Consider the following 115,343-nt stretch of genomic DNA (forward strand, 5'->3'; position numbering starts at 1 on the left):
CCAGCAATGGATTCACTTGCCGAAGGATGAATTCGAATCTTCACCACTCGTGATGGACACACCGGGTGGAGCCGCACCTGGGATGAATGCTGAGCCTTCGGTGCAAGAACCTGCTCCTCATGGGAATCATGAGGATTCGGCCAAATAGTCCATCACTTTTCTGAACATCGCCGTTGCTTGGTGACGGCTGCTTGGAGCAACGTTTTGGACAAGGACAGCTACGGCATATTTGGGTTGGTCCGTAGGTCCGTACCCAATGAACCATTGATGGTTACGCTTCTCTCCATGCTGCTGTACCTGTGCTGTACCAGACTTCCCTGCTACTTGCCAACGTGCATGTTGCAGGGATTTTCCCGTTCCGTCACTAACTACCTTCTTCATCCAGGATAACAGCTGATGCGCCGTAGCTGGAGAGATCCGTCCTGCTGAAGATGGTGAATCATGCATCGGCATATCCAGCATCGTATCGCCATCGGCATATCGGATACGCTGAACAAGGCGTGGAGCGCTCACCTGGCCATCATGCAAGAGCGTGACGATCAGATTGGCCGCTTGCAGCGGGGTCACCAGAACGTCCCGCTGACCGATAGCTGTTTGTACCTTTGCTCCTTCATCCTGTGGGGAGACAGATGGAAGTCTGACTCTTCCTGCATCCTCATGATCGAAATGATGTAGTACCGGCATACCTGCAACCAGCTTTCCTTCCCAGCCAACTGGACGTGCCAATCCCAAAGCAACCGCCGTACGTTCCAGCTGCTCCATACTGAGCCGACGAGCAGTTTCAGCAAATACAATATTACAGGATTCGGCAAATCCTTGCTCCAGATTCAATGTCCCATGCCCATGCTCCTTCCAGCAGGACAGACCATATTTTCCCCATTCGCCACCACAATGGAAAGTCTCCCCTTTGGATACAGCGTGATATTCCAACGCGGCGGCGGCTGTAACGATTTTGAATATGGAACCAGGCACAGCCCCCTGCACGGCACGATTTGCCCAAGCCGTTTGTTTGGGGTCCACATGCTGCGGATTATAGAACGGAGCCGAAACCATCGCACGTACGTCTGCATTCGCCGCATCCAGCACAACGATAGCCCCTTCCTTCATACCGGACTTCCTCACCATCTGCTCTATCCCTTGCTGCAAATCGATATTTATCGTCGTCTCCGCACGCAATGGATAGTGTGTATTCGCGGGTGCAATCACGCGTGGCTGGATATCCGGAATAACCTCTCCTGAACCTGTAACCATGCGTGTTAACAGGGTAGGTCCAATGCCCATCAATAAAGGTTCCATTGTTCTTTCCAGCCCAGCTGCTCCAGATTTCATGGCAAAAGGCTGCTTCACCTCATTTTTATGACGCGACTGTGCGTTCGGGAATTCAGGCTGTTCAGCAAGATAACCCAACCATTGCATGCCTGTAGCGGCTTGTCCATAACGTGTCATAAGAGGATACACACTCGCTCCGTCTGTCTTCAATTCACGTAGTCGGGCAACCTGAGACTCAGTCAATGGGTTCGGCTGGTTGGCACCTGCAGTCCAGAAGTGGGGTGCGTTCCCTTGATTCCATTCCTTTTGTAACGAATTCACATCAGTATGTAAGAGAGCCGCCAATTCCTTAACTTCCGATTTTGTGGATGGGTATGAATGACTTGTTTGATCTGGATGCGGAAAAAGGACCAACCCCCATTCCAGCTTACCTGTTAGGGGCCGCCCTTTGTAATCGATAAACTGTCCTCGTCCCGTATCCAATACCACTCCACGCTCTCGCTGCAATACGGACATCTCACGAACGGTACGTTGAAATCCTGGCATCGTGCGATTGATTTGAACGACTTGAACCCAAGCCAAACGAATCATCAGCAAAGAAAATAAACCCGTAAAAAGAATACATGCAATATAAATGCGCCGCTTCAGTTGTACTTGCATCAGACCACCCCGTTCAGCGTTTTGGCATAGTATTCTTCATTCGGAATGGAATTATCCGGTAACAACAAGAAAACCTGTCCCTTATTAGGGACAGGCTTCTCAAATGAAGCAAACAGGTTCGAATTAGACTGTAAAGCGAGACAATGTATCTTTCAATTCTGTTGATACATTCTCCAGTTTTGCTGACAAATTCACCAGTTGGTTGCTGATATTTTGTTGTTCACTGCTCAAGGAGGCAACTTCCTGGGATGTTGCAGATGATTGTTCAGCTACTGCGCTGACATTACTCATCGCTTCGGACAACGTTCCTTGAGATTGATTCAAATCTCCGATTGAGCCAGTGACCATGCTCAGACTCTCAACAAACGCACCCATTTGTTGCTGCACTGAAGCAAATATTACATTAGTATCTTTTACGGCATCCATCTGTTCCTTGAATAACGGATACGCTGCAGACAATTGATCCACTGTCTCATTCATTTCGGTCATAATCTTGTCGGTAATGTCGCCGACCATATCAATGGACTGTCTGGATTGTTCAGCCAACTGGCGAACCTCATTCGCGACCACCATGAATCCACGTCCAGCTGTACCGGCACGAGCGGCTTCAATGGTTGCATTCAAGGAAAGAATGTTCGTTTGCTTGGTAATATTTTGCATGACGTCAAGCACCTTCAGAACAGAGGACGTACTGTCTTTCAAGGAATCCACCTTGTTTACCAACGCACCGATCATTTCTTCTGTCTTCTGCGTTTTGGTCATCAACTGATTCAGATGCTGTGTACCTGTCTGACTAGATTTCTCTACATGACGGGCTGAATCACCCATTTGTTCATTCGCGGCAACCACACTCTCCATCTGACGGGAGATATTGTCGGTCAATTCATTTCCACGCTCTGCTTCTGTTGCCAGACTACTTGCTCCACCTGCAATTTCTTCAGTGGCTACGGCAATCTCGGAAGCAGAGACTGCTGTTTTCTTGGACGCACTGCTCAGCTCAGAAGCCGTATCCAATACTTCCTGTGCAGAACGGTTGGTTTGCTCCACGAGTTTCGTAATTTGCTCCATCATCAGATTGAATGCAGCCGATAATTGACCAATTTCATCCTGGGAGCTATAAGGTGTACGCACCTTGAGGTTCCCTTTTGCCCCTTCTTGCATCAGATCTTTCAATTTACCCATTGGACGGGCAATCATACGAACCATCCAAATACCGATCAGAATCGCAATAGCCGCATCAACCAATGCCATCCACAGGGTCAACGTCAGAATACCCTTAGCATCTTTCACCAGAATAGATGTTGGAACCATCCCGATCAGTTTCCAATCGGATGAATCCATGGTGCTATATGAAGCCAGCATATTGGTTGAATTTCCATCCACCGTATACTCCGTATTCGTGCTGCCGGATTTTTCTTTCAACTCTTTAACAAAAGTCAAATCCGTATCTTTCCCTGTACGATCAGCAATCGTTGAAGCTACAACCTTGTTGTCCGGAGCAATGAGTTGAAGAACTGAGCCTTCACCCAAGTCAAGAGATTTCAATTGCTGCTCCAGAACCTCCAATTTCAATTCAATGATTAACACATAGGACTGGGTAGTCCCTTGCAGGTTTTTCATCGAACGGGCAATGCGGAACGTGGGTGTGCTGCCATCCTCTTTGGCTTCTGTTGGCAGCCAGCGATATCCACCCGCCTGAACCAATTCATCATACCAACCTTCTTTACGGATGTCGCCCATGGCAGAGCTGTTGCTTCCTGTACCCATTATCGATTTTGTTTCGTCTGTCGGCACAAGATAAATCGCTTCCATAGATTTATTCGTAAAAGCAATATTCGACAATTGTTTGTTGATGGAGCTTGAATTCACAAACGTATCATATGCCGACAAATTCTTATCAGACATTTTCTGAAGCAAGGACTGCATTTCCGGATCGAAGAAAATTTGAGTGGATGTATCTACAAACCGCTCCAGAATAATGTCCATTTTTTGCTTGGTTTGTTCAATCGTTTCCTGATTTGATCGGGATGCATTCTTCTCAATCGTATCCTTGGCTTTCGCATAGGATAATAGACCCAAACTAACGACAAAGATCATGATGCCCGCAAAAAAGATCAAAAACAGCTTAACGCCTACCGATTTAACGGGATTAGCCTTCTTAATCTGTGTAAACGTTGTTCCCCCAATATTTTTCCAGTCCTGCTTTTTCAATTGGGTTTTCGTTTTGTTCCATCCCGACTTCAGCTTACTCCCGTCCAATTTAAAGGGCTTTTGGCCTGGAGTATCCCCTGTCTTACTCTTAACACCTTTTTCTTTCTTCACTTTCTGAACCTTCTCGGGCTTAACCTTCTCGGGTTTTGTCAATTCTTCCCCACTGTCATTCTGCTTCTTTTGAACCAATCCCATTCACCTGCCAGTAATTTACTTGTTGGATTTTTCTTTCTCTCCCCTATAAATATGTAGTATTCGACAGCTTTCTCCTTTCCCCTCTCATTTTTTCGAAATTTATTACAACTTTTTTCCTATTTTTCTATAAAAAAAAGACCCCCATATACCGATATACGGAGGTCGAATTTGTAAATTTTATAACACTATATTGTTAAATCATAGCATTATTTTGTTAAAAACTAGGCATTTGAACCTATTTCTTTTTTCTCATCATATCAAAGTAGGAAACAGGTTGATTCACCTTCATTTTTACACGCTGTAACGGGTGACGGGCTGCATCGATCACGTTGCCGTCTTCATCCTGCAATTCCCCAACTACCTGTTTGAAAAAGTGGCCGCCCGGACCAAAAAATTCGATTTCCTGTCCTGGCTTGAAATGATTGCGCTGTTGAATGGTCGCCATTCCTGTAGCCGCATCATAGTCCATAACCAATCCGGCAAAGTCGAAAGGTACCGCTTTTTCTTCCGGTTCATAGATGTGATCCTCATGATCCGGTGTATCATAGAAAAATCCGGTATTCAGTGGACGATTCGCTGCCTTGTTCATTTCCTCTACCCACTCAGGCTTCAATACATAGTTCTCCGGGTCAGCCATATAAGAATCGATGGCCTGACGATACACGTTAACCACGGTAGCCACATAGTGAATGGACTTCATGCGTCCTTCGATTTTGAAACTATCCACACCGACATCAATCAGCTCAGGAATATGCCCAATCATGCACAAGTCCTTCGAACCCATGGAAAAAGAATTGTCCTGCTCCTGGAATAGGGGCAGCTGGTTCTCTCCCAATTTAAATGGTGCAGGTGCCTGCATTTGCATTTCTTCTTCGCTGACCCACACAGTATCTTCCCGGGCATCTTCAAACAGATCATACTTCCAGCGGCAGGATTGGCAGCAGCCACCCCGGTTGGAGTCCCGATCCGTAAAATGGTTGGACAACACACAACGTCCGGAATATGACGAGCACATCGCTCCATGAATAAAAGCTTCGATCTCGATATCCACATTGGCCTTGATTTCTTCAATTTCTTCAAAGCTGGTCTCACGTCCGAGAACGACGCGTGGGAGCCCTTCATCCTTCCAGAACTTCACAGCTTGCCAGTTCAGAGTGGATTGTTGTGTGCTCAAATGCACTTCCAGCCCCGGTACGGCACGCTGAGCCACTTCAATAATTGCGGGATCTGCTACGATAATCGCTGCAATTCCTGCATCATACAAGTTTTGCAAATATGCTTGAATGCCTTCGATATCCTCATTATGCGCATAAATATTGGTTGCCACGAAAACCTTGGCTCCATATTTTTTGGCAAATTCCACACCTTCACGCATTTCCTCAAAGCTAAAGTTATCCGCGTTGGAACGCAATCCGTATGCCTGTCCACCGATATACACAGCATCTGCACCATAATGGATAGCAAATTTAAGCTTTTCCAGATTGCCCGCCGGAGCAAGTAGCTCCGGTTTGTCCAGACGGTTACGTTTACCCGAGAACTTCCGCTGTACCGCCACTGTTTCCATGTTGTTCACCTCGTCTATTAATACACCTGTTCTTTATAGAAAAATCCAAACGACAATTCCCGCTCAGGGTCCTGCAATTGACGAACCTCGTCCAGCCATTCTTCACAAAATACATAAGCATCGGCATCAGCTGCATAACTGTCCAGAGCTATACGGTATGCACGTACAACAGCTTCGTTATACGCAAGCGGTTTTAATATGCCTTCGATTTTGAAGCTGTGTACACCAGCCTCCATCAACAGATGAAGATCCTCAAGAATACAGATATCCTCCGAGCTCATGATGTGAGTTCCGTTCACATCTTCATAGATCGGGAATTTCTCATCCCGCCGTTCGGCCTCAATCAGAAATAAACCACGCTCTTTACCCAAATGCCCTTCTACTGGGCGCCCCTGATGGGACATATAACTTTGCACCAGACTCCGTTTGGAATGATAAATGTTCGTCATGCCATGTACCTGCACCTGAGCTTCCACCTTCAGAAATGGAACCATCTCTGTCAGCTCGTCCATATTCAGCTCCCGAGCAAGCACAACTCGACTCGCGCCTTTGGTTCCCCAGTAGTTGGCTGTTGCATAGTTGGTCGATGTCATCTCAGCGTTCCAGTGCAGCTGGATATGGGGAGCAAACTCCTTAATAGCGGCGAGCACAGATGGGTCGTTGAACTCCACCCCATGCACACCGATTTTACCCAATGCTTGAACATATTCAGGTAATTCCTTTAGCAGCTCGTTGGACATCAGATTGTTCATGGACACGTATACACGAGCCTGATGTTTCGCTGCAATGGCAGCGACCTCTGCTGTTTCATCTAAACTGAAGCTTCCGGGAAGACGCATGCCGAAGCGATCATCCCCAATTAACAAAGCATCTGCTCCTGCTCGGAGCAGCACCTCTGCTTCTTTCACATTTGCCGCCGTAACGAGCAGTTCATGTTTCGTACTCATATACATCCCCTCCGCTTATTGCGCAGCCTTACTTTTGGCTATATTTTGCTGATGTTCCTTATACGTTTTGGCAAACAGATGTCCAAAAGTACCGTCCTTCTTGGTCACATAGAACAGGTAATCCGAAGCTTCCGGTTCCAACGCTGCCTCAATGGATGCCAGACTTGGACTAGCAATCGGTCCTGGTGGCAGCCCTTTGTTCAGATACGTATTATAGGGGCTCTGTACCTTCAGATCCTTGAAAAGCAATCTGGCCTTCGGCTTATCCAATAAATACTGTACTGTCGCGTCGATCTCCAGTTTCATATTCTGCTTGATCCGATTATAGATCACACCTGCAACAAGCGCCCGTTCCTGATCTACCACGACTTCTCTCTCGACAAGCGATGCGATCGTTAATACTTCATGCAAAGACAGGTTTCTCTCCTTGAGTTTGGACGCCAAATCAGGGATAGAATCAACCTTGGTCTGGAATTCCTCAAGCATTCGCTGCATGACCTCTTGAGTAGAACTTCCCTCTTTGAGCTCATACGTCTCCGGGAACAGGTACCCCTCCAGTACATATCGCAGTTCTTCATCCACGGGAATGTCCTTGATAATGTCGATATCAAAAGCAGTTGGATCATTCGCAAGCTTGATAAATTCCTCACGATCTACAATTCCTTCAACAGATAGTTTGTCTGCCATTTGTAATACTGTATATCCCTCAGGAATCGTAAACTTGACCATGGATTCAGGCACAACTTCACCGTTACTCAGCTTAGTAATAATCTCATCGTATGACACACCTGGATTTAAGGAATATGTACCTGCCATAAAATTCGATCCTTGTTTCTTCCATTTCAGGTATCCCTTAAAAGCTAAACCACTCCGAATCAGACCTTCCTGCTCCAACTGGTCCGCAATTTTGGAAGTCCCTGACCCGCTCTTGATCTCGAAAACGATCGGTTCTGTGGATGCTTGTACCGGACGCATCATGTTCCAGACATATACGCCTGCGCCTCCGGCAACCACCACGATGATAAGCAGAAAGATTAGTATCGCTTTTCCTTTCAAAAAAGACACAACTCCTTTACACAACCAAAAAGAGCGGACTTCTCCGCCCTTCCGGTTTCTTCAATTTGAAGCTGATTCATCAATCTTCATCAATGGGGAGTGTACACTCATCATACAATTCTGAGATGTTCTCCCACTCATCATCATCGTCAATCGTAACTAATTCCGGCATGATCTGGCCTTCACTTCCCGGTAAAACCCGCAAAAGTTCAACTTCGTCATAAGGACGTAATGAACTGCGGAGCACCGCATACTGCTGGCCCTTCACTTCAAACTCAGCCAGCAGGTCATACGGATGCGATTTACCGTTCTCTTCTTCCAGCTCAACGTGAGCACCAAAAGCCAGACGCAGCGAATCTGTCCATTTCAAGTCTTCGCGGCTGTATTCTGTCATTTAGTTCGCTTCCTCTTCATCTTCTGCAAGAAATGTATTAAACGTCTCCTCGACGATATCCCATTCGGCATCATCTTGGATGACGAAAAGTTTAATATCGTCGCCCTCTTCTTCATAACGGAATGCATAGACATCCGTCTCTCCATCTTCGGGTTCAACCGGAGCAACCATCATGTACTTGGCCTCCGAACCGTCCACTTCGAATTTCATGATGACTTCGAATTCCTCTTCATTACCCTCGTCATCCGCAATGTAAATAATCTCCGATTCTTCTTCCATACCCAGTTGATCTTCAGCCATTGTTGATCCCCCTCACCTTTTACTATTGGCATCCAAATAATTTTGCAAAATCAAGCTTGCGGCCATTTTGTCCACAACCTGCTTGCGTTTTTTGCGACTGACATCCGCTTCAAGCAACGTTCGTTCTGCTGCCATGGTTGTCAGTCGTTCATCCCAAAGGTGAACAGGTAAATTCAGTTCGCCCCGCAGGCGTTCGGCAAAAGCGATGCATATTTCACCACGCGGCCCTACGGTGCCGTTCATGTTTTTGGGAAGTCCGACAACAATCTCGCCGATCTCATGCTCACGCACAAGCTCCGCAATCCGAGCGAACTCACCTTCATCCCGGCGGCGTTCAAGTACTTCCAATCCCTGGGCAGTCCAACCGAAGGCGTCACTAGCGGCAACTCCGATTCTTCGGTCCCCATAATCCAAACCTAATATTTTCATCCATGCTCTCCCATCCTCAAGCCTGCTCAGGTCGAACCATATTCGCCTTCTCAAGCTTCAGGCTGTCTTCTGTCGGTTCATTTCCCGCTGCCTGCATAGCTGCATCACAGCGGAAGCGATGTACATTACCGGTGATTGGCCAGATAAGAACGAACAAGCTCTTCAATCAGCTCATCGCGCTCTTTTTTACGGACCAGACTGCGTGCATTGTTGTGACGAGGGATGTATGCGGGGTCTCCAGAAATCAGATACCCGACAATCTGGTTAATAGGATTATACTCCTTATCCACCAGTGCATCATATACCGTGAGAAGAATCTCTTTGGAGGATGCTTCCTGCTCGTCGGCTTTCACATTAAATTTAACCGTCTTATCCATGGAGTCCATTGATGACACCTCGCTCCTGCATGAACATGGGGACCATGTCCTGCCGAATTGATTTCTGCTTATATAATAACATATTCTGACTGCCACAAGTAAACAAAGGATAAGCCAATTGTGTTTTTTGCTTGTCCTTTACTGGCTTCAGCATATTGCATCATTCAGTTCCACTCGCTCTCGGGTACAAAAGTTGGACGGGAAGAAGCCTCCCGATCCAACCTCCATATAAACGAACAGAACCATTTCGAACTATATTTTGGCGTTTGAAAGCCACTCGTTCGATTTATGCAGTATGCCCGCTAACCAATGAAACCGCCAGTTTCAACGCTTCATCCAGCTTGCTTGCGTCCTTGCCTCCGGCTTGCGCCATATCAGGACGTCCGCCACCTCCGCCGCCGCATACTGCCGCAACTTCCTTGACGATTTTACCTGCATGCAGCCCTTGTTTTACTTGTTCAGCAGGTACAGCTACAACGAAATTCACTTTGCCGTCCGCTGGAGCACCCAATACGAGTACCGCGTTAGGCAATTTTACTTTCAACTCATCTGCCACTGTACGCAGTACATCCATGTTCGGAGCATCTACGCGCGCTGCCAGCAATTGTGTATTTCCTGCTTGTACTACTTGATCAGTCAATTGACCAGCTTCCATGGCACTCAGCTTACTTTGTAAGGATTCAGTCTCTCTGGCCGCTTCTTTCAGTTGCAGGTTCAGACCTTCAATCCGTTTAGGTACATCAGCCACATTTGCTTTGAGCAGTGCTGCTGATTGCTTGAGCAGTTCCAACTGGCTTTCCACATAAAGATACGCGCCACGGCCAGTCACAGCTTCGATCCGACGTACGCCGGAGCCGATTCCGCTCTCGCTCACCAGCTTGAAGATACCGATCTCTGATGTATTGTTTACGTGACAGCCGCCACAAAGTTCCAAACTATAGTCTCCGACTTGTACTACACGTACGATATCCCCGTATTTTTCACCGAACAGTGCCATTGCGCCCATTTCTTTGGCTTCATCAATAGCTTTCAGTTCAATGTTTACGTTCAGACGATTCCAGATCTGTTCGTTCACCTGACGCTCGATCTCCGTTAATTCTTCCGGCGTAATGCTGCCGAAGTGCGAGAAGTCAAAGCGCAGACGTTGAGGCTCTACGAGTGATCCTGCCTGATTGACATGCGTTCCGAGCACATCTTTGAGCGCTTTGTGCAGCAAATGGGTTGCGGTATGGTTTTTGATAATATCGCCACGTTTGGATGCATCCACTTCAGCTTTAATCACATCACCTACACGCAGTTCACCGGACTCTACCGTCACCAGATGTACATGCTGTCCCAGCGGAGCTTTGAACAGGCCCTGCACTTTCGCCGTTACACTGGCTCCGCGCAGCAAGCCCTGATCACTCACTTGTCCGCCACTTTCTGCATAGAACGGAGTCTTGTCAAGGATGACCTGGCATGTCTGTCCTTCGCTTACGGAGTCTACCAATGCGTCACCAGCAACGATGGCTACCACTTTTGCTTCCGTCAACAGGTCATTATAACCAACAAACTCGCTTTTAACCTCCAGATCAGCAAGTGGTCCACCTTGAACTTTCATGCTCTCGTTCTCTTGACGCCCTGCACGTCCTAGCTCACGCTGCTTCTGCATGGAAGCATCAAAACCTTCGCGATCTACCGTCAGACCATGCTCTGCTGCATAATCTTCTGTCAGGTCAAACGGGAAACCGTACGTATCATACAGTTTGAACGCTTCAGGCCCGCTAATAACCGTACGTCCTTCGGACTTGGCTGTGCCGCTGATATCCGCAAGAATAGCCAGACCATCTGTGAGTGTTTCGTGGAAACGTTCTTCCTCGGTTTTGATCACTTTGGCGATAAACTCCTGTTTGTCCACGACTTCCGGGTAGTACATCCCCATCACTTCACCAACAGTCGTTGTCAGTTCATACAGGAATGGACGGTCAAGTCCCAGTACTTTTCCGTAACGTACGGCACGACGGAGCAAACGGCGAATGACATATCCGCGTCCTTCATTGCTTGGCAGAACGCCATCACCTACAGCAAAAGCAACGGTACGGATATGATCGGCAATGACTTTCAGTGCAACGTCAATCTCTACGCTGTCGTTATATTTCACACCCGCAAGAGCGGCTGTTCTCTGAATCATTGGTTGAAACAGGTCTGTGTCGAAGTTGGAATCCACATTTTGCAGAATGGAAGCAAAACGCTCCAAACCTGCACCTGTATCAATATTTTTGTTAGGAAGCGGTGTGTAGCTACCGTCCTTGTTATGGTTGAACTGGGAGAATACCAGATTCCATACTTCCAGATAACGTTCGTTTTCCCCACCTGGATACATTTCAGGATCACTCATGTCGTTTCCATAAGCTTCGCCGCGGTCATAGAAGATCTCGGTACAAGGTCCACACGGGCCTTCGCCGATATCCCAGAAGTTTTCATCCAATTTAATGATACGCTCAGCAGGTAGTCCCACTTTTTCGTTCCACAGTTTGAATGCTTCCTCATCTTCCGGATATACCGTAACGGACAGGCGCTCCGGATCGAATCCGATCCACTCTTTGCTGGTCAAGAATTCCCACGCCCATGTTACGGTTTCTTCCTTGAAGTAATCTCCAATAGAGAAGTTGCCGAGCATTTCGAAGAACGTATGGTGACGACGCGTTTTACCGACATTTTCAATATCATTTGTACGAATACATTTTTGGGAGTTGGCGAGACGCGGGTTCTCCGGTTTCTCCCGACCGTCAAAATACGGTTTCAACGGCGCCATACCTGCATTGATCCAAAGAAGGGATGGATCATTATGAGGTACAAGCGATGCGCTTGGCTCGATTTTGTGACCTTTACTTGCAAAAAACTCTATCCACTTGGACCGGATTTCACTGGCTTTCATACTGGATGCCCCCATTAAATTATAATAGTCCGTTGCGTATTCGCTCCGGTTGGTCAACATTGTTTTTGTAAAAAGAAACACAAAAAACGCCCCTGAATAATCAGGGACGATGTTATCGCGGTACCACCCTGGTTATTGCTGTTCATCCGCAGATAAACAAACAATCTCCTCGTTGATGCGAAATAACGGTCGCTCCCGGCAGGGTTGTCCTGCACTCCGAAATCAGCTTTCCGCCGCTTCAACTTTCAAGACTCTTCCAGCCATCGGGCTCAGATTACATCTGATCCGAAGAAGTCTATTCTCTGAGGAAAGGAACCCTCGGCGTACTTCATTTCATCATCGATTTCTTGTTCTAAACATACCCCTCCATTATATCGATATGCCTATATGGTGTCAACGCACCCTTTTGGATCAGACTGTTGCTGTGATCAGTCCGTTCTTCGTTTGATGTAATAGGCAAAAAAGTGCTGCACAATGACTTTCAGAACAGCAAAAACCGGCACCGCAAGAATAAGACCTACTATGCCCGCCAGTTCGCCTCCCACTAGGAGCGCGAAGATAATCGACAACGGATGCAAATGCAGCGTCCGCCCTACCACCTGAGGGGAGATGACGTTGCTCTCCAGGACCTGGCACAGTGTGTTCACAATGACAACGAAGAGCACCATTTTGAACGATACCGTAGAAGCCATCACCACCGCAGGAGCTGCTCCCAGAAACGGGCCAAGATAAGGCACGATGTTAAATACAGCGACAATGCTGGCGAGCAGCAGTGCATAAGGCATATCAATGACGATGTAACCGATATACGCAAAGATGCCCACAATCACACAGACGATAAATTGTCCGCGAATATAGTTTCCCAAGGCCGTATCTATCTCTTTCATCACCGAAACAATGGCCTTACGCCGTGAGCGGGGCAGGTACGCCACAATCGTACGCTCGAATACCTCAAAATCTTTTAACATATAGAAAATGAGAAATGGCACGATAAACACGTTGAACAATACATTAATGGTTGTCCCGATATTATCCATCAGCTTCGTGATGCCTTGGGTCAGCCGATCCTCCATCTGGAAAAACCAGCTGTTCATACCTGTGCGCACACTTGGCGGCATTAATTTGTGATCCATATTGTTCATCAGACTCTGGGCACGCATCGACAGCTCAGGCATATGCTCGTTGAGTTCCTCCAACTGTTCAATCAACACCGGAATGACATTCATCAGGATGACTGCGATGCAGGTGAGGAAAAAAGCATAGATTAACAGCACGGCAATGGTTCGAGGGACTTTGCGCCCTCCCAGCATGCTTACAATCGGATTGAGCACATAGGATATGATGAGGGCCACGATAAATGGTGCCAGCACTGTTTTCAAAAATCCATATATATGAAGCAGCAATGGCCGCAGCAGCCAGATAAAGTACAGAATAATCAATCCGAGTAGCAGCCAGATGGCATAACGGAACAGCTTGTTTTTGGTTAATTGCTCCACTTGCATCTCTCCCTTTTGGACTGGCTCTGAAAGTCAGTATATGTAAGGAAGGGAATATTTATTAACGCACAAAAAAAGCGCCCCCTTCATGATGAAGGAGACGCATCTTGTGATCCGGGTTAGCATATATTCATACAAGTTCCCTTGAACCACTATGTAACCGCAGCTATATACAACTGTCATCATTTTATGACAGCATTCAATGACAGTCTTTGTCATGAAACCGCATATAGAAGAAGTTATGCTGCTTATTAAGAAGAAGCATGAAGATGAGGGAAGTCTTGCGGCAGCTCTTCCCCGAAGAACAGATCATCGAGGGAACTGAGCGTGCCGTCTTCTTCCACTTGGTATACAGACATTTTCTCACCGTTCACTGTTAATTCGATAAAGCATCCCCAGCAATAAAACTGGTGGGAACCAATTTTCCCAATATCTTTGGAACTACAGTTTGGACATTTCATATTCATTCACCTATCCATTAACAGAATGAATGGCATTTTCCAAGCGCTGTTCACTCAGCGGCGGCACCATAATGGCACTTTCCCCAATAGACATATCGCTTGTACATGGCAGCCATTTGCGGCCCTCAATCAAATCGGACACAAAACCGTCCGTAATTTCAATCCCTATTATTGTATTTCCCAACTCCTGGTCAAAATAAACATCAGAGACACGTCCAAGCAGCAAACCTTCTTCGGTGAGCACGGACATCTCCTTCAATTTAGACTGGCCGAGGAGGTACGTGTGTTTTATGTCGTCGGCTCCCGTTTTGCGGACAGCCTGTTGATTACGGATCATGACGGCATCTTCGCCGTAGGCAACGATATCTTGCCACTGCACGATTTTGACATGACTGGTAAACAGGCCTTTGTTTTCAAGTTCAATGCCTTCAATTTTCCAATCGTCATTCACAATGAAATCCTGGATTTTACCGACCTGCTTCCCATCCTCAACGTCAAAAACGGCAAGTCCGATCATTTCCTGAAGCTTCATCGCAGGGTCCCCCTCATCTTCTTATCATTAAATAGTCGCGGCGCTATTGCTAGGTATGCCCAAAGTTGATGAGTGGCAATCAGACGCCGACCATCAAAACCGCTTCTATCCAACCGATGAAATGGAACTTCTTCCCTCCTTCTGTTCCATGTGCAAAGAGCCCCTTAGGCTCTATTACGCAGTCGCCCCAGAATGGTTCCAATTTTTTCGGCGGTTATCATGATTTCTTCCGTAGTATTACCCAACCCCCAGCTAAAACGAATCGCGGAATCCAAAAATGTCTCGGACAGCTTCATCGCTTTGAGCACATGGGATACTTCGAGGGAACCGGAAGTACAGGCCGAACCACTCGCAACTGCGATGCCTTCCATATCCAGATTCATGAGCATCGTCTCTGTGGATACTTCCGGAAAGCTGATGTTCAAGATATTAGGCAACGTAAATTCCGGATGTCCGTTGACGTGAAAATGCTCCGACCCTACATGCTGCTCCAGTTGTTCCAGAAGTAATGCTCGCAATGCCAGGTCATGTTCACGGCGCGCCTCCGCCTGTTCTCCTGATATTTTCAACGCCTCCGCAAAGCCAGTGATCCCCGCAATATTCTCGGTACCTGCACGTCTTTGCCGTTCCTGAAGGCCACCATGAGATCTCGCTTCCAACACAATTCCGCGCCGTACGTAGAGTGCACCCACGCCTTGAGGACCATTAATTTTATGAGCAGAGAAGCTGATCATATCCACAGGCAGTTCCTTGCAGGAAATTTCCTGAGTGCCAAGAGCCTGAACTGCATCGGTATGGAACAAAATATCATGTTGACGAGCCAACTCACCAATTTCGCGGATGGGCTGAATCGTGCCAACTTCATTATTAGCGTACATCATGGTGATCAGCACTGTATCTGGCCGGATAGCATCTTTCAGCTCTTCCAGACGTATTCTTCCGTATTCATCTACAGGCAAATAGGTCACGTCATAGCCTTGCCGCTCCAGTTCCTGACAAGTATGCAGTACCGCATGATGTTCAACAGATGTTGTAATGATGTGCCGTCCCCGTTCTTTTCTCGCTGAAACTGCGCCAAATATCGCCAGATTGTCACTTTCCGTGCCGCCTCCGGTAAAGACGAGTTCATCTGGGAAGCAATCCAAAGACGCCGCAATGACATCCCTTGCTCCACTGACGGTACGTTTGGCTTCACGCCCAAAGGCATGAATACTTGATGCATTGCCGTATTGCCCTGTCATCACTTTCATCATCGCTTCCGCGACTTGTGGGTGCATAGGTGTCGATGCGGCGTGATCCAAATATATTCTTTTCATTGATTTCACCCCGTTATATGTTGGACTTCCATCTTTTCATGTTGTGTAATTGAAAATTTAAACCAATGCTATTGTGTCGCATCTTCGTGTATAATGTTTAATATCCATTCAAAAAGGAGAGATCGGCATGAGTGACCAGGTTCTCAGTCAAATTCTGAATCAGCTTCAACAAATGGACAAGCGTTTTGACAACATCGATGGACGGCTTGAAAAGATTGAAGACAGGCTTGATACCGTGGATGGCAGACTTGATACCATGGATGGCAGGCTGGATACCATGGATAGCAGGCTTGGTACCATGGATCGCAGGCTGGATACCATAGATGGCAGACTTGACGCCATCGAGGAACAAACCAAAACCATTCCTCTGCTCCAGCAGACCGTTCTGGAGACACTGGAAGTTACCAAACGTCTTGAAGCTTCACAGATCACGTTTGAACGTAAAGTAAATGCCGAATTGAACACCCATCAGCACAGCATTGATATTTTGAACCGTCGTCAATTGCGTATGGAAGCAGATATAGAAGCACTCAAGCGTCGCTAGATTCTCGAATTTCTGACTACATTATTCCGGAAGGGAAACCTCCAAAACGGTTTCTTCTTCAGCACATGATTACATAAATCCTGTTCATCACAGGCTATTCTAGAATTAGAAGAATCACAATGTAGCTTGTTGCACGGCTAAAGCCCCCAATATGGGGGCTTTAGTGTGTCATCTGAGATGTTCATCATCAACTATGTTAGATATAGAACATATAGCTGTCTTTTTGTTCCTGATCCTGGAATGTAATCAGATCCTTCAGCGTTGTTGAATCCAGTACTTCTGCAATGCTATCACGGATGCGCAACCACAAGTCGCGCTTCGCCGGATCATCTTCCTCCGTGAAATCTACTGGGGAGATTGGACCTTCCAGTACACGAATCACATCCCCTGCCGTTACGGTAGCAGGATCGCCTGCCAGAATGTAACCGCCGTAGGCGCCACGGATACTTTTGACCAGTCCTGCATTACGCAGGGGAGCGATCAATTGCTCCAGATAATGCTCCGAGAGCTGGTTGCGCTCGGCAATACTTTTCAAAGATGTCGGGCCTTCGCCTGTTCTGGCTGCCAGCTCCATCATGATTGTGAGCCCATAACGGCCCTTTGTCGATATTTTCAAAGGAGTCACCTCTTTCCATTTTCGAAAAAACAAGTTGTGAAACATAAAATAACAGGATGTGGTCCAAGACCGTCTTTCCAGGATCCGCCACAGCGGGATATGAAAAATACAGGCCTAGTCCTGCTAATCCTCCGTATTCCGATCATAACCCTCAGCTAATGTTAACATATCTGCATGCTTTATGGAAAAGAAAGATTGACGAAATTCCAAAATGTGCGCCTGTGGTGGACACTATCCAAAATTGGCCGGGTGTATCGTAACTTGAGTCCGGTTATGCTAGAATAGAAACGAAACACATTTATATAGAGAAATGGTGATAACGATGTCCAAAACAATTGAAAATACACGGGTCGTCGTTGGCATGTCCGGGGGTGTCGATTCTTCCGTCACCGCACTGCTGCTTAAGGAGCAGGGTTACGATGTCATCGGCATTTTCATGAAAAACTGGGATGACACGGACGAGTTCGGCCACTGTACCGCTGAAGAAGATTCAGAGGACGTACGCCGGGTTTGCGAACAGATCGGCATTCCTTACTACACTGTCAACTTCGAGAAAGAATACTTTGATAAAGTATTTTCCTATTTCCTTGATGAATATAAGTCGGGTCGAACTCCGAATCCGGATGTCATGTGTAATCGTGAGATCAAATTCGGCGAATTCCTGAACAAAGCACTGGATCTCGGCGCTGACTATGTGGCTACAGGCCACTATGCTCGCCTCATTGAAGAAGATGGAACGTTCAAACTGCTGCGCGGTGTGGACAGTAACAAAGACCAAACATACTTCCTCAATGCACTGAATCAGAACCAGCTGTCCAAAGCCATGTTCCCGATTGGTCATCTGCCTAAACCGGAAGTGCGCAAGATTGCAGAAGCGGCTGGCCTGTACACCGCGAAGAAAAAAGATAGCACAGGTGTGTGCTTCATCGGCGAGCGCAACTTCAAAGAGTTCCTGAGCAACTATCTCCCTGCCAAAGGCGGAGACATGGTTGATATTGCAACCGGAGAAGTGAAGGGCCGTCATGATGGTCTGATGTACTATACGCTTGGACAGCGTCAGGGTCTCGGCATTGGCGGTTCCGGTAATGGTGAACCCTGGTTCGTGGCAGACAAGGATCTGGAGAAAAATCAACTGCTTGTCGTTCAAGGCGATGCACATGCAAGCCTGTATTCAACCGGTCTGACTGCAACAGGTGTAAACTGGATCGCAGGTGCAGCACACATGCCTAACGTACCATTCCGTTGTACCGCCAAATTCCGATATCGTCAGCCGGATCAGGGTGTAACCTTGAAATGGCAGGAAGATGGCAGCGTGGATGTACAGTTTGACCAACAGCAAAAAGCGATCACGCCTGGTCAAGCCGTTGTGTTTTATGATGGAGATGTGTGTCTCGGCGGGGGCACGATTGATCAGGTTCAAAAAGTGCCTGTACCGGCGCTGTAATAGATTCAATGACAGAAATGAATCCATCCCCATATGGATTTTGCACAATACCCTGTATTCCTATAACAAAAGCCATCTTTCATGTATACCATGACGGATGGCTTTTTTCCTTCTTTTTCCTGCAAAAAAAATAATTATCTTCACTTATGCAGCCAGCCACACTCCTGCAAAAGAGGCCGCAACCCCCAGCAGTACCGAACTGGTGACGTATATAACTGCTCTTGAGTAACGTTCCTGCCCAAGCAGACCAAGGGTTTCATATCCAAACGTAGAGAATGTGGTATACGCTCCGCAAAATCCAGTACCCACTATCACCCAGACTGCGTCCGGGATTGAAGCTGACTGATGCCAGCCATAGAGCAGTCCAAGTAACAGAGAACCACTGATATTAATGACCCATGTCCCCCATGGGAAGGCCGTTCCGAGTGAACCGGATATGCATCGACCCAAACTGTAGCGAAGCACCGCACCCAGCATTCCTGCAAGACCAATCCAGATGATCAAGGTGCAACACCGTCCTGCGTCGGTTTACCCAGCATTCGCTGACCAACCTTAATCCCCAATACACACAGTAATAACCCTGCGAGTATACTCACAACGAGGTATATAACAGCCTTCCCCCACATTCCTCCTTCAGATAAACGGACCACATCGAGAGTAAAGGTGGAGAAGGTGGTGAAGGCCCCGGTAAACCCCGTTCCAATCGCAAGACGAAGTTGAGGCGTTATTTTACCTGGAACAGCTATGGTGAAAAACCAACCCAAAAACAGGCTCCCGATGGCGTTGATCAGCAGCACTGCCCAAGGAAAGCCTTCATTGGCTGCTGGCATCCATAACTGTATCCCATATCGGCATAATGTACCCAAAATTCCGCCGATTCCAATATAGAATATTTCTTTCATTGTTCAAGCATCTCCCGGGTTATCGATCTTAAAGCACTCTGTGCCGCTGCTGGTTTAGACGAATCTTGGATTCATTGCCTTGTTCCGTTGCTTCATAGAAAATGCGGATTGTAATATGAAGTGCGACACCTACTGGAAATAAATAAAAAAGGGCCCATAGCCGGATCGTGTAGAATGAGGTTCCTACACCACATTCACACAAGGAGAATCCACCATGAGCTACACACATCTTAGCATAATTGAGCGCAGCAAGCTAGAAATCCTCCGTCGACAATGTCAAATTTCAAGAGCCATCGCAAAAGAATTAGGAAGGCATCCTTCGACGATTTGTCGTGAATTGGATCCTGCTACTTCATCGAAACCCTATCATGCAGAGCAGGCTAAAAGCGCTTATGAGGAGCGTCGTAAAGCTTCGATCTCACTTGGTAAATGGTCCGAAGCCATACGACATGATTGATGACGCCGTCGTGATTCGTATCGGAGAAAACCAAGTCTCCCTTCTGCAACTGATCATTGGACACCAGCGTACCTACCTGCGATTTCTGTCTTGATGAGCGGGGCAGATCGAAGCCGTTTTGCTTGAAGACATACTGCGTGAATGAGGAACAATCGAATTCGTCCGTTCTTCCGGAAGGTGCACCAAACTGGTAGCGAACGCCTAAAAATTGTTTCCCTGTCGAGATGACCCGATCCGCCACGGAGCTGCCGGGTACGGAAGCCGCGTGAACCGGATGGGTCGGCAGCATCATGCTTCTGGAAAAAGCAATGGAGAGACACAAGCCGATCTGGGTCATTTTCACAGAAAATTCTCATTTTTAGCTGTTACACTCATGAACAAAACCGAATCAACATGGACAGTATGAGCAGTTGATGCCGGTGGTTTCTATGACGGTAAAGGAGGATGGGCAAATGGAACAGTATACGTATAATTAGGAGGGCTTGATCCAGCCGCTCATGAGCCCGGGAAGATGGATGTTAAACAAAGTCCTGCAAGTCACCATTTTTTTGGACCATTAAAATCTTGGCAACGACCGTTGGGGATACGGCAGCGGACCTGCTGAACCAATGTGGGAGAAACAACGCAGACTTCCTTAAACTTGGATCTGGATGAATATTTTATTTAGAGAGAATGAAATATAACAAAGTTGTGGGAAACCACTTTAAAGAAAGGAAATTATATATGCAAGAAAACCAAAATAAAATGATAATTTTACTTAACAAAGTGCCCCAAGTGACAATTTTCTTTTGGATCATCAAAATTTTATGTACTACTGTTGGTGAAACATTTGCTGACTTCATCAATTTCAACATTGGACTTGGTTTAACTCTTACTACCATTACTATGGGAGTTGCATTCTTTATTGCATTGTTTTTTCAACTTAAAGCAAACAAGTATGTTCCAGCCATTTACTGGGTAACCGTTGTTCTTATAAGTGTATTTGGAACACTGGTAACGGATAATTTGACAGATAATATAAGCATACCACTTGAGGTTAGTACAACTGTTTTCTCGGTGCTACTAGGACTGACTTTTCTATTTTGGTATCTTAGTGAAAAAACACTATCGATCCACTCGATTTTTACTAAAAAAAGAGAAGTTTTCTACTGGCTTACGATCCTTTTCACCTTTGCACTTGGAACTGCAGTCGGCGACTTATATTCAGAACAACTTGGTTTTGGTTATCTTAACACAGGAATAGGCGTTGTTATTATTATTACTCTTGTGTTCTTAGCTTATAAATTTTTGAAACTTGACGGGGTATTAGCTTTCTGGATTGCATATATTTTAACTCGTCCGCTTGGAGCGTCACTTGGAGATTACCTATCTCAACCAAAAGTAAATGGCGGATTAGGACTCGGGACAACCGTTACGAGTGTCATTTTTCTTATCGCTATTTTAGCGATCATCGTTTTCCTTGCCGTTTCAAAAATTGATACAAATGCTAAAAGTGATAAAGCGGGAACAAATCAAAGTAATGCAAATAAGAAACATGTGCTAACACAAACGATTGTTGTACTCGTAATTTTCTTAGTTGTTGGTATAGGTGGTTATAACTGGCGCAGTAATTATATTGCATCACAAGGTGCTGCTGAGCAAGCTTCGTTAGGAGGTGAATTAAACGATTTTGTTAATAATGAAAATGATATGCTAAACGCTATAAATAAAAACGACTTTGCTACAGCAAAAAAAGGCGCTGATAATTTGGAACATCAATGGGATACACAAGAACCTAAGCTTCGAAAAATGGATAGCACTACATGGACGAAAATTGATGGAACAATAGATGTTGTATTAGCAGCAGTTCGTTCATCAAATTCTGATGTAAACAAGTGTAAAACAGCACTTAACAATTCACTTAGTACCATAAACGCAGCAAATAAATAATAATCTTAGGAATCGCCAACCGCGATTCCTTCTAATATGGAACTTTTATTAAACTAAATTCAGTTAAGAATATCCCTTCACAACATCGATAAATTAACATACTTCATTTGCTAAAATATAAAAAAATGCGTTTTGAAAAAGGGTTATGGAAACGTAATGGGCATCTTTAAGATGATCAGGCACATCGCCGGTGATCCCCTTGCGGACGTCTCCCCAAGCCCTGTCCAAAGCTGTATATGCCGTGTTTGATTTAGGACCGGGTATCGATCTTACAGTTCTCTGCGCCGCTGCTGGTTTAGACGAATCTTGGATTCATTGCCTTGTTCCGTTGCTTCATAGAAAATGCGGCGTGAGAGCTGTTTCGGTAAATATTCCTGTTTCACATAATGGCCCGGATAATTATGCGGGTATTGGTAGCCTTCATGTCCGAGCTTCACTGCACCGGAATAATGGGTATCCCGCAGATGAAGAGGGACCTCGGCCGATTTCACCTCATCAATGGCATTCATCGCTTTTGAGATCGCAGTGTACACCGCATTGGACTTCGGACTTTCAACAGCAAACAGGATCGCTTGGGCAATGTTCAGCTTGGCTTCAGGCCAGCCATTATTGCGATAAGCATCCAATGCCCCAATGGCCTGGGTCATCGCTTGCGGATTCGCAAGTCCAATATCTTCACTGCTCGCTGCAATTAGACGACGTATAAACGTCATCGGGTCCATGCCCAGCTTCTCTACCGCATACAAAAACCAGAACAATGCCGCATCACTGGAACCCCGAATGCTTTTATGAAATGCTGACAATACATCATATTGTGTCGATTCATCTGCCTTCACAATCGGACGACGTATAGATTCTTCCGCTACATCGAGCGTAATGTGAATCGAACCATCCTTCTCTGGCGGTGTAGTCAGTGCAGCAAGTTCCAAGGCGTTCAGCGCACGCCGAATATCGCCATTTGCCATCGTTGCAATATGCTCCAATGCCTCATCATCTGCCTGCAGGTCCATGAATCCCAAACCTTTATCCGCATCCGCCAGCGCTCGGCGCATCGCAATCAGAGAATGTTCTTTGTTCAAAGACTCCAGCTGAAACAGCGTCGAACGGCTCATCAAGGCCCCATTCACATAATGAAAGGGATTCTCTGTCGTTGCGCCAATAAAAATGATCGTGCCCTTCTCTACTGCGGGCAGCAGTGCATCCTGACGTGAACTATTAAAACGGTGTACTTCATCGAGGAACAAAATGGTTTTTGTTCCATACAACTGCTTGTTCGTTTGCGCCTGCTCGATGACTTCACGTACATCTTTGACGGAAGCATCCACCGCATTCAGACGAACGAACTGTCCTTGGGTATGCTGGGAAATAATATGTGCCAGTGTCGTCTTGCCACATCCCGGAGGACCGTAAAGCAAGATGGACGAGATCTGATCCGCTTCAATCGCGCGCCGAAGCAATTTTCCAGGTCCAATAATATGCTCTTGCCCAATATATTCATCAAGCCGCTCTGGCCGCAGACGGTCAGCGAGCAGTCTTGCTTGAGGTACTGAATCCTGCTGAAACGAAAATAAATCCATTGCTCATCACTTCCTTAACGGATTGCCTTTACTTGTTCCTGATAAATTTCTGATTAATCGCTATTCTCTATCATATCATACTCCCGCGGCAGCATACCCATAAATGCGCCAAGCGCACTGCTGACAAAGGCATCCTTGCGCGTAATAAAATGAGTCATCATCCGATTCATGCCTACCGGGAGTGTGTGCTTTCGCAGTAATCCATTTTCAATCTGGTTCCGAATGACGATCTCGGGTAACAATGAAATGCCCATGCCGGATGTGACCCCGCTAATAATCGCTTCAAGAGTTCCAAATTCCATAATGACCGGACGGGTTACACCGCTAACCGATAACCATTCCTCCAAAATCTGACGATACGAACATCCCATGCTGTAGACCAGAATCGGTTTACTGGTGAGTTCCTCGTCTTCCGGTCCCATACCGGAGGAGACAACGAATAGTTCTTCGTCGAATACAGGAGTAGCAGCAATGTCGGGGTGGTCACATGAACAACCGATAAATGCCCCTTCCAATTCATACCCAATAACCTGATCCATAAGCACTTGGGAGTTACCTGTAGTCAAAGATAAGGAGACAGCCGGATGCTGTTTATAATATTTGGCAAAAAGCTCAGGTAAACGTACCGCTGCGGCAGTCTGCGTGGAGCCTATGCGCAGTGGTCCAGAAGGTTCATTTGTAGAACTCAACGCCTTACCCGCCTCATCGAGCAGGCCTACAATTTTATCCGCATACGTCAGCAGCATCTCCCCTGCTGGAGATAATGTCATCCCCCGATTATGACGGATAAACAACAGTGTCCCTACTTCGGATTCCAGATGTCGTATCCTTGCTGTCACATTGGACTGCACGTAACCAAGGCGCTCCGCAGCTCGGGTCAGATTCCCTTCTTGTGCGACACATTGAAATATCCTTAAATCCCCGCTCTCCATTGTAAACCTCCCAACTATGCTATATCCATCCAGGCATCATTTAAAATGATATCCAATCTATTAGCAATCATTATACAGTATAGCTGCTTCGAGCTACAATCGGGGTAGATCAGAACACAGCAACTCCCTGTTCGCTGAGTTCAATTAAGGAGTGTTCACGATGATGAACTGGACCAACACTGTAGCTTTGGTAACCGGAGGCGGTACGGGTATAGGCCGAGCTACCAGTATACTGCTCGCTAGTCGTGGAGCAACCGTTGCCGTCAATTACTCCCGTTCCCAGGATGAGGCCGAAGAGACTGTACAACAAATTTTGAATGCGGGAGGTCATGCTTTTGCAGTTCAGGCCAATGTTGCTTCCGATGTCGAGGTTCGTCAAATGATAGCCTCTATCACTGATCAAGTTGGCCCTGTGACAGCACTCGTAAACAACGCCAGCATTACGCATCATATCCCAATGAAGGATCTGGAAGCCGTAACGGATGACATATGGAATGAACTATATGATGTCAATGTTAAAGGCATGTTTTACTGCGCACGAGCTGTAGCGAAAGGAATGCAGCAGGCAGGTCAAGGCGCAATCGTTAACCTCGGCAGCATAGCTGGCAGCACAGGATCCGGGTCCTCCCTTCCTTACGCAGTATCCAAAGCAGCAGTACACGGTTTGACGAAGTCTTTGGCACATGCTTTATCCCCTGATATTCGGGTTAACGCCATCATTCCGGGTGCAGTCGCGACCCGTTGGTGGGCAGGAAAGGAAGAACAGATGCATCGTCTAGGTGGTGAATTATTGTTGCAGCGAATAGCGGCAAGCGAAGACATTGCACATATGATATGCGCCGCGTTGGAGCAACCATCCATGACCGGGCAACTGATTACAGTAGATAGCGGTCAGATGTTATGAGCATGGGAAGCGAAAAGGAGGAATTCTGATGAAGCCTTTAAAATATACACTCCTGATCCTTGTTACAACTCTTATCATGGGAACCTCGTTTCCCGTAGGCAAAATCGGCATGATGTATGCTCCTCCCTTTTTGTTAATGGGACTTCGCTATATATTGGCAGGAGCATTACTAGCGTGGATCATTAGAAAACGTCCCATGCCTGTGGGGTGGAAACAGTGGATGCAAGTCGCCGTAATCGGTCTGTTCCAGTCGGCAGGAGTGATGGGCTGTGCCTACTACAGCATGAACTGGATCAGTTCGGGAGAGTCTGCTATTATCACCTTTACGAATCCGTTGCTTGTCATCATCCTGAGTGCTGCTCTATATGGAGTGTCCTATCGTTTTAGCCAGTGGACCGGTGTGGTGCTCGGATTGGTCGGAGTGGCGTTAACCTTTGGATTCCATCTGAGTATGAGTCCTGGAACGTGGATTGGCTTCGGCGGCGCTGTCTCTTTTGCTGTATCTACGTTGCTCATTAAACGTTGGGGAGCTGCTCATGATACATTTGTACTTACCGCTTACCAAATGCTCGCTGGAGGGGCAGTACTGCTTCTACTAAGTGTGTTTACAGAGCAGCCTCATTTTATCGTAAATACAACATCCATCGTTGTCCTGGTATGGCTGACCACTTTCTGTTCCATCATTCAATTCACCCTCTGGTTTTATTTGCTGCAGAACACCGATCCGGCCAAAACCAGTTCCTTTCTTTTTCTGGCGCCGCTGTTTGGACTACTGTCGAGCTTCGTCTTGTTGGAAGAGCATGTCGGCTGGATTGTGGGTGCAGGCGGGGTAATGATCTGTCTGGGCATTTTCCTGGTTAACCGCCATCCCGCCAGTCATAAGTCAGTTTTGGATAAACCGGGGTCGCCCCAACACACACCTGCAAGTTGACCAGTAGAAGAACAACAGCGAAACTTGAGGTGAGCCACTCGAAAATAAAACTCATATGAGAACGCAGAAAGAGCATGGCGTTTTAACAGCGCCATGCCCTTTCTATATTAATGCTATGTTCAACAACAAGGATTCACTCTGCCTCGCTGTCAGGCCAACCCTGAATGGCAACAGACTCGCCTTCCGGATTGTGGGTTGCAGCAGCATAGTCTGGCAATGGGCCGTCGTGGAATAACCACAGTTCGTGCAGCGCCCTTGTACAGCCAACGTATAACAGCTTCGCATCACCCGCATTGGGCAAATAGTGTTTCTCATCCGCGTCCGCTACGATCACTGCATCAAACTCCAACCCTTTCGACAAATAGACAGGTAAAACGGAGTGACCGCCTGTGTACTGTTTTTTGCCGCCGTCAATCAAGTTCAGATCCCAGCCTGCTGCCTGAAGTTCACGGTGAAGCTCCTTTGCTTCATGCAGTGTACGGGTCAGAATGGAGACTGTGCGATAATCTTTGACTGTTAACAGCTTCAGGGCCTGTTCGAGGCTTGCTGTGCGGCCTTTACCACCGTAAGCTAACGTCCGTACAGGATCACCACTCCGGAATACAGGAATCGCCGTAATGCCGCTCTTGACACCCCGCTCCAGAATCGTATTGGCATAATCGATAATTTCCATCGTTGAGCGATAACTTCGCGTCAATGCAAAGTATGCATTCTGTTCCTCAGGAAACAGCGAACTCATCTCTTCCCACGTATGAACACCACGGTACTCATGAATACCTTGGGACAGATCCCCGAGTATGGTGAAGGAATGCCCTTTGACAAACTGATCCAATAACGCCACATGAAAAGGAGAAAAGTCCTGCGCTTCATCAATGACGACGTGATCGAAGCGCTCGGAGCCTTCAATATCGTGAACCAAGGTATGAACGTACACCAATGCAGGCAAATCCTCTTCACGGATGATATCCTGCTTCAGATCTGCTGCCGTTTGTTTCATCACCAATTTGGGAATTAACCCACTGAGCGAGGCAGGAACCGAACCGCCTTTAACAACCTTGAACAGCTGTTTGTACAGCGTAAGCGGTTCATATTGAGGCCATTTTTTGGCGTAAGCCTTCTCACGGGTTGCCGCTTTCTTTTTACGCTCTTTGCGAACGGCTTCCGGGCAAGGTTTCTTGAGTTCCATCTCAATCCAGCGGTGAATACGCGCCATCACCCGCTCTTTGCGTTTTGCCAGCGGATAATGTTTGTACTCTTCCCCAAACCAGTTCTCAATCTCCGCTTTGCTGAGCACTGCACCATCCCATGGACTAAAGTCCATATCAGGTACGGATTCTTCTTCCATTCCGGATAACCACTCCCGGATCAGTTCCATGAAGCGGATCGAGCCTTTGTAGCGCCCTGGTACATCATCATTAAGTTCAGGACGTGCATCCGGCGTTTCAAACCAGGTGTACAATGTCTCCGACGTGTCTGCCAAAGGTAGGTCCAGCCCCAGCAGGTTCATCGCCCAATCCGGGAATGTACGCTGCTGAATATCCCCTACACCGAGCTCCGGGAGTACATCCGATATGTAATCCAGGAACATATGGTTGGGTGCGAAAATAACCATTTTCTCCGCAGATACCTGCTCCTTATACTGATAGAGTAAAAAGGCGAGGCGATGCAGCGCGACGGTTGTTTTACCCGAACCGGCCACACCCTGAATGATCAATGCGGTGTTTCTCGCCGCACGAATGATCTGATCCTGCTCCGCCTGAATGGTGGATACGATATCACGAAGCTTGTTGTCTTTGTTCTCACCCAATCGATACACGAGGAATTCATCCGATACGGCTGGCTGGTCGCTGTCCCGATTGTACGTATCCGCCACACGTTCCAATATACGCTGCCGAATAACAACGTTTCGTTTCAGATAAACCAGGCCCTCAATGAGTCCCTCCGGGGCTTCATACGTTGCGGAGGCTTCCCCTCCGGTAAATGAGTAAAACAGGCTTGCGACAGGAGCACGCCAATCAATGACGAGCGGATGCTCTCCCACCTCTTCGCGGTCTACGCCGATTTTGCCAATATACAGCGGTTTCCGTGCACCACTGCCCTGTTCTTCGAAATCCAAGCGTCCGAAATAGGGTTGCTGCGCGCTCTTGGACAAGGCGGTGCGGCGCTCTTCACGCCCGGCCTCCAGCACTTGCTCTGTGAAGTCGTGGCCGGTATACACCGGAATATTCCGCAGCCGTTCCAGCTGACTGTCCACTTCCTTCATCGTTCGCTCTAACCTGTACTCTTCTTCTTGATAGGCACTTTGAAAGCTGTCTGACATGTTTCAGTTACCTCCTAAGAATATGTTTTTCTGCATAGTCAACACTGACGACACAAAAGGATACCCACTATATCATATTGATGTACAAAAAGCTACAGTAACCTGGATAGCCAAATGAAAGAAACCGCTGTTCCTGTTCGCAAAGAACAGATGAACAACGGTCTTCCTTTTACATCATTCCGGTTCCGAATCCGGCTTTCCATCCTGTGCCACAAACTGTTTCTGTGCCAGTTCACGGTATACCGGGTGGTTGCTAATTAGCTCCGCATGTGTTCCCGTTCCCGTCACATGTCCCTGTTCCAGAACAACAATCTGATCAGAGTCGACGACGGTGGACAATCGGTGTGCAATAACAACCGTTGTTCGTCCTTCCATCAGATTGGACAGGGCTTGCTGCACTTCATGTTCGGAGGTGCTGTCCAGACTGGACGTCGCTTCATCCAGCAACAGAATATCCGGGCTGCGCAGCAGGGCACGAGCAATGGCAATCCGTTGGCGTTGACCACCGGAGAGCTTGATCCCGCGTTCTCCCACTTCCGTGTCGTAGCCCTGAGGCAGTTTATCAATAAAAGCGGAGGAATACGCCATTTCTGCCGCCTGTCTAATTTCATCCATACTCGCCTCACGGCCCAGCCCGTATGTCATGTTTTCCTTAATTGTGCCCGCCATCAGAGGGCTCTCCTGTGATACATATCCAATCTTGCTTCGCCAAGAGGCTAATGAATAATCGGTTATGGCTTGTCCACCATATGATATACTGCCCGACTCTGGAAGATAGAACTGCTCCAAGAGGGAGAACAGCGTTGATTTCCCGCTGCCGCTTGGCCCCACAATGGCGGTCACTTTACGGGCAGGAACGGTCAGATTAATTCCATGCAGTACCTCTTCCCCTGTTACATATGAGAAATGGAGATTGTTAAATGTAATCGTCTCATTGCCCTTGGGGGCAATTGCTGTGTTATGGCGCGGTTCTTCTTCGTGTGCCAGAATAGCCTGAATGCGTTCTGTCGCACCGACAACCTTTTGCAGACGTGAATACAGTGTCGTAAATTGCCCCATCGGCATAATCACTTGGAACAACAACAGAATGAAGGCAACCAGTTCACCCGGAGACAGCAATCCAGAAGCTACCCGCATGCCGCCAACACCCAGAATAACAACCAGCACAGCCGTCATGACAAACGTAAAGAGTGGACCGATCAACGCCAAAATCCGAGCTTCCTGTAGTCCAAAAGCAAACATCTTCCCAATACGGGAATCGCCTGCTTCCGCCTCCTGTTTCTCCGTTCCATAAGCTTTCACCAAACGAATCTCGCCAATGACTTGGCTGAGCACCGAAGTAAGACCTGCCATTTCGTCCTGCTGCTTTTTGGAGATTTTGTACATTTTACGACCAACAGGCAGCAGGATCAGCAGCGTTAGCGGCACCAGACTCAGAATAATGAGTGACATAACCCAATCCAGATAGAAAAGCAACGCTACCCCGCCCACAACCGCAACGATATTGGACACAAAAGAAACGAGATAATCCGCAATTAGCGTCATAATCTGACTCGTATCATTCGTAATTCGACTCATCGTATCCCCTGTACGATTCCGGTCGAAATATGGCATCGGTAGGGATAACACCTTGTTCCACAGCTTCGTTCGCAGTGTTGCAACCACCCGTTGACCTGCATAGTTCAACATATAGATGCTGATGCCTGAAGCGATGGCCTGAATAACAAATGCCCCCAGCAGCAGGAAAATAACGGACTTATTCAGCGCAGACATTGTAAGCCCATCAATCAGGCCTTTGGTCATCAATGGGACAATCAGTCCGGCTGTCGTCTGAATAAGTGTCAGGATCAACGCGATGATCAGAATTAGCTTTGGTGGATTTGTGGCAGCTATCAGCTTCACAAAATCCTTGAATCCTTTTTTTCCTATTTTCGATTCAGCTTGACCTGTCTGTTGTTGCTCTTCCATTACCGTTCCCCCGTTCTCCCCTTGTTCACCAGAGATCATACGTATGAACTTACATTACGTTTCCTGTCTTTTACAATATCCCATGCAGCACAAAATTGGCCAAAAACAGGATGGCAATGCCGTACATGACTTTAGGCACCTGTTTGCCCTGACCCGCCGCGAGCTTCGCCACCGGATACGCAATAAATCCAAATGCCATGCCGTCCACGATGCTGTACGTAAATGGAATCATGACCATGATCAGAAAAGCAGGAAAAGCTTCCGTGAAATCACTGAAATCCATGTCCTTCACACTTTGTACCATCAAGCCGCCAATAATGATCAAAATCGGTGCAATAGCACTGTCCGGAATATAACCCAATAGTGGAATAAAGAAGAACGTTGCACCAAACAGCACTGCGGTAACCAGTGGAGTCAAGCCTGTACGTCCACCAGCCGCTATGCCTGCAGTTGTCTCCGCCGCAGCTACAGTAGGACTGCTGCCAAAAATTCCGGCAAAAATATTCGAGATCGACAGCGCCCGCAAACTGCCCTTAAATCTTTGGGGGCGACCAATGAGATGGGTTTGGGCTGTGATCAGGCCGATGTTTTCAAATACAACGATCAGCAACAACAAAAATACAGCAATCCAGAACGATAGATCCACCAGATTTGCGAAGGACAGCTGGGCAAACAAACCGCCGTATTGATGCAATGCTGCTGTGGCAGACACCGGATCACCCGGTTTTACAGCACCAAGCACATAAGCTAGTCCTGTTCCCGCCAGAATACTAATCAGGAGCCCGCCTTGTACATTGCGTATAAATAAAATCAAGGCGATCACAAGAGTAACACAGGCGGTGATCACTCCAGGATCATTAAAATGGCCGATCGCCACAAATGTGGTCTGGTGTGCGATGACGATTCCGCTTTTTTGCAAACCGATAAACGTCAGGAACAGGCCAATCCCCACCGTAATACCATGCTGCAGGTTTTTCGGAATGGCTTCACTGATTATTTTATATAACGATGTAAAGGCTACGACCGCAAACAGCAAACCGGTGACGGACACAACCGCCAAGGCTTCCTGCCAGCTTAATTTCATCGAATGTACGAGTGTGTAGGTGAAAAATGCATTAATCCCCATGCCAGGTACAACGATAATAGGCGACTTACCGCCAAATGCCATCAGCAAACAACCCGCAATGGACGTCAGCAGTGTACCCACCATTGCCGCCTGCAGCGGCATTCCGGCATCGGCCAGAATTGTTGCATTGACCATTATGATATAGACCACGGCAAAATAAGAAATGGCCCCCGCCACAATTTCCTTCTTCCACTGGTCTCCCGGCTCCAGGCCAAGTCGTCTGGTCATCCATCCTTGTTTCATTCGTTCCGTTCCCCTCTCTCTATCTAAGCCGAACAAAAGTATTTTACACTCTACCACTGCGTGGACAGAACAACCTTCCGATCCCTGTTATCCCCAGATTTTTAGATTTATGTTTTAAAAGTTAAATCCGGTGATAGCGTATGCTTCCGATGCAGCTTTCTTTTAGAAAGCTTTTAGGCGTACGCTTCGCTTTTCCAGGTTTTTTCTGTCCTCTTCGTTCTTGTGTAAATCTTATATAGCTGCGATTTCTCTATGTATTTACCATCATTTCGCGCAGCACCACATATCATACACGGTTTTGGGATTGAAGTACATCACGTAACCCTGACATTTGTTAAGGTTTCGCGCATGCAAAAAAGCGCAGGTACCTAGTCGGTACCTACGCTTTTCCATTCACAGCAGATTACTGCTGCTTGTTCTCTGCAATTTCGATCAGTTCCTTGACGGCCACACTGACCATGATCAGTCCGGCTACCGGAGGAACAAAGGCGTTACTCGCTGGTGGCTGTTTCGCCTTGCGAATTTCCGGCGCATTCTCAGGAACGATTTTTTGCGTCACATCTGCGCGAGGTTTCAATGGTTCTTCGGTGGAGAAGACCACTTTCACACCTTTTTTGATGCCTTCTTTCCGCAGTTTTGTGCGGACAACTCGGGCAATCGGGTCCATGGTCGTTTTCGAAATATCCGCAACCTGGAATTTCGTAGGGTCCATTTTGTTTGCCGCACCCATGCTGGAAATGACCGGAATCTTCCGTTTCAAGCATTCCTTAATGAGATGGATTTTGTAAATGATCGTGTCGGAAGCATCCAGCACATAATCCAGCTCATATTTGAACAATTCCTCATACGTTTCTTCCGTGTAAAACATATTCAGTGCAATCGCGTCGCACTCCGGATTGATGAGCTTCACCCGCTCTACCATCAGATCTGCTTTTTTCTGACCAACGGTCGTAGTCAAAGCATGAATCTGACGATTGATGTTGGTGATGTCCACCACGTCTTTATCAATCAGAATGATACGCCCAACACCACTGCGGGCGAGAGCTTCCACTGCAATACCGCCCACGCCGCCGATGCCGAGCACAGCTACTGTACTATTTTTCAAAGCGTTCAGACCTTCAGGTCCGATTGCCAGTTCTGTTCTTGAAAATTGATGGAGCATTGAGAATCGATGCCTCCTTTATTTCTTTTCCGCCACCGGTTTACGGGCTACGCGGATGTGAAGTTGTTCCAATTGGGAGTTATCCACTTCAGAAGGTGCATTCATGAGCAGATCCGTTGCACTTGCCGTTTTCGGGAAGGCAATCGTTTCACGCAGATTCGTGCGGCCTGCCAGCAGCATTACCAGACGGTCGAGACCAAAGGCGATTCCGCCGTGTGGTGGCGTTCCGTATTCGAACGCTTCGAGCAGATATCCGAATTTCTCGTTGGCTACTTCTGGAGAGAGTCCCAGAGCAGCGAACATTTTTTCCTGAACATCACGTTTGTATATACGCATCGAACCGCCGCCTACTTCATAACCATTCAGAACAAGGTCATAGGCTTGTGCGCGAATGGCACCCGGATCTGTATCAAAAAGATGTACATCCTCATCTTTAGGACGTGTGAACGGATGATGTTCTGCGACATAACGTTTCGCATCTTCATCGTACCCGAGCAATGGGAAGTCCACAACCCATGCAAATTTGAATTTGCTGTCATCGATCAACCCCAGTTGACGACCGATTTTCAGACGCAATGCGCCCAGTACATCTGCAACCACTTTTTTGGTGTCAGCAGAGAAGAGCAACAAGTCGCCTTCTTCAGCGCCAGTACGTTCTTTGACTGCTTCGATCTCTTCCGGCGTAAAGAACTTCACGATTGGCCCTTTGAACTCGCCATCTTTTACTTGAATCCACGCCAATCCTTTTGCACCGTAACGTGCAGCAAATGGTCCGAGGTCATCGATTTCTTTACGGCTCCATGTACCACAGCCTTTGGCGTTCAGCACTTTCACTTCTCCACCTTTTTCGATGACAGAAGCAAATACTTTCACACCACTGTTTGCTACGATATCGTTCATTTCTACCAGTTCCATACCAAAACGCAGATCCGGTTTGTCTGAACCGTATTTACCCATTGCATCTGCATACGTAATCCGTTGGAAAGGTAGTTCCAGCTCAATGCCTTTTGTTTCACGCAGCAATTTGGCCATCAGCTCTTCCATCATTGGCAGCAGATCATCCTGCTGCAAGAAGGAAGTCTCGATGTCGACTTGGGTGAATTCCGGTTGACGGTCCGCACGCAAATCTTCATCACGGAAACAACGAGCGATCTGATAGTAACGCTCAAGTCCGCCAACCATCAGCAATTGTTTGTAGATTTGTGGGGATTGCGGCAGGGCGAAGAATTCACCTTCATGCACACGGCTTGGTACGAGATAATCACGTGCACCTTCCGGGGAGCTCTTGGTCAGGATTGGTGTTTCTACTTCAACGAATTCTTCTCCATCCAGATAATCACGGAACACTTTGGATGCTTTGGAACGCAATTTCAAGGTTTCAAACATTTCCGGACGACGCAGGTCCAGGTAACGATACTTCAAGCGAAGCGACTCGTCGACTTCCACACCATCTTCGATGAAGAATGGAGGAGTTTTGGCCGCGTTCAGTACTTCAATCTCGGTAATTTGCACTTCGATTTCGCCTGTAGGCAGGTTTTTGTTTACAGTCTCTTCGTCACGTTTAACGACTTTACCTGTTACCGCGATAACATACTCGCTCCGCACTCTGTCAGCGATTTGCAATGCTTCGCCAGAGTAAGCAGGGTTGAAAACAACTTGTACAATTCCGCTGCGGTCACGCAGATCGATAAACAGTACGCCCCCCAGGTCACGGCGGGTCTGTACCCAGCCGTTCAATGTTACGGTCTCACCGATGTGTGCGGGTGTTAATGCGCCGCAATGATGACTTCTTTTCATAACCAAACTCCTCTTATGTGAATTTCCGTTCTGTATGGGCGGGCAGAGCCCGCTTTTCAACAGTGCGGTTGCGTGAAGACGATTTTATTTCGAAAAGGCATGTTACCTCTGACTCGTCAACTTCCGATTAATCGGAAACATTGGTGAACCTCAGTAATCTTGCCGGATCCATTGTTGCTATTTTACAGTTTCAGACTCGTGCTTATTTACTTCCGCGTACAGCTGACACCAGATCATCGAACTTCACGGTTTGTTGTTCACCTGTATCCATGGACTTCAGGGCAATTTCCCCGCGCTCCAGTTCATCATCACCCAGAATGGCAGTGTAACGGGCTTTGAATCGGTCAGCAGATTTCATCTGGGCTTTCATCTTGCGACCGAGATAATCGCGTTCACCGGACAGGCCGGATTGACGGAGTTTGAACAACAGTCGGTTCACTTCACGATCAGCAGCATCTCCCAAAGCAACAAAGTACACATCCAATGGAGCCAGTGTAGTAACCTCAATATTTTGGTGCTCCAGAATCAGTTGAATACGCTCCAGACCGATACCGAAACCAATACCAGGCTGATCCGGTCCACCGATATCTCCAACGAGGCCGTTGTATCTGCCGCCACCGCCGACTGTATCAATTGCGCCAATACCTTGGGCTTTCAGTTCAAAAGCAGTCAATGTGTAGTAATCCAAGCCGCGTACCAGACGATTGTTCACCGCGTAATCTACGCCAAAATCATCCAGATACTCTTTCAGCTTGGCAAAGTGGTTCAATGATTCTTCATCCAGACTATCCAGTATGGACGGTGCCCCTACGAATTTGTCCTGATCGACTTTGCAGTCGAGCACACGCAGCGGATTACGTTCCATCCGGGATTGGCAGTCCTTGCACAGGCTGTCCTTCATCGGTCTTAGGAATCCAAGCAATTTTTCGCGATATTCTGCACGGCTGGTTGGGTTACCTACCGAGTTGATCTCGACTTTGACATCTTTCAGTCCCAGTTCTACGCACAGCTGATACCCAAGTGCAATGACTTCAGCATCGATGGCTGGATCAAGGGCTCCGATAGCTTCTACGCCGAACTGGTGGAACTGCCGCTGGCGACCTGCTTGCGGACGTTCGTACCGGAACATCGGACCGATGTAATAGAGCTTGCTCACATCTGGTTCGCCATAGATTTTATTTTCCACATAAGCGCGGACAACACCCGCTGTACCCTCCGGACGAAGGGTCATGCTGCGGTCCCCTTTATCATTGAAGGTGTACATTTCTTTTTCAACAATATCGGTTGTTTCCCCAACGCCTCGTACAAATAAAGAAGTCTGTTCGAAGATCGGTGTGCGAATCTCGCGGTAATTAAAACGGCGGCACAGATCACGCGCTTTTTCCTCTACGAACTGCCACTTTTCCACAACACCAGGCAGCAAGTCCTGCGTTCCAGTCGGTTTTTGAAAAGCCATCTTTCATCCCTCCAGCATCTATTTTTCTCTGTATAACAAAAAAATCCCTCGCCCTGTCGCTGTATACACAGCAAACAAAGGGACGAGGGATTGTGTTTACACATTCACCCGTGGTACCACCCACATTCCGGAATCCCTGACACTTTCGCCGTTCAGGTGATCATGTGATGATCTAAGATTGCTCCAGGCAATCCGATCAAACAGATCATTCCGCTCTACGTATAACGCACGCCCTGCGCAGGCCAGCTAATGACCATCAGATGTAAATCTAATGTGTTCGCTGTCTGTTCTCGGGGAAGTCATTCGTCCGCTCATCAAGAGAATCCTTACAGCCAGGGGATTCCTCTCTGTTCATGTGGGCACGGAGTACTTGGTCCCGTCATCAAATCATCAAGTTATATGATTACATGTTATTATATAACGTTTAAAGTTAATTTATTTTCTGATTGTAATGAACCGCAGTGCTAAAGTCAAGGGTTAACACAAAAAGATAGCATTAGAAAAAAAAATTCACACGCCGTACGGGAGGCGGAGTCCATAGAAATCAAAGCTAATAGAAGCTGGATTCATCAATGAATTCCAACTTCTATTGCTTTCTTATCTCTCTATTGTTTCAGCATCCACTTCAGCAGATCCGGCACATTCGCCCATAGACGGGAGTGTATAATGACATATTCAACCGCTTCGTCGGAATTGCCCATTCCGACAAAATCAGGGAGGTTATGTGGCAGCCGCTTCAAACCCAGCAGATAATCAGGCACATGTTTGTTCACACCCTGGGCCACACGGTACAGCCTTTTGAGCTGGGAGGTGATTCCGTTCCTCTTATACTCCAGAATGATCTTGTCATAGGCAAAGGCGGCTGTGGCGTCACCTTTCCCATACTTCTCCATCAGTTGCTCTGCCTGCTCCAATTGGTTGCTGTACAAATACACAGCAGCGAGCAGGTAACGCGCTCCGGTATTGTCTTCCGTATTAAGCTCCAAAATATGCTCCAGGATTTGTGCCGCTTCTTTGGTATCTCCACCAAACCAGCAGGATTCGGCGTAGCTTTTGCATATCCGGATATATGGACGAGTCTCATGAAGCCCCCAGAAGTCCCCTTTGTTCTTCTCAAAAAACAGTTCGCCCAGTTCGCGTTTGCCAGCAGCGATTCCGGCCTTGAGGTAAGATCGTGCATCAAGCTCATTGTCCGACTCCTCAGCCAGAATACGATATGCATCAGAGCTGTCAGAATACATCTCCAGTGCCATTTTCGCCAGCTGTATTCTGCGTTTGGAAGAACTGGCTTCCATCGCCTTATGTAGCAGAGCCTGCGCTTTGTCCTTCGATGTACCTGGGCTGTTCAGAATCATCAGCTCGTCCGTTTCGCCACCCATGCCGTATTCTTCGATGTACTCGAACATCTCCTTAACTTTTCGGGAAATCGTTGATGTCGTTACCTCATATTTACCTGACAGCTCAGCCTTCGAAACATTGAAGCCGTATTCCTCAGACAGCAAATACTCGATGGCGGCACAGAACGAGCCTGTCTTCTTCACAGTAGGGCGGGTCTGACGAGAATAGCCATTCCATAGCACCAGAGCTTCCAATATCAGCTCCCGCTCGTAATGGTCCCTCATGTTCTCAATAAGCTGCAGGGCCAGCTGTTCGTGAGCCTGATGCTCCCATTTCAGTTCGCGCTCCACCATCTTTTTCAGTTTGGTCAAGGTCAGTTTGCTCTCAGGCTGAATCGAGGCTTCCTGGGCATGCTGCCCCGTTGATATCAGCCCCAGTATGGATTCTACCGCAGAAGGCTCCTTGCCCAGACAGCATTTCTTATATTTTTTCCCGCTTCCGCACGGGCATAAATCATTTCTTCCAACCTTACTCAAAACTAATTCCCCCTTAAATCTGTCACTAGCCATTTGCATGAGAACACTGTTGCTTTAGCATTATAGGTGTCATTTCTCCTACAAGGCATTCTATATAATTTACAATTTCCAGCATCAAGCAGAAACGGTTGCCCCGCTCTTATATAAGGGCGGGGTCGTTCAGCGAGTATATGTTCATCTGGAATATGACGATCACTCTGGCTATGAATTCCTCACACTCTTTATCATAGGATTGGATTCGCCTGAGTCCAATCACTGGAAGCTTGATTTACCGTCCAATGTAGCCCAACTATGAAAACAATTCGCTTTAAAATATTCAAGTCCATTTCTCTATTCTAGCAAAAATTTAAATACGGGGTAAGTTTCGCCCAAAAGATATACATTCTCATCTCAAAAAAAAAACCTGCACACGGTGTGCAGGCTCAAAGGATATATAAAAAAAGGGGGTCATGTGTGTTATTATAAACGGGCTATGTTAAAGGCTTATGTAACTAATATTACAGTAATATTACAAAAATGATAGCGCTTTATAATTTATTATTTTCTACATCACAAAAGCCCCTGCAGACGTTCCTGACATGAAAGTCAGGCACTGCAAGGGCTTGATTCTACATATTAATTCAATTCTTCCACATAAGCTTGGTTGGAACGAAGTTTATGAACGATTTCCTCATAATCCTCATCCCTTACTTTGGCAGACAAAACATAACGCAGATCGTCATAGTCAGCCGAGGACACATCCGCAGCATCCAGTAGATCGCCATCCTCATTGACATTATCTCGTGAACCTCGCTCGGTATCGCGATCCACATTGCTGACGACCGGGATTACATTTTCACTGGCAGGAACCCCAGGGGCAGCACCCACACCCATGGCTCCATTGGTTCCTACGCCACCTGCTGTGTTATAAGGCACCAGAGGCACCATAATCCGTTTGTCTCTGCCAACCGCACTGTCCAGTTGTCCTACTTCCAAATGCTCTGTACGGAACGTCTGAAGTGAGGTTCTTGCTCCCTCCGCCTCGTCCTCGGTCCGAAAATACGCCTGAATATGTTTTGTCATGTCAAACCCTCCTTTATCGGAATAAATGCTTGGTAATGAAAACTTAGAAGCTTTGAGCTTCGACTTTCGAACTTCAACCTAATCTCATTAACACGTACGGCCCGTCCCAAGTCATTAAATGACTTTTAACAACTCGCGGACAAATGCCGGTTCATCGGCAGGCGTACGGGATGTAATATAATTTCCATCTACTACAGCTTCATGATCCTTGAATTCTGCCCCTGCGTTCACCATATCATCCTTGAGCGGTGGATAGGATGTAATCGTACGGCCTTTCAACAAATTCGCACTTGCCAGAATTTGCGGGCCGTGACAGATCGCAGCGATTGGTTTCTTCGCACTATTGATCTCCGTTACGAATTTCAGGATATGTGCGTCTGTACGCAAATTTTCAGGAGAAGATCCACCTGGAATGACAACTGCGTCGTAATCTGAAGCCGAAACCTCAGCGATCGCTTTGTCCGAAGTATAGGAGGCTTTACCACCTTTACCTTTCAGCGTCTCTCCTGCTTTCAAGCCGATAATTTCCACGTCGTGTCCGGCTTTTTTCACCTCATCATATGGAACCTGCATTTCCGAATCTTCAAAATCATTCGCCAATAAAAAAGCAACTTTACTCATAACGTATGTTCTCCTTTCCGTGTTCGAAATTTCTTGAAATCGGGTATTCGCAGAAATTGTTGGTGTACATTTCTTGTTCATTGCCCGTAATAAATACTGAACCTGGCACGCCATCGTGCCTCGTTCTGTTATTACCCTAACCAGAGCCGTTTATAACATGACGAGTCTGTATTATTTTGACTTTGATCAGACGATCCGATTCAGCACCAGATAAGCTCCATAACAAAAAAGCCTTGATTCGATGATCGAATCAAGACTTTTCATTCATTCCAAATGGTCAGCACTCAGTCACGCGGAAGACGGCTCTGCTCCCTTTTGTCCAAATCCTGAAGGGCCCAAATCGTTGTTGCACACTCGGCAGCAGCGCGGGCAAGCTTCAGGGACTCATACAGGTTTCCAGGCAGAAGCAGAGGTTCTAGTCGGGAACGTGTTTCCTTGACGGATTGGCGCATAATGGGTGGGATACTCCTTTGATCATCTTATGTTAATGAGCCGAATTATCCCTCATTATGGCCTATTCCCCAACCAATTATGCATGCGTTTCTTGACGAATAGGGCTTTCGAGCATTAAAGTCACCGGTCCCCAATTCGTGAAAGTCACATCCATCATCGCTCCGAAACGTCCGGTTTCCACCAGAATCCCTTTATCACGTAACAGCTGATTAAACGTTTCGTACAACAATTCTGCCGCTTCAGGTCTGGCTGCAGCTGCAAAGCTTGGGCGTTTTCCTTTACGACAATCTCCGTACAATGTAAATTGTGAGACAGATAATACAGCCCCGCCCACATCCATCAAACTGAGATTCATCTTTTCCTGCTCATCCTCAAAGATTCGAAGTCCAGCGATTTTGTCTGCCAAATAGATGGCATCCTTCTCCGTGTCCTCATGTGTAATTCCCACGAGCAACATCAAACCGGATTCAATTCTCCCAGTCAGCTCGTCTCCAACGGTCACCTGAGCCTCTTTACAGCGTTGTACAAGCACCCTCATCTTACAGGCTCCTTACTGCATAATCCGATGCACAGAATAGACATCTTTCACCCGTTTGATCCGTTCCACAACCGAATGCAGATGCTCCGTATTGCGAATCAGAATTGTGACGTGCACCAATGCTAATTTATTTTTATCTGTACGTCCGGTGACGGCAGATATATTGGTTTTACTTTCCGAAACAGCCTGAAGCACTTCATTGAGCAAGCCATTGCGATCATGGCCCGTAATCTCAATATCCACGCTGTAGTTGGCTTCAATATTCTCTTCCCACTCGACTTCAATGACGCGAGCTGCTTCTTCCCCATCCGTACTGGACGGAATATTCGGACAGTCACTGCGATGCACCGAAACCCCGCGTCCACGTGTAACATACCCGATAATAGCATCCCCTGGTACAGGGTTACAGCAGCGTGCAAAACGAACAAGCAAATTGTCTATACCTTTGACACGAATGCCATTGGTTGGGCGGTTTTTGCGTTCAGGTGCTGGCTTCAGCTCACGCATCTCGGAGTTCAGTTCAAGCAAGCTGGATTCTTCCTGCTCCTTGCGAAGTTTCTCCGTTGCTTTGGTCACGATCTGTGCAGCCGTAATGCCCCCGAATCCAACAGCTGCGAGCATATCCTCAATATCATTGAAGGCATACTTTTTGGCTGCTTCCTGCAACTTGTCGTCCGTCATCCAGGCAGATGGATCAAGTCCCATACGCTTGAGCTCACGTTCACAACTGTCGCGTCCTTTTTCAACGTTTTCTTCGCGCCGTTCCTTCTTGAACCATTGCTTGATCTTCGCTCTTGCGTGAGAGGATTTAGCAATTTTAAGCCAGTCCTGGCTCGGTCCGTAAGAATGTTTGGACGTCAAAATTTCGATGATATCGCCCGTCTTGAGATGATAATCGAGCGGAACGATACGACCATTCACTTTGGCACCAATCGTCCGATTACCCACCTCTGTATGGATTCTATATGCAAAATCCAATGGAACAGATCCAGTCGGCAATTCGATAACTTCACCTTTTGGCGTAAATACAAACACCAGATCCGAGAAGAAATCCATTTTAAGCGATTCTACAAACTCAGACGCATCCTGCGCTTCATTTTGAAGTTCAAGGATCTCGCGGAAGAACGTAATTTTATCTTCAAAATTATTTCCGTTCGCAGCGCCTTCCTTGTAGGCCCAGTGGGCAGCAATCCCGAATTCAGCAGTGCGGTGCATATCCCACGTCCGGATTTGGACTTCGGTCGGTTCACCATTCGGACCTACGACCGTGGTATGCAGCGATTGATACATGTTCGCCTTCGGCATCGCGATATAGTCCTTGAAACGTCCAGGCATCGGTTTCCATAACGTGTGTATAATGCCGAGGGTAGCATAACAATCCTTTATGTTATCCACAATAATACGAATCGCAAGCAGATCATAAATCTCGTTAAACTGTTTGTTTTTCGTTGTCATTTTTTTGAACACGCTGTAGATGTGCTTAGGACGTCCTGACAGATCTGCCTGAATTCCCATCTCATCCAGCTTGCTGGTAATACCGTCCATAACCGTATCAATATATTGCTCACGTTCTGCACGCTTTTTGTGCATCAAGTTTGCAATTCGGTAATATTGCTGCGGATTCAAATAACGGAGGGCGATGTCCTCCATTTCCCATTTGATTGCAGAGATACCCAAACGGTTTGCAATCGGACAGAAAATCTCCAACGTTTCGTATGAAATCCGGCGTTGGCTTTCTTCCGACTGAAACTTGAGTGTCCGCATATTATGCAGACGGTCAGCCAATTTGATCACGATGACACGGATGTCCTGCGCCATGGCGATGAACATTTTGCGGTAGTTCTCGTTCTGCTGTTCTTCCTTGGAGCGGAACTGAATACGTTCCAGCTTCGTCAAGCCGTCAACAAGCATGGCACACGTATTGCCGAAATGATTGCGGATTTCTTCAAGTGAAACCGTAGTATCTTCTACTACATCATGAAGAAGCGCTGCAATTATGGAGATGGTGTCCATCTGCATGTTTACAACAATATCGGCAACCGCAAGCGGATGCAGAATATACGGTTCTCCCGATTTTCGCGTCTGTCCATGGTGGGCCTGATCAGCAAATTCGTAAGCTTCACGTATGCGCACCAGATCGGGTTCTTTGATATATGCCCCGGCCTTCTCGAGTAATTGCTCTATGCCCATTCTGATCTGTTCCGTGTCCTTTCTATACAAAATGGAACCCGTGACATGATATCAACACAGGTTCCCCGTAAAAGTAATTTCCTATAATTATGACGCTTCGCCCGTTTCCCGTCAACTACTGACGAATAAGAGCACATATCCAATTTTTTTTATACGTTATGTGTCATTCCTCAAAGTTGTTGCCCGATATTCAACAGTAGGTGGAATTCATCCTCATTTATTATGTATTATTACCGTTATTTGCCGAAATAGAAGGATCAATTCGCAAAATAAAAATGGATTCGTCATGCTTAATGGAAAAATGTTATTGCTAAATGAAGAGAAACTCTGTACTATATTGAAGATTTGTGTTTCGGAAAAAGGAGATGAACATTCATTGCAACGTGAAATTCAGGTTAATCAAAAAATGCCGCTTGGCTCAGGATCGCTGCTGAGTCTTCAGCATTTGTTCGCCATGTTTGGCAGCACGGTACTTGTGCCGAACCTGTTCGGTGTGGACCCAAGTATGATCTTGCTTATGAACGGTATTGGAACATTGTTGTACATACTCATGTGTAAAGGGAAGATTCCGGCCTATCTTGGGTCAAGCTTTGCTTTTATCGCACCTGTTTCTTCCGTGTTACTCGCACACCCTGATAATGGATACTCCATGGCACTTGGAGCGTTCATCATAACGGGAGTTGTTTTCTGTATTGTAGCTCTTATCATCAAGTATGCGGGGACAGGCTGGATTAACGCGGTATTCCCGCCAGCGGTTATGGGTGCTATTGTTGCCCTAATCGGTCTCGAGCTTGTACCAGTAGCAGCCGGAATGGCTGGTCTAATCAATTCGAACCCTGCTGAGAACCCCAATTGGGTTCCACAGGCCAAACCAATTATTTTATCCATGGTTACACTTGGTATCACTGTTATTGGTGCAGTAACCTTCCGTGGGTTCCCCAAGATCATTCATATTCTGATCGGGATTGTATCCGGTTACGTTCTTGGATATTTTATGGGTGAGGTAAAAACCGAGAATATAGCGAACGCTGACTTTATCTCGCTGCCTACCGTAACAACACCGACATTTGACTGGTCTGTCATCTTCACCATTTTGCCTGTCGCCCTTGTGGTCATTGTTGAGCACATCGGACATCTGCTTGTAACGAGCAGCATTGTGGGCAAAGATCTGTCCAAGGACCCGGGTCTGCATCGCTCCCTGCTTGGGAACGGCGTTTCAACCATTCTTTCCGGTTTTGTAGGTTCCACACCGAATACAACTTATGGTGAGAATATCGGTGTCATGGCTCTGACCCGGGTTTACTCGACGTATGTTATTGGCGGCGCTGCTGTTATCGCGATTGTGCTTTCGTTCTCAGGTACGTTCTCGGCACTTATAGCTAACATTCCCGTTCCGGTTATGGGTGGTGTATCTTTGCTTCTGTTCGGAGTAATTGCGGCATCCGGTTTGCGTATTCTGGTCGAACAGAAAGTGGATTTTGCCAAACCGACCAACTTGCTGCTAACGACCCTTGTACTCGTCATCGGACTCAGTGGTACGGAGATCACGTTTTATGGTATTCATCTCAAGGGAATGGCTCTGGCAACCATCGTCGGAATTCTGCTGAGCTTGTTGTTTAAGTTATTTGAAGTACTGGGTTGGTCGAATGATCAAACGGAGAAACAGCCTTTAACGGAGAAAACTCCGGATTGATTTTTTGCGACTATTTCGAACGAACAATGTTTATTCATTCTTCATCTTATACATCGTACAATGCAAAAAGCCTGCTCTCCAACCTTAACGGGTTGAGGGACAGGCTTTTTTTGCAAATAGTTAATGCTGTATATTATTTCCCGGGAAACGGGAGATCCAGTTCACGTGATTTAACAGCAATAAATGCCGGAATTCTAGTAGTTCATCAATGTAAATACATCAATTCCCGGCAATTTTGCACGTCCATTCAAATCAGACAGCTCAATCAGGAATGCTGCACCTACAATCTTGCCACCCAATTGTTCAATCAGGTTAATGGAGGTAGCAATAGTTCCGCCTGTCGCCAGCAGATCATCCGCAATCAGAACATTTTGTCCTTTTTCGATCGCATCTGTATGCATAGCAAGCGTATCCTTGCCATATTCAAGATCATAACCGACTTCGATCGTCTCTCCAGGCAATTTTCCGCTTTTACGGATCGGAGCAAAACCGACACCCAGAGCGTACGCCAGAGGAGCGCCCACAACGAATCCACGTGCTTCAGGTCCGGCAATAACGTCAATTTTGAGATCTGAAACCATTACTTTCAGCTCATTGATCGCCTTGCGGTACATTTCTCCATCCTTCAACAATGTCGTAATGTCTTTGAAGCTGATTCCCGGTTGTGGAAAGTCAGGAATGACACGAATATAATCTTTAAAATCCAAAATAATCTCCTCCTAAAATAAATAGCACAACTTCTATCTAAGATACGCCCTTCATCCGGGATATCATCCATTGTGTCAGTTGAGGGGTCGATGCATCCAGCATCACCTGCTCTGTCTCGGCCATGCTCTCCAACGCCTGATAATGACGCGAAGCGGTTAGCTCACGCTTGGGTGGGTTATCCACAAACACAATCTTTCCATCTTCTCGGGTAATGAACGATAACTCCTCAAAAACATCCAACATCATGGTAATCATGCGCGGCGAGCAGCCACACTGACGACTGAGCACAGGAGTGATCTCTTGTTCCTCCACGGGTTCAGCTCTCCATTTGGACACCAGCATATAAATACGCTTGAAGAGTTCTCTGGAGGGCATCTGAAGGCGATCTCGGCGGTTGCCTGATCCGTGCAGAAGGATGATATTCTCGGCTCCGCTGAATAAAGCCAGCATTGCATCAAGTTGTTCCGGGGTTTCCGGCGTATCAAACACAAATAACGTCCGGACCTGTTCCTGCCCATAATGCTGCGCAGCAGCATTACACGGAAATAACCCGACCTTTCTATCATATACCCAAAGGCACGGTTCATACAATGAATTTCCCTCGGAAACATTCGTTTCTTTCCGAACGATGGCACCAATAGAGCCTGACTTGTATCGTAAATGTATTTCAAGCGAACTCAGGAACTGCTTCATCGCGTTCAGAGGCTCCGTACTGCCTCGCAAATCAAACACTTGCGCATGTGGGACCTGAATGTCCTGCAGCATCAATTGTGGTTTCCTCATCCCGTTCCACTCATTAACAGACAACTCGCCCATAACATCAATGATAGAGCCTGGAGGAAGAAACTCCGCCAATGCTCCTTTGCCAAAAGCGACCGTTTCCAGTTGCTGGCCATCCTGCTCCAACACCAATTTCAGATGACGTTTTTCACGTCCCATCGTCCGTGTTTCTTTTACAGTCACATTGCGCAGCACAAAACGAGGAGAAGGATTGCTCATGCCAAATGGCTGGAGTCTGTCGATCTCTTGAATGACCTGCAGGGGCACATCACTGATTCTACACTCATCATCCGCAAGACGATGGGGAACAAAGTCCTCCTCCGTCAGCACGGATGCCGCAAACTCATTCAATCCGGCTTCCAGCTCTTTTAGCTGATCACGATGCAGGCTCATGCCTGCTGCAGCCGGGTGACCACCATAATGGTCCATCGTGTGTTTGCAAGCCGTTAATGCCTCATAGATGTCCAGCCCCTCTATGGAGCGTGCTGAGCCTTTACAAGCGCCGCTCTCCGGGTCAATGCCCAGGATAAGCGTTGGCCGATAATACCGTTCAAGTAACTTGGAAGCCACGATACCTACAACTCCAACATTCCAGCCTTCTCCCGCTAAAACGATGACGTCCGGCACTGCTCCGGAATTAAGCTGGATTTTCTGCTCCAATTGGGCTGTCGCTTCCAGAAGTATACCCTCAACAACCTGTTGCCTTTCACGATTCAGCAAATCCAGTTGACCTGCCAGAGTATGTGCCTCATCCAGATCCTCGGTTGTAAGCAGCGATACGGCTCTGCCGGCATGATCCAGACGTCCGCTTGCATTAATACGGGGAGCCATGGCAAAGGCAATATTGATTGAAGTGACCTGACTTTGATCCACACCACTAATTTCAAGTAGAGCACTTACACCGGGCAGACGTGTACCACGCATGGACTCAACACCATAACTGACGATAACCCGGTTCTCGCCTTCCAAAGGCATCAAATCGGCAACCGTACCAATAGCGGCAATTTCCATCCATTCTCCAGGCACTTCTCCGATCAATGCCTGGGCCAGCTTCAACGCTACACCCGCACCAGCTAACCCTTTAAAAGGGTATGGACAGTCCGGAAGCTTAGGATTGATGAGCGTATAGGCCTCAGGCAAAACTTCAGGTGGCTCATGGTGATCCGTCACAATGACTTCCATTCCCAGTGTTGCAGCATAAGCAATCTGCTCTACCGCACTGATTCCGGTATCTACCGTAATCACCAGCGTGACTCCTTGTTGATGAGCCCAATCCAAGGCATGATTGTGTAATCCGTAGCCTTCATTGGAACGATGAGGAATATAGATATCGTAGGAAGCCCCGAGATAACGCATCAGATGGATCATCAGGGATGTACTGGATACGCCGTCCGCGTCGTAGTCCCCATATATTAAAATATGTTCTTCACGCTCAATGGCCTGCTGGATTCGGGGCACAGCTTCTTTCATACCTAGAAGCAGATAAGGATCATGCATCTGATTCAGATCAGGATGCAGAAATTGTTCTGCCTCTGTTTCATTATGAACCCCCCGACTAACCAGCAAACGTCCTACAAGTGATGAAACGGAAAGCGCCTGCGAGAGTCCCGCAGCCGCCTCCAGATCGATATTCGGTGTGTTCCACCGGTATTGCGAATAAAGCAATGATAACGCTCCTTTCCTGATCTACTGGATCAAGCTTCATTACTGAATTAATGTCGCTTCAGGATCTGGCAGTTCATGATTGGATTTATAAGGATACCCAGGATCATAAGGTACAGCCTGGATCTGTACTTCTTTCACATGACTGAAACGAGTTAAGAGAAGTGTCTTCGCCCGATTCGCAATCTCCTGTGCCTCGAGCACAGAAATTCTAGGGTTTACACTTATGACCAGTTCAATCGTAACATCATGTTCCTGTTCACGTGCTACCAGATGTTCGATCGTAATAATGCCATATACACGCTGTACCGTTTCTTTGAAGTCAATTGCTTCTTCCTGTTCCAATTCCTGAACAAGTGAACCATATACGGTATCCACAATCATTCTGTACCCTTTGTGCAGCACAAAACAGGAAGCTATCAATGCAGCTGCGGGGTCCATATATCGAAGAATACTCCACCCCATCGTTTCTCCTGTCATGGAACCTACAATGCCGACCAAAACGATAAGTGAACAGTAGAGTGCCCGACGATGTTGCTGTGCATAAGCCAGAGCCTGCGATTGATTTCGTTTACGAAAATACCGGTATTGATATTGAAAGATCGCTTCCTTCACAGCCAGTGCTGCAAAAGCTACTACAAGTGCATGGGTATACTTTTCTAACGATTCTGGTTCCTCTCCAGACAAACTACCCAAAGCGGAGATGGCAATCTGCAAACCTCCCATAAGGATGAGCACAGATAATAATACCGAAATTCCAGGTCTAGCGATACGTGAATGTTCCTTTGACTGCTCCCTACGAGCCTTTGTTTTTGTTTGTACAGACTTCGAGGGAAAGAGGCCGGACAATGAAGAAGCAGCTTCTGAAGCAGAGTGCAGGCCGTCTGCAAGCAACGATTTGCTGTTTGCCATATAACCGAACCCAGCCTTAATTACTGCAAGTGTCAAATTCCCGGCGATCCCGCTCCACGTGGCAGCGTGAACAGAAGGGAAACGTTCTCTGGTCATGGCGATGCCCCCCTTAATACTGTACCTAAAGTTGCAAAACCGCGCCTGGCAGACGCGGCTTGACAATACAATGTTTAGTTGGATGCTTTGGCAGCTGCTTTAGGTTTCTCTGTTTGTTTACCTTTGAGCGCCAGCCACAATGGAGCGGCGATGTAGATCGAAGAATATGCACCGAACAATGTTCCGATGACCATAGCAAGTGAGAACATGCGAATGGATTCTCCACCAAAAATAAACAAGCAGAGCGAAGCGACAAACACGGTGAATGTTGTATTCAGGGAACGTGTCATCGTTTGTGCCAAACTGCGGTTGACTACTTCACGCAAATCGGCTTTGGTAGTCTTTTTAGCAAAACGCATATTCTCACGAATCCGGTCGAAGATAACGATGGTATCATTGATCGAGAATCCGACAATGGTCAGTACCGCCGTAATGAAGGTCAAATTCACTTCCAGTCGGAAAATCGAGAACACACTAATCACTACAAATGCATCATGGAAGAGCGCAATGACAGCAGCCAAGCCAAACCGCCATTCAAATCGGATCGCTACATAGATCATAATCCCGATACTAGCGATGAGAACCGCGTATATGGCATTGCGTTCAAGTTCTTTAGCCATCTCCGGGTCCACCGTATTGACTTCATAAGAAGCGGTTGAATCCAGCTTGGTGAACTCTTGCTTAAACTTGCTTTCCTGATTTTCATCCAGTACGTTCGAGAAACGAACGTTAACCCGATCAGCACCAGGTGTAATATGAACATCTTTTGTGTCAACACCAAGGTCACTAACGATGGGCTTAATTTGTTCTGTTGTGATTGCTTTAGACACCGTAATATCCACATTTGAACCTGAACGGAAATCAACCGCATAATTCAATCCCAGAGCCAAAATGCTGATGATACCTGCAATCGTCAAAATGATGGAAAAAGCATAGGCAATTTTACTGCCTTTAACATAATCAAAATTCCAATTAAAGCGCACGAATTTCACTCTCCTTCACTCCGAAGTACTTAGGCTTCTTCAATACGTTAGCCCGCACAAGCAGGGTCAACAGGAAGCGGGAGAAGAAAATATTCGTAATAATGCTGGTCACGATATCAAAAATCAGTACCAGTGCGAAACCTTTAACCGCACCTGTACCCATGAAGAACATAACGGCGGCAGCAATGATGGTTGTGATGTTAGAGTCAATAATCGTACGGAATGAACTTTTACCACCAGCTCTTACCGAAGACAATATCGACTTACCACTGCGCATTTCTTCCTTGATCCGCTCATACGTGATGATGTTGGCATCCACGGCCATCCCTATACCCAGGATAAATGCCGCGATCCCCGGAAGGGTAAGTACGAATTCTCCCATATAGAAGATTGCAAGTACAAGCCACGTATGTGTAATCAGGGCAAAGCTCGCAATAATCCCCGGAATACGGTACAGGCCAATCATGAACACTAGAATAATTACGGAACCAATTAATCCCGCTTTAATCGTCTGGTCCAGAGATAGTTTACCAAGCGTTGCACCAACACTTTGAGAGTACTTCTCTGTCAGTTTCAGCGGCAACGCACCCAAATTAATGGTATCGCGAAGCTGATTGGCTTCCTCACGTGAGTAGTTACCCGTGATTTGCGCAGAGCCGTCACTCAGCTGCTGCTGCACGGTTGGAGCGGATAACAGTTGATCATCCAGATAGATAGCCAAAGGTTGTCCAATCAAACGTTTGGTGATTTCAGCAAACTTCGCTTTGTCTTTAACCTGGATATCGATCATCGGTGCGTTCAACTGGTTAAATACCACTTTGGCACCATTCTCCACGAACTCATTTCCCCGAAGCTCGATTTTGGTATATTCGCCTTCTTTGTCATTCTCAGCTTTACTGCGGAAGGTCATGACAGCAGGTTCTTTCATTTTGGCTCTGACTTCAGCCTCGTCGGTAACCCCGGCCAGCTTCAAACGGATCCGGTTCGTTCCTTCAGTTGTTACTTCCGGCTCGCTTGTTCCGAGCGCATTGGCACGGCTCTCCAGACTTTTTGCTGTTTGCACCAAAGATGCTTTGGTGACTTGTTGTCCTTGTTCCAGCGGCTCTGCTTCATATAAGATCTCGTAGCCTCCTTTTAAATCGAGGCCCAAGCGTATATTTTTGAGCAGCCCTGGACTTGTGCCCAACATTACTCCTGCGGTCACAAGCACGACCAAAATGAAACTGACGATTCTTTTCATGCCGTTCCTAGATCCCCTTTCGTTCTCAATATTCCTATTATAGCGATGCCGTAAAAAGCAGTCAATTTCCAACAAAAAAGATCCCTTTCGCTAGAAAGAGGACCCCCGGTATGCAGACACGGTCATAAAGTTCATAAAGCTTGTTGCTTTCAGTGACAATATGTCGTTCACCAGTTGGTGAAGCGGTGGAATGCCCTGCTTTTCATATTTATGACTGATGCAATTCCAGACATCTTTGCTGGTGACATATTCGTAACCGACAAGCCTTAGTTCCTCTGCTTTGCTACGGCAGAGCATCTCTATAGACTGTTCCAACTCCACATCATTCATTTCTTCCAACGGGGAGCCTCCCTTCATACATCCAAGCCTTTATGCGGCATCAATATTACATCATTCGACTTTACCCGATCATATTCCTTCTTGCTGTTGATGGATCTTTTTGTTAATCGTGTCCAAGTTGTCATGAGAAGATATTGGACTGGCATAGGATGAAGAACGACGGCATTGTCCCGTTTATGAATATCTGTACTCCAACCGGGAAAGAGGGGTAGTCTTGAAGAAACAGACATTTATCCAGGGAGCCATGATCCTGCTCGCCGCAGGCATCATTAATCGGATTCTCGGGTTCATCCCGCGCATTGCGCTGCCACGGGTTATCGGTGCAGAAGGTGTTGGCATCTACCAACTGAGCTATCCCTTTTTCATCGTACTCGTCACCTTAATCACTGGCGGTATTCCATTGGCTGTAGCCAAACTCGTAGCCGAGGCGGATACAGGTGCCAACCGTTACTCACCCCAACGGATTCTGCAAATCAGCCTGAGCTTCACATTGACCCTTGGCGTTGTGTTTATGTTTCTGTGCATAATCTTCGCTCCATGGGTCACCCGTTATGTTCTGACCGATGAGAGGGTCTATCACACGTTTGTCAGCATGAGCCCTATGATTGCCATTATCGCCGTATCTGCAGTCTACAGAGGTTATTTCCAGGGAAAGCAAAACATGATGCCTACGGCTGTTTCATCAATCGTAGAAACGGTCATTCGTATTATATGTGTAATCTGGTTTTCCTGGCTCCTCTTGCCCCGAGGAATTGCACAAGCTGCAGCAGGGGCCATGCTGGGGGCGCTTGTCGGTGAATTCGTCGGCATGCTTGTATTACTGTGGAACTATGCTAGACAGAAGAAATATATCGATCAACATCAGCCCATACTCGAATCTTCAATCGAAACCAAACCTGCTGTTTTAAAAAACTCAACCGGATCAGAGCCTGGACTCCTTCGTCGTTTACTTGCGATTTCCGTACCCGTAACTGCCGGACGATTAGTTGGCTCCCTATCCTATCTTGCTGAGACCATTGTAACCGCACAGAGCCTGGCAATTGCAGGCATCTCCAAAGGGCTCGCCACGGCCCAGTATGGAGCACTACAAGGCATGATTATCCCGCTACTTCTTCTGCCCGGAGCATTAACGTCCTCATTAGCAACGTCCCTTGTCCCTTCATTGTCTGAGGCCTCGGCTCAAGGTGATCGTGCGCTCATACATAAACGGATGCATCAGGCTTTGCGGTTAGCACTCGTAACAGGAGCCCCATTTTCTGTATTTATGTATGTGCTTGCCGAACCGATGTGTCTTGTCCTGTATAATGATGCATCGATTGGAAGCATGCTTAAGCTTATGGCTCCTTTTGCTTTGTTTATCTACATTCAAGCTCCTCTTCAAGCTGCTCTTCAAGCACTTGATCGTCCGGGAAAAGCACTGCTCAATACATTTATTGGTGCTGTCATCAAAATTACATTGATTTTGGTACTCGCCTCCCGACCGGAATACGGCATATTTGGTGCGGTGATTGCCATATGTGTGAATTCAACGGTCGTTACCCTTCTACATGCAAGAAGTGTGCGCAACCTTTTGCAGTTCCGTTTCAAGCTGATGGATTGGGTCAAAACAGGTACGGGTATGGTCATCATGGGCGCCGCTACTCTGGTCATTTATGAGCAGACCGCATCTTTGCTTCCGTTTTGGATCAGAATGCTTCTTGCTCCCCTTGTTGGTCTAATTGTTTATTTCATGGTTATGGGCTGGACCAAAATGATCGATTTTCACGATCTTTCCCGTGCCCCCATTATTGGTTCCTGGTTTAAACGCCGTTCTTAGACGTCAGTTATCTTTATCATCTTTGGAACTTACATAAACTTTCTCGTTATGATCAATGGAACAGATAAACACATCTTTGAAGTCCATAATCCCTTTCTGCTGAATCTGATTTTTAAGCCAAAATCTGGTTTTCTGAATCAGTTCAAGGTTCTGATCCTGAACTTTGCCATCCATGATCAATGGCAATGGTAGGCCTTCATATTTGATGTTTTCAAATCCATCTATTTTATTTTTCCGTCTATTTTGTTTGGAATTAAATCCTGTCGAACCAGAACCTGATGAACCGCTGTTACCGCCTGAAGAACTCTGAACTTTTGGAAAAACAGTCAGCTTGCCTGTAGTCTCCAATATGGCGAAGTCAACTTCACCAATGCTGTCTATATTCTGTTCACGAAGTTGCTGTAGCAAATCGTCGAGATTATAACGCTGCTTGCGCATCTCATCTCGATGCAATTTACCTTTGGAAATTAACACGGTCGGCTTGCCATCAATCATCAGCCGCAGCTTCCGGCTCTTGAGACTGAGAAAAGCTATGGCAATCTGCACGACCAGGACCGTTAGCATCGGTACAATACCATGGAATAACGGCTTATTGATATCTTCAATGACAAATGCCGCAATTTCTGCAAGCATGATGGATACGACCAGATCAAACATGGACAGCTTCCCAATCTCACGTTTGCCCATAATCCGGATAGAAGCATAAACAATAAAATACATGAGTATGGTTCGAAAAATATGTGCTCCGACATCTGAGAAATTCACAACAGGGTTCCTCCTTCGGATCTGAATTTTATACAGGTACCTGAAGCGTAATCCCTATTTTGACCTGAAGCTTACATGCTCATGCAAATATAAACTGTTCATTTAATGGAAAATTCAGTTCATAAGTCCGAAGGCTTGACCATACACTGTATTAATTTCAAACTTGTACAAGGGGGTTGCTTCATGCAGTTGATTCGCCGAATGGTTTCATTTCGAATGTCTAACCCGGTTCTTTCGGGCCTCTGTCATGCTTTTGTATGGATGATGTTAGGCGCACTGATTCTATCCTTCTTTCTCTGGATGACCGGAATGCGGGAACAGGATCTTTCCCTGTATACGTACGTTGTCCATGGCTTGTCTTTGCTGGTTGGTGGATTTGTATCTGGCAAGAGGTCAGGTGAGCGAGGCTGGTACCACGGAGGTATTACCGGAATCGTTTACGGATTAATCGTATTGCTCATCGGATTTCTGGCACTCGATGCCTCATTCAATTGGAAAGACAGTCTGCAGCTTGCAAGTGCATTCCTGATTTCTGCACTAGGCGGTATATTTGGAGTCAATACACGAAGATCATAGAAGATTGGGGAGTAACGGTTATTTGAGCAAAAAAGAAAAGAGAACCGGGTCTCTATGGAGATCCAGTTCTCTGATAATGAAGAATACGCTGCAAACGTACTCATTGCCTTACAGGCTTTTTGAACTTCTATGATTTATTCAGCCGTTTCACGGGCAACTGCACTGCTAATCGCATTACGATCGAATGTCAGTTTAGTAACATCGTTTACACGCAATACAACTACATCATCCGTGATTTCAGCAATTGTTCCGTGAAGACCACCGATTGTAACAATTTTATCGCCTTTTTTCAATTGACTTAGCATAGAATTACGTTGCTTTTGTTTTTTGTTCTGTGGACGAATCATCAAGAAGTAAAAAATTGCAACCATGAGTACCAAAGGTACAATCAAAGATACAATTCCACCACCCGCATTAGCGGTTGTAGCTGGTAATGCTTGGAACATTCAAACTCCCCCTTATCGACTATACGTTCAAATAATACTTGTTACTGCGGTTCCGCAAAAACCTGATCAGAAACCTTTGTCATTGTCATGAAGACCATATTGATCGAAAAATTCATCCCGGAAATCAAGCAAACGATCTTCCATTATGGCTTTACGCACATTGCGCATCAAATTCTGCAAGAAATGAAGATTGTGGATGGTCGTCAAACGTAAGCCAAACGTTTCATCCGCTTTGATTAAATGACGCAAATAGGCTCTTGAATAGTTACGACAAGTGTAGCAATCACATTCAGGGTCCAGTGGCCCAAAATCGGTTGCAAACTTGGCATTACGAACTACCAGACGTCCTTGGCTGGTCATCGTTGTTCCGTTACGGGCAATTCGGGTAGGCAAAACACAATCGAACATGTCCACTCCGCGAATCGATCCCTCAATCAATGCATCGGGTGAACCTACACCCATTAAATAGCGTGGCTTATTGGAAGGCAACAAAGGAACAGTATAATCCAATACCCCATACATCAAATGTTTCGGTTCTCCAACACTCAGTCCACCAATAGCATAACCCGGGAAATCCATGGAAGTCAAATCTGCCGCGCTCTGACGACGAAGATCTTCATGCATGCCTCCCTGTACGATGGCAAACAGTCCTTGATCATTCGGACGAGCATGACTTTCCAGACAACGTTCTGCCCAGCGGCTCGTTCTTTCAAGCGATTTTTTCACATATTCATATTCAGCCGGATACGGCGGGCACTCATCAAATGCCATCATAATATCGGAGCCCAGTGCATTCTGGATTTCCATTGCCACTTCAGGCGAAAGGAATTTTTTATCTCCATTTAGATGAGAGCGGAAGTTAACGCCTTCCTCCGTAATTTTGCGCATCTCACTAAGAGAAAACACCTGGAAACCTCCGCTATCCGTCAAAATCGGACGATCCCAGTTCATAAATTTGTGCAACCCGCCTGCCTGACGGATAATTTCATGCCCAGGTCTAAGGAACAAATGATAGGTATTGCTCAGAATGATCTGTGCATCCATCTCTTTCAGCTCTTCGGGACTCATCGTCTTCACTGTGGCCTGTGTTCCTACAGGCATGAAGGTTGGTGTCTCAATAATACCGTGAGGTGTATGTACACGTCCCAAACGGGCTCCGGATTGTTTACAGGTTTTGATATGTTCGTACGTAATTGCTGCCATTGGTTTTAATCATCCTCTAAAAATTAATCGTAATACCTTCATATCTTAATAAATCAACATGGCATCGCCAAAGCTGAAGAAACGGTATCGTTCTTTAATCGCTTCCTCATACGCATGCATGATTTGTTCTCTTCCCGCAAGCGCACTGACCAGCATGACCAATGTGGATTTGGGGAGATGAAAATTCGTAAGCATCCCGTCAATCACTTTGAACGTATATCCCGGATAGATAAAGATCTTGGTCCAGCCGCTGCTCTCTTGCAACTGCCCGTCTTCAAACTTGCTGCCTACCGTTTCAAGTGTTCGACAACTCGTCGTTCCTACTGCAAATATACGGTTGCCACGTTTTTTCGTTTCATTAATTAGATCCGCCGTCTCTTGAGACAAGGAGTAGTATTCCTCATGCATGACATGTTCTTCAACATTGTCAACCGACATCGGCCGAAATGTTCCAAGTCCCACGTGAAGCGTGATGAAAGCAACATTAACCCCTTTATCCCGAATCCGATTCAACAGTTCTTCTGTAAAATGTAATCCTGCTGTCGGTGCAGCGGCCGATCCTTCGTGTTTTGCATACACCGTTTGATACCTTTCCCGGTCATCCAGTGTTTCTCTAATATACGGAGGCAAAGGCATTTCACCCAAACGATCCAGAATCTCCTGAAAGATTCCATCATAGGAGAATGTAAGCAAACGCGCACCCATTTCGCCTTCCTCGTCAATGACGGCCCTGAGCTCGTCACTAAAAACGATAACTGACCCTGCTTTCAGCTTCTTGCCTGGTTTGACCAGAGCTTCCCAGCGATCGCCCTCCACGTTTTTGAGCAGGAGCACTTCCGCCTTTGCTCCAGTGTCCTCTTTGGTTCCAAACAAACGGGCTGGAAGAACACGTGTATCATTCAATACCAGTGTATCCCCAGGCTGAAGAAAGTCGATAATATCAGGGAACGTGTGATGGTTAACTTCACCGCTCTCCTTGTTTAAGGTAAGCAACCGGGATGCCGTGCGGTCAAGCAGTGGCGTCTGTGCAATCAATTGCTCCGGCAATTCAAAATCATATAAGTTCACATTCATATTCAAATCATTCCTTAACAATAGTCGCATTTTGATAATAGTGTTTCAATATTGTCTGGTAATCATACCCTTCATCTGCCATGCCTTTGGCACCCCATTGGGATAAACCCAATCCGTGCCCGTTACCCTGACCGATGAACATGAAGCTTTGGCTCTGAGTTACAGCTCGGGCTTGACCATCACCACTCATAACCACAAGAGCATTACTGGATGAAGTCCCTGTGCCCGAGGCAGATAGAACAGCAGCCCCCTGTGAGCCGGTTTTGCTTGCTGTTTTGCCGTCAGCGCCTAATACAGTATAACTTCCGGTCCCTGCAATATCAAATAAAGTACTTGGTAATCCACCTAGAGCAGAGCGGTATGTATCTGCATATTTTACCGTCATGGGCTGGCCGTTGGCTGTAACTTCAAGTGCTCTTCCTGATGGCCCGCGCTTGGTCACTTCGAGCGTTGAGATTGAGGATGGAACAGCAGAAGTCGTTTTACCCTGCAGGGTTTTAACCAACTGGGCTGACGTGAATGGTCCTCTTACCCAGGCATAATCATTGGACTGCGGCACTTTGGCCAGGACAACAGCTTCGTTGCCTGGATTCATTTTCGCTACCGGATCAACATTGGATTGAATTAACGGAACGGGACGCACATTGGTATTTTGGGCAGTAACCGTTACTTTGGCTAAACCCGCATCCGTTTTGGTTGTTAATTCTTTTACATTATCCTCGCGGAGATAGCCGCTGACTCCTGTACTCAACAGCACATGATACCAGGTTTGCAATCCAGCTTGAGCCGATGTATCTCCATGGCTATCCACATTACTGAACACATCCCCGCCTCCGTTCCATACTTCGGATGGATGTGCAGTCTGTCCCCCCGCATTGGATGAGAATACAGCTTCTACGATTTTACCACCGCTCTTGATAACTTCTCCAGAGGTGGCATCAACCGCGCTGGAGACTTTATCATTCTCTGAACCCATTCCGTTGTATGCCTGACTAAGGGTGGTATCCACGACATTGGCAATTTTGAAACGGTCTCCCTGTTGAAGCGCATAAGAGCGTGCAGCGACAGCCTGTACTTTCAGCGCTTCTGCTGGCCAGGATGAATACACTTCTGCACCGACAACAGAGTATAGATATTGCTCCAGTGGAACTACATTAACCAAAGCCAAATCGCCGCTTACAATGCTAATTTCCATGTCACCGCGATATGTCCGCCCGGAACGTTCCACGACTTTGATTCCACTGCCGTCTCCTTGTACAAAGGCTTTGGCTTCACTGCCGGCAATGGTGTAATGCGGGGCTGTTTTAAGTGCATCAGTGCTTAACCCGGCATCCTGCCGGATAATAAGCGCAGCACTATTACTGTTTACCGGAGACAGGTTTACTCCTGGAACACTGGCTTCCACACTCTTTTTGAATGCAGACAGATCAGCATCTGATGAGGCTTCACCCACCCATACGGTATACCCTTGACTCCCTCCATCCAGTTGAAGAACGGTATAAGAACTAACTCCTGCCGATGAAAGAGATGCTTGTACCGCTTCTGCCTCTTGGAGCGAACTGTAGACTCCTGTAGATAAACGCTTGCTGCCCGTCACCACTGGTTGTTGTCCACCCAACTGGGCTGCAGCCACTTTTTGTACACGTGCAACCGCTTGTCCAGCCAACGCCTCTGTTGCATAGTTTCCGGTGTATAGTTGATAGGTCGCTTTACCATTCAGAGAAGTTGTAAACAACAACGGCTTATCACTAGTGGCCTGCAACAATTTTGCGGCGGCGGCTGCCGTTTTGAAATCCCCTGTTTCCAACACTTTGACGCGGAATCCATCCGCACTGAAACGGATTTGTCCTGCTGGAAGAGTTATACTTGCCCCGCTTTCCGAACCGATATTCCATTTTCCACTCGACTCAAGCGTAATCAGAGGGGTAGTCGATTTATACGTACTTCCCAGGTTCGCAAACATGGCTACCCGGATCATCTGCCCATCACTTTCAGCGGCATAAACCGGCACTTGCAGGCATCCTACCGTCAACAGAGCTGCGGCCAATACCTTCAAACGCCGACTCCACTTCTTTGTTTGTATTACTTTCCCCACGATCAGTCTCCTCTCTCTGTTTGTCCCAAGTTGTATATTAAGATGAATCTCATTGATATATGATCACAAATTATTTGGCGTCTCTCGGTGGAACTGGCAAACCCAGATGATGATAGGCCAGGTCTGTTACAATTCTGCCCCTCGGTGTACGTTGAAGCATACCAATCTGCAATAAATAAGGCTCGTAGACATCCTCAATGGTCTGACTCTCCTCACCAATCGTAGCGGCAATCGTATCCAGACCCACCGGGCCTCCCCGGAAACTGTTAATCATTGATTTGAGCATCTTGTGATCGATTTCGTCCAGACCGCGCGGATCAATCTGAAGACGTTGCAGCGCTTCTTCCGCCAGAGCCTGTGTGATGATACCATCCCCCCGTACCTGGGCAAAGTCACGCACTCTTTTCAACAGACGGTTGGCAATCCTCGGTGTCCCACGGGAGCGCAATGCTATCTCTTCTGCGGCATTACCAACAATCTCCACTCCTAGAATCTCTGAGGCCCGTGAGACGATGTAGGCCAGCTCATCCACCGTGTAGAACTCCAGCCGACTGATAACACCAAACCGGTCTCTGAGAGGCGCAGACAGCAAGCCTGCACGGGTTGTAGCACCAATCAGCGTAAAAGATGGCAGATCAAGACGTACGGAGCGGGCACTTGGTCCTTTTCCAATCATGATATCCAGCGCAAAGTCTTCCATGGCGGGATACATCACTTCTTCTACCGTACGATGAAGGCGATGAATCTCGTCAATAAACAGGACATCCCCTTCTTGCAGGTTTGTGAGCAACGCAGCCAGATCACCTGGGCGTTCAATCGCGGGTCCCGATGTTGTGCGCAAGTTAACACCCAATTCATTGGCAATGATATTGGCAAGTGTTGTTTTACCAAGTCCAGGCGGGCCATATAACAACACATGATCTAGCGCCTCATTGCGCATCTTGGCCGCTTCAATGTATATTTTCAAATTCTCCTTGACCTGGTTCTGCCCGATATATTCATTCAAATACCGGGGACGAAGACTGAGCTCGACAGCTTGATCCTCCATCATCAGGTTCGCGGAAATAATCCGGTCATCCATGTTCATCCCTACCTTTTTTATGCGGCTTACTGCTCTATTATAGAGGCAAAATTAATTATCCCGTAAACAGCATTTGCAGTGCCCGTTTCATCAACACATCAACAGAATCGGCCGAAGTAACATCTTTCTTCAGTTTGAGCCAGACTTTATCCAGTTCACTGTCGGTATACCCCAGCGCTTTAAGCCCTTCACGAGCCTCATCCCAGGCAGAGCCGCTTCCTGCTTCTTCCGAAGGAGGGGCAAACAAACCTGTTGCATACGTGGCAGCACCGAAACCATCCAATTTGTCCTTAAGGTCCAGTATCATGCGCTGCGCTGTTTTCTTGCCAATCCCCGGCAGTTTGGTCAGGAACGTCAGATTCTCTTGATAAATTGCAGTCACGACATGGTCCGGCGTACCGCCAGCGAGTATACCCAGAGCAACTTTAGGTCCAATACCTGATACCTCGATCAGCTTGCGAAATAACTTCTGTTCCTCACGAGTAGCAAAGCCAAACAGCAACATCGCATCTTCACGTACATGGTGATGGGTATACACCATAATTTGGCCTTCTTGCTTCGCAAATGCAAAAGGATTCGGACAGAATACACGATAACCAACGCCATGAACATCAAGCACAATATATTCATTCTCCAGATGTACGAACTGTCCTCTTAGGAAATCAATCATTTTCGCAATACCTCATTCAACTTGGAATTTAATGTATATGAGTGTGCATGACACACTGCTACAGCCAAAGCATCAGCTACGTCATCCGGCTTCGGAATCACCTGTAAACGCAAAAACATTTTGACCATCTCCTGCACTTGCCGCTTCTCTGCTTTTCCGTATCCCACAATCGCCTGCTTAATCTGCATCGGCGTATATTCGGCAATAGGCAGTCCCTTCTGGGCAGCAGCCAGTACCATGACACCTCTAGCCTGACTTACAGACATCGCTGTTGTGACGTTACGATTGAAAAAAAGTTTCTCCAGCGCTACCGCGTCCGGTTTATATTTATCAATCAGCTGTACCATGCCCTCATAAACATGAAGCAGCCGTTCCTCTTCAGGGGTATGAGCTTCTGTCTGAATACAGCCATATTGTACTGGGGTTACCTTACTGCCGATTTTATCCACAAACCCAAAACCGACAATCGCAATCCCCGGGTCAATTCCCAAAAAACGCAAATCCATCTCTCCCTTACAAAAGCGAACATATGTATCGTTCATTTTATTATAACAAAAGATAGACCCTACGGCAGGAAAAACTTTGTCCTTCCATATACTCGCCTCAATTCGTGAATAACCTAAGTCGTTATCTCCCATATTCCGTTGTAACTGTCCTGGAACGACAAAAAGGACATCTTTCGATGTCCTTCGGTTCACTTCGTATGTTGTATAGACTCTGAATGTCCTTCGACAAGGCACTTCTCTTCTACGCGATGTTAAGAATACATTTAATGCAGATCAGCCTGTCTGTTATCCGCCATTACGGATTTCTTTATTGGCCTCATCCACTGCATAATCGCTGAACGTAGAGATTACGCTGTCGTACTCATCCTTGTCCTGGATACGGATACCCTGCTGCAACTGCTCCAACACACCTTCAGGCAATGATGTCTCCAACGTGCCTACGTCCATTTGAAAAAAAGTACGAATGACTTTCTCTTCTGTAGGCCGTCCTTCGTAAAGATTGAGATTACCCACAGCATCTATGCTAATATATGCCTGCTCTTTACATAATGGAGAAAGATCATCCACATGTTGCTTAATGCGTAACACTTCTGCCGATTCAACCTGAGCATCCCAATCCGGATGTTGTACGAGCAGCATCTTCAATTGAGGAATCGCCATCTTACCCAATTGTTCCGTTTCTACCCCACAAATATATTGCGTCTCCAATACAACACTCGTTAAATGGTCCGGATCAGAATTGAGTTGTTCCATCAAAGTCTGAATTTCTTGCTCAGACCTTTGCTCACTCGTAGCAGGTCCCATTACAGATACAGCCTCACTAAAATTGGTTGTTAATAAACGCTCGATCGCAGAAGAAATCGGCAAACCACTGTAAGCCAGTATGGCTACGGCAATCAATGATGCAGTCATCCACACTGTTCGTTTCCACCGACGCCAGCGTCTCTTGAATTGTTTTTTGAAGTTAAACGTGTTCACATGAACCCCTTCTATCACTTTTTAAACCTATTGTGACCGAAAGAACTGGGATTTATGCAAAATTAACCTAAAGCAACCACAATGCGCTGAGTCTGAGCACTAATAAGATGAAGCTATTATTATTCCTTATTAAGAGGTTGTGATGCTTAGAATACAATTACTTTTAAACAAAATAAAAATACGGACTATCTATGAATAGATAGTCCGTATTTTTTGAGATCGGGATGACACGATTTGAACATGCGACCCCCTGGTCCCAAACCAGGTGCTCTACCAAGCTGAGCTACATCCCGTTATCTATACCGGCGAGAGGACTCGAACCTCCACGGTTTCCCACTCGATTTTGAGTCGAGCGCGTCTGCCATTCCGCCACGCCGGCGTATGAAGTTATAATGGCGCGCCCTGAGAGATTCGAACTCCCGGCCTTTTGATTCGTAGTCAAACGCTCTATCCAGCTGAGCTAAGGGCGCAAATAATATTGGAGCGGACGACGGGAATCGAACCCGCGACCCTCGCCTTGGCAAGGCGATGCTCTACCGCTGAGCCACGTCCGCAAGCGGTAATTAAGATAAAAATGGCGGAACCGACGGGATTCGAACCCGCGATCTCCTGCGTGACAGGCAGGCATGTTAGGCCAACTACACCACGGTTCCAGATCACTTTCTTCAAAGAAAGATTAATTGCGGGGGCAGGATTTGAACCTGCGGCCTTCGGGTTATGAGCCCGACGAGCTACCGGGCTGCTCCACCCCGCGTCGTTATTCAGAAAACTATATGGTGGAGGCTGAGGGGATCGAACCCCCGACCCTCTGCTTGTAAGGCAGATGCTCTCCCAGCTGAGCTAAGCCTCCATAATATATGACCCGTAGGGGATTCGAACCCCTGTTACCTCCGTGAAAGGGAGGTGTCTTAACCCCTTGACCAACGGGCCTTAATGGCTCCCCGAACAGGGCTCGAACCTGTGACAACTCGATTAACAGTCGAGTGCTCTACCAACTGAGCTATCAGGGAATACTAAGCATCTGCAGTGCAAATGCAATTCATCATACAACGCTAACATGCAGAGCCTGTTTTCTATGTAAGATGAAAGAGTTCGCTTGGCGGCGTCCTACTCTCCCAGGACCCTGCGGTCCAAGTACCATCGGCGCTAGAGGGCTTAACGGTCGTGTTCGGGATGGGTACGTGTGGAACCCCTCCGCCATCGCCACCAAACGCATAGCTTAGCTTACATTTCAGAGTGTATTCTCTGAAAACTAGATCCGAAACGAACTTTGCGAGTTACAACCTGCATTTCTTGGATAAGCCCTCGACCGATTAGTACTGGTCAGCTCCATGCATTGCTGCACTTCCACCCCCAGCCTATCTACCTCGTCGTCTTCAAGGGGTCTTACATACTGGGAAATCTCATCTTGAGGGGGGCTTCACGCTTAGATGCTTTCAGCGCTTATCCCTTCCGTACATAGCTACCCAGCGGTGCTCCTGGCGGAACAACTGGTACACCAGCGGTACGTCCATCCCGGTCCTCTCGTACTAAGGACAGCTCCTCTCAAATTTCCTACGCCCACGACAGATAGGGACCGAACTGTCTCACGACGTTCTGAACCCAGCTCGCGTACCGCTTTAATGGGCGAACAGCCCAACCCTTGGGACCTACTTCAGCCCCAGGATGCGATGAGCCGACATCGAGGTGCCAAACCTCCCCGTCGATGTGGACTCTTGGGGGAGATAAGCCTGTTATCCCCAGGGTAGCTTTTATCCGTTGAGCGATGGCCCTTCCATGCGGTACCACCGGATCACTAAGCCCGACTTTCGTCCCTGCTCGACTTGTAGGTCTCGCAGTCAAGCTCCCTTATGCCTTTGCACTCTTCGAATGATTTCCAACCATTCTGAGGGAACCTTTGGGCGCCTCCGTTACTCTTTAGGAGGCGACCGCCCCAGTCAAACTGCCCACCTGACACTGTCCCCGCACCGGATTACGGTACCAGGTTAGAACCTAGATACGATCAGGGTGGTATCCCAACGGTGCCTCCACGCAAGCTGGCGCTCACGCTTCAAAGGCTCCCACCTATCCTGTACAGATCGTACCCAAATTCAATATCAAGCTGCAGTAAAGCTCCATGGGGTCTTTCCGTCTTGTCGCGGGTAACCTGCATCTTCACAGGTATTAAAATTTCACCGGATCTCTCGTTGAGACAGCGCCCAAGTCGTTACGCCATTCGTGCGGGTCAGAATTTACCTGACAAGGAATTTCGCTACCTTAGGACCGTTATAGTTACGGCCGCCGTTTACTGGGGCTTCGGTTCACAGCTTCGGATTGCTCCTAACCGCTCCCCTTAACCTTCCAGCACCGGGCAGGCGTCAGCCCGTATACTTCGCCTTACGGCTTCGCACAGACCTGTGTTTTTGCTAAACAGTCGCTTGGGCCTTTTCACTGCGGCCCCCTCGTGCTATTCACACTACCGGGGCACCCCTTCTCCCGAAGTTACGGGGTCATTTTGCCGAGTTCCTTAACGAGAGTTCTTCCGCGCGCCTTAGAATTCTCTTCTCGCCTACCTGTGTCGGTTTGCGGTACGGGCACCATCACCTGGCTAGAGGCTTTTCTTGGCAGTGTGAGATCATGACCTTCGCTACTATAATTTTCGCTCCCCATTACAGCCCAGCCTTACGATGTGCGGATTTGCCTACACATCAGCCTCACTGCTTAGACGGACATCCATCAGTCCGCGTCACTACCCTGCTGCGTCCCCCCATTGCTCATAACGGCTTACGGTGGTACAGGAATTTCGACCTGTTGTCCTTCGACTACGCCTTTCGGCCTCGCCTTAGGTCCCGACTTACCCTGAGCGGACGAGCCTTCCTCAGGAACCCTTAGGCTTTCGGCGGATCAGATTCTCACTGATCTTTTCGTTACTCATACCGGCATTCTCACTTGTATAATGTCCAGCGCTCCTTACGGTACACCTTCAACCCTTATACAACGCTCCCCTACCCCTGATGCAAGCATCAAGCCATAGCTTCGGTGGTGTGTTTAGCCCCGTTACATTTTCGGCGCAGAGTCACTCGACCAGTGAGCTATTACGCACTCTTTCAATGGTGGCTGCTTCTAAGCCAACATCCTGGTTGTCTGTGCAACTCCACATCCTTTCCCACTTAACACACACTTGGGGACCTTAGCTGATGGTCTGGGCTGTTTCCCTTTTGACAATGGATCTTAGCACTCACTGTCTGACTCCCGGAAGTAAGTCTATGGCATTCGGAGTTTGACTGAGCTTGGTAACCCTTGCGGGCCCCGCACCCAATCAGTGCTCTACCTCCACGACTCTGTTTTCCGAGGCTAGCCCTAAAGCTATTTCGGGGAGAACCAGCTATCTCCGAGTTCGATTGGAATTTCTCCGCTACCCCCACCTCATCCCCGCACTTTTCAACGTGCGTGGGTTCGGGCCTCCAGTGCGTGTTACCGCACCTTCACCCTGGACAGGGGTAGATCACCCGGTTTCGGGTCTACGTCCACGTACTACATCGCCCTATTCAGACTCGCTTTCGCTGCGGCTCCGGCTCTTCACCTTAACCTTGCACGGGAACGTAACTCGCCGGTTCATTCTACAAAAGGCACGCCATCACCCCTAAAACGGGCTCTGACTTTTTGTAAGCACACGGTTTCAGGTTCTATTTCACTCCCCTTCCGGGGTGCTTTTCACCTTTCCCTCACGGTACTGCTTCACTATCGGTCGCTAGGAAGTATTTAGCCTTGGCAGATGGTCCTGCCGGATTCATACGGGGTTTCACGTGCCCCGCACTACTCGGGATACATCTCGGAGAGAGCAGGCTTTCAACTACAGGGCTTTTACCTTCTTTGGCGGGCCTTTCCAGACCTCTTCGTTTAACCGGCTCCTTTGTAACTCCATGTGAGATGTCCCACAACCCCAAAGAGCAAGCTCTCTGGTTTGGGCTTCTCCGCGTTCGCTCGCCGCTACTGACGGAATCACTATTGTTTTCTCTTCCTCAGGGTACTTAGATGTTTCAGTTCCCCTGGTATGCCTCTACATAACCTATGTATTCAGTTATGAGTAACTGGAAATTACCCCAGCTGGGTTTCCCCATTCGGACACCCCCGGATCAAAGCTTGCTTACAGCTCCCCGAGGCAGTTTCGTTGTTCGCCACGTCCTTCATCGGCTCCTAGCGCCTAGGCATCCTCCGTGTGCTCTTAGTAGCTTAACCATAATTGCTCCGGTTTCGACTGCTCGCTTCCCTTGTTTTGCTTACGCAAAGCCAAAAGTCACTCCCATTCGATACCATCGCAATGCAGTTTTCACTATTTATTGAAACTTGTTTTAACACAAGTTCAGCTTAAAAAGGAATGTTCTAAATCGCAAAATTTCGTTTCGATATCTAGTTTTCAAAGAACAAGCTCCATGCAAAAGCAAGCTGTTTGAGAGTTTGAGCTCTCAAAACTGAGCAACGAGTGAGTAATTTTTGCAGCTAAGCTGCGTATTTGAATGTTTCCACGCGGGAAACGATTCTCCATAGAAAGGAGGTGATCCAGCCGCACCTTCCGATACGGCTACCTTGTTACGACTTCACCCCAATCATCTATCCCACCTTCGGCGGCTGGCTCCTTGCGGTTACCCCACCGACTTCGGGTGTTATAAACTCTCGTGGTGTGACGGGCGGTGTGTACAAGACCCGGGAACGTATTCACCGCGGCATGCTGATCCGCGATTACTAGCAATTCCGACTTCATGCAGGCGAGTTGCAGCCTGCAATCCGAACTGAGACCGGCTTTTTAGGATTCGTTCCACCTCGCGGCTTCACAGCCCGTTGTACCGGCCATTGTAGTACGTGTGTAGCCCAGGTCATAAGGGGCATGATGATTTGACGTCATCCCCACCTTCCTCCGGTTTGTCACCGGCAGTCACCTTAGAGTGCCCACCCGAAGTGCTGGCAACTAAGATCAAGGGTTGCGCTCGTTGCGGGACTTAACCCAACATCTCACGACACGAGCTGACGACAACCATGCACCACCTGTCTCCTCTGTCCCGAAGGAAAGGTACATCTCTGTACCGGTCAGAGGGATGTCAAGACCTGGTAAGGTTCTTCGCGTTGCTTCGAATTAAACCACATACTCCACTGCTTGTGCGGGTCCCCGTCAATTCCTTTGAGTTTCAGTCTTGCGACCGTACTCCCCAGGCGGAGTGCTTAATGTGTTAACTTCGGCACCAAGGGTATCGAAACCCCTAACACCTAGCACTCATCGTTTACGGCGTGGACTACCAGGGTATCTAATCCTGTTTGCTCCCCACGCTTTCGCGCCTCAGCGTCAGTTACAGCCCAGAGAGTCGCCTTCGCCACTGGTGTTCCTCCACATATCTACGCATTTCACCGCTACACGTGGAATTCCACTCTCCTCTTCTGCACTCAAGTCACCCAGTTTCCAGTGCGATCCGGGGTTGAGCCCCGGGATTAAACACCAGACTTAAATGACCGCCTGCGCGCGCTTTACGCCCAATAATTCCGGACAACGCTTGCCCCCTACGTATTACCGCGGCTGCTGGCACGTAGTTAGCCGGGGCTTTCTTCTCAGGTACCGTCACCTTGAGAGCAGTTACTCTCCCAAGCGTTCTTCCCTGGCAACAGAGCTTTACGATCCGAAAACCTTCATCACTCACGCGGCATTGCTCCGTCAGGCTTTCGCCCATTGCGGAAGATTCCCTACTGCTGCCTCCCGTAGGAGTCTGGGCCGTGTCTCAGTCCCAGTGTGGCCGATCACCCTCTCAGGTCGGCTACGCATCGTCGCCTTGGTGAGCCGTTACCCCACCAACTAGCTAATGCGCCGCAGGCCCATCCCCAAGTGACAGATTGCTCCGTCTTTCCAGTTTCCTTCAGGAGAAGAAAACAACTATTCGGTATTAGCTACCGTTTCCGGTAGTTGTCCCAAGCTTGAGGGCAGGTTGCCTACGTGTTACTCACCCGTCCGCCGCTAACCATCTGAGAAGCAAGCTTCTCATCAAGTCCGCTCGACTTGCATGTATTAGGCATGCCGCCAGCGTTCGTCCTGAGCCAGGATCAAACTCTCCAATAAAGTATTGAAAAGAGCGATAAGCTCATTTTGAAACTGACGAGATTAAAAATCTCATTGTTGCTTCGAAATCATACAGCCCGAAGGCTTGTACCGATTTCTCAGCGTCGATCTTGCAAGCAAGATCGTTACTCACTCGTTGTTCAGTTTTCAAAGATCAAACTCGATTTGTGTTACTCTTTTTTGCGTCAGCGCTGTGTTTCAGCGGCGACTTAAATAATATATCATACTGACGAAACCAATGCAATAGCTTTTTCTAAAAAAGATTTTAATAGATTCTAAGTCTCCAATGACCCAATAAAACTGTAGCGAATTTGAGGCTCTCCAACTATGCGTCCACATTCATAGGCTTTCTTAATATCTGCTAAAGAGCCCTACAAGCGTGACACTTCCATACTCCAGTAGGATTACCCTCTTCTCCATACAAAACTCAAAAGGTCGCCTCTTCCCAGAGTCGACCTTTTGAAACTTTAACGCTATTCGGTTACAGTACAGTGTTATTGCTGTATCCATGGATTTCTACGCTTTTTGCTGTCAGAACTACGTTTATTGGTTATCCCCGTGCGTTCTCTTGCTTGTTTCCCGGATACAGATACTTTAGATTTAGCTTTGGCAGCGGGTTTGGCTGTTCTGCGTTTCGCAGTTCCTGTTTTGGCTGCTTGTTTAGGCTTTGCTTCCAGATTGAACTCAGCCTCACTCTCTGTAGAGGACTGGCTTAAGTTAGCCTCGTCACGTCCGCCCTTTTTGCCTTCCCCCTTGCCTTGTGGAGGGTAGAGTTCACCGAATGCACCTAGCGGAGACGGCGGCACCATGTTCTGAGTAGGGTATGGGTTTTGATAGGCATATTCCAATGGCTGATGAGGCATCATGGATGTGGTCATTTCGGGTTGCATCCCATAAGGATTGTATGTGCCCCACGCTGGGTTCTGGTAGTTATGTGAGGGATATGCGTATTGATGGTTAGGCATATGATGGTTGCCACATCCGCATGGCGGGTACGGTAGCATAGAGTAAGGAGAAATATGAGGCGGTTGGTGGTTCATATGCTCATTGGCCGCAAATGGAGGGTATGGGCTGTTCACTTGACCTGCTGGTGCAATCGGATACGAGTTATTCTGCATCTCTGCAGATACGTTCGGCATAACGTTGTTATGGTTATACTCTGAACCAGTCCAAGGCATGTTAGGTGTATTACCTATGTCGTAAGGACTCACTTCAGTTATACCCGGGAATGTAGCATTGTCATTCGCCCCAGCTGTATACATGTTTTGTGGAGCAGTGTATACCTCTTGTGCAGGTACAGGAACCTGGGCATATGGATGCTCGACAGGAGCATGAAGCATTTTACTGCCACAACCACACGGAGCTTTGGTCGCAGGCGCCACCTCTGTAGGCCATTTCGTATTGTTAGGTATTACAGGTAAAGGCAGAACTTCAGGTGAGATATTAGGCATCGTATACGTTGGCGCTTCAGTTATCGGTTTTAATTGCACTTCGGATTTGGTGTTTTCCTTATTCTGAGCTTCCATCTGCGGCTTCTCTTCAGAAATTTCAGGCAACTGTGGTAACACTTCCACTTCTGGGTTGATATTAGGTACGACCGGATTTGCAGGTACAGGAGCAGGAACTACATTGGAGACTTCTGGTACAGGTGTTGGTTCAGGTACGGGGACTACTGGAGCCGTTTCTTCTTTAACTCCTGTGTATTCCTTCCCTTCAGGCGACAACTTCTCATGAGCAACATTGGATGATGCACCATTCTCTGAATTCGCATTTCCAGGTGCATTCGCTGATGGAATGTACACGGTCTCCCCTACAAGAAGAGCATTCGGATTTTTCAATTGTGGGTTCGCATTGATCATATCTTTCAACGGAACTCCCCAAGCCTGTGACAACTTCCACAATGAATCGCCTTGCTGAACTTTATGACTGTGCAACATGCCTTCCGGCTTAGGTGTTACAGGATCCGCAGGAATTTTGACCTTCATGCCGATCTCCAACTTGTCGGGATCTGCAATTTGCGGATTAGCTGCGATAATTTTGTCCAACGCTACATTATATTTTTGGGACAGCAGATATAATGTGTCGCCTTTTTTCACCATGTGTATTTTCACTTGGAACTAACCTCCTAGACGTGATACTTGGGCAGTACATTCGCCCATACCGTTACTACATCCTATGCAGAAATTGGGCCAATGACATCAACTAAGCAAAAAAAATCCTTCCCGCCTCAAAAACCGCATACTCCAGGTATGCTGAATTTCTGAGACAAGAAGGATTTCTGCTTCCCTATTCCGATCGTTCCATTTAATCTTCCCAAACTTTATAACCGTCTTTGTCGACAATTTGACGGAACGCTTCCAGCAGTCTCAAGGTTACAGGACCTGCGACGCCCGTTCCAATCGTTCTGCCGTCCACCTCATAAGCAGCAATAACTTCCGCAGCTGTTCCAGTGAAAAAGACTTCGTCGGCAATATACACATCATGTAGCGTAAATGGCACTTCTTTTAATTCAAGATTCAGCTCACCGCACAGATCGATAATGGCCTGACGTGTAATTCCTTCCAGTGCACCAAGATAACAAGGTGGCGTATAAACTACACCATTTTTGATGATGAAGATGTTATCACTTGAACCCTCAGTAACGTAACCTTGGGAATTCAGCATAATCGCTTCACCAGCACCTGAGTAGTTAGACTGTATTTTAACAAGAATGTTGTTCAGATAGTTCAATGATTTAATCTTTGGATTCAATGCGTCCGGTATGTTGCGGCGCTGGGATACAGACACGGCTTTTAGCCCAGTAAGATAAGCTTCCTCCGGATAAATGGCCAGTTGCTCTACAATGATGATGACGGATGCTTTAGGACAGCGCAGCGGATCAAGGCCCAAGTTACCAGGTCCACGTGATACGATCAGACGAATATAACCGTTACGCATATCATTGCGACGGACCGTTTCAGCCATCACTTCCAGCATCTCATCATAAGACAGCGGAATGTTCAGACTGATGGATTTAGCCGAATCGTACAAACGATCCAAATGCGCTTTGCATCTGAAAATGTTACCGTTATAAATACGAATACCTTCGAAAATACCGTCTCCATACAAAAATCCGTGATCATATACCGAAACGGTTGCGTTCTCCTTGGTCACATATTGACCATCCAAATAAATCCATTGTTCTGACACCAATGACTGCACCCCCATAAAATTTCCATCCCTGATTCCGGAAGTCATTTTATCTCGTTCATTGCACAACAAATGACAAGCTATTCTTGCTCACATTACCCAGTCTTAATACAGCCTTCAATAATGTACGTCCTGATTCAGGTCGTTTTCAACGAAGGATATGTATAACACGGATAGCTGCCAAGAATACGTACCTGACAATTCAAAGCCTCAATCTCAGCCATGGCTGCGGTAAGCAATACCGAATCTGCACTTTCCTCAACATCAATGTAAAAATAATAACTCCCCAACCTTTTCTTCGTTGGACGAGATTCCAGTCGCGTCAAGTTCAGCTTCCGCCAGGCAAAAGCAGACAGCACCTGATGCAATGCACCCGGTGCATCTTCAGGCAATGTAACCAGCAAACTGGTTTTCACATGATCAGGCTCTCGTGGTATCTGAACAGGCTCATGGCCTATCAGCACAAAACGAGTATAGTTGTTGTCATGGTCGGTAACCCGTTCAGCCATAATATCCAAACCATGCTTCTGTGCAGCCAGCCTTGTGCCAATCGCAACCCAGCCTTTGCCAGGATTTTTTTTCACAATTTCTACAGCTTCCGCTGTACTATTTACGCCCTCAAGGTCTGCTCCAGGTGAATGCAGGCGAATAAAATTCTGGCACTGCGGAATCGCTACAGGATGGGACATGATCTTCGTAATTTTCCCGAAATCATATTCACCACTCTCTGTCCTGAACTCGGACCCATGTCCAATGACATTCTGGATGGATGGGTAAACCCATTCCGCTTGCATCGGAATATCCACTTCGTTAACCAGCCAGTCCATATGCAAACTAACGGAGCCTTCAATGGTATTCTCAATGGGTATGACACTGTACTGGGATTTCCCACTATCCGTAGCCCGGAAAACATCAGAAATCAGCTTGGAATGAAGCAATTCCAAAGGTTCCCCATTAAACAGAAAATCTACTGCTTCATGAGAGACTGAACCTTCAGGTAATACTGCAATTCGTTTCATGCGTTAACTTCCCCTTTAACTCTGTCCATAAACGGACTTTCATCTTGATCAGGCAGTACGGTAACACCGTCCAGATCCGGATCCAACCATAATGCAGACGCAGCGATGCCTTCACGGCTCATCGTGTCTATCAAATATCGCTCTAGTTCGAGCTTACGAGTATCATGACGATCTACCAACGTCAAAACAGTGGGGCCAGCTCCACTCAATGCAGCCCCCAGAGCTCCATGACTGACCGCATGTTCCAGGATCTCAGCCATGCCGGGGACCAAAGATGCCCTGTAGGGTTGATGAATCCGATCAGACATCGCCTTTTGAATCATGTCCAACCTCCCAGTTGCCAAAGCCGCAACAAGTAAGGATGATCTGCTTATGTTGTGAATGACATCAGACTTGTCAAACTGCTGTGGAATTACATTTCTTGCTTTTGAAGTGGACAACTCGAAGTCCGGTACGATGACCAAAGTCTGCAAATCCTGATGCGGCTCAATACGAATATGATCTACCCGACTGCCATCCCACGCTGCTGCAATGATACCTCCATATAGTGAAGCTCCTACATTATCCGGATGTTTCTCCAGCGACGTAGCCATGTCCAGAAGCTTCGCATCAGATAACGGAGTGCCAATTAATGCATTAGCAGCAGCTAACGCACCCACGATAGCTGCTGCACTGCTTCCCAGTCCCCGAGTAAGCGGAATCTCGGAATACATCGATATCTCCAACTCAGGGACAGAAACCCCTGCTTCGTTGAATACCATCTGTGCAACTTCATATATCAGATTGGATTTATCTGTTGGCAGACCCGTCAGATGATCACCATGTAAATGGAATGTTGTCTGCTCAGCCGGTTTCATCTCAAGCCATGCATACAAAGACAATGCCATGCCCAGGGTATCAAACCCTGGACCCAGATTGGCTGTACTTGCAGGCACTTTAACGATTACCCTTTGCTGCAGACTCATACGGATTGTTGCTCCAGTTGTGCAATTGCCGCCATAACCGCTTCTTCGGAATCTTCGACAACAAGCGGCTCGGTCGCTACCGTTTTGATTGCAATATTAGGATCTTTGAGTCCATGTCCTGTCAGTACGCAAACCACAGTCTCTCCGCCTTTAAAGTACCCTTCACTCTTCAGTTTGTATACACCAGCAACGGAAGCAGCAGATGCAGGTTCAGCAAAGATCCCTTCACGAGCGGCGATCGTACGATAGGCAGTCAGAATTTCTTCGTCAGTTACATAATTAATCTGTCCGCCAGACTCTTCAGCTGCAGCTACAGCGGTTTTCCAACTTGCCGGATTACCAATTCGAATAGCTGTTGCTACGGTTTCAGGCTCAAGAATCGGTTCACCTTTGACAATTGCCATCGCGCCTTCCGCTTCAAAACCGACCATACGAGGCAGGGAGTTCGATTTACCTGCTTCTTTATACTCTTTGAACCCTTTCCAGTAAGCCGAGATGTTCCCTGCGTTACCCACTGGAATTGCGAGTACATCAGGTGCTTGACCAAGCTGTTCAATGACTTCAAACGCAGCTGTTTTCTGTCCTTCAATCCGGAACGGATTCACGGAGTTCACGAGCGTAATGGGATGTTTGGCTGTAATCTCACGCACAATTTCCAATGCACGGTCAAAGTTGCCATTAATCGCAATAACTTTTGCTCCATAGATCATGGCTTGAGCCAGTTTACCCAGCGCAATGTTGTTATTCGGGATTAATACGATACAATTCAGACCAGCACGAGCCGCATAGGCTGCTGCTGCCGCTGAAGTATTACCTGTTGATGCACACATAATCGTGCGGCTGCCTTCTTCCACTGCTTTAGCAACAGCCATAACCATTCCGCGGTCTTTAAACGAACCTGTCGGATTCAAACCTTCGTATTTGAAATATAAATTCAATCCGAGTTCCTCGGACAGATTCTCCGCATGAACCAGGGGTGTGTTTCCTTCGTGAAGCGTAAGCAGGGGCGTGTTTTCATTAACCGGAAGGTGCTCTTTATACGTTTGCAGTAATCCTTGATATCTCATTGTGGGTAAACTCCTTTGTCATTAATAATCCGAATATGATTGCATACATCTATATGGTTAAACGTGTATCTTAAACCTGGACTTAAAAAATTCAAACCGGAATTTGGGGACGATTTATCCTTCTACCCGATACACACTCTTAATGCGACGAATAACCGCAAGGGATTCAAAGTGTTTCAATACTTTATCCATGCTCGCCTTACTAGCGTTATGCGTAACGATGATGATCTCAGCATCCGGGTTGTGCTCGTTCGGCTGTTGCACAACTGAAGCCAAGCTGACTTCGTATTCAGCGAAGATTTGTGTAATTTGCGCCAGTACCCCTGCCTTATCATCCACATGCAGCAAAATAAAGTTTTTCGACATAATGTGCTCGTCACTTTGCAGACGTTTCTGTTTATAAGGCACAATCGCTTTGAGACCATTCACACCCAGCTTCAGGTTTTTGATCACTGCCACGATATCCGCTACTACAGAAGTTGCCGTCGGAAGCTCGCCTGCACCCGCACCGTAGAACATCGTCTCACCTACAGCCTCGCCATGTACATACACAGCGTTGAACACCCCATTGACGGATGCAATCGGATGATTCTGTCTTACCATTGTCGGCTGAACACTAATGGTGATCTCATCATCCCGACGATCTGCGATACCCAGCAGCTTCATCTCGTAACCTAGTCTTTTGGCATAGGTAATATCTTCACGAGTGACGGATGTAATCCCTCTAACGGTAACGTCTTTCAGTTCCACATTAGTACGGAAGCCCAAAGTACTCAAAATCGCCATTTTGCGAGCTGCATCGAGTCCTTCGACATCCGAAGTTGGATCAGTTTCTGCATATCCGAGTGCTTGAGCTTCTGCGAGAACCTCTTCATAAGAGGCACCTTCCTGGCTCATTTTGGTCAAAATAAAGTTCGTTGTTCCGTTCACTATCCCCATAATGCGGGTAATCCGGTCGGAAGAGAAACCTTCAATCAGCGTGCGGATGATCGGAATGCCCCCAGCCACACTCGCTTCATAGAATACATCACATTGCTTTTCCTGTGCCTTGGCCAAGATCTCGGAACCATGCAAAGCCATTAGATCCTTGTTTGCAGTTACGATATGTTTGCCCCGCTCCAGTGCTTCAAGAATGTATTCTTTGGTCTGATCAATGCCGCCCATAACTTCCACGATAACATCAATATCCGGGTGACGGATGACTTCCCAAGGATCTTCAGTGAGCTTCGCACGGTCTACAGCAATGACACGATCCTTCTCTGTATTCTTTACTGCAATCTTCTCAATAACGATAGGTGATCCAACCTGACTGCTCAGATCCTCCTGATTTCCTTCCACGATGCGAACGACCCCAGTACCCACCGTACCCAGGCCCAACAATCCTACTTTTACCGGTTTCACTAACGACCTACCCCCAATGTCTTTTTCTCCTTCACCCCTGTACGATTTTAACCATACAACTTATTCCTAAACGTTTTGCGATAACGTCTAATTAACCTTGGCCTACAATGCGCGTGCGTCGAACCCCGGGCATATCCTGCATCCGATCGAGCATTTCTCCGATTTCTCCATGAAGATGTGACGTCTCCACTGAAATGACAACGTTGGCTCTTCCCTGGAGCGGGATACTTTGGTTAATGGTTAACACATTGGCTCCATAACCAGCTACATGTCCGAGCACACGAGACAATATTCCTGATTGATGCTCCAAATCAATGGAGATCGTTACAATTCGCTCCCGTTCAAGCTGATTGATCAAATGGATGCCATCCTTGTACTTATAAAAAGCACTTCGGCTTAATCCAACCTGTTCAACCGCCTCATGAACTGTTTTGACATCACCGGAAGCCAGCAGTTCTTTTACCTGCATGGTCTTTACCACAGCCTCTGGCAAAATGTCTTCCCGTACTAAGTAATAGCGTTCATTCACAGAACGTCCTCTCCTCAAAGACTCATGTATTCATATAGTGGACATTATATAGGATCTATCCCGAAAGGGCAATACCTCACATGTCTATTTTTTGAAAAACTATTCCTAACAGTATACAAGTTTCTTCCACGCGCAGGTAAGGAAAATTAAAAAAACGCAGAGCAGCGGGTAAACTCCCACTTCTCTGCGTTTATGTTTTAACCAGTATCGGTACTGTGGCCGGCTATCTTAATAGTAGCTGCTGCCTTCCACAAATTCGAACTCGAAATCGCCAATGCGCACAATGGTGCCTTCTTCAGCTCCGCGTTTACGCAGTTCCGCATCCACACCCATATGACGCAATGTACGCGCCAGTTTGAGAATAGCTTCATGCGAATTCAGCTGCATCCGTTTCATCATACGTTCAATCTTGGCACTTTCGACCACGAAGATTTCATTCTCCCGTACAATACGGAAACCATCGTCCTCTTTTTTGTCCAAGCTGTACACTTTGCGTTCGGATAAGTCAGCAACTTCTTCGACCATGGGCTCGTCCGGAATTTGATCCAGAAGATCAGCCGCACGATACAGGAGCTCCTGAATCCCTTTCCGTGTCAGCGACGAAATAGGCATTACTTCAATATCCGGTTGAACTTCACGAGCCTTCTGCAAAAATTGTTCCAGATTGGCTTCAGAATCCGGCATGTCCATTTTATTGGCTGCTACAACCTGTGGTCTTTCAGCGAGGACAGGATTGTACAATTTCAGTTCCTCGTTGATTTTCTGCCAGTCTTCGAACGGATCACGTCCTTCGGAACCAGACATGTCAACGACATGGACGATAATACGTGTACGTTCTACGTGACGCAAGAACTCATGTCCAAGTCCAATACCTTCGTGAGCACCTTCAATCAGACCCGGCAAGTCGGCCATAACAAAGCTGCGACCTTCACCCACACCAACTACACCGAGGTTAGGTGTAATGGTTGTAAAATGATAGGCTCCAATCTTAGGCTTGGCTGCCGAAACAACAGACAACAGCGTGGATTTTCCAACACTCGGAAAACCAACCAGACCGACATCTGCCATGACCTTAAGCTCAAGTACGATGTAACGTTCTTGGCCCTCTTCACCATTTTCGGCCAGTTCTGGTGCTGGATTGTTAGGCGTGGCAAAACGAATGTTTCCCCGTCCGCCTCGTCCGCCACGAGCAACAACAACCTGTTGACCATGACGTGTCAAATCAGCCAGTACTTCTCCACTGTCTTCATCCAAAATGACGGTTCCAGGTGGAATACGTACAATCATGTTCTCAGCGTTCGCGCCATGCTGACTTTTATTACGTCCCTTCTCACCACGAGGGGCCTTGAAGTGACGCTGGTAACGGAAATCCATCAACGTACGCAGACCTTCATCCACACGGAAAATGATGTCAGCTCCTCTGCCTCCATCACCCCCGGCAGGTCCGCCGTTCGGTACATACTTCTCACGACGAAACGAAATAATTCCGTCCCCTCCGTCTCCGGCTTTCACATAAATCTTCGCTTTATCTACAAACATTGGTTAACCCCTTCTTCCTATATTCCACAAGGCATTCTGAATTGTATAAACGTATCCTCAGACGGAAGCTGCTCCGTTCTGACTTTTTTTCCTTTGAGTACGGCATTAAGCTGCCGCAATGTTTCCGGATCGGGTGTTTGATCCCCATCCAGCCGGACAACCACATCTCCGTGATCCTGTCCGAAGTTCAAGGTCAGTTTGCGAACCTCTCCCCAAGACGACCGGCCGCCGCCATATTGATAGGCTCGAATCGCATCGGCAATCGCCCCCGTAAGCGACTCGCCATCCTCGGGAGAGACCAGAGCACTAAGCTGCAACTCTTCCTCTACGACCACATGCAATTCCAGAGCGACTCCACTGGTCCGGAAAGATTGAAGATAAAATACGAGTGAAGGAATACCCAATCTGGAGATTCGGCTTTCTTCGTTAACCCGCTCTACTATTCTTTCCACACATTGCACTGATTTATCAAGTTTGCCCAGTCTAAGATATCCATACAACACCTGAAGATCGTTCATCCAATCATGCCTATGATGATTTAATGATGCAATTGCTGTTTTTTCCATAGATTGTATGATGGTTCTGCGTTCCGCCTCTGCCTGTCTCTTCATCACGTTCACAGAAACAAAAAGCACCGCGACGGACCACAATGCGTATACAGCAATTAAAATAACCACTGGATACAGCATAACGAAAACCAAAGGAATCAGAAGTGAACATGCCGCAATCCAGGGCACTCTTTTCCAAGATTTCATGGCTTCTCCCCGTTCTACAAAACTCGGTTGGTTTAATCCCCACCGTAACCAAGTATAACATGTCTTTTCTGCCAGTTCATTATCGAATAACCTATAAATACAAAAAGCCTTCGGCAAAAATGCCGAAGGCTCCTTAGGCGGAATGCCGATATTATGCTTCTACTGCAGCTGCTACTGGAGCAACATTCACAGGGTAGATGCTTACTTTTTTACGATCGCGTCCCCAACGTTCGAATTTCACAACGCCGTCAACTTTCGCAAACAAAGTGTCATCTTTACCGATACCCACGTTAGTACCTGGGTGAATTTTCGTTCCGCGTTGGCGAACGAGAATGCTACCACCAGTTACTGTTTGACCGTCAGCACGTTTAACGCCAAGGCGTTGTGCGTTACTGTCACGACCATTCTTCGTGGAACCTACACCTTTTTTCGATGCGAATAACTGAAGATTTAATTTCAACATGATTGGTTGTCCTCCTTCTTTAATTATTTGACTTGCTCTATCTGAATATACTTTCCGTATGACTCTGCAATATCAGTGAGCATAAGTACCATGGATTCGAGTAGCAATTGCACCTGGGACCAGGTTCCGTCTTTCTCCAACACAGGTAAAGAAGCGCTTAAAAAGCCATTCTTCATCTTGGCGTCCATTTCGACACCAGTCAATGTTTCGATCGAGTTCACCGTACCCACTGTAACAGCGGATACCCCGGCACATACGATGTCTTCTCCTCGCTTGGCAAAATTAGCATGCCCTTTGATGGAGAAACGATCGATACTCCCGTCATCATTACGAAAGACTTGAACGATAATCACTTATCGCACCTTCTTACGCTTTGATTGCTTCGATAGTTACTTTTGTATACGGTTGACGGTGACCTTGCTTCACATGGTAGTTCTTTTTAGGTTTGTATTTGTATACAACAACCTTTTGTCCTTTGCCATGTTTCTCCACTTTAGCCGTTACAGTTGCTCCGGAAACCAATGGTGTACCTGCTGTCAAACCTTGATCGTTAGATACAGCCAGGACACGGTCGAACGTTACGCTTTCGCCATCGTTCGCAGTCAATTTCTCGATGAACAGAACATCGCCCTCTTGGACTTTGTACTGTTTGCCACCTGTTTCAATAATTGCGTACATTTGCCTTGCACCTCCTCATGTCTCAGACTCGCCCGGTCTCAGGTGACAGTGTCCTTGCGGAACTGTTCTTGTACCCGGCCAGTGCGGTTACAGCATGTGCAAGACCAATAGGCTAAACACATACCTGATGATTATACCACCAACTATACTAAAAATCAATGCAACGGCGAAATATATCTTTTGCCTGTCCCATGACAGGAAGAACAAGGTTCTACATAAGGGAGCGTGCTTTCTTCCCGTACCTTCTTACGGGTAAGTTCGAGCAACCCCAGCTTGGTCCACCCTATTACAAAAGCCTTGGTTCGATCCTTCTTGAGTTCATTTTCCAGTGTTGCCGCAACTTCATGCCGATTCATCGCTTCCTCCATATCAATGAAGTCCACAATAATCATGCCGCCGATATCCCGAAGACGCATTAAACGGGCAATCTCAACCGCTGCCTGCATGTTCGTCTCCGTCACAGTCTCTTCCAGACTGTCACCGCCTGCTCCGGTGTACTTGCCTGTATTGACATCGACTACAGTGAGCGCCTCGGTATGATCAATGACAATATATCCGCCTCCAGGCAGCCATACCTTGCGGGCAAAATCCTTGTTCAACTGCTCCTGTACACGATAAGCAGAAAAGATTGATTCTTCTCCCCTGTATACCTGTACTTTAGGTTGATGGCCCGGACAGATTTCCTCCAGCAAAGCACTCAACTCACGGGCTTGTACTTCATTGTCCGTAATTACCTCATCGCTGCCAGGCGTATACACATCACGAATGATCCGCTGAACCATACTGTGATCCCGATGCAGCAGGCTTGGTGAAGGCAAACTATCCGCTTTTTCACGAATCTGACGCCACTGCTCACGTAATGTTTCCAGATCGGCCTGAATGGCTTCCCTCTGTTCCTCTGCGGATACGGTTCGTATGATAAGCCCCTCTTCGTCCCGTCTCAATTGTTCCCCCAACGTTTTGAGGCGGGATCGATCCCCCTCACGGGCAATTTTCTTGGAGACGGCTACATAGTCCGCTAAAGGCATGTAGACAAGCCATCGGCCCGGCAGCGAATAATGAGTCGTCACCCGGGCTCCTTTGCTTCCTACTGGCTCCTTCAAGACCTGGACGATTACCTCCTGACCTGGACGAAGCAGCTCCGAAATGGAAGGCTTCACTTTGGGCTGTTTCTCCAGATTGGGATGCAATACATCGTCCACATACAGAAAAGCATTCTTTTTCTGACCTATATCCACAAAAGCAGCTTGCATACCTGGTAACACGTTCACTACCCGTCCTTTGAAATACGAACCCAGCAGTCCACGCTCGCGTGTACGCTCTGCCATGAATTCTACAGCTTTGCCTTCTTCCAGAAGCGCCATTTGCATGAGGTTATGTTCATTATGTACAATCATTTGTTTCATGGCTTCACCTCTAGAAGACAATTCAATTCATCCACATCCATTCTGTATCTTCGCCATACTCATTGTACATGTATTAACCAAATTAAGGACAGTTCCACCAAGATGCTATAACTTATCCTTGTCTTGTTTGAAATAAGAACCGATGATTCGCTGCTCAGGCAAAACGGCCATGATTCTTCCCTGTCTATTCATCACATATATCATATGGTATCTTTCTCTCTTTAATAGACGCAAAATAGTCTCCAAAGGTTTCGCCGGAAATGAGATTATCGGCTGTGCCAAACTGCCTGTAGCTGCATGACGGGTGAATGCACTTTCACGATTCATCAGAAATCGGATAAACCGGTAGGGAATATTTCGGTAATCGGTCACATTGGAATAGAACAGAAAAATTCCGATCAACAGAATATTTAACGGCAGCCCGGAATCACCGGTAAACCATCGACCGATGGCAACCAAGATAACTCCTGCGCTACACACAATGCTGATTCTGTAAGTCCACATCAATGTCGTATAGTAGGGAGCAGCAAGACTAACGAGTGCCTGTACAATTTTACCGCCATCCAAGGGCAACACGGGTAACAGGTTAAATAGGGCAATCAGCAGATTCCCCTGTATAATATAATCTAAAAAAATCGGGTCTCCCAAATTTCCATACTTTAGCAACAAAACGACTCCAACCATGAGCATATTTTGAAACGGGCCTGCCAAAGCGATAATGATCTCCCGACGTGCTGTAATATTTCCGGCATCTTCAATAACGGCGACGCCGCCAAAAGGAAGCATCTGTATCGAAAGGACACGGCAGCCCAGAAGGGCTGCCGCTGCAGCATGTCCACATTCATGAATAAAAACGATGGCAAACAGCGTGATGAGTTCAATAAAATTCCCAGTCAACAGGGAAGCCATCATGATAATCACAAAAAAAGGATGAAACGAGATACGTACACCCCACAACCTAATCAAGGGCAACCACTTCCGCAGGGTCTACGTACTGCTCGCCCTCTTTTACAGCGAAATACAATGTGGCAGGTTGATCATTTCCAGTCTCCTTTAGGCTACCGACTGCGTCACCCGCTTCTACCCAATCATTTACCTGGACTTCACTTTCGTTCAAGCGTCCGTATATGGCTGTGACTTGACCAGTGTGCTGGATTACAACCGTTGTCCCATTTTCCGGATCATCCAATACTTGAAGTACGCGTCCGGCATCTGAACTGACTACTTGAACAAGTCCTGTACCGCCAGCTTCGGGAACAATCTCAATTCCTTTCATGCTCAGTGCAAAAGGCTGAACGACCGTTCCCGAGATCGGTTTACCCAGGAGGTGTCGGATACCCGAGCCGTTCACAGGATCAGTGGTATGCCCAAGAACAGGCAGGAATGATGGCGTTCCGCCAAAATGCCTTTCGTACCAGGCAGCGGCATAGGCAAAATCCATATCCCGATGCAGCACATCGGCGATCACGGTTTTGGCAGGTGTCGTCCATGAACTGTTCAACTGGAACAACCCCCAGACGCCACCGAATAATAGAATACTAACCACCGTTCGTCCTACCAATGACTTCATTAGATTGAAACGTGGATGGCCGCCAGGACCATAATGCCCGTTCTCTTTTTTCCACAGCCATTCCGGATCTCTTTCCTGTTCTGTCAGCGAAGATCTTGCCGTTCGCAGATTATCTTGTATATCTATAGACGAGAACGGATTACGTTGCGCAGATGTACGCTTATCGGAAACCGAGCCCGATTCTCGCTGCTGCATAATTTCTTCCGTAGCACCATCCATTAACCGCCGAATGCGCTCTTCTCTTCTCTGCTTGATTCTGAGTTTCGTATTCATGGAATGTCCTCCCGCCGAGGCTTGTTTACTACATCCTATGAGGGGCTCGTTCATAATATGAACAAGCTTCGGCGGGAAGCAAAAATAACCCCACAACGTGGAGTCCTATTGTGAAGCACATGCCCTGTTCTATACCAAAGCTCCTTTAATCAAAGGCTCCATTATAATCAAAAAGCCGGGCTTTAGGGCCACGGCTGTCATACATAAATATGATAAGGAAGAGCCAGTTAACCCATTCCAAAAAACTTCTTAAAGCGTGTGAAAGCACCCTTTTTTTGCTCCAATTGCATCAGGGGAACGGTATCTCCCAGAATACGACGGGCAATATTGCGATAGGCAATGGCCGCAAGTGAATCCGGATTCATCACTGTAGGCTCTCCCGAGTTGGCGGCCTTGATGACAAGCTCATCATCAGGAACAATCCCAATCAGATCAATATTAAGTACTTGTAAAATGCCGTCAATGTCGAGCATGTCGCCTGATTTGACCATATTGTTGCGTATACGGTTCACAACCAATTTTGGTGATTGAATGTGTGAACTCTCCAGCAGACCAATGACACGATCCGCATCACGGACAGCCGCATTTTCTGGTGTAGTGACCACAATCGCCTGGTCAGCTCCTGCAACCGCATTTTTGAACCCCTGCTCAATTCCGGCTGGACAATCAATAATGACGTATTCAAAATCTTTTTTCAATTCGAGGATAATGTCCTTCACCTGTTCTGGTGACACAGAGTTCTTATCTCTCGTTTGTGCTGCAGGAAGCATATATAATTCTTCAAAACGTTTATCTTTGACCAAAGCCTGATTCAGTCGGCAGCGGCCGTCTGCAACGTCGCACAGATCATAAATGATCCGGTTTTCGAGTCCCATCACGACATCCAGATTGCGAAGGCCGATATCGGTATCTACCAGACAAACCTTTTTGCCGAGCAGCGCCAGCGCTGTCCCGATGTTTGCCGAGGTGGTTGTTTTACCCACGCCGCCTTTACCCGAAGTGATCACGATCGCCTCTCCCATGAGCTACACTCCTTTAAACACATTAAAATCTCGGCGCAACCGAACGATATTGCTCATCTTGTCGATCTGCATCTGATTGTCCTGTAAATAAGCAAATTCCATTCCGGTCTCTCGGCTCTCCCACTCATCGGGAGGACGGCTGATGATGTCAGCGATCCGCAGCTGCGTTGGTGCAAACACCGAAGCTGCAATGATCGAGTCTTCGTCCCCACCAATTCCAGCGTGAGCCATGCCTCTGAGTGAACCCAAAACATATATATCTCCGGTACACGTTACTGTGCCCCCCGGATTGATATCACCAAGAAACAGTAGATTCCCTTCATGATGAAGTACCTGACCCGAACGTACCATACCACACATGGTTATAATCGGCGGCGGCCCTTTAACCTCTGGTTTAAGGGCCGGTGAGTCTATGGAACGAATGAGCAAATTCCCTTTTTGTTTCAATATATCAAGAATTGCTTCTTTCTGGTCCTCCGTTACTTCCCGGTTGCCCAGTTTGATATCCACATGAACTATCGGTCCGGTCAAAATATTTTGATGGCTGTGTTCCAGCTTATAGCGGAGCTCGTAGAGCAATTCCTCGAATTCACATTGATCGTCCAACAGGAAAACCAGGCCGTCTCGGATGCCTTTAATCGTTACGTGATTCGATTTTACCGTCATAAGCCTGTCCCTCCCATCTCATTACATTTCGTGCCCGGGTCCCCAAGTTCCTGCTTCTCCCTCCATAAATGTATCAAGAAGCTTCTTGTGCTTTGCTCTTTCTCTTACCAATCCGCTCCAGTTGTTTCCGAAGAGGAACATAAATGATAAGCGCAAACACAAAATGAATGAACAAATTGGGAATCATGTATTCAAGCAACGCCCAGTCAAATGTCACATGATTGAGTTGGAAGAGCTTGTACAGAAAGAATAACATGGTGTCATTCAGCAAACTTCCCAAAAGGACGACGGAAACCATAACCGGCAGTGGTGCGCGCGGCGCTTGAAAAATAAGTCCCATCATATATGCCGATAATCCCATCGAAAATCCGTATGGTCCAATCATTTCGCCGTAGAACACGACATCGTGCAATAGTCCAAAACATATGCCAAGCACCAACGCCGTGTGCCGATGATGATATACAGCAATAAACAAAATCACGATGTAGACCAGGTTGGCAGAAATACGCGTTTGCCAGGCTGAAGGAATGAGCAGCGGAAGAATCGTTCCTTCAACAATGAACAAAACGAACAGTAACAGGAATAAGACTTGCTTGCGCGTTATCATTATTCTTTTACCTCAGGTGGGATAATGACAATCAGCTCTTTCCAGTCAAGGAAGCTTGCATAAGGCTTAATAATCGCAGTCCGTGTCAAACCATATTCCCCAACTTCAACCTTTTGCACTTCTCCGATGCGCATGTACTTTGGAAAATTGTTGATAATCCCGGAGGAGATGATTTCATCACCCTTTTTAATATCTGAATCTTCCGAGATCTTGGTCATTTTGAGCATGCCGGATTTTGGATCATAACTCTCAATCATGCCAAACACTTTTTCTTTGCCCACGGCTGTAGCTGCGATGGCATTGGATGTTGGGTCATTGGCGTCCATAGAGGTTAGCAGATTAACCGTTGACGTATACGAGCTGACATGACTGACAACCCCAACCAGACCATCCAGCGAGGTCACCGCCATGCCTGGTTTGATTCCGGCATTTTCGCCAATATCAATATTGATCGATCTGCTGTTGGGGTCGGAATTGGCGCTGATGACCTGAGCAATTCGCGTATCATAATTGTATCGGTTCCGTTGCTCCTCAGTGAATTTGAGATTTTCTTCCAGCTGCGCAATTTTTTTGTCCATCTCATTGTATTTCAGTCGATCCCGGGTATAGTGCCCCATCGCAATACGAAGCTCTTCATTTTCTTGATATACCGTACGCATGTTCGCCAAATCTTTGAAAAAGCCCGCTACAGAAGAAGCGGGCTTGTAAAATACGTATTGTACAAATCCGACTGAATCCTTCAGGAATTTCTCCGGCCAGGATAGAGCGGTTCGCGGACCGAGCGTAAAGCCCATTAACGCGATAAATGTAACAAGGCCCACCAGCAAAACAAAAAGTCTTTTGTTACCCAGCAGTTTAAACAGTTCGACCACCCTCTAACATCCATTATTCTCTTCCGAGCCATGCCCGGCGGGGAGACTGTCAGACTTATAGTCCCGTCGAGAATATCAGCCGATTCTCCCCGGGTATGCGGGTATTAGCTCTCCCGGGGTTAACCGGGTCCTCTTCATTGATATCATGCCGCTTGGTCGATAAGCGAGCCAAACATGGCATATGTCAATTAACGTTTGGAACGAACTGCCGAACTGCTTCTGCTCTTGAACAAATGAATATTCTCAAGCGCTTTACCTGTTCCGATTGCAACGCAATCGAGCGGGTTCTCTGCTACGATCACAGGCATTCCTGTCTCACCAGCAAGCAGCTTGTCCAGATTACGAAGCAGTGCGCCGCCACCTGTGAGAACAATACCACGGTCCATAATATCCGCTGCCAACTCAGGAGGACATTTCTCCAAGGTTACTTTTACAGCTTCAACAATGGCATTCACCGTATCCGCCAAAGCTTCGCTGATTTCATCCGATGTAATCGTAATCGTCTTCGGCAGACCTGTTACGAGGTCGCGTCCACGAATTTCCATCGTTTCTACTTGCTCAAGCGGCATAGCTGATCCGATATCCATCTTCAACTGCTCGGATGTACGTTCACCGATCATCAGATTATACTGGCGTTTAATGTATTGAATCACGGATTCATCCATCTCGTCACCAGCGACACGAACCGAACGGCTTGTTACAATCCCGCCCAGGGAAATAACTGCCACTTCGGTCGTACCACCACCGATATCTACAACCATGCTTCCCGTTGGTTCCCACACTGGAAGATCTGCACCGATTGCAGCTGCAAAAGGCTCTTCAATCGTGTAGGCTTCACGAGCACCAGCTTGTTTTGTTGCATCTTCAACCGCACGTTGTTCTACCGCTGTAATCCCGGATGGTACACATACCATCACGTTAGGATGACGCTGGAACATGGAACGTTGCTTCTGCGCCTGACGAATAAAGTACTTGATCATTGTTGCTGTTGTATCGAAATCGGCAATAACGCCGTCTTTCATTGGACGAATGGCACGAATGTTACCAGGTGTACGTCCAATCATTTTTTTGGCAGATTCCCCTACTGCCTCAATAGTTTTGGTATCAGTCCGAATAGCAACTACGGAAGGTTCCCGTACCACAATTCCTTTTCCACGTACATAAACGAGTGTATTCGCTGTCCCCAAGTCAATCCCCAAATCTTTGTTAAAACCACCAAACATAATGTAATCTCCTTTTCTGCCTCATATAGCCGCTCCAGTGAATCAAGAGCGTTTCATTTTCATTACCACCAACATGGTGGAGCTACTATTCGCATTTGTTTTGTGTTGCATTGTTTTGCATGTGTAAAGTGAACCTATCTTCTACGGACAACGCCGTCAACATTCATAGGAAAACATCAACGCCAACCATTATATTATACTAAGCCCTTCTCCTTCAAACTTACGTACGTCCCATCTCCGATAATAATGTGATCCAGCACGTCTATGCCGACAATTGAGCCGGCCTCGATCAGTCTTTTGGTTATTTGGATGTCCTCTGGACTAGGCGTAGGATCACCACTGGGATGGTTGTGTGCGCACACAATAGAGGCGCTGCTGCATTTGATGGCAGCCCGGAACACTTCACGCGGATGTACAATCGAAGCGTTAAGGCTGCCCATGGAGAGTGTTTCCTGGGCAATAATGTGGTTTTTGCTATTCAGGAAAAGACACACAAAGTGTTCTTTCTGCAAGTAACGTAATTGTTCGGTAAGAATATCGGCCGCATCACGAGGGGTACGGATTGAAGTTGACTGTGTAAGTCTGCTCTTCGCAATCCGATGACCAAGCTCAATGCTGGCTTTCAGCTGTACAGCCTTGGCCATGCCGATTCCCTTCATTGCAGTCAGTTCTTCCAGGCTCAAATCCATCAACGAGCGAATTCCACCCGCTTCGGTCAGAATCCGCTGTGCCATATGCACTGCGGACTCCTGTCTTGTGCCTGTTCGAAGTAAGATCGCCAGCAATTCAGCATGGCTTAAGGCGCCCGCCCCGTATTCCATCATGCGTTCTCTCGGGCGTTCTTCCTGGGGGATGTCGCGCATCATATATTGAGGCGACTCCATATGTTCCCTCTTTTCAGATCGTCAATTGCGGAACTTCATGTTCGTGGCAGTACATGTACGCCAAATCCATCCAGCATATCGCTAAGCAAGGACAACGGTAGTCCCACCACATTGAAATAACATCCTTCAACACGTTCTATCAGTGAAGCACCAATGCCCTGAATGGCATATGATCCTGCCTTGTCCGAAGGCTCTCCAGTCTGAACATACGCACGAATCGTAGCGTCAGACAGTTCCTTCATCGTTACATCCGTCTGCCGATACTGAACCATGGATTGTCCATTTCCTGCATCGATACAAGCTACTCCCGTGAAAACACGGTGTACACGACCCTGTAGACGAGATAACATACGTACAGCGTCCGCTTCGTCTACGGGTTTACCGAGAATATCACCGTCCAGAACGACAACAGTGTCACTACCAACAATAACTGCGTCCTGTTCACGGCCTTCCAGTCCGCGATAAACGGCAAGTGCCTTACGCATCGCAAGTTCCTGTACGGTCTGTTCAGGAGTCCATTCCGGCGGTGTATCTTCATCGGCGTGACTTGGTATTACTTCAAAAGCTAGATGAAGTGATGCGATCAGTTCTTTACGCCGTGGCGATGTCGAAGCCAGAATAATGCGACGCTGTTGTGTTTTATCCAAAATAACCGGCCCCTTATGCTACGGCGACATCCTGTCGGATCACGCTAGTAGATATCATTTTTTTAGTTTCTTCGTCAAAATTCGTCATTCTCCTATAACCTGCGATACAGCCATACAGCAGCAATAATACCAATCAAGCTCAGGAGGCTCATTTGAAATTGAAATGAAATATCATAACTGATAATATCCAGATCAGCCTGCGGCGACCAACGAATGGTCGTGGCTTTCGTTAGAAAGGCAACGGCCTTTACAGGCTGCAGTGCCTTGGCGATCCACGCACCGGCCAGCCAGCCGAGCAGCAGAAACAGCAATAACATGCCGAAGTTTTTTTTCATTGGTGATCTTCCCTCGCCATTTTTTGACACCCACATTATTATACGGGGTTTTGTACGTCAATACAAACACAAATCCGGCAAGGGGAACTATTTCCAGTTCCTTGCCGGATAGGTATTTCAAGGCTGTGTTATGGGAAAGCGTTGATTACTGTTTTATCGCTTCAAGCCATTTTTTTTGCTGTAATACATATTCCATTAGATCGGACTGTACAGACCACATATACACATTAGCCGGATTTTTGTTGTATTCGGCAATTGCCGTTACCGCACTGTTCATCGATTTTTCCATCGCGGATACATAGGGTTGTACGTCTGCACTCAGACCCGGTGCAATACTATTCAAACCGGTCAGCCAGAGCTGATGCTGGTTCTGTAAAGAGGTCATCGTTTCGGTTGAAACGGCTTCAGGAACAGACTGACCAAGTTGCTGGATGGAGAGGGTAGACAGTTGTTCAACCAAAGCCGACCCACTTGCGAAGAATTGCTTCACATCCTCTGCTTTTCCGCCGAAAACTGCCGGATTCACTTCAGGGTTGACGATTTCCTTAACGTACAGCTCCACACCTTCGGCCTTAAGCCTTGAGCTGAGCAGCTTGGCCTCCTCACGGTCAGCCGAAATGCCTGCATATACCCGATTACCGTCCTCCGGATCGGAGCCTGCCGCAATGCCTGCCTGGGACAGCTCCACCTTCGCCTGTTCAGCGCGTTCAGGAGAACTGAATACACCATATTGCAGTGCATAATAGCTGCCGCCTGTAGTCGTTGCCTGGAGCTGCTGTTCCGAACCTGCCACTCCCTGCTGACCTGTCACGGCCGATACCTCCTGATTGGCGGGCATCTTGCTCCCAGGATCTACAGCCCCTTCCCGATTAAAAAAAGAAAGAATAACCATGCCGAAGAGGGCCCCGGTTACAAGCGCACCCGTTACTGAACCAATCATTTTCCAGCCCCTCGGGGGGCGATTTCGCTTATACGAGTAGTTTTCACTATCTGCAAGCCAATCATGGCCTCCATAATTCTCGTCCGATCTGTTCTCGTCCTCCTCTCCCGGATACGCAGTTAGATGCTTATAACTGTATCCGGGCTCATCGAGTTTAGAATCCTTATCCGTTCTTGGGTAAGGTTCAGGTACAGTGGAGCCTGTCAGCATCGTCTCTCCCCAGTCACCGGGTATCTCCTCTGGTGTCCATGAAGGTGTTGTGTTCAACTGCGTTGGTGTTGGCGTCGGACTGTGCGGAATTTCTTCACTCAAAGCTGCAAATGTGCTGGATGTGGGTATCCCCTTATTTTCAGGCTTGTCCGACTCGTTATCCCCAAAGCGAAACGTCATTCTAGCATTGCTCACCCCGTACCCTCTCCTTTGTCCCATTTATAACAGCTATATGTGGAGAGAGTCAGAAACATTCCATTTCATGCAAAAAACCGCCTGCTTCGAAATGAAGTCAGACGGTTTTACAATTGTATTTATTTCAACCCTTTGGCAAGTGTATCGCCAACTTTCCAGATATCACCTGCACCCATCGTGAGCACAAGATCGCCTGGCTGAAGACGGTTCTGCAAATCTGCAACAACTTCTTCCTTTGTCGGAAGATAACGTGCAGAAGCATTACTGTTTTGAACGATGAGTTCAACCAGCCTAGCCGAGTGAACACCTTCAATCTGTTTTTCACCCGCAGGGGAATAGATGTCGGTAATGAGAACCTCATCCGCTTCTGCAAAGGCACGACTGAACGCATCAAGCAGGAAGAACGTACGTGTGTAACGCTGTGGCTGGAATACCGCAATGATACGTTTCCCCGTTGCTTTGGCCGCACTGATTGTAGCCTCAATCTCGGTCGGGTGATGCGCATAGTCATCAATAATCAGCATATCACGCGCCTCGCCCAGCACCTGGAATCTGCGTTTTGCTCCATGGAACTGGATAATGGCAGCCGTAATTTTCTCAAATGGAATACCTGCTTCCAGACAGGTGATGACCGTAGCCATCGCATTATAAACGTTATGTTTACCTGGAACTGACAACTCCACCGTACCCAACACATTGCCCTGATGGCTCATCGTGAAGGAAATTCGGCGGTCGCCAAGCACGATATCTGTTGCCGTATAATCAGCAGCATAATCAATGCCGTATGTGGTTACCCGTGATTTCAGCTCTGGCAAAATGGCTTGAACATTCTCGTCGTCAGCACACACAATAGCCGTGCCTTCTGGACGAATCTGACTCAGGAACTGCACATAAGCCTTTTTGAGTTCCTCAAAATCACTGTTGTAGTTCTCAAGGTGATCCGCTTCAATATTCGTCACAATACCGAGCCAAGGGTGATACTGCAAAAATGAACCGTCGCTCTCGTCCGCCTCGGCAACGACCCAGTCGCCTTGCCCTGCCTTGGCATTGGTCCCCACGTTCATGATTTCCCCGCCAATGATGTATGTCGGGTCTGTATCACATTTATCCATAACAAGTGCAATCATGGATGACGTGGTTGTTTTGCCATGAGCCCCGGCTACAGCCACACCTTTGCGCTCATTCAGCAATCGTGCGAGCATCTGGGCGCGATGCAGAATCGGGATGTTCAGCTTTTCAGCTGCCACCCGCTCCACATTATCAGCCGGAGCAGCCGTAGAGTAGACAACCAGGTCTGCCCCATTTACGTGCTCTGCTGTATGTCCGATATATATTTTCGCTCCCTTGGCTGCCAGCTTCTCGGTCAACTCCTGTGAAGCGACATCCGATCCGGTAACGGTGTATCCCATCTCAAGCATAACTCTCGCGATGGCACTCATGCCATATCCGCCAATTCCTATAAAATGAACGTGTTCCGATGTATTTAACAAAACTTTCACCAACCTTTTTCAGAATCGGTTTGATGCAAAAGGGCTGCCCGCACATCTGCAATGAGGTACAATGTGCCGGACACCACCCCCAGATCTTCCGCTTCCGTCCGTGACTTCAATAGATCAAGTGCCTTTGCCCATTCGGGCTCGACGATGATTTCCAGCTCCGGTTTCGCAATGGCGGGACGTACCCGTTCGACGATCTGCAGCAAATCGGCTGCATCCATTTTGCGTCGGAAATCTGGCTCGGTCAGGATCAGCGTATCCACTAGTGGCAGTATATGCTGCAAATACGCTTCGTGATGCTTATTCGCCAGCATGCCCATCATCAAAATTAACTTGTTGTGAGGATATACGTCGATAATGCTCTTGGCCAGTGATTCGGCACCCTCCGGATTATGTGCTCCATCCAGAACAATGCGGGGCTGATCAACCACTTTCTCGAACCGTCCTGCCCAGAAGGCATGTTCCAGTCCAAGTGCAATATCTTCATCATCCAGCATAAATGCCATGTATTGGCGAAGCAACTCCAGTACCATAAGTGCGCCCGCAGCATTATCGCATTGATGTACGCCCTGCATGCGAATACGAACGTCCAGATCACGGAACGGTCCTGTAAAATGAAAAGATTGTCCGTTCTCATCACTGTCCAGCCTATGATAGGAGAAACGATCTCCCGCCAGATACACGGTTGAACGCAGCCGCTCTGCCGTTTCCTGAATCACCTTCACAGCCTCTGGCTGCGTGGCACAGGTAACAACGGGTACCCCCGCCTTAATAATGCCTGCCTTCTCTCCAGCAATCGCCTCAATCGTATCTCCCAGTACATCCGTATGGTCCATACCGATATTGGTAATGACCGATACCACGGGTGTAACAATATTCGTTACGTCCATCCTTCCCCCGAGCCCTGTCTCCCATACCACAATGTCCGGGTAGCACTCTTCCGCATAATACAGAAGGGCGAGTGCTGTGGATACCTCAAACATCGTGGGTGATCCAAGGGGAGTTGAAGCCATCTCTTGAACCAACGGATACAGACGGTTCGAGAGTTTGAGCAACGTTTCTTCCGGGATGTCCTCACCGTTGTACTGAAAACGGTTTGTGAATTTGGTGATATACGGGGATGTGAACGTTCCAACATCATATCCCGACTGAAGAAGCACTGACGTCAAAAAAGCGCAAGTCGAACCTTTGCCGTTCGTTCCCGCGACATGAATAAATTTGAGACGCTGGTGAGGATTGCCCAGCAATGACATCAATCCCTCGATTCGTTCCAATCCAGGTCGGATGCCAAAAGGAATAAGGCCATTGATCCAGTTCACGGCCTCGTCATAGGTAAGTAAAGGAGATGCTATTTCTGTCCCGTTAAGTTCCGTCATATGATTCACCTTCGGTTTGAGTTTGGTTGAAAAAAGCGGCCGGATGGCGCATAAGCACTCCATCCGACCCGAATATATTAACCTTTCAGTTCCTTGATTCGTGCAATCACCTTATCCCGTTTATCGGAATAATCCGCTTGCTTGGCGCGCTCTTCCTCGATAACCTTGGCAGGAGCCTTGGCAACAAAGCCTTCGTTCGCCAGCTTTTTCTCCACACGGAGTACTTCGCCCTCAAGGTTCTGCAACTCTTTCTCCAGACGAGCCACTTCCTGATCAATATCAATAAGACCCGCCAGCGGCAGGTACAGCTCAGCCCCAGTAATGACAGCAGTCATTGCTTTATCCGGTGAGCTCAGATCCAGGCCGCTGTCGAACTCGGACGTATTACAGAAACGTTTGATGTAATGGCTGTTGCGTTCAATGATGCTGGATGTCTCTGCGTTGTTCGCTTTCACCATCAATTCAATTTTCTTGCTCATTGGTACGTTTACTTCTGCACGGATGTTTCGTACTGCACGAATGGTATCCATAAGCAGGTTCATCTCGGCAACTGCTTCTGGGTTCTCCAACGCAGGGTCATACACCGGCCAGGAAGCCAACGTAATCGTCTCGCCTTCATGCGGCAGATGCTGCCAAATCTCTTCCGAAATGTACGGCATGAACGGATGAATCAGGCGCATAGTCTGATCCAACACATAAGCAAGTACCGATTGTGTTTTCTTCTTGGCAACCGGATCTTCACCATAGAAGGACAACTTCGCAAATTCAATATACCAGTCACACAAGTCATCCCAAATAAAGTTATACAGCAAACGGCCTGTTTCTCCAAATTCATATGCTTCGATTAGACGCGTAATATCACGAGAAGTTTCGTTCAGGCGGTGCAAAATCCAATAATCCGCTGTTCCAAGGTCTCCACTAATATCACGATCTTCATAGGTGAACCCTTCCAGATTCATCAAAGCGAAGCGCGATGCATTCCAGATTTTATTGGCAAAGTTACGAGCCTGTTCAACCCGCTCCCAGCGGAAACGGAGATCCTGACCCGGAGTGCTGCTTGTAGAGATCATGTAACGCATTGCATCCGCACCATATTTCTCAATCACATCCAACGGATCAACACCATTGCCGAGCGATTTGGACATCTTGCGTCCGTCTGCATCACGAACAAGACCGTGCATCAGCACATCCTTGAACGGAACCTCTTCCGTGAACTCCAGAGCGGTAAAGATCATGCGCGCCACCCAGAAATAAATAATGTCATACCCTGTTACGAGTACACTTGTCGGGTAATAACGTTTCAGATCTTCCGTGTCTTCCGGCCAGCCTAATGTAGAGAATGGCCATAATGCGGAGCTGAACCATGTATCCAGAACGTCTTCATCCTGTCTCAGCTTGCGTCCAGCGTATTCTGGCAATGTTGTCGGATCTTCAGCAGATACAATAACTTCTCCAGTCTCCTCGTCATACCAGGCAGGAATACGATGACCCCACCACAATTGACGAGAGATACACCAGTCACGAACATTCTCGATCCAGTTCAGATACGTTTTCTCAAAACGATCCGGAACAAAATGAACCCCTTCACCGCTTTGTTGCTTCTCAATCGCTTTTTCTGCGAGTGGCTTCATCTCAACAAACCACTGTGTCGACAAATATGGCTCAACGACAGCTCCTGTACGTTCACTGTGTCCAACCTGATGCGTATGATCCTCGATGTTGATCAATACGCCCTGTTCTTGCAGGTCGGCAACAATCTGCTTACGGCAGTCGCTGCGATCAAGTCCCTGATATTTGCCTGCTTCGGCATTCATCGTACCCGTCTCATCCATCACCGTAATCTGCGGCAGATCATGACGGAGGCCCACTTCGAAGTCATTCGGATCATGAGCAGGCGTAATTTTCACGGCGCCGCTTCCGAAATCTTTATCTACATACTCATCTGCAATAACCGGAATTTCGCGTCCGATAATAGGCAGAACGAGCACCTTGCCAATCATGTCTGCGTAACGCTCATCCTTCGGATGAACAGCAACTGCCGTATCTCCCAGCATCGTTTCCGGGCGAGTAGTCGCTACTGTGACATAACCACTTCCGTCTTTGAGCGGATAACGCAGGTGGTACAAGTGACCCTGAACTTCTTTATATTCAACCTCAATGTCGGACAGTGCAGTCCGGTTCACCGGGTCCCAGTTAATGATTCGTTTGCCACGATAAATGAGGCCTTTTTCATACAGTTGAACAAACACTTTACGTACAGCCTGGGATAGACCTTCGTCCAGTGTAAAACGTTCACGCGAGTAATCGAGAGACAAGCCCATTTTGCCCCATTGCTGACGAATGGTTGTTGCGTATTGCTCCTTCCAGTCCCATACCTTCTCCAAGAACTTTTCGCGTCCCAGATCATAACGAGTCTGACCTTCTTCACGCAATTTCTGCTCTACTTTGGTTTGAGTAGCAATACCTGCATGGTCAGAACCCGGCAGCCACAGTGCATCATAGCCCTGCATCCGCTTGGTACGAATCAGAATATCCTGCAGTGTAAAATCGAGCGCATGCCCGATATGGAGCATTCCGGTTACGTTCGGGGGTGGAATTACAATCGTATAAGGTTCAGCGTCTTTGCGCTGGCCTGCCTTGAAATATCCATTTTCCATCCAAGTGGAATACCATTTTTGTTCCGCAGCTTTCGGATCATATGTGGTTGGCATTTCTGTTGCAGCTGAATTTTTTTGTTCAGACATGTGTCATTCCTCCGTTACTTATTCATCATCGCCAAAAAACAAAAAAAACCTTTCATCCATCAAAGGACGAAAGGTTAGCTTTCGCGGTACCACCTTTGTTTCACGCAGATAGAAGATAGACTACCCCTTCTATACTTACGTGACACTTCAAGCAGATAACGGCTGCGACCGGCCCATCCTACCTTAGGAATGAATGATACTAAAGTTACTCATCCCTTGTATTCAAACAGGCAACTCCCGGGCGACTTCGATCAGTTGGTTCCTACGGAATTTCCCAGCGCTACAATCCCGCTCTCTGAAAGGTCATACTGTCTACTACTCCCGATCCACGTTGTTCTTCAAAAAACCTAAACACATCATACCCTGCCCGTGCCCGATAGTCAACCTGACAACAGCGGAAAAAGCGTGCTGCAATGCAGGTTGAGGGCAGATAAAGCAAAAACCCGCCATCCTCAAGGGATCACGGGTCGAAATGGTCATTAAACCTGCCTACAGGTTAAGGGATATATAGAATCTGTCCTTCTTCCACAACCTGTTCGGAAAGACGATTATACAACTGGAGCTCTCGGGTACTTAACTGATATCGGTCTGCTATAGTATCGAGTGTCTCTTCACGCTGTACAATGCATAATTTCACCTTACGGAACGGAGTCTGATCGACAATGGTGCCGAGAAACAGGTTCTTCCACTCTACATCATCAGGCTGGTATGCTTCTTCCTGCAGGACTCCAGCGAGTGCCTCTTGCTCCCGTTCTGCTTCCGCTTCACGTGTCACTCTGCCAGAGGATAACAAGGAGGAGATGCCCACGCCTTCTTCCTGTTTGGGCGCAGTCTCTCTCTTGCTGCCAAAAGCAACCTTGAGCTCCGGCTTGTCTTCCGTCTCAGCCACAGGTTCAGGAATAAATGCTTCTTTTTCAACGGACTCATTCGTGTCCAACGCTTCAAGAGGAGGTCTGTCTTCCTCTGAAATTTCCGGTTCAGACGCTGCAAAGACATCCTGCCAGTTCTCTGACTGCGAACCTGCCGGGACATCTGCAACCGCCTTCTCCTCTTGCTTTGGTTCGGATCGGGCAGATTCAAAATGCCATACGTCCGGTGCTGCAGGTTCATCGGAAGGCTGCGCGTCCCGCTTGGAATCGGCCTGTTCCGAATTCCTCAAGTTCGTATGTAAGGTCTCGACGGAAGGCTCGGACCAGACAGACGACTCTTCAGCCAGAGGAAGCAAAGGCTCGGATTCAGGGTAAGAAGCCAACCTGTCGGCTGTCTCCGCCAAAAAAGACGAAACGGGAGAAGGCGTATCGGACAACACTTCCGCTTGCGTTTCATCCTCCTTGTCCCTCAAGGATGAGGACTCTTCGTTGTTTTCAGCTCCTATTTTGCTTTGCTCCGCGTTCCCATCCCCTTGCTGCCAAGACTGAAACGGTTCGGGAGTAGCTTGAAATAGATGTTCCCGCTGCAGCTCCTCTTCGCTCCGTTGAAGCAAATACTCCTGAGCAAATACATTGGGAGAGCTGCCTGTCTGCTCTGTGTCAGCTGAACGGTCGCCCTGCCTAGGATCGGGCGAATGTATAACGGTAAATTCATCTGCTGACCAGACCTGCGGTTCCTCCACCGGAAAGCCCTCGATGCCGCGTAGCGACAATACGCCAGTAATGTTCAGACTTCGGTCGGATAACAAATCGACATCAAAATTTTCGATCTCAATGGAAATATCCTCAAGCGATCTTACCCGGTTCAAGGGTACCGTGATCTCCACCGGGATAAAATGTTTGAGTTCCTCCGAGATCTCATTCTCTCCCCGATACGCACCTGTTAGCAAAAGATGACCTCGTAATGTTGCATGATCATCCTGACCGATCACCTGAATACGGGGATATAACTCAATTTCCTCCAGTTCCTCAATCGCAGGGACTCCCTCTGACAAATGAACGCGCTCATAAATATCGAACCGCAAACCATAAGGTTGATTCAACAAAGGTGGCGTCCTCCTTTCGGCATATGTTCACCATGATCCTTCTCATGGGACTGATCCATGGTCCAAATCCTTCGTTACCCCATCTATATGCCTTGAATGAGATGAGCATGCCACCTTTTATGCAAACCTTCCCAGTTTATTGGTCCTTGTCTTCCCGCCCTGCCAGTTGTTCGAAATCCTGCGGCCAAGGATCAGCCACTTCAATTCGTGCCCCTGTGAGCGGATGACTAAAACTCAGCGTCTCACCATGAAGCGCCTGCCGACCAATAGAATCCCTTCTGCCTCCATATAACTCATCTCCGACGAGGGGATGCCCCGCATAACTTAAATGCACCCGAATCTGGTGTGTACGCCCTGTATCCAGTGTCAGCCGGACAAGGGTAGCCCTGTCCCACACCTCCACGATCTCCACATGAGTTACAGCGTCCTGTCCACCTTCAGAGACACGTCTGCGTTGCTTGTGATGCCTGTCCTTCCCAATCGGAGCATCAATCGTAATCAGCTCCGTGGATATCTGACCGCCTGCAATGGCAACATAATGCCGCCCAATGTCTTTACGCCGCATGGCTTCATCCAGTTTGGCGAGAGCAAAAGCATTTTTGGCATATAAAACAGGCCCAGTTGTGTCCTCGTCCAGACGATGAACATGGCGTACATTCGCCTGAATTCCATTCATTTCGTAATAGGAGGCCACCGCGTGATCCAGCGTAATCGCTTGATCCGCCCGGCTCCCATCGGGATGAAGCTTCATTCCGGCCGGTTTGTGCACAACCAGACAGAAGTCATCCTCATACAAAACATCGATATCCGTCCAACGCGGTTCAACATCGATCGGCTGAGACGCAAAAAGGGCCAGCCGAAGCCGGTCCCCTGCCAGTTGTATGCCCTGGTTCGTCTTTAGCTGACGCAACATTTTCTCTGGTAACTGAAGCTCGGACAAGAGCCATTGCTCTGCAGCCGTTTGCCTGTCTGAACTTCCCGTCACCGCTTTGCCTGGCATCAGCTCAAGCCATTCCCCGCGGCGTTTCCAACTTTTGATGGTCATAGCGATTGAAGGGCCTTACGGTTCGCCTCAATCGTATCGTCAATATCCTGCTCCGTATGCACGCCAGAGACAAACATGCCTTCGTATTGGGAAGGCGCAACACTCACACCCTGATCAATCATGGCCGCAAAGTAACGACGAAATTGATCCAGATTGCTTTCTTTGGCGATATCATAATTCGTAACCGGAACAGCACTGAAAAATGGACATACCATGGAACCAACACGGTTAATGGTTATGGCTACACCCGTCTCAGCTGCATTTTTCTCGAATCCTGCTTGCAAACGTGCGGACAGTGTCTCCAGACGATCATAGACCTCCGGTGTCAACAATTTAAGTGTCGTATAACCTGCTGCCATAGCCAGCGGATTACCGCTCAGCGTCCCTGCCTGATAGATCGGTCCGGTCGGAGCAATCTGTTCCATCAGATCACGTCTGCCGCCATAAGCACCCACCGGAAGCCCGCCACCGATGACTTTACCCAGACAAGTCAGGTCAGGTGTTACGCCATATCGTCCCTGTGCACAGTTCAACCCTACACGGAATCCGGTCATAACTTCATCAAAAATGAGCAAACTGCCGTATTGAGACGTCAAACTACGCAAGCCTTCAAGGAAACCTGGAACTGGTGGCACAACTCCCATATTACCTGCAACAGGTTCCACAATGACGGCTGCCAGTTCTTCACCATAACGTTCAAAAGCAAGCTTCACTGACTCCAGGTCATTGTATGGAACCGTAATCGTATTGATGGCCACACCTTCAGGAACACCAGGGCTGTCAGGCAGACCCAGTGTTGCTACACCAGATCCTGCTTTGATCAGCAAGCTGTCGGCATGTCCGTGATATGATCCTTCAAATTTCAAAATTTTACTGCGTCCGGTTACACCACGTGCCAGCCGAATTGCACTCATGGTTGCTTCCGTACCGGAATTCACCATTCGTACAATATCGATCGAAGGCACACGCTCACAGACGAGTTTAGCCATCTCGGTCTCCAGCAGTGTTGGCGCACCAAAGCTTGTTCCTTTAAGGGCTGTCTCACGCAAAGCTTCCACAACGTCAGGATGTGCATGTCCCATAATAAGCGGACCCCAGGATCCCACATAATCAATAAAAACATTGCCATCGATATCATAGATTTTGGAGCCTTCTCCGCGCTCTGCATAGATCGGGGTAAGCCCCACCGATTTGAACGCCCGAACGGGACTGTTCACACCCCCAGGTATGTACTGCTTGGCTTCTTCAAATGCGCTGCGTGAGCGCTCATCATTACGACGAGTTCCTTGTTGTGCAGTCATGAACATCCTCCTTAATATAAATTTATTTCTCGGCCAGCCAGCGTGACGCGTCTTTTCCGTAGTACGTAATAATCATATCTGCCCCCGCACGTTTCATACTCAGCAGAATTTCCATGGCCACTTTCTTCTCATCAATCCAGCCTTGAATTGCTGCTGCCTTCACCATGGCATACTCTCCACTTACGTTGTAAGCAACCAGTGGAAGATCAAAATTGTCCTTGATCGTACGCATGACATCCAGATAGGACAGGGAAGGTTTCACCATCAGCATGTCAGCTCCTTCGAGCACATCGGTTTCGGCTTCACGTAATGCTTCACGCGCGTTCGCCGGGTCCATCTGATATGACTTGCGATCTCCGAATTGCGGCGTGGAATCGGCAGCTTCGCGGAATGGACCATAGAATGCCGACGCATATTTTACGGAGTAGGACATAATCGGAATATGACTAAAACCATTCTCATCCAGTCCGGCACGGATCGCTTGGACAAATCCATCCATCATGTTGGATGGTGCAATAATGTCCGCTCCAGCTTTGGCCTGGGATACCGCTGTTTTCACGAGCAGCTCCAGTGATTCGTCATTAAGGACATCTCCGCAAATGTGACCGTCCACTTCAACCGTGTGCACCATGCCACAATGACCGTGATCGGTGAATTCGCACAAACAGGTGTCCGCAACAACCAGCAGCTCAGGATACCAGGACTTAATCAGCTTCGTTGCTTCCTGTACAATACCATCTTCTGCGAATCCAGACGAACCAACACTGTCTTTGGTTTCGGGAATACCGAATAAGAGCACAGCCGGAATACCCAGTTCGGCAATCTCCTTCACTTCTTCCTGCAGACGATCCAGCGAGAAGCGGAATACGCCTGGCATAGATTTGATCTCAGATTTTACATTTTCACCATAAGTAACATAGATGGGTTGGATAAAGTCATCCACAGTCAAATGGGTCTCTCTCACCATATTGCGAATACCTGTGGATTGACGTAAACGGCGATGCCGCACAATTGGAAAACTCATACGTGTGAAACCTCCTTGAATAGTGATATGGAGCAAAAAGCGAAGCGCGCCGGTATCGTAACGAATTCAGCACGCTTCATCTATCGATTGCGGTTCAATTTATATGGTTAGCAGGAAATACAGCTTCTGTAGCAGGCTTTCGTTTCCAATCAGACAACACAGAAATCAGACTCTCAATGGTTGCTTCTTCAGCCATCATGGTGACCTTCAAGCCTGCTGCTTCTGCCGTCTTCGCTGTAACAGGCCCGATACATGCGACCTCTACATTTTTCAATAAAGGCAAAGGGTCCTGCAATCCCATCCGTTTCAAAATACTCATGAAATTGGTGACGGTGGAAGAACTCGTGAAGGTCATCGCATGAATGCCGCCCTCTTCAAGCAGCTTCAGCAATTCATCGTCATCCTCGCCAGCCAGAATGGTGTCATAGATAATTGCCTCGGTGACCAGAAGTCCCCGCTCCCTCAACTGTTCAGGCAACCAGGAACGTGCAAGATCTCCATGCGGTAAAAGCACCCTCTGGCCTTGCTTCAATTCATTTTCAAATGCTTCAAGCATACCTTCAGCCTGAAATGGCCCCTGAATGACCTCCGCTACAATGCCATACTTACGCAAAGCTTCCCCAGTGGAAGGTCCTACCGCAGCAACTCTCGCTTGATGAATGGAGCGAATATCTTTACCTTGCTGCTGCAAATGACGGAAAAAGAATTCCACTCCGTTTACACTCGTAAAAAATACCCAGTCAAATGTATTTAACGCACCAAAGGCCTGTTTGACACTTTCCAGTGCCGACTCCCCTGATGGAATCACGGTCTCAATTACCGGAAATTCGTAAGGTTCGCCGCCAAGTTCCTCGATCCGGTTCACCAATTCACTAGCCTGACTGCGAGCTCGCGTCACCAAAATGCGTTTGCCAAACAACGGAAGTGCTTCTGCCCATTTCAACTGTTCGCGCTGGTTCACCACCTCACCAACAACAATGACAGCGGGTGGTTGAAAATTCGCAGCGATCACTTTTGCTTCGATATCTTCAAGCGTACCAGTGATTGTATCCTGCTCTGCTCTTGTGCCCCAGCGAATCAATGCCACCGGTGTCTGCGCCGGGCGTCCGTGACGAATCAACTGTTCGCTGATATATCCAATTTTGGAGACACCCATCATAAATACCAGTGTGCCTGTAGCATTCGTCACTTTATCCCAATGAATACTGCGGTCAAGCTTGTCCGGACTCTCATGCCCCGTAATGATGGAAATAGAGGAAGCATAGTCGCGGTGGGTCACAGGTATTCCAGCATAAGCAGGTACACTTATTGCTGAGGTTACACCAGGTACGATTTCAAAAGGAATGTTGTTTTTGCGCAGCAGATCAGCCTCTTCACCTACGCGTCCGAATATCGTCGGGTCTCCCCCTTTAAGCCGGACCACAACCTTGCCTTCCAGTGCGAGATCAACCAAAAGCTGGTTGATCTCTTCCTGCTTCATCGTATGTCGATCCGGCCGTTTGCCCACATAGATCTTAACCGCGCCGGGCTTCATTTGTTTAAGTAATCTCGGACTAGCCAACCGATCGTAAACGACAGCATCCGCTCTACCAATCGATTCCCAGCCTTTTACCGTAATCAGCTTGGCGTCCCCTGGACCTGCACCAACCAAAAAGACCTTCCCCACCATGTCTTCATCCCCTAACTTCTGCCAGTATCTGCTCTGCTCCCCGTTCAATCAATCTCCAAGCCACTTCTTCTCCAAGACGAACCGGATCTTTGCCCGTCAACGCTTCTTTAAGAATCAGTCCGCCGTCCGGCGTACCGACCATACCTGTTAATTGTAACGTGTTTTGTCCATTCGGGGAATCTGCTTCTTGCTGTGGCACCCATACGGCATGAGCTCCAATCGGAACCTGACAGCCCCCATTCAATACACTAAGGAAGCGACGTTCAGCCAACACAGGAAATGCGGTTTCCGGATCATTATACAATTGCAACAGATGAAGCAGCTCCGCATCATCTTCACGGCATTCAATGCCGAGCGCACCCTGCCCTACTGCGGGAAGACAAGCTTCTTCTGACAGATATTCCGTAATCCGATCCTGCCAGCCCATTCGATACAAACCAGCAGCAGCCAAAATAATGGCGTCCAAACCTTCTGTCTCCAGCTTGCGCAGACGGGAATCAATATTGCCACGAAGCGATTCGAGTTTCAAATCCGGACGGTATGATTTCAATTGACTGGACCGACGCAGACTGCTCGTCCCCACTCTTGCACCTTCCGGCAATTGATCCAATGTGAGTCCACCATTCGAAATCAGTGCGTCACGAGGGTCTGCACGGCGCGGAACAGCTCCGTTCGTCAACCCTTCAGGCAACTCGGAAGGCATATCCTTCATGCTATGAACAGCCATATCAATCGTGCGATCTATCATCGCCTGTTCAATCTCTTTGACAAACAGTCCTTTGCCTCCGACTTTGGACAGAGTTACATCCAGAATCAAATCTCCTTTTGTAACGATTTTATGTACTTCAAAATCAAAAGCTAATCCTTCCCGCTCACAAATATCACGTAAATCTTGAATTACATGGCCTGTCTGGGTCAAAGCAAGTGCGCTTTGTCTGCTTCCCACTTTAATTGTCCGCATGTCTACACGTCCTCCTGATTATGGGATATCCAGTCCCCAATTTGTTCTTCGGTCCACCACTGAAACTGACCTGTACGGATCTTTTCCAGCACATTCATTTCGGTTAAACGACGGAGTAATTTAGCTCTGACACCTGAAGAAGATACACGTGCCTTTACTTCCATCCTCATCTGATACAAAAATTCAATATATGTCTCGTACTCATCTCCGAATTGCTGTTCCAAGGTATCACGAATTTCTGCTGCGGCTACAGGCCCTGCTCCAGCGGTCGATATTGCAATGCTTAGCCTTCCGCGCCTGACCACACTTGGTGTAATAAAAGTGCTTCGCTCAGAAGATATGGCGTCGTTAACCAGTATACCCGCATCTTCAGCTTCTTGGACAACCGCTGTGTTCACTTCACTATGGTCCGTTGCTGCATATACGAGAAAGGCCCCCCGCAAATCTCCATTGCGGTAGGACCGGGCCAGCCATTGAATTCGGGAATCATGATGCAATTGTTGTAACGTTGGCGTAACTTCCGGACTAATAACCTTGATCTGCGCTTCCGCATGAAGCAAACCTTTTATTTTACGTTCAGCGACACGTCCGCCTCCAACCACGCAGCAGGATTTTCCTGATATATCCACAAATATTGGCGTGTACCGTTCCATCCCCTTCACTCTCCCGTCCAACGATGAAACGCTGAATACGCATTGGATAAAAAACTGATAATGACAAAGGCATATCCGATCAACGTCCATCTCGCCATAATCACTGTGGAGAACTGTTTCCTTCTCTTGAATACGAAGTACCCCACATAGATTGCTATGGCAAGTCCCGTTGCAATAACCTTGAGATCCAAGAGCAGGCTCCAGCGCGTTTCGGCTACAATGGATAATACAGCAAGCATGATAGAAACACCAAGAAGAGGTGTGCCAATCAGTGTAGCACCATCCATATATTTGCTGATCACTTCGAGACTCGGTAGACGACGTACGGTATCATTCCATTTCTTGTTCTTCAGCTTGCGGTGCAAAAACAGATATAACATGGCAAATACAGCACCTACTGTGAGAGCCGCGAAACCTAGATTGGCCAAGGTGATATGCATAATAAGCAATCCGTGCACAGTCTGCCAGTTATGCAGAGATATCTCACCTGCTGTAAACCACAACCGGTTCAACACCGTAACGGAGAAACCAACCACATTCAGCAATAAAATGACAAATTCGGAACGCTGAATCCGAGTCATCACCAGAGACATCAGCACAATACTAAATGAAAAGATAAACAAAAAATCAAACGTGGTGTAGATTGGAAAATGCCCTTCAGTTAACATACGCAAAATGACATGGAACACCTGAAGCGCCCACACAACAACAAGAAACCCTGTGCCTGTCCGCTTCGCCCCCGCATTGCGTCGAATGCAGTCCGAGAAATAGAACAGTAGGCTCAGGGCATACATATAAATTAAAGCTTCATAGATTTGTTCAGCTAGGGTCAAGCTGCCCACCCGCCTTATACGCCTGCCGGAGCATAAGCCGGCACGGGGTCTTGCCGGGAATCGTTAAGATGAACGGCATCCGGTTTGCGCAGAGCCGTGGCATCACTCTGATTTACTTTCTCAGCGGCCACCTCTACAGCATCCTCCAAAGCAAAGATCTGAGTAAACATGCGCAGTGCTTCATCGCCGTGCTTGGTACCAGCCATTTCCTTAATCCGGTTAATCGGATCTGTCGTCATTTGATTCACGATGCTTTTCGTCAGACGACGGATAACTTTACGCTGATGTTCATCCAGTTCAGGCAATTTATTAAACAGACTATCCATCGTTTCTTCATGAATGGAAGCGCCTTTCTCCTGCAATGCCCGAATGACAGGGCGAACGCCCAACGTTTTGAGCCATTGATAATAGTCTTCCATCTCAAGCTCAATCATTTTCTCGATCTTGGCAGCTTCCACCTTACGCATCTCCAGATTGCTCTCCACGATTCCTTCCAAATCATCAATATCATAAAGGAATACATTGGATAACTCGCCGATCGCCGGATCAATATCCCGTGGAACAGCAATATCAATCAGGAACAGCGGACGCGATTGACGACGCTTCATGCTCTCTCGAACAACAGTGGCATCCAGTACATATCTTTCGGCCCCCGTCGAACTGATGACAATATCAACCTCGTTCAGTCGCTCTAGCGCCTGTTCCATTGTACATGGTGTCCCTCGAAACTTCGCTGCCAATTCCTCAGCTCGTGCAAGTGTTCGATTCGCCACAATAACTTCAGAGGCTCCGTTGCTATACAGATGTTTTACTGTAAGTTCACTCATTTTGCCGGCACCCAGAATCAGCACCTTCTTATCGGTGAACATACCAAATATACGCTTGCCTAGTTCTACAGCAGCATAACTTACAGATACCGCACTCTCACCGATTGAAGTCTCTGAATGTGCGCGTTTGCCTAATGTAACAGCCTGTTTGAACAGCATGTTAAACCAGGTGCCCGTAGCTTTTTCTTCCTGTGCTTTGAAAAAAGCCTGTTTCACCTGTCCAAGAATCTGAGTCTCGCCAATAACCATCGAGTCCAGCCCGCAAATCACACGGAACAAATGGCGCATGGCTTGATCATCTTCATATATATATAAGTGTTGCGTAAATTCTTCTCGCGGAACATTAAACCATTGTTCCATGAACGTCCGAATAAAATAACCACACATGTGAAGACGGTCTACCACAACATACAACTCGGTACGGTTACATGTGGCTACGATTACACCTTCCAATACACTCTTGGTCAGCTTGAGCTGCTGCAGCGCTTCAGACAAGTCCTTTTCTGCAAATGTGAATCGTTCCCTAACCTCTACAGGCGCCGTGCGATAATTCAAACCAACGACAACGATGTGCATTGCAAGTTCACCTGCCTAATAAATTTCCAATCAAAGTGTTTTCTACATATGTTCATCCATTTATGATTGACATGGTTAATTATATCACACATCCATAGTATGACTGGGCCATTTTTATGAAATGTTTATGAAATCCCCATGTAGATCATCTTATGCATTGTCATTTATTGTAGTGTCTCACCAATCTTCACCGTTATGCGTTAAATACTTGTTTTAATGATAAAGATTTAGGAAAATCCCATATAAAACAAATAGCCATGGAAGGCTCCATGACTATTCAGGTTTGGGATCATCTTCGTTCCACCCCGATATGTGAACATTATTCATGCTGTCGTTATTAAATCATATATACCAGTTCATTTGTATTCATTTCCGGTGTCTCCACTTGCAATTCGCCCAATCCACGTACCAGTTTCTTTGCGTACGTTTTTTCCGGTTTTAATACGGATACCAGGTAATCAATGGCCATTTGCGGGTCTACCGTCTCCCCACAAGTGTAGCAATCAATGGCTGCAAACCCTCTCTCAGGATACGTATGAATCGAGAGATGACTCTCAGACAGCAGTACAAGCACTGTTGCTCCTTGTGGTTCAAACTGCTTGGATTGTACGGACATTACTGTCGCGCCACATGCCTCCGCTGCTTCAACCAATTGAGCTTGCAAATACTCCGCACTGTTTAGTAGATCAAAGTCTACACCCCAAGCATCCACAGCAACGTGTCTTCCGAAAGTTGAATATTCCATCCTTCGGCGCCCCCTTCCTAGGAATAAAATGTTTAAACAAATTTCATCCGCTAGGACCTACGTCATTCACTTCCCGAGGGAAAAATCTCTCGCAACATATAATGTCCTGAGTGAATCCTGGTTCCTATATTCTTTTCATTTCAACGAGATTAAAAATAACATCTAATCAAAGGGAATGCAACCCCTTTTAGGAAGATGAAAAAATAAAAGATTAAGTCCCAATCCGCTTTCAAAATCAAGAAATCCCCTTTCGCTTCTGCCTGGAATGTGCCAGATCAGAGCATTAGGGGATGGTCAGTTAAATACTTGTATAATTCACTCTTTTAGGTCAATAGGCTTCAAGCTCAAACAGCCGTTTCTGGTGGCGCGCAAGCTTTTCATCAATCTGCTGGAGTTGTTCAGAAGTAGAAGCATCCATTCTTGTATCGAGTAACGAATCAACCTCGGCGTATACCCGGTTTATCTCGCGCTCAATATCCCGAGCCTGGAACACACGCTGCAATTCAAGCAACGTATTTTTGTATTCGTAGATGACACGGATATTCTCACCCGTCTGCTCCACAATTTTACGGACAACGCCCTGAGTATAAACATACGTCATGGTGAACTCTTCATAAATCCGATGAACAACGCCATCACCCTTAAAGGTCATAAAGAGCTTCCGGACTACGTTCGTCAGATGATGGTTTACCAGGCGGCAAGATAACTCACAGATGTAAAACCCTTCCCTACGGTCAAAAGGGAAATGAACTTCTTCTCCACTCACATCTACGAGCACAATTTCCTGGCAGCCATTCTCCATCACCTTCACACGTTGATGAATCCGGCCATCCTCTGTCATGCGCAAAAACTGATGCATCTGGGGTTCTGACAATTTCAAAGTGGCTTTAACATACTCTGTGGCTAATCGCTGAGCCATAAAAATCTCCTCAATTCTTTCCCGATTGTTTTGTCTTCCTGCACAGCGGCAGTGATCTCAAAATTCTTCAGGTCGGTAAGGCCGCTACTTTGGTACCGTTGGTACAATGCACCTATACTCATTATACACTACCGTATAGCTATTTCGCTCCAAAATAAAACAATGAATTTCCACGAAAATCCATAAAAAATGGATTAATCCTTGATCGCATTAAAGATCCACCCCAGTTGCTCGCTTTCCTGCATCAAAATGGCGTAATCCCCGGTTATCCTTTAATTTCGTAGTCTTCGTGATTTTCCTCAGCCTGTGGCTCTTCTTCCGCTGAAGTTTGACCGATTCCGGCAAAGCGGGTAATGATCTCCCATAATTCTTCTTTACCTAAACCTTCTTCCGATGAAAACGGTACAAACAGATCACCAGGACGAAGATCCAAAGCTTCCTTGATGACTTTAATATGTTTGGCTCTACGCGTTTTTGGAATCTTGTCCATCTTCGTCGCAACCACTACCAGAGGCAATCCATGATGGCGGAGCCACTCATTCATCATCTTGTCATCCTTGGATGGCTCATGTCTCATATCCACCATCTGCATGACCAGTTTCAATTCCTCGCGTCCCAGCAAGTATTTCTCCATCATTTTGCCCCAGGCAAAGCGTTGCTCTTTGGAAACTTTAGCGTAGCCATATCCCGGGAAATCGACGAAGTAGAGATCCTGATTGATCTTATAATAGTTCAGTTGCTGTGTCTTACCAGGGGTAGAACTCGTCCGTGCTAAGTTTTTGCGATTAATCAAACGGTTGATCAAAGATGATTTCCCTACATTGGATCGTCCCGCCAAGGCAATCTCGGGCAGGCCGTCCTCGGGGTATTGTTCAGGCCGAACGGCACTGATAATAAATTCGGATTGATTTACTTTCATAATGTATCTGTCCTCTCTTTAACTCCTGTGCTCTTACTTAGAGCTGCTGTTGGTATTATGCCATGGATTGTTCTATCATACCAAAAAAACCGTTCCAGCGGACGCCAAAGCTTCCGCAGAACGGTTTACTCTTCATACGATCCCTCGTTTAACGGGCTACAGGTGTATTCCTGCCTGTTCCACAAGCGCATGTTGCAGCACCTGATCCATATGGGCTACAGGAACAAATTCCACATCTTCCTTGATGCTGTCCGGAATATCCCGCAGGTCCCGTTCGTTATCCTTGGGCAATAATATTTTTTTGTAACCGGCGCGGTGAGCCGCCAGTGATTTTTCCTTAAGTCCGCCGATTGGCAACACACGACCACGCAGCGTTATTTCGCCAGTCATGGCAATGTCTTTGGAGACATGTTTGTTCGTTAGAGCAGAGATCAAGGCCGTCGCCATTGTAATTCCGGCGGATGGTCCATCCTTTGGAATGGCTCCTTCCGGAACGTGGATATGGATGTCGTTCTTCTCGTGGAAGTCGGACGGAATGCCAAGCTGTGCAGCTTTGGAGCGGGTGTAGCTGAATGCCGCCTGAGCCGATTCCTTCATGACATCGCCCAGTTTACCTGTCAGCGTCAGCTTGCCTGTTCCAGGTACAACGGTAACCTCGATCACGAGGGTATCTCCACCCACTTCAGTCCACGCCAGTCCCGTCACCGTACCAATCTGATCTTCCAGTTCGGCCATACCGTAGCGGAATTTACCCGGACCAAGATAATCCTTCACTTCATCCGGTGTAATATTAATCTGACCTTCCGCACCAGAGACGATGTTTTTGGCCGCTTTCCGGCATAACGATGCCATCTGCTGTTCCAAATTCCGCACGCCAGACTCTCGTGTATATTCACGAATGACACGCAGCAAGCTGTCATCCCCGATATTCAGCTGATCTTCTTCCAGGCCATGGTCCTGTTTCTGTTTCGGCAGCAAATAGTTTTTGGCGATTTGCAGCTTCTCCAGCTCGGTATACCCCGGAATATTGAGCATCTCCATCCGGTCCAGAAGTGGACGTGGAATGTTATGCACTGTGTTGGCGGTTGTAATAAACATAACGTTAGATAAGTCAAACGGCAACTCCACAAAGTGGTCACTAAACGTATTGTTCTGTTCGGGATCAAGTACTTCAAGCAACGCTGCGGAAGGGTCTCCACGGAAGTCCGAAGCCATTTTATCAATCTCGTCCAACAGGAACACCGGATTGAGTGACCCCGCCGTCTTCATGCCCTGAATGATGCGGCCTGGCATTGCACCAACATAAGTACGGCGATGACCGCGAATTTCTGCTTCATCTCTCACGCCACCCAGCGATATTCTGACGAATTCGCGTCCAAGCGATCTGGCGATAGAGCGGGCAAGCGACGTTTTCCCGACCCCTGGAGGTCCAACCAGACAGAGGATCGGTCCTTTAAGCTTTTTCACCAGCTTCTGGACAGCCAGATATTCAAGCACACGTTCTTTCGGTTTTTCCAAACCGTAGTGATCTGCATTTAGCACATCTTCAGCCTTCTGAATATCCAGATCATCGGCTGTCATCTGCGTCCAAGGCAGTCCCAGCAGCCAATCTACATAGTTGCGGATAACGCCGCCTTCGGCAGAACTTGATGGCATTTTCTCCAGTCGATCAATTTCTTTCTCGACCTTTTCCTTTACCTTGTCCGGCAAGCCAAGAGCCTCCATCTGATTTCGAAGTTCCTCAACCTCGCCGGCACGGCCTTCTTTCTCACCCAGTTCTTTCTGAATCGCCTTCATCTGCTCGCGCAGATAATATTCTTTCTGGGTTTTCTCCATCTGTTTCTTCACTCGCTGGCTGATTTTGCGTTCAAGCTCCAGTACTTCCCGCTCGTTGTTCAGGATGTCCAGCAGCTTCTCCAGCCGTTCACGAACGTCGATGGTTTCCAAAATCTCCTGTTTGTCCTTGATCTTCAAGGAAAGGTGACTGGTGATTACATCAGCCAAGCGACCCGGTTCTTCAATATCGGACACAGCCGCAAGTGTCTCAGGTGTAACCTTTTTGGACAGATTAATATAATTTTCGAACTGGTTCAGAACTGTACGCATCAGCGCATCTGTTTCCGGATGACTGTTCTCCTCTTCAGGAAGCTCTTGAGCCAGAACCTCATAATATTCCTCGTTGTCCGTATATTCAATGATTTCAGCCCGTTCCAAGCCTTCCACAAGTACACGAATCGTCCCGTTTGGAAGCTTCAGCATCTGTCTGACCTTGGCAACGGTTCCGATTCTGAAAATGTCCTCTTGTGTTGGTTCTTCAATATTTACCTCGGCTTGGGAACATAGGAGAATCAAATGTTCTTCTACCATCGCTTTTTCTAAAGCCTTGACCGATTTCTCCCGGCCCACATCGAGATGCAGTACCATACTCGGGTAGACGAGAAGTCCTCTTAAAGGCAGTAAAGGAAAACGACGACCTTTCGCTTTGCTCGGTCCCATCGCTTTCGCACCTCCAATGGCTCTCAGGTTGTAGTCATTCATTATTCTATCAAATGTTCACATAAAAAACCAATGAAGGGAAGCGCTTAGCAGCTTCCCGAATCTGTAACCTGTCCTGGACGAGGCAAGTCAGCACGTAAATAGGATGCGGATGCCGGCGGGAAAATCTCCGGTGCAGGTGTCCCTGTCTCCTCCGCAAGGTTAATTGGTTTGGCTTGCTCCTCATTAGGCACCCAGTCAAATACTTCTCGGAATACATCTTCAACAGTATCGACCGGGATAACACGTAAGCCATCCAGATTTTCAAAGATGGACTGCCAGTTCTCCGCCGGAATAATGACTGTCTTAGCACCGGCCTGGAATGCAGCCTCCACTTTGGCAAGTACACCACCGATCGGTTTTACCCGGCCATGAATACTGATCTCGCCAGTCATCGCTGTCTCATGATCAATCGGACGCCCCTGAATAGCTGATGTAATGGCTGTCGCCATAGCAATCCCGGCAGACGGGCCATCAATTGGCGTTCCACCTGGGAAGTTGACGTGTAAATCATAGTCGTTAGGACGAATACCCATAGCCTTTAATACGGTTAACACATTTTCAACCGATCCTTTAGCCATGCTTTTTCGCCGGAGTGTGCGTGAACCGCCTCCAATCTCTTCCTCATCCACAACTCCCGTGATGTTAATCCGCCCCTGATCTCGAAGAGCCGGAACAGCGGATACTTCAATCTCCAGAATGGTGCCCATGTTCGGTCCATATACGGCCAAGCCATTCACAAAACCGATCTGTGGCCGCAAAGGCACCTTGCGATCTGGCCGGGGCTGAATCTGGCTGCTGCCAGCGACCCATTCCACATCCGATGCCTGCAGCGTTTCACGTTTTTCAGTCAAAGCCAGCCCAGCAGCGAGCTGAATAATATTGACCGCTTCACGGCCATTGGTTGCATAGCGCTTAACCACATCAACTGCTTCTGGACATGGACTGAATCCGATTTTTTGAATGGCATCTTCCGCAATTTGCCCAATCTCTTCGGGCAGCAATGGACGGAAATAGACCTCCATACACCGCGAGCGCAAAGCTGGAGGCAGTTCATGGGGCGAACGAGTTGTCGCTCCGACTAGACGAAAATCGGCTGGCAGACCATTTTGAAAAATATCGTGGATATAAGCAGGAGTATGCGTGTCTTCCGAGTTATAGTACGCACTTTCCAAAAAGACCTTGCGGTCCTCCAATACTTTCAGCAGTTTATTCATCTGAATAGAATGCAGTTCACCGATCTCATCAATAAAAAGCATCCCCCCATGCGCTTTTGTAACCGCACCGGGTTTTGGCTGTGGAATGCCTGCTACGCCCATCGCTCCTGCTCCTTGATAGATCGGATCATGCACTGAACCAATCAAAGGGTCAGCAATACCCCGTTCATCAAAACGCGCCGTCGTGGCATCGAGTTCCGTGAATTTGGCATCGGCCTTGAAAGGAGAGGACGGATTCTTTTTGGCTTCTTCCAATACCACCCTTGCCGCAGCTGTTTTCCCGACCCCTGGTGGGCCATATATAATGACATGCTGTGGATTAGCACTGCATAGCGCGGCTTTAAGGGCGCGGAGTCCGTCTTTTTGCCCTACAATATCATTAATGGTTGCCGGACGTGTCTTCTCTGCCAGAGGCTTGGTGAGTGAAATGGAGCGCAGCTTGCGCAGCTTCTCCAGTTCCTTGCGGGATTCACGCTCCACCGCGCTGCGATTTGTTTTCTGGCCACGAAGCAAATTCCAGAAATACAAACCGATCACCACACCAAAAAATAACTGAATCATCATTATGACCATACCAAATTCCATGTCTCAACATCCTCCTGTTCTATCCCTATTCTCATATGAGATCATGCTAATACTTGGTAGTATAGCCTTTTCACCGAGACGTAAACGGGTAATCAGGAAATTGTATGTTTGAGAAAAAAAACAGCCCGTCATTGCTGACGGACTGTTGCAAAACGTTATATAAATCAATCAGTGCGAGCGGCCAGGAATAACTCCTGTCGTTTCATAGGACTCCACGATTTTGTCGATCTCTTTTTTCAATTCCTCAACCATGATCTCTTCCGGCACTTTACGGATCATTTTACCATGACGGAACAACAAGCCTTCTCCGCGTGCACCGGCAATACCGATATCCGCTTCCTTGGCTTCACCCGGGCCGTTAACGGCACAACCCAGCACGGATACTTTGATCGGCACCTTGAGCTTGGAGATATACTCTTCCACTTCATTTGCAATAGAGAACAGATCAATATCCAAACGTCCACAGGTAGGGCATGAAATCAGCGTAGCTGCATTGGAAATCAGACCAAAGGTTTTGAGCAAGTCACGCGCAACCTTGATCTCTTCAACCGGGTCCGCACTAAGCGATATCCGCATCGTTGAGCCAATACCCATGGATAACAAAGCACCCATACCG

At 47.5% G+C, this 115,343-nt stretch carries 101 protein-coding genes, 9 tRNA genes, 3 rRNA genes, 1 pseudogene and 2 other annotated features (2 of these 116 cut by a window edge); of the genes and pseudogenes, 11 read left to right on the forward strand and 103 right to left on the reverse strand.

Annotation, left to right across the window (positions count from 1 at the left end):
* Positions 1-148, forward strand: partial view of an AI-2E family transporter gene (locus MKY42_RS25705; protein WP_339853089.1) — the 3' end only. Its footprint begins 1,049 nt before the window's first position; the window shows 148 of its 1,197 coding nt (coding positions 1,050-1,197); the start codon falls outside the window, past its left edge; its stop codon occupies positions 146-148.
* Here MKY42_RS25705 and MKY42_RS25710 read toward each other — a convergent pair.
* The 14 genes from MKY42_RS25710 to MKY42_RS25775 all read right to left on the reverse strand — a co-directional run bounded on the left by MKY42_RS25710 (position 127) and on the right by MKY42_RS25775 (position 16,124).
* Positions 127-1,929 carry a penicillin-binding transpeptidase domain-containing protein gene (locus MKY42_RS25710; RefSeq protein WP_339845760.1) on the reverse strand — a complete coding sequence of 601 codons (1,803 nt, stop codon included), beginning with the start codon at positions 1,927-1,929 and terminating at the stop codon, positions 127-129. The two genes, MKY42_RS25705 and MKY42_RS25710, sit on opposite strands and share 22 nt — an antisense overlap.
* A gap of 123 nt (positions 1,930-2,052) precedes the next feature.
* Positions 2,053-4,335: a methyl-accepting chemotaxis protein gene (locus tag MKY42_RS25715; RefSeq protein ID WP_090903952.1), complete on the reverse strand. Its 2,283-nt coding sequence runs from the start codon at positions 4,333-4,335 to the stop codon at positions 2,053-2,055.
* 235 nt (positions 4,336-4,570) lie between these two features.
* Positions 4,571-5,899, reverse strand: coding sequence for a U32 family peptidase (locus MKY42_RS25720; protein WP_339845763.1), 1,329 nt, complete (start codon positions 5,897-5,899; stop codon positions 4,571-4,573).
* Positions 5,900-5,916: 17 nt separating this feature from the next.
* Complete coding sequence (locus MKY42_RS25725; protein ID WP_179263276.1) at positions 5,917-6,846, reverse strand: peptidase U32 family protein; 930 nt, start codon at positions 6,844-6,846, stop codon at positions 5,917-5,919.
* A gap of 15 nt (positions 6,847-6,861) precedes the next feature.
* A complete protein-coding gene (mltG, locus tag MKY42_RS25730; RefSeq protein WP_339845766.1) occupies positions 6,862-7,902 on the reverse strand; it encodes an endolytic transglycosylase MltG in 1,041 nt (346 codons plus the stop codon).
* Between the two features lie 79 nt (positions 7,903-7,981).
* On the reverse strand, positions 7,982-8,296 hold the full coding sequence (locus tag MKY42_RS25735) for a DUF1292 domain-containing protein (RefSeq protein ID WP_024633076.1): 315 nt from the start codon (positions 8,294-8,296) through the stop codon (positions 7,982-7,984).
* Positions 8,297-8,596, reverse strand: a complete 300-nt coding sequence (locus MKY42_RS25740) for a DUF1292 domain-containing protein (RefSeq protein ID WP_024633075.1) — start codon at positions 8,594-8,596, stop codon at positions 8,297-8,299.
* Positions 8,597-8,608: 12 nt separating this feature from the next.
* Positions 8,609-9,025, reverse strand: coding sequence for a Holliday junction resolvase RuvX (gene ruvX, locus MKY42_RS25745; RefSeq protein ID WP_076287768.1), 417 nt, complete (start codon positions 9,023-9,025; stop codon positions 8,609-8,611).
* A 125-nt stretch (positions 9,026-9,150) separates the two neighbouring features.
* Complete coding sequence (locus tag MKY42_RS25750; protein ID WP_024633073.1) at positions 9,151-9,411, reverse strand: IreB family regulatory phosphoprotein; 261 nt, start codon at positions 9,409-9,411, stop codon at positions 9,151-9,153.
* A 277-nt stretch (positions 9,412-9,688) separates the two neighbouring features.
* Positions 9,689-12,319, reverse strand: a complete 2,631-nt coding sequence (gene alaS, locus MKY42_RS25755; protein WP_339845771.1) for an alanine--tRNA ligase — start codon at positions 12,317-12,319, stop codon at positions 9,689-9,691.
* Between the two features lie 428 nt (positions 12,320-12,747).
* A complete protein-coding gene (locus tag MKY42_RS25760; RefSeq protein WP_110001984.1) occupies positions 12,748-13,815 on the reverse strand; it encodes an AI-2E family transporter in 1,068 nt (355 codons plus the stop codon).
* Between the two features lie 251 nt (positions 13,816-14,066).
* Positions 14,067-14,276, reverse strand: coding sequence for a hypothetical protein (locus MKY42_RS25765; protein WP_024633070.1), 210 nt, complete (start codon positions 14,274-14,276; stop codon positions 14,067-14,069).
* 10 nt (positions 14,277-14,286) lie between these two features.
* Positions 14,287-14,808 (reverse strand): PRC-barrel domain-containing protein, encoded by a 522-nt coding sequence (locus MKY42_RS25770; RefSeq protein ID WP_024633069.1) that lies wholly within the window; start codon positions 14,806-14,808, stop codon positions 14,287-14,289.
* Between the two features lie 164 nt (positions 14,809-14,972).
* On the reverse strand, positions 14,973-16,124 hold the full coding sequence (locus tag MKY42_RS25775; RefSeq protein ID WP_339845776.1) for a cysteine desulfurase family protein: 1,152 nt from the start codon (positions 16,122-16,124) through the stop codon (positions 14,973-14,975).
* 127 nt (positions 16,125-16,251) lie between these two features.
* Here MKY42_RS25775 and MKY42_RS25780 point away from each other — a divergent pair, with 127 nt between their 5' ends.
* Positions 16,252-16,668, forward strand: coding sequence for a hypothetical protein (locus MKY42_RS25780; protein ID WP_339845779.1), 417 nt, complete (start codon positions 16,252-16,254; stop codon positions 16,666-16,668).
* A gap of 196 nt (positions 16,669-16,864) precedes the next feature.
* Here the strand turns inward: MKY42_RS25780 and MKY42_RS25785 are convergent, their stop codons facing one another.
* Complete coding sequence (locus tag MKY42_RS25785; protein ID WP_076287765.1) at positions 16,865-17,284, reverse strand: Rrf2 family transcriptional regulator; 420 nt, start codon at positions 17,282-17,284, stop codon at positions 16,865-16,867.
* Positions 17,285-17,606: 322 nt separating this feature from the next.
* Here MKY42_RS25785 and mnmA point away from each other — a divergent pair, with 322 nt between their 5' ends.
* Complete coding sequence (gene mnmA / locus MKY42_RS25790; protein ID WP_339845782.1) at positions 17,607-18,728, forward strand: tRNA 2-thiouridine(34) synthase MnmA; 1,122 nt, start codon at positions 17,607-17,609, stop codon at positions 18,726-18,728.
* Between the two features lie 144 nt (positions 18,729-18,872).
* Here mnmA and crcB (MKY42_RS25795) read toward each other — a convergent pair whose 3' ends face one another.
* Genes crcB (MKY42_RS25795) through MKY42_RS25805 form a run of 3 tightly spaced genes read right to left on the reverse strand, consistent with a single transcriptional unit; the run spans position 18,873 to position 19,859 of the window.
* Entirely contained in the window at positions 18,873-19,232 is a 360-nt protein-coding gene (crcB, locus tag MKY42_RS25795; protein ID WP_090903959.1) for a fluoride efflux transporter CrcB, read from the reverse strand.
* The gene (crcB, locus tag MKY42_RS25800) at positions 19,229-19,630 is read right to left on the reverse strand and encodes a fluoride efflux transporter CrcB (RefSeq protein ID WP_090903960.1); all 402 of its coding nucleotides are present in this window, start codon (positions 19,628-19,630) and stop codon (positions 19,229-19,231) included. Before crcB (MKY42_RS25800) ends, crcB (MKY42_RS25795) begins: the two co-directional genes overlap by 4 nt.
* A gap of 28 nt (positions 19,631-19,658) precedes the next feature.
* Positions 19,659-19,859 (reverse strand): hypothetical protein, encoded by a 201-nt coding sequence (locus MKY42_RS25805; protein ID WP_339845786.1) that lies wholly within the window; start codon positions 19,857-19,859, stop codon positions 19,659-19,661.
* Here MKY42_RS25805 and MKY42_RS25810 point away from each other — a divergent pair.
* Positions 19,845-20,087: a helix-turn-helix domain-containing protein gene (locus MKY42_RS25810; RefSeq protein WP_256222376.1), complete on the forward strand. Its 243-nt coding sequence runs from the start codon at positions 19,845-19,847 to the stop codon at positions 20,085-20,087. The genes MKY42_RS25805 and MKY42_RS25810 overlap by 15 nt on opposite strands.
* Here MKY42_RS25810 and MKY42_RS25815 read toward each other — a convergent pair.
* The gene (locus MKY42_RS25815) at positions 20,011-20,379 is read right to left on the reverse strand and encodes a C40 family peptidase (protein ID WP_306459243.1); all 369 of its coding nucleotides are present in this window, start codon (positions 20,377-20,379) and stop codon (positions 20,011-20,013) included. The genes MKY42_RS25810 and MKY42_RS25815 overlap by 77 nt on opposite strands.
* Positions 20,380-20,651: 272 nt before the next feature.
* Here MKY42_RS25815 and MKY42_RS25820 point away from each other — a divergent pair, with 272 nt between their 5' ends.
* Together MKY42_RS25820 and MKY42_RS25825 are read left to right on the forward strand one after the other, a co-directional pair.
* On the forward strand, positions 20,652-20,741 hold the full coding sequence (locus tag MKY42_RS25820; RefSeq protein ID WP_339845789.1) for a hypothetical protein: 90 nt from the start codon (positions 20,652-20,654) through the stop codon (positions 20,739-20,741).
* Positions 20,742-20,810: 69 nt separating this feature from the next.
* Positions 20,811-21,572 (forward strand): annotated as a pseudogene (locus tag MKY42_RS25825) (hypothetical protein); the annotation flags it as partial.
* Between the two features lie 537 nt (positions 21,573-22,109).
* Here MKY42_RS25825 and MKY42_RS25830 read toward each other — a convergent pair.
* Genes MKY42_RS25830 through MKY42_RS25840 form a run of 3 tightly spaced genes read right to left on the reverse strand, consistent with a single transcriptional unit; the run spans position 22,110 to position 24,525 of the window.
* Positions 22,110-22,244 (reverse strand): hypothetical protein, encoded by a 135-nt coding sequence (locus MKY42_RS25830; RefSeq protein ID WP_339845791.1) that lies wholly within the window; start codon positions 22,242-22,244, stop codon positions 22,110-22,112.
* 41 nt (positions 22,245-22,285) lie between these two features.
* On the reverse strand, positions 22,286-23,593 hold the full coding sequence (locus MKY42_RS25835; RefSeq protein WP_110001989.1) for a replication-associated recombination protein A: 1,308 nt from the start codon (positions 23,591-23,593) through the stop codon (positions 22,286-22,288).
* Between the two features lie 53 nt (positions 23,594-23,646).
* A complete protein-coding gene (locus MKY42_RS25840) occupies positions 23,647-24,525 on the reverse strand; it encodes a LysR family transcriptional regulator (RefSeq protein WP_090903964.1) in 879 nt (292 codons plus the stop codon).
* 163 nt (positions 24,526-24,688) lie between these two features.
* Here MKY42_RS25840 and MKY42_RS25845 point away from each other — a divergent pair, with 163 nt between their 5' ends.
* A complete protein-coding gene (locus MKY42_RS25845; RefSeq protein WP_179265791.1) occupies positions 24,689-25,429 on the forward strand; it encodes an SDR family NAD(P)-dependent oxidoreductase in 741 nt (246 codons plus the stop codon).
* 28 nt (positions 25,430-25,457) lie between these two features.
* Entirely contained in the window at positions 25,458-26,360 is a 903-nt protein-coding gene (locus tag MKY42_RS25850) for an EamA family transporter (RefSeq protein ID WP_090903965.1), read from the forward strand.
* Between the two features lie 133 nt (positions 26,361-26,493).
* On the opposite strand, the gene MKY42_RS25855 is transcribed toward MKY42_RS25850, so the two are convergent.
* The 12 genes from MKY42_RS25855 to MKY42_RS25910 form a co-directional block, all read right to left on the reverse strand.
* A complete protein-coding gene (locus MKY42_RS25855; RefSeq protein ID WP_090903966.1) occupies positions 26,494-28,680 on the reverse strand; it encodes a UvrD-helicase domain-containing protein in 2,187 nt (728 codons plus the stop codon).
* Positions 28,681-28,854: 174 nt separating this feature from the next.
* The gene (locus MKY42_RS25860) at positions 28,855-30,648 is read right to left on the reverse strand and encodes an ABC transporter ATP-binding protein (RefSeq protein WP_339845798.1); all 1,794 of its coding nucleotides are present in this window, start codon (positions 30,646-30,648) and stop codon (positions 28,855-28,857) included.
* A 70-nt stretch (positions 30,649-30,718) separates the two neighbouring features.
* The gene (locus MKY42_RS25865) at positions 30,719-32,017 is read right to left on the reverse strand and encodes an NCS2 family permease (RefSeq protein ID WP_339845801.1); all 1,299 of its coding nucleotides are present in this window, start codon (positions 32,015-32,017) and stop codon (positions 30,719-30,721) included.
* Positions 32,018-32,420: 403 nt separating this feature from the next.
* On the reverse strand, positions 32,421-33,179 hold the full coding sequence (locus MKY42_RS25870; protein ID WP_076287755.1) for a tRNA threonylcarbamoyladenosine dehydratase: 759 nt from the start codon (positions 33,177-33,179) through the stop codon (positions 32,421-32,423).
* 18 nt (positions 33,180-33,197) lie between these two features.
* Positions 33,198-34,976, reverse strand: a complete 1,779-nt coding sequence (gene aspS, locus MKY42_RS25875) for an aspartate--tRNA ligase (RefSeq protein ID WP_063567716.1) — start codon at positions 34,974-34,976, stop codon at positions 33,198-33,200.
* Between the two features lie 202 nt (positions 34,977-35,178).
* On the reverse strand, positions 35,179-36,432 hold the full coding sequence (gene hisS, locus MKY42_RS25880) for a histidine--tRNA ligase (RefSeq protein ID WP_339845805.1): 1,254 nt from the start codon (positions 36,430-36,432) through the stop codon (positions 35,179-35,181).
* Positions 36,433-37,037: 605 nt separating this feature from the next.
* Entirely contained in the window at positions 37,038-38,306 is a 1,269-nt protein-coding gene (locus MKY42_RS25885) for an SEC-C metal-binding domain-containing protein (RefSeq protein ID WP_090903970.1), read from the reverse strand.
* A 615-nt stretch (positions 38,307-38,921) separates the two neighbouring features.
* Positions 38,922-39,368: a hypothetical protein gene (locus MKY42_RS25890; protein ID WP_090903971.1), complete on the reverse strand. Its 447-nt coding sequence runs from the start codon at positions 39,366-39,368 to the stop codon at positions 38,922-38,924.
* Positions 39,369-39,482: 114 nt separating this feature from the next.
* On the reverse strand, positions 39,483-39,989 hold the full coding sequence (locus tag MKY42_RS25895; RefSeq protein ID WP_053779112.1) for a type 1 glutamine amidotransferase domain-containing protein: 507 nt from the start codon (positions 39,987-39,989) through the stop codon (positions 39,483-39,485).
* A gap of 284 nt (positions 39,990-40,273) precedes the next feature.
* On the reverse strand, positions 40,274-40,441 hold the full coding sequence (locus MKY42_RS25900; protein WP_177185862.1) for a hypothetical protein: 168 nt from the start codon (positions 40,439-40,441) through the stop codon (positions 40,274-40,276).
* A gap of 77 nt (positions 40,442-40,518) precedes the next feature.
* Positions 40,519-40,980, reverse strand: a complete 462-nt coding sequence (gene dtd / locus MKY42_RS25905) for a D-aminoacyl-tRNA deacylase (protein ID WP_090903972.1) — start codon at positions 40,978-40,980, stop codon at positions 40,519-40,521.
* Positions 40,981-40,992: 12 nt separating this feature from the next.
* Entirely contained in the window at positions 40,993-43,170 is a 2,178-nt protein-coding gene (locus tag MKY42_RS25910; protein WP_024633048.1) for a bifunctional (p)ppGpp synthetase/guanosine-3',5'-bis(diphosphate) 3'-pyrophosphohydrolase, read from the reverse strand.
* 376 nt (positions 43,171-43,546) lie between these two features.
* On the opposite strand from MKY42_RS25910, the gene uraA reads away from it, so the two are divergent.
* A complete protein-coding gene (gene uraA, locus MKY42_RS25915; protein WP_339845810.1) occupies positions 43,547-44,863 on the forward strand; it encodes a uracil permease in 1,317 nt (438 codons plus the stop codon).
* 194 nt (positions 44,864-45,057) lie between these two features.
* On the opposite strand, the gene MKY42_RS25920 is transcribed toward uraA, so the two are convergent.
* From MKY42_RS25920 to MKY42_RS25945, 6 genes are all read right to left on the reverse strand, one after another.
* A complete protein-coding gene (locus tag MKY42_RS25920) occupies positions 45,058-45,570 on the reverse strand; it encodes an adenine phosphoribosyltransferase (RefSeq protein ID WP_024633046.1) in 513 nt (170 codons plus the stop codon).
* 37 nt (positions 45,571-45,607) lie between these two features.
* A complete protein-coding gene (gene recJ / locus MKY42_RS25925) occupies positions 45,608-48,016 on the reverse strand; it encodes a single-stranded-DNA-specific exonuclease RecJ (protein WP_090903974.1) in 2,409 nt (802 codons plus the stop codon).
* A gap of 39 nt (positions 48,017-48,055) precedes the next feature.
* Positions 48,056-49,021 carry a cation diffusion facilitator family transporter gene (locus MKY42_RS25930; protein ID WP_090903975.1) on the reverse strand — a complete coding sequence of 322 codons (966 nt, stop codon included), beginning with the start codon at positions 49,019-49,021 and terminating at the stop codon, positions 48,056-48,058.
* A gap of 74 nt (positions 49,022-49,095) precedes the next feature.
* Complete coding sequence (gene secF / locus MKY42_RS25935) at positions 49,096-50,004, reverse strand: protein translocase subunit SecF (RefSeq protein WP_339845817.1); 909 nt, start codon at positions 50,002-50,004, stop codon at positions 49,096-49,098.
* A complete protein-coding gene (gene secD, locus MKY42_RS25940) occupies positions 49,994-51,244 on the reverse strand; it encodes a protein translocase subunit SecD (protein ID WP_090903977.1) in 1,251 nt (416 codons plus the stop codon). The genes secF and secD overlap by 11 nt, the downstream gene beginning before the upstream one ends.
* A gap of 90 nt (positions 51,245-51,334) precedes the next feature.
* Positions 51,335-51,574, reverse strand: a complete 240-nt coding sequence (locus MKY42_RS25945; protein ID WP_175383441.1) for a post-transcriptional regulator — start codon at positions 51,572-51,574, stop codon at positions 51,335-51,337.
* A 223-nt stretch (positions 51,575-51,797) separates the two neighbouring features.
* Here MKY42_RS25945 and spoVB point away from each other — a divergent pair, with 223 nt between their 5' ends.
* The gene (gene spoVB / locus MKY42_RS25950) at positions 51,798-53,399 is read left to right on the forward strand and encodes a stage V sporulation protein B (RefSeq protein ID WP_090903978.1); all 1,602 of its coding nucleotides are present in this window, start codon (positions 51,798-51,800) and stop codon (positions 53,397-53,399) included.
* 3 nt (positions 53,400-53,402) lie between these two features.
* Here the strand turns inward: spoVB and MKY42_RS25955 are convergent, their stop codons facing one another.
* Positions 53,403-54,164 carry a DUF421 domain-containing protein gene (locus tag MKY42_RS25955; protein WP_257031872.1) on the reverse strand — a complete coding sequence of 254 codons (762 nt, stop codon included), beginning with the start codon at positions 54,162-54,164 and terminating at the stop codon, positions 53,403-53,405.
* A gap of 183 nt (positions 54,165-54,347) precedes the next feature.
* Here MKY42_RS25955 and MKY42_RS25960 point away from each other — a divergent pair, with 183 nt between their 5' ends.
* Positions 54,348-54,740 carry a TIGR04086 family membrane protein gene (locus MKY42_RS25960; RefSeq protein WP_076287744.1) on the forward strand — a complete coding sequence of 131 codons (393 nt, stop codon included), beginning with the start codon at positions 54,348-54,350 and terminating at the stop codon, positions 54,738-54,740.
* A gap of 134 nt (positions 54,741-54,874) precedes the next feature.
* On the opposite strand, the gene yajC is transcribed toward MKY42_RS25960, so the two are convergent.
* The 62 genes from yajC to ispG form a co-directional block, all read right to left on the reverse strand.
* On the reverse strand, positions 54,875-55,186 hold the full coding sequence (gene yajC / locus MKY42_RS25965; protein ID WP_110002009.1) for a preprotein translocase subunit YajC: 312 nt from the start codon (positions 55,184-55,186) through the stop codon (positions 54,875-54,877).
* Between the two features lie 66 nt (positions 55,187-55,252).
* Positions 55,253-56,389, reverse strand: a complete 1,137-nt coding sequence (tgt, locus tag MKY42_RS25970; protein ID WP_062325081.1) for a tRNA guanosine(34) transglycosylase Tgt — start codon at positions 56,387-56,389, stop codon at positions 55,253-55,255.
* A 45-nt stretch (positions 56,390-56,434) separates the two neighbouring features.
* The gene (gene queA / locus MKY42_RS25975; RefSeq protein ID WP_090903980.1) at positions 56,435-57,463 is read right to left on the reverse strand and encodes a tRNA preQ1(34) S-adenosylmethionine ribosyltransferase-isomerase QueA; all 1,029 of its coding nucleotides are present in this window, start codon (positions 57,461-57,463) and stop codon (positions 56,435-56,437) included.
* Between the two features lie 7 nt (positions 57,464-57,470).
* Positions 57,471-59,558 carry a SpoIID/LytB domain-containing protein gene (locus MKY42_RS25980; protein WP_177185863.1) on the reverse strand — a complete coding sequence of 696 codons (2,088 nt, stop codon included), beginning with the start codon at positions 59,556-59,558 and terminating at the stop codon, positions 57,471-57,473.
* Between the two features lie 70 nt (positions 59,559-59,628).
* Positions 59,629-60,639 carry a Holliday junction branch migration DNA helicase RuvB gene (ruvB, locus tag MKY42_RS25985; protein WP_053779099.1) on the reverse strand — a complete coding sequence of 337 codons (1,011 nt, stop codon included), beginning with the start codon at positions 60,637-60,639 and terminating at the stop codon, positions 59,629-59,631.
* 55 nt (positions 60,640-60,694) lie between these two features.
* On the reverse strand, positions 60,695-61,309 hold the full coding sequence (gene ruvA / locus MKY42_RS25990; RefSeq protein WP_090903981.1) for a Holliday junction branch migration protein RuvA: 615 nt from the start codon (positions 61,307-61,309) through the stop codon (positions 60,695-60,697).
* Positions 61,306-61,809, reverse strand: coding sequence for a crossover junction endodeoxyribonuclease RuvC (gene ruvC, locus MKY42_RS25995; RefSeq protein WP_053779097.1), 504 nt, complete (start codon positions 61,807-61,809; stop codon positions 61,306-61,308). Before ruvC ends, ruvA begins: the two co-directional genes overlap by 4 nt.
* A 291-nt stretch (positions 61,810-62,100) precedes the next feature.
* Positions 62,101-62,793: a BofC C-terminal domain-containing protein gene (locus tag MKY42_RS26000; protein ID WP_090903982.1), complete on the reverse strand. Its 693-nt coding sequence runs from the start codon at positions 62,791-62,793 to the stop codon at positions 62,101-62,103.
* A gap of 219 nt (positions 62,794-63,012) precedes the next feature.
* Positions 63,013-63,086: transfer RNA gene (locus MKY42_RS26005), tRNA-Pro, on the reverse strand.
* A 7-nt stretch (positions 63,087-63,093) separates the two neighbouring features.
* Positions 63,094-63,172: transfer RNA gene (locus MKY42_RS26010), tRNA-Leu, on the reverse strand.
* Positions 63,173-63,186: 14 nt separating this feature from the next.
* Positions 63,187-63,263: transfer RNA gene (locus MKY42_RS26015), tRNA-Arg, on the reverse strand.
* Positions 63,264-63,272: 9 nt separating this feature from the next.
* Positions 63,273-63,347, reverse strand: a tRNA-Gly gene (locus MKY42_RS26020).
* Positions 63,348-63,368: 21 nt separating this feature from the next.
* A tRNA-Asp gene (locus MKY42_RS26025) sits at positions 63,369-63,446 on the reverse strand.
* A 27-nt stretch (positions 63,447-63,473) separates the two neighbouring features.
* Positions 63,474-63,547: transfer RNA gene (locus tag MKY42_RS26030), tRNA-Met, on the reverse strand.
* 20 nt (positions 63,548-63,567) lie between these two features.
* A tRNA-Val gene (locus MKY42_RS26035) sits at positions 63,568-63,643 on the reverse strand.
* An 8-nt stretch (positions 63,644-63,651) separates the two neighbouring features.
* Positions 63,652-63,723, reverse strand: a tRNA-Glu gene (locus tag MKY42_RS26040).
* A gap of 4 nt (positions 63,724-63,727) precedes the next feature.
* A tRNA-Asn gene (locus tag MKY42_RS26045) sits at positions 63,728-63,803 on the reverse strand.
* A gap of 84 nt (positions 63,804-63,887) precedes the next feature.
* Positions 63,888-64,004 (reverse strand): 5S ribosomal RNA (gene rrf, locus MKY42_RS26050).
* A gap of 82 nt (positions 64,005-64,086) precedes the next feature.
* Positions 64,087-67,011: ribosomal RNA gene (locus tag MKY42_RS26055) — 23S ribosomal RNA — on the reverse strand.
* A 309-nt stretch (positions 67,012-67,320) separates the two neighbouring features.
* A 16S ribosomal RNA gene (locus MKY42_RS26060) occupies positions 67,321-68,872 on the reverse strand.
* The 16S, 23S and 5S rRNA genes sit together here with 9 tRNA genes alongside, the layout of an rRNA operon.
* A gap of 494 nt (positions 68,873-69,366) precedes the next feature.
* Positions 69,367-70,983, reverse strand: a complete 1,617-nt coding sequence (locus MKY42_RS26065) for a LysM peptidoglycan-binding domain-containing protein (RefSeq protein WP_339845838.1) — start codon at positions 70,981-70,983, stop codon at positions 69,367-69,369.
* Between the two features lie 193 nt (positions 70,984-71,176).
* The gene (gene ilvE / locus MKY42_RS26070) at positions 71,177-72,061 is read right to left on the reverse strand and encodes a branched-chain-amino-acid transaminase (protein ID WP_339853100.1); all 885 of its coding nucleotides are present in this window, start codon (positions 72,059-72,061) and stop codon (positions 71,177-71,179) included.
* 137 nt (positions 72,062-72,198) lie between these two features.
* On the reverse strand, positions 72,199-73,080 hold the full coding sequence (gene pheA, locus MKY42_RS26075; RefSeq protein WP_090904361.1) for a prephenate dehydratase: 882 nt from the start codon (positions 73,078-73,080) through the stop codon (positions 72,199-72,201).
* Positions 73,077-74,045, reverse strand: coding sequence for a homoserine kinase (gene thrB, locus MKY42_RS26080; RefSeq protein WP_339845845.1), 969 nt, complete (start codon positions 74,043-74,045; stop codon positions 73,077-73,079). Before thrB ends, pheA begins: the two co-directional genes overlap by 4 nt.
* Complete coding sequence (gene thrC, locus MKY42_RS26085; protein ID WP_090904363.1) at positions 74,042-75,112, reverse strand: threonine synthase; 1,071 nt, start codon at positions 75,110-75,112, stop codon at positions 74,042-74,044. Before thrC ends, thrB begins: the two co-directional genes overlap by 4 nt.
* A 114-nt stretch (positions 75,113-75,226) precedes the next feature.
* Complete coding sequence (locus MKY42_RS26090) at positions 75,227-76,513, reverse strand: homoserine dehydrogenase (protein ID WP_090904364.1); 1,287 nt, start codon at positions 76,511-76,513, stop codon at positions 75,227-75,229.
* A gap of 91 nt (positions 76,514-76,604) precedes the next feature.
* Positions 76,605-77,042, reverse strand: coding sequence for an ACT domain-containing protein (locus MKY42_RS26095; RefSeq protein ID WP_024633956.1), 438 nt, complete (start codon positions 77,040-77,042; stop codon positions 76,605-76,607).
* A gap of 228 nt (positions 77,043-77,270) precedes the next feature.
* Positions 77,271-78,581 (reverse strand): GTPase ObgE, encoded by a 1,311-nt coding sequence (obgE, locus tag MKY42_RS26100; RefSeq protein WP_090904365.1) that lies wholly within the window; start codon positions 78,579-78,581, stop codon positions 77,271-77,273.
* 17 nt (positions 78,582-78,598) lie between these two features.
* Positions 78,599-79,336, reverse strand: a complete 738-nt coding sequence (locus MKY42_RS26105; protein ID WP_090904366.1) for a Spo0B domain-containing protein — start codon at positions 79,334-79,336, stop codon at positions 78,599-78,601.
* 151 nt (positions 79,337-79,487) lie between these two features.
* Positions 79,488-79,799 (reverse strand): 50S ribosomal protein L27, encoded by a 312-nt coding sequence (gene rpmA, locus MKY42_RS26110; protein ID WP_024633959.1) that lies wholly within the window; start codon positions 79,797-79,799, stop codon positions 79,488-79,490.
* A gap of 23 nt (positions 79,800-79,822) precedes the next feature.
* Positions 79,823-80,152, reverse strand: a complete 330-nt coding sequence (locus MKY42_RS26115) for a ribosomal-processing cysteine protease Prp (protein WP_079347324.1) — start codon at positions 80,150-80,152, stop codon at positions 79,823-79,825.
* Between the two features lie 13 nt (positions 80,153-80,165).
* Positions 80,166-80,477, reverse strand: coding sequence for a 50S ribosomal protein L21 (gene rplU, locus MKY42_RS26120; RefSeq protein WP_062328098.1), 312 nt, complete (start codon positions 80,475-80,477; stop codon positions 80,166-80,168).
* A gap of 14 nt (positions 80,478-80,491) precedes the next feature.
* Positions 80,492-80,576, reverse strand: a sequence feature (ribosomal protein L21 leader region).
* Positions 80,577-80,632: 56 nt separating this feature from the next.
* A complete protein-coding gene (locus tag MKY42_RS26125; protein WP_339845859.1) occupies positions 80,633-81,883 on the reverse strand; it encodes an Rne/Rng family ribonuclease in 1,251 nt (416 codons plus the stop codon).
* Positions 81,884-81,988: 105 nt separating this feature from the next.
* On the reverse strand, positions 81,989-82,849 hold the full coding sequence (locus MKY42_RS26130) for a M50 family metallopeptidase (protein WP_090904368.1): 861 nt from the start codon (positions 82,847-82,849) through the stop codon (positions 81,989-81,991).
* Entirely contained in the window at positions 82,842-83,726 is an 885-nt protein-coding gene (locus MKY42_RS26135; protein WP_177185884.1) for a M23 family metallopeptidase, read from the reverse strand. The genes MKY42_RS26130 and MKY42_RS26135 overlap by 8 nt, the downstream gene beginning before the upstream one ends.
* A gap of 227 nt (positions 83,727-83,953) precedes the next feature.
* The gene (gene minD, locus MKY42_RS26140; RefSeq protein ID WP_053783092.1) at positions 83,954-84,748 is read right to left on the reverse strand and encodes a septum site-determining protein MinD; all 795 of its coding nucleotides are present in this window, start codon (positions 84,746-84,748) and stop codon (positions 83,954-83,956) included.
* Positions 84,749-84,751: 3 nt separating this feature from the next.
* The gene (minC, locus tag MKY42_RS26145) at positions 84,752-85,414 is read right to left on the reverse strand and encodes a septum site-determining protein MinC (protein WP_090904370.1); all 663 of its coding nucleotides are present in this window, start codon (positions 85,412-85,414) and stop codon (positions 84,752-84,754) included.
* Positions 85,415-85,487: 73 nt separating this feature from the next.
* Positions 85,488-86,021 carry a rod shape-determining protein MreD gene (gene mreD / locus MKY42_RS26150; protein ID WP_090904371.1) on the reverse strand — a complete coding sequence of 178 codons (534 nt, stop codon included), beginning with the start codon at positions 86,019-86,021 and terminating at the stop codon, positions 85,488-85,490.
* Positions 86,021-86,893, reverse strand: a complete 873-nt coding sequence (gene mreC / locus MKY42_RS26155; RefSeq protein WP_179263252.1) for a rod shape-determining protein MreC — start codon at positions 86,891-86,893, stop codon at positions 86,021-86,023. Before mreC ends, mreD begins: the two co-directional genes overlap by 1 nt.
* A gap of 188 nt (positions 86,894-87,081) precedes the next feature.
* On the reverse strand, positions 87,082-88,116 hold the full coding sequence (locus MKY42_RS26160; RefSeq protein ID WP_090904373.1) for a rod shape-determining protein: 1,035 nt from the start codon (positions 88,114-88,116) through the stop codon (positions 87,082-87,084).
* A gap of 194 nt (positions 88,117-88,310) precedes the next feature.
* Positions 88,311-89,000 (reverse strand): DNA repair protein RadC, encoded by a 690-nt coding sequence (gene radC / locus MKY42_RS26165; RefSeq protein WP_090904374.1) that lies wholly within the window; start codon positions 88,998-89,000, stop codon positions 88,311-88,313.
* 35 nt (positions 89,001-89,035) lie between these two features.
* The gene (locus tag MKY42_RS26170) at positions 89,036-89,647 is read right to left on the reverse strand and encodes a Maf family protein (protein ID WP_090904375.1); all 612 of its coding nucleotides are present in this window, start codon (positions 89,645-89,647) and stop codon (positions 89,036-89,038) included.
* A 92-nt stretch (positions 89,648-89,739) separates the two neighbouring features.
* Entirely contained in the window at positions 89,740-89,982 is a 243-nt protein-coding gene (locus MKY42_RS26175; protein ID WP_090904376.1) for a DUF4321 domain-containing protein, read from the reverse strand.
* A 145-nt stretch (positions 89,983-90,127) separates the two neighbouring features.
* Positions 90,128-91,327, reverse strand: coding sequence for an SPOR domain-containing protein (locus MKY42_RS26180; RefSeq protein WP_177185885.1), 1,200 nt, complete (start codon positions 91,325-91,327; stop codon positions 90,128-90,130).
* Positions 91,328-91,446: 119 nt separating this feature from the next.
* Positions 91,447-92,766 (reverse strand): UDP-N-acetylmuramate--L-alanine ligase, encoded by a 1,320-nt coding sequence (gene murC, locus MKY42_RS26185; RefSeq protein WP_256222490.1) that lies wholly within the window; start codon positions 92,764-92,766, stop codon positions 91,447-91,449.
* 56 nt (positions 92,767-92,822) lie between these two features.
* Entirely contained in the window at positions 92,823-94,199 is a 1,377-nt protein-coding gene (locus tag MKY42_RS26190; RefSeq protein ID WP_339845868.1) for a folylpolyglutamate synthase/dihydrofolate synthase family protein, read from the reverse strand.
* Positions 94,200-94,276: 77 nt separating this feature from the next.
* On the reverse strand, positions 94,277-96,943 hold the full coding sequence (locus tag MKY42_RS26195) for a valine--tRNA ligase (protein ID WP_063568110.1): 2,667 nt from the start codon (positions 96,941-96,943) through the stop codon (positions 94,277-94,279).
* A gap of 59 nt (positions 96,944-97,002) precedes the next feature.
* Positions 97,003-97,281: a binding site (T-box leader), on the reverse strand.
* A 158-nt stretch (positions 97,282-97,439) separates the two neighbouring features.
* The gene (locus MKY42_RS26200) at positions 97,440-98,918 is read right to left on the reverse strand and encodes a LysM peptidoglycan-binding domain-containing protein (protein WP_339845874.1); all 1,479 of its coding nucleotides are present in this window, start codon (positions 98,916-98,918) and stop codon (positions 97,440-97,442) included.
* 136 nt (positions 98,919-99,054) lie between these two features.
* Positions 99,055-99,963 carry an RluA family pseudouridine synthase gene (locus MKY42_RS26205; protein WP_090904381.1) on the reverse strand — a complete coding sequence of 303 codons (909 nt, stop codon included), beginning with the start codon at positions 99,961-99,963 and terminating at the stop codon, positions 99,055-99,057.
* Positions 99,960-101,264 (reverse strand): glutamate-1-semialdehyde 2,1-aminomutase, encoded by a 1,305-nt coding sequence (gene hemL, locus MKY42_RS26210; protein WP_339845879.1) that lies wholly within the window; start codon positions 101,262-101,264, stop codon positions 99,960-99,962. The genes MKY42_RS26205 and hemL overlap by 4 nt, the downstream gene beginning before the upstream one ends.
* 22 nt (positions 101,265-101,286) lie before the next feature.
* Positions 101,287-102,288 carry a porphobilinogen synthase gene (gene hemB, locus MKY42_RS26215; protein ID WP_090904383.1) on the reverse strand — a complete coding sequence of 334 codons (1,002 nt, stop codon included), beginning with the start codon at positions 102,286-102,288 and terminating at the stop codon, positions 101,287-101,289.
* Positions 102,289-102,382: 94 nt separating this feature from the next.
* The gene (gene cobA / locus MKY42_RS26220; protein ID WP_339845883.1) at positions 102,383-103,957 is read right to left on the reverse strand and encodes a uroporphyrinogen-III C-methyltransferase; all 1,575 of its coding nucleotides are present in this window, start codon (positions 103,955-103,957) and stop codon (positions 102,383-102,385) included.
* Positions 103,958-103,961: 4 nt separating this feature from the next.
* Complete coding sequence (hemC, locus tag MKY42_RS26225; protein WP_339845885.1) at positions 103,962-104,918, reverse strand: hydroxymethylbilane synthase; 957 nt, start codon at positions 104,916-104,918, stop codon at positions 103,962-103,964.
* Positions 104,919-104,920: 2 nt separating this feature from the next.
* Positions 104,921-105,571, reverse strand: coding sequence for a bifunctional precorrin-2 dehydrogenase/sirohydrochlorin ferrochelatase (locus MKY42_RS26230; protein WP_090904386.1), 651 nt, complete (start codon positions 105,569-105,571; stop codon positions 104,921-104,923).
* Between the two features lie 5 nt (positions 105,572-105,576).
* Positions 105,577-106,365 (reverse strand): cytochrome c biogenesis protein CcsA, encoded by a 789-nt coding sequence (gene ccsA, locus MKY42_RS26235; protein ID WP_090904569.1) that lies wholly within the window; start codon positions 106,363-106,365, stop codon positions 105,577-105,579.
* 53 nt (positions 106,366-106,418) lie between these two features.
* Complete coding sequence (hemA, locus tag MKY42_RS26240; RefSeq protein WP_090904387.1) at positions 106,419-107,807, reverse strand: glutamyl-tRNA reductase; 1,389 nt, start codon at positions 107,805-107,807, stop codon at positions 106,419-106,421.
* Between the two features lie 337 nt (positions 107,808-108,144).
* Positions 108,145-108,552: an adenosylmethionine decarboxylase gene (speD, locus tag MKY42_RS26245; protein ID WP_090904388.1), complete on the reverse strand. Its 408-nt coding sequence runs from the start codon at positions 108,550-108,552 to the stop codon at positions 108,145-108,147.
* Positions 108,553-108,880: 328 nt separating this feature from the next.
* Positions 108,881-109,471 (reverse strand): non-ribosomal peptide synthetase module, encoded by a 591-nt coding sequence (locus tag MKY42_RS26250; protein ID WP_090904389.1) that lies wholly within the window; start codon positions 109,469-109,471, stop codon positions 108,881-108,883.
* Between the two features lie 265 nt (positions 109,472-109,736).
* Positions 109,737-110,390: a ribosome biogenesis GTP-binding protein YihA/YsxC gene (gene yihA / locus MKY42_RS26255; protein WP_339845891.1), complete on the reverse strand. Its 654-nt coding sequence runs from the start codon at positions 110,388-110,390 to the stop codon at positions 109,737-109,739.
* A 156-nt stretch (positions 110,391-110,546) separates the two neighbouring features.
* Positions 110,547-112,886 carry an endopeptidase La gene (lon, locus tag MKY42_RS26260; protein ID WP_090904391.1) on the reverse strand — a complete coding sequence of 780 codons (2,340 nt, stop codon included), beginning with the start codon at positions 112,884-112,886 and terminating at the stop codon, positions 110,547-110,549.
* Between the two features lie 86 nt (positions 112,887-112,972).
* Complete coding sequence (lonB, locus tag MKY42_RS26265) at positions 112,973-114,727, reverse strand: ATP-dependent protease LonB (RefSeq protein WP_110001392.1); 1,755 nt, start codon at positions 114,725-114,727, stop codon at positions 112,973-112,975.
* 168 nt (positions 114,728-114,895) lie between these two features.
* Positions 114,896-115,343, reverse strand: the 3' portion of a protein-coding gene (ispG, locus tag MKY42_RS26270; RefSeq protein ID WP_090904393.1) for a flavodoxin-dependent (E)-4-hydroxy-3-methylbut-2-enyl-diphosphate synthase. 650 nt of this gene lie beyond the right edge of the window; 448 of the gene's 1,098 nt are visible here — the last part of the coding sequence; its start codon lies beyond the right edge, outside the window; the stop codon is at positions 114,896-114,898.

This window comes from Paenibacillus sp. FSL W7-1088, from assembly GCF_037969855.1.
Lineage (GTDB): Bacteria > Bacillota > Bacilli > Paenibacillales > Paenibacillaceae > Paenibacillus.

What these genes read in the sequence shown, in the direction of transcription:
- MKY42_RS25710 (WP_339845760.1), bottom strand. Translation starts at nt 1,929, where the DNA reads ATGCAAGTACAACTGAAGCGGCGCATTTATATTGCATGTATTCTTTTT.
- MKY42_RS25715 (WP_090903952.1), bottom strand. Translation starts at nt 4,335, where the DNA reads ATGGGATTGGTTCAAAAGAAGCAGAATGACAGTGGGGAAGAATTGACA.
- MKY42_RS25720 (WP_339845763.1), bottom strand. Translation starts at nt 5,899, where the DNA reads ATGGAAACAGTGGCGGTACAGCGGAAGTTCTCGGGTAAACGTAACCGT.
- MKY42_RS25725 (WP_179263276.1), bottom strand. Translation starts at nt 6,846, where the DNA reads ATGAGTACGAAACATGAACTGCTCGTTACGGCGGCAAATGTGAAAGAA.
- MKY42_RS25735 (WP_024633076.1), bottom strand. Translation starts at nt 8,296, where the DNA reads ATGACAGAATACAGCCGCGAAGACTTGAAATGGACAGATTCGCTGCGT.
- MKY42_RS25740 (WP_024633075.1), bottom strand. Translation starts at nt 8,596, where the DNA reads ATGGCTGAAGATCAACTGGGTATGGAAGAAGAATCGGAGATTATTTAC.
- ruvX (WP_076287768.1), bottom strand. Translation starts at nt 9,025, where the DNA reads ATGAAAATATTAGGTTTGGATTATGGGGACCGAAGAATCGGAGTTGCC.
- MKY42_RS25750 (WP_024633073.1), bottom strand. Translation starts at nt 9,411, where the DNA reads ATGGACTCCATGGATAAGACGGTTAAATTTAATGTGAAAGCCGACGAG.
- alaS (WP_339845771.1), bottom strand. Translation starts at nt 12,319, where the DNA reads ATGAAAGCCAGTGAAATCCGGTCCAAGTGGATAGAGTTTTTTGCAAGT.
- MKY42_RS25765 (WP_024633070.1), bottom strand. Translation starts at nt 14,276, where the DNA reads ATGAAATGTCCAAACTGTAGTTCCAAAGATATTGGGAAAATTGGTTCC.
- MKY42_RS25770 (WP_024633069.1), bottom strand. Translation starts at nt 14,808, where the DNA reads ATGAAGCTTCAGGAAATGATCGGACTTGCCGTTTTTGACGTTGAGGAT.
- MKY42_RS25775 (WP_339845776.1), bottom strand. Translation starts at nt 16,124, where the DNA reads ATGAAAAGAATATATTTGGATCACGCCGCATCGACACCTATGCACCCA.
- MKY42_RS25780 (WP_339845779.1), top strand. Translation starts at nt 16,252, where the DNA reads ATGAGTGACCAGGTTCTCAGTCAAATTCTGAATCAGCTTCAACAAATG.
- mnmA (WP_339845782.1), top strand. Translation starts at nt 17,607, where the DNA reads ATGTCCAAAACAATTGAAAATACACGGGTCGTCGTTGGCATGTCCGGG.
- crcB (WP_090903960.1), bottom strand. Translation starts at nt 19,630, where the DNA reads ATGAAAGAAATATTCTATATTGGAATCGGCGGAATTTTGGGTACATTA.
- MKY42_RS25810 (WP_256222376.1), top strand. Translation starts at nt 19,845, where the DNA reads ATGAGCTACACACATCTTAGCATAATTGAGCGCAGCAAGCTAGAAATC.
- MKY42_RS25805 (WP_339845786.1), bottom strand. Translation starts at nt 19,859, where the DNA reads ATGTGTGTAGCTCATGGTGGATTCTCCTTGTGTGAATGTGGTGTAGGA.
- MKY42_RS25815 (WP_306459243.1), bottom strand. Translation starts at nt 20,379, where the DNA reads ATGATGCTGCCGACCCATCCGGTTCACGCGGCTTCCGTACCCGGCAGC.
- MKY42_RS25835 (WP_110001989.1), bottom strand. Translation starts at nt 23,593, where the DNA reads ATGGATTTATTTTCGTTTCAGCAGGATTCAGTACCTCAAGCAAGACTG.
- MKY42_RS25840 (WP_090903964.1), bottom strand. Translation starts at nt 24,525, where the DNA reads ATGGAGAGCGGGGATTTAAGGATATTTCAATGTGTCGCACAAGAAGGG.
- MKY42_RS25845 (WP_179265791.1), top strand. Translation starts at nt 24,689, where the DNA reads ATGAACTGGACCAACACTGTAGCTTTGGTAACCGGAGGCGGTACGGGT.
- MKY42_RS25850 (WP_090903965.1), top strand. Translation starts at nt 25,458, where the DNA reads ATGAAGCCTTTAAAATATACACTCCTGATCCTTGTTACAACTCTTATC.
- MKY42_RS25855 (WP_090903966.1), bottom strand. Translation starts at nt 28,680, where the DNA reads ATGTCAGACAGCTTTCAAAGTGCCTATCAAGAAGAAGAGTACAGGTTA.
- MKY42_RS25860 (WP_339845798.1), bottom strand. Translation starts at nt 30,648, where the DNA reads ATGGAAGAGCAACAACAGACAGGTCAAGCTGAATCGAAAATAGGAAAA.
- MKY42_RS25865 (WP_339845801.1), bottom strand. Translation starts at nt 32,017, where the DNA reads ATGAAACAAGGATGGATGACCAGACGACTTGGCCTGGAGCCGGGAGAC.
- MKY42_RS25870 (WP_076287755.1), bottom strand. Translation starts at nt 33,179, where the DNA reads ATGCTCCATCAATTTTCAAGAACAGAACTGGCAATCGGACCTGAAGGT.
- aspS (WP_063567716.1), bottom strand. Translation starts at nt 34,976, where the DNA reads ATGAAAAGAAGTCATCATTGCGGCGCATTAACACCCGCACACATCGGT.
- hisS (WP_339845805.1), bottom strand. Translation starts at nt 36,432, where the DNA reads ATGGCTTTTCAAAAACCGACTGGAACGCAGGACTTGCTGCCTGGTGTT.
- MKY42_RS25890 (WP_090903971.1), bottom strand. Translation starts at nt 39,368, where the DNA reads ATGACAAAACATATTCAGGCGTATTTTCGGACCGAGGACGAGGCGGAG.
- MKY42_RS25895 (WP_053779112.1), bottom strand. Translation starts at nt 39,989, where the DNA reads ATGAGTAAAGTTGCTTTTTTATTGGCGAATGATTTTGAAGATTCGGAA.
- MKY42_RS25900 (WP_177185862.1), bottom strand. Translation starts at nt 40,441, where the DNA reads ATGCGCCAATCCGTCAAGGAAACACGTTCCCGACTAGAACCTCTGCTT.
- dtd (WP_090903972.1), bottom strand. Translation starts at nt 40,980, where the DNA reads ATGAGGGTGCTTGTACAACGCTGTAAAGAGGCTCAGGTGACCGTTGGA.
- MKY42_RS25910 (WP_024633048.1), bottom strand. Translation starts at nt 43,170, where the DNA reads ATGGGCATAGAGCAATTACTCGAGAAGGCCGGGGCATATATCAAAGAA.
- MKY42_RS25930 (WP_090903975.1), bottom strand. Translation starts at nt 49,021, where the DNA reads ATGACCAGAGAACGTTTCCCTTCTGTTCACGCTGCCACGTGGAGCGGG.
- secD (WP_090903977.1), bottom strand. Translation starts at nt 51,244, where the DNA reads ATGAAAAGAATCGTCAGTTTCATTTTGGTCGTGCTTGTGACCGCAGGA.
- MKY42_RS25945 (WP_175383441.1), bottom strand. Translation starts at nt 51,574, where the DNA reads ATGAATGATGTGGAGTTGGAACAGTCTATAGAGATGCTCTGCCGTAGC.
- MKY42_RS25960 (WP_076287744.1), top strand. Translation starts at nt 54,348, where the DNA reads ATGCAGTTGATTCGCCGAATGGTTTCATTTCGAATGTCTAACCCGGTT.
- yajC (WP_110002009.1), bottom strand. Translation starts at nt 55,186, where the DNA reads ATGTTCCAAGCATTACCAGCTACAACCGCTAATGCGGGTGGTGGAATT.
- tgt (WP_062325081.1), bottom strand. Translation starts at nt 56,389, where the DNA reads ATGGCAGCAATTACGTACGAACATATCAAAACCTGTAAACAATCCGGA.
- queA (WP_090903980.1), bottom strand. Translation starts at nt 57,463, where the DNA reads ATGAATGTGAACTTATATGATTTTGAATTGCCGGAGCAATTGATTGCA.
- ruvB (WP_053779099.1), bottom strand. Translation starts at nt 60,639, where the DNA reads ATGGATGACCGGATTATTTCCGCGAACCTGATGATGGAGGATCAAGCT.
- ruvA (WP_090903981.1), bottom strand. Translation starts at nt 61,309, where the DNA reads ATGATTGATTTCCTAAGAGGACAGTTCGTACATCTGGAGAATGAATAT.
- pheA (WP_090904361.1), bottom strand. Translation starts at nt 73,080, where the DNA reads ATGAAACGAATTGCAGTATTACCTGAAGGTTCAGTCTCTCATGAAGCA.
- thrB (WP_339845845.1), bottom strand. Translation starts at nt 74,045, where the DNA reads ATGAGTCTGCAGCAAAGGGTAATCGTTAAAGTGCCTGCAAGTACAGCC.
- thrC (WP_090904363.1), bottom strand. Translation starts at nt 75,112, where the DNA reads ATGAGATATCAAGGATTACTGCAAACGTATAAAGAGCACCTTCCGGTT.
- obgE (WP_090904365.1), bottom strand. Translation starts at nt 78,581, where the DNA reads ATGTTTGTAGATAAAGCGAAGATTTATGTGAAAGCCGGAGACGGAGGG.
- MKY42_RS26105 (WP_090904366.1), bottom strand. Translation starts at nt 79,336, where the DNA reads ATGAAATCTTGGAAAAGAGTGCCCTGGATTGCGGCATGTTCACTTCTG.
- rpmA (WP_024633959.1), bottom strand. Translation starts at nt 79,799, where the DNA reads ATGTTGAAATTAAATCTTCAGTTATTCGCATCGAAAAAAGGTGTAGGT.
- rplU (WP_062328098.1), bottom strand. Translation starts at nt 80,477, where the DNA reads ATGTACGCAATTATTGAAACAGGTGGCAAACAGTACAAAGTCCAAGAG.
- MKY42_RS26125 (WP_339845859.1), bottom strand. Translation starts at nt 81,883, where the DNA reads ATGAAACAAATGATTGTACATAATGAACATAACCTCATGCAAATGGCG.
- MKY42_RS26135 (WP_177185884.1), bottom strand. Translation starts at nt 83,726, where the DNA reads ATGAATACGAAACTCAGAATCAAGCAGAGAAGAGAAGAGCGCATTCGG.
- minD (WP_053783092.1), bottom strand. Translation starts at nt 84,748, where the DNA reads ATGGGAGAGGCGATCGTGATCACTTCGGGTAAAGGCGGCGTGGGTAAA.
- minC (WP_090904370.1), bottom strand. Translation starts at nt 85,414, where the DNA reads ATGACGGTAAAATCGAATCACGTAACGATTAAAGGCATCCGAGACGGC.
- mreD (WP_090904371.1), bottom strand. Translation starts at nt 86,021, where the DNA reads ATGATAACGCGCAAGCAAGTCTTATTCCTGTTACTGTTCGTTTTGTTC.
- MKY42_RS26160 (WP_090904373.1), bottom strand. Translation starts at nt 88,116, where the DNA reads ATGTTTGGTGGTTTTAACAAAGATTTGGGGATTGACTTGGGGACAGCG.
- radC (WP_090904374.1), bottom strand. Translation starts at nt 89,000, where the DNA reads ATGGAGTCGCCTCAATATATGATGCGCGACATCCCCCAGGAAGAACGC.
- MKY42_RS26175 (WP_090904376.1), bottom strand. Translation starts at nt 89,982, where the DNA reads ATGAAAAAAAACTTCGGCATGTTATTGCTGTTTCTGCTGCTCGGCTGG.
- murC (WP_256222490.1), bottom strand. Translation starts at nt 92,766, where the DNA reads ATGAGTGCCATCGCGAGAGTTATGCTTGAGATGGGATACACCGTTACC.
- MKY42_RS26190 (WP_339845868.1), bottom strand. Translation starts at nt 94,199, where the DNA reads ATGACGGAACTTAACGGGACAGAAATAGCATCTCCTTTACTTACCTAT.
- MKY42_RS26195 (WP_063568110.1), bottom strand. Translation starts at nt 96,943, where the DNA reads ATGTCTGAACAAAAAAATTCAGCTGCAACAGAAATGCCAACCACATAT.
- MKY42_RS26205 (WP_090904381.1), bottom strand. Translation starts at nt 99,963, where the DNA reads ATGACCATCAAAAGTTGGAAACGCCGCGGGGAATGGCTTGAGCTGATG.
- hemL (WP_339845879.1), bottom strand. Translation starts at nt 101,264, where the DNA reads ATGACTGCACAACAAGGAACTCGTCGTAATGATGAGCGCTCACGCAGC.
- hemB (WP_090904383.1), bottom strand. Translation starts at nt 102,288, where the DNA reads ATGAGTTTTCCAATTGTGCGGCATCGCCGTTTACGTCAATCCACAGGT.
- cobA (WP_339845883.1), bottom strand. Translation starts at nt 103,957, where the DNA reads ATGGTGGGGAAGGTCTTTTTGGTTGGTGCAGGTCCAGGGGACGCCAAG.
- hemC (WP_339845885.1), bottom strand. Translation starts at nt 104,918, where the DNA reads ATGCGGACAATTAAAGTGGGAAGCAGACAAAGCGCACTTGCTTTGACC.
- MKY42_RS26230 (WP_090904386.1), bottom strand. Translation starts at nt 105,571, where the DNA reads ATGGAACGGTACACGCCAATATTTGTGGATATATCAGGAAAATCCTGC.
- ccsA (WP_090904569.1), bottom strand. Translation starts at nt 106,365, where the DNA reads ATGTATGCCCTGAGCCTACTGTTCTATTTCTCGGACTGCATTCGACGC.
- hemA (WP_090904387.1), bottom strand. Translation starts at nt 107,807, where the DNA reads ATGCACATCGTTGTCGTTGGTTTGAATTATCGCACGGCGCCTGTAGAG.
- speD (WP_090904388.1), bottom strand. Translation starts at nt 108,552, where the DNA reads ATGGAATATTCAACTTTCGGAAGACACGTTGCTGTGGATGCTTGGGGT.
- MKY42_RS26250 (WP_090904389.1), bottom strand. Translation starts at nt 109,471, where the DNA reads ATGGCTCAGCGATTAGCCACAGAGTATGTTAAAGCCACTTTGAAATTG.
- yihA (WP_339845891.1), bottom strand. Translation starts at nt 110,390, where the DNA reads ATGAAAGTAAATCAATCCGAATTTATTATCAGTGCCGTTCGGCCTGAA.
- lon (WP_090904391.1), bottom strand. Translation starts at nt 112,886, where the DNA reads ATGGGACCGAGCAAAGCGAAAGGTCGTCGTTTTCCTTTACTGCCTTTA.
- lonB (WP_110001392.1), bottom strand. Translation starts at nt 114,727, where the DNA reads ATGGAATTTGGTATGGTCATAATGATGATTCAGTTATTTTTTGGTGTG.